General features: G+C 62.7%; 108 protein-coding genes, 1 tRNA gene, 1 pseudogene and 1 riboswitch (1 of these 111 running past the window's edge). Of the genes and pseudogenes, 47 read left to right on the forward strand and 63 right to left on the reverse strand.

Features of this window, described 5'->3' with window-relative positions:
* Positions 1-202: 202 nt before the first annotated feature.
* Positions 203-2,281: a M3 family metallopeptidase gene (locus tag AC1DOG_RS11770; RefSeq protein ID WP_477928181.1), complete on the reverse strand. Its 2,079-nt coding sequence runs from the start codon at positions 2,279-2,281 to the stop codon at positions 203-205.
* Between the two features lie 230 nt (positions 2,282-2,511).
* Between AC1DOG_RS11770 and AC1DOG_RS11775 the strand changes: the two genes are divergently transcribed.
* Entirely contained in the window at positions 2,512-2,943 is a 432-nt protein-coding gene (locus AC1DOG_RS11775; RefSeq protein WP_477928183.1) for a hypothetical protein, read from the forward strand.
* A gap of 31 nt (positions 2,944-2,974) precedes the next feature.
* Here the strand turns inward: AC1DOG_RS11775 and AC1DOG_RS11780 are convergent, their stop codons facing one another.
* Entirely contained in the window at positions 2,975-3,616 is a 642-nt protein-coding gene (locus tag AC1DOG_RS11780) for a LysE family translocator (protein ID WP_477928185.1), read from the reverse strand.
* A 274-nt stretch (positions 3,617-3,890) separates the two neighbouring features.
* On the opposite strand from AC1DOG_RS11780, the gene AC1DOG_RS11785 reads away from it, so the two are divergent.
* From AC1DOG_RS11785 to AC1DOG_RS11800, 4 genes are all read left to right on the forward strand, one after another.
* Complete coding sequence (locus tag AC1DOG_RS11785) at positions 3,891-4,934, forward strand: LysR family transcriptional regulator (protein WP_477928187.1); 1,044 nt, start codon at positions 3,891-3,893, stop codon at positions 4,932-4,934.
* Positions 4,935-5,028: 94 nt separating this feature from the next.
* A complete protein-coding gene (locus tag AC1DOG_RS11790; protein ID WP_477928189.1) occupies positions 5,029-5,661 on the forward strand; it encodes a CatB-related O-acetyltransferase in 633 nt (210 codons plus the stop codon).
* Positions 5,662-5,838: 177 nt separating this feature from the next.
* Positions 5,839-7,023, forward strand: coding sequence for a multidrug effflux MFS transporter (locus AC1DOG_RS11795; RefSeq protein ID WP_477928191.1), 1,185 nt, complete (start codon positions 5,839-5,841; stop codon positions 7,021-7,023).
* Positions 7,024-7,195: 172 nt separating this feature from the next.
* Positions 7,196-7,666: a hypothetical protein gene (locus tag AC1DOG_RS11800; RefSeq protein WP_477928193.1), complete on the forward strand. Its 471-nt coding sequence runs from the start codon at positions 7,196-7,198 to the stop codon at positions 7,664-7,666.
* 140 nt (positions 7,667-7,806) lie between these two features.
* On the opposite strand, the gene AC1DOG_RS11805 is transcribed toward AC1DOG_RS11800, so the two are convergent.
* The 3 genes from AC1DOG_RS11805 to AC1DOG_RS11815 form a co-directional block, all read right to left on the reverse strand.
* Positions 7,807-8,544 carry a Bax inhibitor-1/YccA family protein gene (locus AC1DOG_RS11805; protein ID WP_112946012.1) on the reverse strand — a complete coding sequence of 246 codons (738 nt, stop codon included), beginning with the start codon at positions 8,542-8,544 and terminating at the stop codon, positions 7,807-7,809.
* 179 nt (positions 8,545-8,723) lie between these two features.
* Positions 8,724-11,267 carry an ABC transporter permease gene (locus AC1DOG_RS11810; RefSeq protein ID WP_477928195.1) on the reverse strand — a complete coding sequence of 848 codons (2,544 nt, stop codon included), beginning with the start codon at positions 11,265-11,267 and terminating at the stop codon, positions 8,724-8,726.
* On the reverse strand, positions 11,264-11,971 hold the full coding sequence (locus AC1DOG_RS11815) for an ABC transporter ATP-binding protein (protein WP_047508859.1): 708 nt from the start codon (positions 11,969-11,971) through the stop codon (positions 11,264-11,266). Before AC1DOG_RS11815 ends, AC1DOG_RS11810 begins: the two co-directional genes overlap by 4 nt.
* A 56-nt stretch (positions 11,972-12,027) precedes the next feature.
* Between AC1DOG_RS11815 and AC1DOG_RS11820 the strand changes: the two genes are divergently transcribed.
* Both AC1DOG_RS11820 and thpR read left to right on the forward strand, forming a co-directional pair.
* Entirely contained in the window at positions 12,028-12,672 is a 645-nt protein-coding gene (locus tag AC1DOG_RS11820) for an arylesterase (RefSeq protein ID WP_477928198.1), read from the forward strand.
* Between the two features lie 68 nt (positions 12,673-12,740).
* Positions 12,741-13,334 carry an RNA 2',3'-cyclic phosphodiesterase gene (gene thpR, locus AC1DOG_RS11825; protein WP_018902269.1) on the forward strand — a complete coding sequence of 198 codons (594 nt, stop codon included), beginning with the start codon at positions 12,741-12,743 and terminating at the stop codon, positions 13,332-13,334.
* On the opposite strand, the gene AC1DOG_RS11830 is transcribed toward thpR, so the two are convergent.
* A complete protein-coding gene (locus AC1DOG_RS11830; RefSeq protein WP_477928200.1) occupies positions 13,241-13,741 on the reverse strand; it encodes a low molecular weight protein-tyrosine-phosphatase in 501 nt (166 codons plus the stop codon). The two genes, thpR and AC1DOG_RS11830, sit on opposite strands and share 94 nt — an antisense overlap.
* Before the next feature lie 33 nt (positions 13,742-13,774).
* Between AC1DOG_RS11830 and AC1DOG_RS11835 the strand changes: the two genes are divergently transcribed.
* Positions 13,775-14,080 (forward strand): 4a-hydroxytetrahydrobiopterin dehydratase, encoded by a 306-nt coding sequence (locus AC1DOG_RS11835; RefSeq protein WP_477928202.1) that lies wholly within the window; start codon positions 13,775-13,777, stop codon positions 14,078-14,080.
* Positions 14,081-14,154: 74 nt separating this feature from the next.
* Positions 14,155-14,559: a YkvA family protein gene (locus AC1DOG_RS11840; RefSeq protein ID WP_018902272.1), complete on the forward strand. Its 405-nt coding sequence runs from the start codon at positions 14,155-14,157 to the stop codon at positions 14,557-14,559.
* Between the two features lie 7 nt (positions 14,560-14,566).
* Here AC1DOG_RS11840 and AC1DOG_RS11845 read toward each other — a convergent pair whose 3' ends face one another.
* Positions 14,567-15,127, reverse strand: coding sequence for a sigma-70 family RNA polymerase sigma factor (locus AC1DOG_RS11845; protein ID WP_018902273.1), 561 nt, complete (start codon positions 15,125-15,127; stop codon positions 14,567-14,569).
* Positions 15,128-15,459: 332 nt separating this feature from the next.
* Here AC1DOG_RS11845 and AC1DOG_RS11850 point away from each other — a divergent pair, with 332 nt between their 5' ends.
* The 5 genes from AC1DOG_RS11850 (at position 15,460) to AC1DOG_RS11870 (ending at position 20,751) form a co-directional block, all read left to right on the forward strand.
* Entirely contained in the window at positions 15,460-16,014 is a 555-nt protein-coding gene (locus tag AC1DOG_RS11850) for an invasion associated locus B family protein (protein ID WP_113200745.1), read from the forward strand.
* A 418-nt stretch (positions 16,015-16,432) separates the two neighbouring features.
* Complete coding sequence (gene rlmN / locus AC1DOG_RS11855; protein WP_018902275.1) at positions 16,433-17,668, forward strand: dual-specificity RNA methyltransferase RlmN; 1,236 nt, start codon at positions 16,433-16,435, stop codon at positions 17,666-17,668.
* 119 nt (positions 17,669-17,787) lie between these two features.
* Complete coding sequence (locus tag AC1DOG_RS11860; protein ID WP_477928206.1) at positions 17,788-18,744, forward strand: ABC transporter substrate-binding protein; 957 nt, start codon at positions 17,788-17,790, stop codon at positions 18,742-18,744.
* A gap of 334 nt (positions 18,745-19,078) precedes the next feature.
* Positions 19,079-19,960, forward strand: a complete 882-nt coding sequence (locus AC1DOG_RS11865; protein ID WP_026283698.1) for an ABC transporter permease — start codon at positions 19,079-19,081, stop codon at positions 19,958-19,960.
* Positions 19,957-20,751, forward strand: a complete 795-nt coding sequence (locus AC1DOG_RS11870) for an ABC transporter ATP-binding protein (RefSeq protein ID WP_018902278.1) — start codon at positions 19,957-19,959, stop codon at positions 20,749-20,751. Before AC1DOG_RS11865 ends, AC1DOG_RS11870 begins: the two co-directional genes overlap by 4 nt.
* A gap of 57 nt (positions 20,752-20,808) precedes the next feature.
* Here AC1DOG_RS11870 and AC1DOG_RS11875 read toward each other — a convergent pair whose 3' ends face one another.
* On the reverse strand, positions 20,809-21,450 hold the full coding sequence (locus tag AC1DOG_RS11875) for a LysE family translocator (protein ID WP_018902279.1): 642 nt from the start codon (positions 21,448-21,450) through the stop codon (positions 20,809-20,811).
* 98 nt (positions 21,451-21,548) lie between these two features.
* Complete coding sequence (locus tag AC1DOG_RS11880) at positions 21,549-22,400, reverse strand: SDR family NAD(P)-dependent oxidoreductase (RefSeq protein ID WP_477928209.1); 852 nt, start codon at positions 22,398-22,400, stop codon at positions 21,549-21,551.
* Between the two features lie 103 nt (positions 22,401-22,503).
* Between AC1DOG_RS11880 and AC1DOG_RS11885 the strand changes: the two genes are divergently transcribed.
* The 4 genes from AC1DOG_RS11885 (at position 22,504) to AC1DOG_RS11900 (ending at position 25,170) form a co-directional block, all read left to right on the forward strand.
* Positions 22,504-22,746: a type II toxin-antitoxin system ParD family antitoxin gene (locus AC1DOG_RS11885; protein ID WP_477928211.1), complete on the forward strand. Its 243-nt coding sequence runs from the start codon at positions 22,504-22,506 to the stop codon at positions 22,744-22,746.
* Entirely contained in the window at positions 22,736-23,038 is a 303-nt protein-coding gene (locus AC1DOG_RS11890; protein ID WP_113009393.1) for a type II toxin-antitoxin system RelE/ParE family toxin, read from the forward strand. The genes AC1DOG_RS11885 and AC1DOG_RS11890 overlap by 11 nt, the downstream gene beginning before the upstream one ends.
* Positions 23,039-23,156: 118 nt before the next feature.
* Positions 23,157-24,380, forward strand: a complete 1,224-nt coding sequence (locus tag AC1DOG_RS11895; protein ID WP_477928213.1) for an argininosuccinate synthase — start codon at positions 23,157-23,159, stop codon at positions 24,378-24,380.
* Positions 24,381-24,612: 232 nt separating this feature from the next.
* Entirely contained in the window at positions 24,613-25,170 is a 558-nt protein-coding gene (locus AC1DOG_RS11900; RefSeq protein WP_477928215.1) for an N-acetyltransferase family protein, read from the forward strand.
* A gap of 6 nt (positions 25,171-25,176) precedes the next feature.
* Here AC1DOG_RS11900 and AC1DOG_RS11905 read toward each other — a convergent pair whose 3' ends face one another.
* The 3 genes from AC1DOG_RS11905 to acnA all read right to left on the reverse strand — a co-directional run bounded on the left by AC1DOG_RS11905 (position 25,177) and on the right by acnA (position 29,751).
* Positions 25,177-25,578, reverse strand: a complete 402-nt coding sequence (locus tag AC1DOG_RS11905) for a DUF2794 domain-containing protein (RefSeq protein ID WP_018902263.1) — start codon at positions 25,576-25,578, stop codon at positions 25,177-25,179.
* Positions 25,579-26,049: 471 nt separating this feature from the next.
* Positions 26,050-26,787, reverse strand: a complete 738-nt coding sequence (locus AC1DOG_RS11910) for a DUF1223 domain-containing protein (protein ID WP_477928217.1) — start codon at positions 26,785-26,787, stop codon at positions 26,050-26,052.
* A 273-nt stretch (positions 26,788-27,060) separates the two neighbouring features.
* Positions 27,061-29,751 carry an aconitate hydratase AcnA gene (gene acnA, locus AC1DOG_RS11915; protein ID WP_477928219.1) on the reverse strand — a complete coding sequence of 897 codons (2,691 nt, stop codon included), beginning with the start codon at positions 29,749-29,751 and terminating at the stop codon, positions 27,061-27,063.
* Positions 29,752-30,007: 256 nt separating this feature from the next.
* Between acnA and ccmA the strand changes: the two genes are divergently transcribed.
* The 5 genes from ccmA to AC1DOG_RS11940 all read left to right on the forward strand — a co-directional run bounded on the left by ccmA (position 30,008) and on the right by AC1DOG_RS11940 (position 33,406).
* A complete protein-coding gene (gene ccmA, locus AC1DOG_RS11920) occupies positions 30,008-30,670 on the forward strand; it encodes a heme ABC exporter ATP-binding protein CcmA (protein ID WP_477928221.1) in 663 nt (220 codons plus the stop codon).
* A gap of 439 nt (positions 30,671-31,109) precedes the next feature.
* Positions 31,110-31,769 (forward strand): heme exporter protein CcmB, encoded by a 660-nt coding sequence (gene ccmB / locus AC1DOG_RS11925; protein ID WP_413396931.1) that lies wholly within the window; start codon positions 31,110-31,112, stop codon positions 31,767-31,769.
* A gap of 47 nt (positions 31,770-31,816) precedes the next feature.
* Positions 31,817-32,578 carry a heme ABC transporter permease gene (locus AC1DOG_RS11930; protein ID WP_477928223.1) on the forward strand — a complete coding sequence of 254 codons (762 nt, stop codon included), beginning with the start codon at positions 31,817-31,819 and terminating at the stop codon, positions 32,576-32,578.
* Between the two features lie 4 nt (positions 32,579-32,582).
* Positions 32,583-32,774, forward strand: coding sequence for a heme exporter protein CcmD (gene ccmD, locus AC1DOG_RS11935; protein WP_477928225.1), 192 nt, complete (start codon positions 32,583-32,585; stop codon positions 32,772-32,774).
* On the forward strand, positions 32,771-33,406 hold the full coding sequence (locus AC1DOG_RS11940; protein WP_477928227.1) for a DsbE family thiol:disulfide interchange protein: 636 nt from the start codon (positions 32,771-32,773) through the stop codon (positions 33,404-33,406). Before ccmD ends, AC1DOG_RS11940 begins: the two co-directional genes overlap by 4 nt.
* 49 nt (positions 33,407-33,455) lie before the next feature.
* Here AC1DOG_RS11940 and AC1DOG_RS11945 read toward each other — a convergent pair.
* The 5 genes and pseudogenes from AC1DOG_RS11945 to AC1DOG_RS11965 form a co-directional block, all read right to left on the reverse strand.
* Positions 33,456-33,608, reverse strand: a pseudogene (locus AC1DOG_RS11945) (endonuclease domain-containing protein); the annotation flags it as partial.
* 34 nt (positions 33,609-33,642) lie between these two features.
* Positions 33,643-34,173 carry a SixA phosphatase family protein gene (locus AC1DOG_RS11950; RefSeq protein WP_477928229.1) on the reverse strand — a complete coding sequence of 177 codons (531 nt, stop codon included), beginning with the start codon at positions 34,171-34,173 and terminating at the stop codon, positions 33,643-33,645.
* A 139-nt stretch (positions 34,174-34,312) separates the two neighbouring features.
* Positions 34,313-35,722, reverse strand: coding sequence for a 3-isopropylmalate dehydratase large subunit (gene leuC / locus AC1DOG_RS11955; RefSeq protein ID WP_111562604.1), 1,410 nt, complete (start codon positions 35,720-35,722; stop codon positions 34,313-34,315).
* Positions 35,723-35,991: 269 nt separating this feature from the next.
* Positions 35,992-36,828, reverse strand: coding sequence for an amino acid ABC transporter permease (locus AC1DOG_RS11960; protein ID WP_477928231.1), 837 nt, complete (start codon positions 36,826-36,828; stop codon positions 35,992-35,994).
* A 43-nt stretch (positions 36,829-36,871) separates the two neighbouring features.
* Positions 36,872-37,669, reverse strand: a complete 798-nt coding sequence (locus tag AC1DOG_RS11965; protein WP_477928233.1) for a transporter substrate-binding domain-containing protein — start codon at positions 37,667-37,669, stop codon at positions 36,872-36,874.
* 417 nt (positions 37,670-38,086) lie between these two features.
* On the opposite strand from AC1DOG_RS11965, the gene AC1DOG_RS11970 reads away from it, so the two are divergent.
* The gene (locus tag AC1DOG_RS11970; protein ID WP_112946133.1) at positions 38,087-38,530 is read left to right on the forward strand and encodes an SRPBCC family protein; all 444 of its coding nucleotides are present in this window, start codon (positions 38,087-38,089) and stop codon (positions 38,528-38,530) included.
* 836 nt (positions 38,531-39,366) lie between these two features.
* Entirely contained in the window at positions 39,367-39,513 is a 147-nt protein-coding gene (locus tag AC1DOG_RS11975) for a hypothetical protein (RefSeq protein WP_477928235.1), read from the forward strand.
* Between the two features lie 3 nt (positions 39,514-39,516).
* On the opposite strand, the gene rplS is transcribed toward AC1DOG_RS11975, so the two are convergent.
* Positions 39,517-40,065, reverse strand: coding sequence for a 50S ribosomal protein L19 (gene rplS / locus AC1DOG_RS11980; RefSeq protein WP_018901924.1), 549 nt, complete (start codon positions 40,063-40,065; stop codon positions 39,517-39,519).
* Positions 40,066-40,608: 543 nt separating this feature from the next.
* Here rplS and AC1DOG_RS11985 point away from each other — a divergent pair.
* A complete protein-coding gene (locus tag AC1DOG_RS11985; RefSeq protein ID WP_477928237.1) occupies positions 40,609-42,066 on the forward strand; it encodes an NCS1 family nucleobase:cation symporter-1 in 1,458 nt (485 codons plus the stop codon).
* A 42-nt stretch (positions 42,067-42,108) separates the two neighbouring features.
* Here AC1DOG_RS11985 and trmD read toward each other — a convergent pair whose 3' ends face one another.
* The 5 genes from trmD to ffh all read right to left on the reverse strand — a co-directional run bounded on the left by trmD (position 42,109) and on the right by ffh (position 45,821).
* Positions 42,109-42,789, reverse strand: a complete 681-nt coding sequence (trmD, locus tag AC1DOG_RS11990; protein ID WP_477928528.1) for a tRNA (guanosine(37)-N1)-methyltransferase TrmD — start codon at positions 42,787-42,789, stop codon at positions 42,109-42,111.
* Positions 42,790-42,797: 8 nt separating this feature from the next.
* Positions 42,798-43,367, reverse strand: coding sequence for a ribosome maturation factor RimM (rimM, locus tag AC1DOG_RS11995; RefSeq protein WP_477928239.1), 570 nt, complete (start codon positions 43,365-43,367; stop codon positions 42,798-42,800).
* Between the two features lie 119 nt (positions 43,368-43,486).
* The gene (rpsP, locus tag AC1DOG_RS12000; RefSeq protein WP_018901909.1) at positions 43,487-43,855 is read right to left on the reverse strand and encodes a 30S ribosomal protein S16; all 369 of its coding nucleotides are present in this window, start codon (positions 43,853-43,855) and stop codon (positions 43,487-43,489) included.
* A 51-nt stretch (positions 43,856-43,906) separates the two neighbouring features.
* Positions 43,907-44,227 carry a chorismate mutase gene (locus AC1DOG_RS12005; RefSeq protein ID WP_018901910.1) on the reverse strand — a complete coding sequence of 107 codons (321 nt, stop codon included), beginning with the start codon at positions 44,225-44,227 and terminating at the stop codon, positions 43,907-43,909.
* A gap of 16 nt (positions 44,228-44,243) precedes the next feature.
* Positions 44,244-45,821 (reverse strand): signal recognition particle protein, encoded by a 1,578-nt coding sequence (gene ffh / locus AC1DOG_RS12010; protein ID WP_289730303.1) that lies wholly within the window; start codon positions 45,819-45,821, stop codon positions 44,244-44,246.
* 317 nt (positions 45,822-46,138) lie between these two features.
* Between ffh and AC1DOG_RS12015 the strand changes: the two genes are divergently transcribed.
* The gene (locus AC1DOG_RS12015) at positions 46,139-47,146 is read left to right on the forward strand and encodes an MBL fold metallo-hydrolase (RefSeq protein WP_477928242.1); all 1,008 of its coding nucleotides are present in this window, start codon (positions 46,139-46,141) and stop codon (positions 47,144-47,146) included.
* An 87-nt stretch (positions 47,147-47,233) separates the two neighbouring features.
* On the forward strand, positions 47,234-48,037 hold the full coding sequence (locus AC1DOG_RS12020) for an exodeoxyribonuclease III (protein ID WP_477928244.1): 804 nt from the start codon (positions 47,234-47,236) through the stop codon (positions 48,035-48,037).
* A gap of 18 nt (positions 48,038-48,055) precedes the next feature.
* Here the strand turns inward: AC1DOG_RS12020 and AC1DOG_RS12025 are convergent, their stop codons facing one another.
* Both AC1DOG_RS12025 and AC1DOG_RS12030 read right to left on the reverse strand, forming a co-directional pair.
* Positions 48,056-48,511: a cyclic nucleotide-binding domain-containing protein gene (locus tag AC1DOG_RS12025; protein ID WP_477928246.1), complete on the reverse strand. Its 456-nt coding sequence runs from the start codon at positions 48,509-48,511 to the stop codon at positions 48,056-48,058.
* A 2-nt stretch (positions 48,512-48,513) separates the two neighbouring features.
* Entirely contained in the window at positions 48,514-49,197 is a 684-nt protein-coding gene (locus AC1DOG_RS12030) for a response regulator transcription factor (protein ID WP_018901915.1), read from the reverse strand.
* A 144-nt stretch (positions 49,198-49,341) separates the two neighbouring features.
* On the opposite strand from AC1DOG_RS12030, the gene AC1DOG_RS12035 reads away from it, so the two are divergent.
* Together AC1DOG_RS12035 and AC1DOG_RS12040 are read left to right on the forward strand one after the other, a co-directional pair.
* Positions 49,342-49,890, forward strand: coding sequence for a L,D-transpeptidase family protein (locus AC1DOG_RS12035; protein ID WP_477928248.1), 549 nt, complete (start codon positions 49,342-49,344; stop codon positions 49,888-49,890).
* A 150-nt stretch (positions 49,891-50,040) separates the two neighbouring features.
* A complete protein-coding gene (locus tag AC1DOG_RS12040) occupies positions 50,041-50,871 on the forward strand; it encodes an aldo/keto reductase (protein ID WP_477928250.1) in 831 nt (276 codons plus the stop codon).
* A 38-nt stretch (positions 50,872-50,909) separates the two neighbouring features.
* On the opposite strand, the gene AC1DOG_RS12045 is transcribed toward AC1DOG_RS12040, so the two are convergent.
* From AC1DOG_RS12045 to tesB, 10 genes are all read right to left on the reverse strand, one after another.
* Positions 50,910-51,497: a DUF2585 domain-containing protein gene (locus AC1DOG_RS12045; RefSeq protein WP_477928252.1), complete on the reverse strand. Its 588-nt coding sequence runs from the start codon at positions 51,495-51,497 to the stop codon at positions 50,910-50,912.
* Complete coding sequence (locus AC1DOG_RS12050) at positions 51,494-52,138, reverse strand: septation protein A (protein WP_113009378.1); 645 nt, start codon at positions 52,136-52,138, stop codon at positions 51,494-51,496. Before AC1DOG_RS12050 ends, AC1DOG_RS12045 begins: the two co-directional genes overlap by 4 nt.
* A gap of 133 nt (positions 52,139-52,271) precedes the next feature.
* Entirely contained in the window at positions 52,272-53,957 is a 1,686-nt protein-coding gene (gene ftsY / locus AC1DOG_RS12055) for a signal recognition particle-docking protein FtsY (RefSeq protein ID WP_477928254.1), read from the reverse strand.
* 15 nt (positions 53,958-53,972) lie between these two features.
* Positions 53,973-55,247 carry a tRNA (N(6)-L-threonylcarbamoyladenosine(37)-C(2))-methylthiotransferase MtaB gene (mtaB, locus tag AC1DOG_RS12060; protein WP_477928256.1) on the reverse strand — a complete coding sequence of 425 codons (1,275 nt, stop codon included), beginning with the start codon at positions 55,245-55,247 and terminating at the stop codon, positions 53,973-53,975.
* A complete protein-coding gene (gene dapF / locus AC1DOG_RS12065) occupies positions 55,244-56,155 on the reverse strand; it encodes a diaminopimelate epimerase (RefSeq protein ID WP_477928258.1) in 912 nt (303 codons plus the stop codon). Before dapF ends, mtaB begins: the two co-directional genes overlap by 4 nt.
* A gap of 741 nt (positions 56,156-56,896) precedes the next feature.
* Positions 56,897-57,571, reverse strand: coding sequence for an outer membrane lipoprotein carrier protein LolA (locus AC1DOG_RS12070; protein ID WP_112941056.1), 675 nt, complete (start codon positions 57,569-57,571; stop codon positions 56,897-56,899).
* 168 nt (positions 57,572-57,739) lie between these two features.
* Entirely contained in the window at positions 57,740-60,424 is a 2,685-nt protein-coding gene (locus AC1DOG_RS12075) for an FtsK/SpoIIIE family DNA translocase (RefSeq protein ID WP_477928260.1), read from the reverse strand.
* A gap of 240 nt (positions 60,425-60,664) precedes the next feature.
* Positions 60,665-62,029: an ammonium transporter gene (locus AC1DOG_RS12080; protein WP_112941058.1), complete on the reverse strand. Its 1,365-nt coding sequence runs from the start codon at positions 62,027-62,029 to the stop codon at positions 60,665-60,667.
* Positions 62,030-62,058: 29 nt separating this feature from the next.
* A complete protein-coding gene (locus AC1DOG_RS12085) occupies positions 62,059-62,409 on the reverse strand; it encodes a P-II family nitrogen regulator (RefSeq protein ID WP_056810626.1) in 351 nt (116 codons plus the stop codon).
* A 211-nt stretch (positions 62,410-62,620) separates the two neighbouring features.
* Positions 62,621-63,505, reverse strand: a complete 885-nt coding sequence (gene tesB, locus AC1DOG_RS12090) for an acyl-CoA thioesterase II (protein WP_047508894.1) — start codon at positions 63,503-63,505, stop codon at positions 62,621-62,623.
* Between the two features lie 85 nt (positions 63,506-63,590).
* Here tesB and AC1DOG_RS12095 point away from each other — a divergent pair, with 85 nt between their 5' ends.
* On the forward strand, positions 63,591-64,805 hold the full coding sequence (locus tag AC1DOG_RS12095; RefSeq protein WP_477928263.1) for a ubiquinone biosynthesis hydroxylase: 1,215 nt from the start codon (positions 63,591-63,593) through the stop codon (positions 64,803-64,805).
* Between the two features lie 9 nt (positions 64,806-64,814).
* Here AC1DOG_RS12095 and AC1DOG_RS12100 read toward each other — a convergent pair whose 3' ends face one another.
* From AC1DOG_RS12100 to AC1DOG_RS12125, 6 genes are all read right to left on the reverse strand, one after another.
* Positions 64,815-65,081, reverse strand: a complete 267-nt coding sequence (locus AC1DOG_RS12100) for a hypothetical protein (RefSeq protein ID WP_477928265.1) — start codon at positions 65,079-65,081, stop codon at positions 64,815-64,817.
* On the reverse strand, positions 65,078-65,350 hold the full coding sequence (locus tag AC1DOG_RS12105) for a hypothetical protein (RefSeq protein ID WP_477928267.1): 273 nt from the start codon (positions 65,348-65,350) through the stop codon (positions 65,078-65,080). The genes AC1DOG_RS12100 and AC1DOG_RS12105 overlap by 4 nt, the downstream gene beginning before the upstream one ends.
* An 86-nt stretch (positions 65,351-65,436) precedes the next feature.
* Positions 65,437-65,625, reverse strand: coding sequence for a Trm112 family protein (locus AC1DOG_RS12110; RefSeq protein ID WP_018901898.1), 189 nt, complete (start codon positions 65,623-65,625; stop codon positions 65,437-65,439).
* A gap of 10 nt (positions 65,626-65,635) precedes the next feature.
* The gene (locus AC1DOG_RS12115; RefSeq protein WP_477928269.1) at positions 65,636-66,307 is read right to left on the reverse strand and encodes an LON peptidase substrate-binding domain-containing protein; all 672 of its coding nucleotides are present in this window, start codon (positions 66,305-66,307) and stop codon (positions 65,636-65,638) included.
* A gap of 124 nt (positions 66,308-66,431) precedes the next feature.
* Positions 66,432-67,430 (reverse strand): thioredoxin, encoded by a 999-nt coding sequence (gene trxA / locus AC1DOG_RS12120; RefSeq protein ID WP_477928271.1) that lies wholly within the window; start codon positions 67,428-67,430, stop codon positions 66,432-66,434.
* 53 nt (positions 67,431-67,483) lie between these two features.
* Positions 67,484-67,993 (reverse strand): prolyl-tRNA synthetase associated domain-containing protein, encoded by a 510-nt coding sequence (locus AC1DOG_RS12125; protein ID WP_477928273.1) that lies wholly within the window; start codon positions 67,991-67,993, stop codon positions 67,484-67,486.
* Positions 67,994-68,248: 255 nt separating this feature from the next.
* Between AC1DOG_RS12125 and AC1DOG_RS12130 the strand changes: the two genes are divergently transcribed.
* The 3 genes from AC1DOG_RS12130 to AC1DOG_RS12140 all read left to right on the forward strand — a co-directional run bounded on the left by AC1DOG_RS12130 (position 68,249) and on the right by AC1DOG_RS12140 (position 70,342).
* A tRNA-Gly gene (locus AC1DOG_RS12130) sits at positions 68,249-68,323 on the forward strand.
* Between the two features lie 167 nt (positions 68,324-68,490).
* Positions 68,491-68,916 (forward strand): type II toxin-antitoxin system HicB family antitoxin, encoded by a 426-nt coding sequence (locus AC1DOG_RS12135; RefSeq protein ID WP_477928275.1) that lies wholly within the window; start codon positions 68,491-68,493, stop codon positions 68,914-68,916.
* 97 nt (positions 68,917-69,013) lie between these two features.
* The gene (locus AC1DOG_RS12140; RefSeq protein ID WP_477928277.1) at positions 69,014-70,342 is read left to right on the forward strand and encodes a glucoamylase family protein; all 1,329 of its coding nucleotides are present in this window, start codon (positions 69,014-69,016) and stop codon (positions 70,340-70,342) included.
* Positions 70,343-70,379: 37 nt separating this feature from the next.
* Here the strand turns inward: AC1DOG_RS12140 and AC1DOG_RS12145 are convergent, their stop codons facing one another.
* From AC1DOG_RS12145 to hglS, 7 genes are all read right to left on the reverse strand, one after another.
* Positions 70,380-71,417 (reverse strand): ABC transporter ATP-binding protein, encoded by a 1,038-nt coding sequence (locus AC1DOG_RS12145; protein WP_477928279.1) that lies wholly within the window; start codon positions 71,415-71,417, stop codon positions 70,380-70,382.
* Positions 71,414-73,075: an ABC transporter permease gene (locus tag AC1DOG_RS12150; RefSeq protein ID WP_477928281.1), complete on the reverse strand. Its 1,662-nt coding sequence runs from the start codon at positions 73,073-73,075 to the stop codon at positions 71,414-71,416. The genes AC1DOG_RS12145 and AC1DOG_RS12150 overlap by 4 nt, the downstream gene beginning before the upstream one ends.
* Before the next feature lie 59 nt (positions 73,076-73,134).
* The gene (locus AC1DOG_RS12155) at positions 73,135-74,166 is read right to left on the reverse strand and encodes an iron ABC transporter substrate-binding protein (RefSeq protein WP_477928283.1); all 1,032 of its coding nucleotides are present in this window, start codon (positions 74,164-74,166) and stop codon (positions 73,135-73,137) included.
* Positions 74,167-74,302: 136 nt separating this feature from the next.
* The gene (locus AC1DOG_RS12160; RefSeq protein ID WP_477928285.1) at positions 74,303-75,292 is read right to left on the reverse strand and encodes an Ldh family oxidoreductase; all 990 of its coding nucleotides are present in this window, start codon (positions 75,290-75,292) and stop codon (positions 74,303-74,305) included.
* 80 nt (positions 75,293-75,372) lie between these two features.
* Complete coding sequence (gene amaB / locus AC1DOG_RS12165) at positions 75,373-76,911, reverse strand: L-piperidine-6-carboxylate dehydrogenase (protein WP_477928287.1); 1,539 nt, start codon at positions 76,909-76,911, stop codon at positions 75,373-75,375.
* Positions 76,912-76,936: 25 nt separating this feature from the next.
* Positions 76,937-78,220, reverse strand: coding sequence for an NAD(P)/FAD-dependent oxidoreductase (locus tag AC1DOG_RS12170; RefSeq protein ID WP_477928289.1), 1,284 nt, complete (start codon positions 78,218-78,220; stop codon positions 76,937-76,939).
* A 24-nt stretch (positions 78,221-78,244) separates the two neighbouring features.
* On the reverse strand, positions 78,245-79,654 hold the full coding sequence (gene hglS / locus AC1DOG_RS12175) for a 2-oxoadipate dioxygenase/decarboxylase HglS (RefSeq protein ID WP_477928291.1): 1,410 nt from the start codon (positions 79,652-79,654) through the stop codon (positions 78,245-78,247).
* 112 nt (positions 79,655-79,766) lie between these two features.
* Here hglS and AC1DOG_RS12180 point away from each other — a divergent pair, with 112 nt between their 5' ends.
* The 3 genes from AC1DOG_RS12180 to AC1DOG_RS12190 all read left to right on the forward strand — a co-directional run bounded on the left by AC1DOG_RS12180 (position 79,767) and on the right by AC1DOG_RS12190 (position 82,272).
* Positions 79,767-80,657, forward strand: a complete 891-nt coding sequence (locus AC1DOG_RS12180) for a LysR family transcriptional regulator (RefSeq protein ID WP_047508915.1) — start codon at positions 79,767-79,769, stop codon at positions 80,655-80,657.
* A 72-nt stretch (positions 80,658-80,729) separates the two neighbouring features.
* Positions 80,730-80,966 carry an Lrp/AsnC ligand binding domain-containing protein gene (locus tag AC1DOG_RS12185; RefSeq protein ID WP_112425684.1) on the forward strand — a complete coding sequence of 79 codons (237 nt, stop codon included), beginning with the start codon at positions 80,730-80,732 and terminating at the stop codon, positions 80,964-80,966.
* Between the two features lie 139 nt (positions 80,967-81,105).
* Positions 81,106-82,272: a glycosyltransferase family 4 protein gene (locus AC1DOG_RS12190; protein WP_477928294.1), complete on the forward strand. Its 1,167-nt coding sequence runs from the start codon at positions 81,106-81,108 to the stop codon at positions 82,270-82,272.
* 77 nt (positions 82,273-82,349) lie between these two features.
* Here the strand turns inward: AC1DOG_RS12190 and AC1DOG_RS12195 are convergent, their stop codons facing one another.
* The 8 genes from AC1DOG_RS12195 to epmA all read right to left on the reverse strand — a co-directional run bounded on the left by AC1DOG_RS12195 (position 82,350) and on the right by epmA (position 93,935).
* Positions 82,350-85,661 carry an alpha/beta fold hydrolase gene (locus AC1DOG_RS12195; RefSeq protein ID WP_477928296.1) on the reverse strand — a complete coding sequence of 1,104 codons (3,312 nt, stop codon included), beginning with the start codon at positions 85,659-85,661 and terminating at the stop codon, positions 82,350-82,352.
* 90 nt (positions 85,662-85,751) lie between these two features.
* Complete coding sequence (locus tag AC1DOG_RS12200; RefSeq protein WP_477928298.1) at positions 85,752-88,226, reverse strand: glycoside hydrolase family 2 protein; 2,475 nt, start codon at positions 88,224-88,226, stop codon at positions 85,752-85,754.
* Between the two features lie 16 nt (positions 88,227-88,242).
* Entirely contained in the window at positions 88,243-89,205 is a 963-nt protein-coding gene (locus AC1DOG_RS12205) for a DUF1839 family protein (protein ID WP_477928300.1), read from the reverse strand.
* An 8-nt stretch (positions 89,206-89,213) separates the two neighbouring features.
* A complete protein-coding gene (locus AC1DOG_RS12210; RefSeq protein WP_477928302.1) occupies positions 89,214-90,122 on the reverse strand; it encodes an amino acid--[acyl-carrier-protein] ligase in 909 nt (302 codons plus the stop codon).
* A gap of 5 nt (positions 90,123-90,127) precedes the next feature.
* The gene (locus AC1DOG_RS12215) at positions 90,128-91,309 is read right to left on the reverse strand and encodes an acyl-CoA dehydrogenase family protein (RefSeq protein WP_112982821.1); all 1,182 of its coding nucleotides are present in this window, start codon (positions 91,307-91,309) and stop codon (positions 90,128-90,130) included.
* Positions 91,309-91,560: an acyl carrier protein gene (locus AC1DOG_RS12220; RefSeq protein ID WP_018901875.1), complete on the reverse strand. Its 252-nt coding sequence runs from the start codon at positions 91,558-91,560 to the stop codon at positions 91,309-91,311. The genes AC1DOG_RS12215 and AC1DOG_RS12220 overlap by 1 nt, the downstream gene beginning before the upstream one ends.
* Before the next feature lie 258 nt (positions 91,561-91,818).
* Entirely contained in the window at positions 91,819-92,874 is a 1,056-nt protein-coding gene (locus AC1DOG_RS12225; protein ID WP_477928305.1) for a lysine-2,3-aminomutase-like protein, read from the reverse strand.
* The gene (epmA, locus tag AC1DOG_RS12230; protein ID WP_477928307.1) at positions 92,871-93,935 is read right to left on the reverse strand and encodes an EF-P lysine aminoacylase EpmA; all 1,065 of its coding nucleotides are present in this window, start codon (positions 93,933-93,935) and stop codon (positions 92,871-92,873) included. The genes AC1DOG_RS12225 and epmA overlap by 4 nt, the downstream gene beginning before the upstream one ends.
* 151 nt (positions 93,936-94,086) lie before the next feature.
* Between epmA and efp the strand changes: the two genes are divergently transcribed.
* The gene (gene efp / locus AC1DOG_RS12235) at positions 94,087-94,656 is read left to right on the forward strand and encodes an elongation factor P (RefSeq protein ID WP_477928309.1); all 570 of its coding nucleotides are present in this window, start codon (positions 94,087-94,089) and stop codon (positions 94,654-94,656) included.
* Positions 94,657-94,807: 151 nt separating this feature from the next.
* On the opposite strand, the gene AC1DOG_RS12240 is transcribed toward efp, so the two are convergent.
* Entirely contained in the window at positions 94,808-95,068 is a 261-nt protein-coding gene (locus tag AC1DOG_RS12240) for a YMGG-like glycine zipper-containing protein (RefSeq protein WP_018901871.1), read from the reverse strand.
* Positions 95,069-95,098: 30 nt separating this feature from the next.
* Complete coding sequence (locus AC1DOG_RS12245; protein ID WP_081619995.1) at positions 95,099-95,254, reverse strand: DUF3309 family protein; 156 nt, start codon at positions 95,252-95,254, stop codon at positions 95,099-95,101.
* A 680-nt stretch (positions 95,255-95,934) separates the two neighbouring features.
* On the opposite strand from AC1DOG_RS12245, the gene AC1DOG_RS12250 reads away from it, so the two are divergent.
* From AC1DOG_RS12250 to AC1DOG_RS12270, 5 genes are all read left to right on the forward strand, one after another.
* On the forward strand, positions 95,935-99,060 hold the full coding sequence (locus tag AC1DOG_RS12250) for a helicase-related protein (RefSeq protein ID WP_477928311.1): 3,126 nt from the start codon (positions 95,935-95,937) through the stop codon (positions 99,058-99,060).
* Between the two features lie 3 nt (positions 99,061-99,063).
* Positions 99,064-99,468 (forward strand): RNA-binding S4 domain-containing protein, encoded by a 405-nt coding sequence (locus AC1DOG_RS12255; protein WP_477928313.1) that lies wholly within the window; start codon positions 99,064-99,066, stop codon positions 99,466-99,468.
* Between the two features lie 194 nt (positions 99,469-99,662).
* The gene (fdxA, locus tag AC1DOG_RS12260; protein ID WP_026283614.1) at positions 99,663-100,001 is read left to right on the forward strand and encodes a ferredoxin FdxA; all 339 of its coding nucleotides are present in this window, start codon (positions 99,663-99,665) and stop codon (positions 99,999-100,001) included.
* 395 nt (positions 100,002-100,396) lie between these two features.
* Complete coding sequence (locus AC1DOG_RS12265; protein ID WP_112425590.1) at positions 100,397-100,972, forward strand: CarD family transcriptional regulator; 576 nt, start codon at positions 100,397-100,399, stop codon at positions 100,970-100,972.
* 380 nt (positions 100,973-101,352) lie between these two features.
* Positions 101,353-102,213, forward strand: a complete 861-nt coding sequence (locus AC1DOG_RS12270) for an RNA polymerase factor sigma-32 (RefSeq protein ID WP_018901866.1) — start codon at positions 101,353-101,355, stop codon at positions 102,211-102,213.
* Between the two features lie 63 nt (positions 102,214-102,276).
* On the opposite strand, the gene AC1DOG_RS12275 is transcribed toward AC1DOG_RS12270, so the two are convergent.
* From AC1DOG_RS12275 to AC1DOG_RS12295, 5 genes are all read right to left on the reverse strand, one after another.
* Entirely contained in the window at positions 102,277-103,821 is a 1,545-nt protein-coding gene (locus AC1DOG_RS12275) for a M48 family metalloprotease (protein WP_112425682.1), read from the reverse strand.
* A 241-nt stretch (positions 103,822-104,062) separates the two neighbouring features.
* On the reverse strand, positions 104,063-104,779 hold the full coding sequence (locus AC1DOG_RS12280; RefSeq protein WP_477928316.1) for a thiamine ABC transporter ATP-binding protein: 717 nt from the start codon (positions 104,777-104,779) through the stop codon (positions 104,063-104,065).
* A complete protein-coding gene (gene thiP, locus AC1DOG_RS12285) occupies positions 104,772-106,421 on the reverse strand; it encodes a thiamine/thiamine pyrophosphate ABC transporter permease ThiP (protein WP_477928318.1) in 1,650 nt (549 codons plus the stop codon). Before thiP ends, AC1DOG_RS12280 begins: the two co-directional genes overlap by 8 nt.
* A gap of 13 nt (positions 106,422-106,434) precedes the next feature.
* Positions 106,435-107,415: a thiamine ABC transporter substrate binding subunit gene (gene thiB, locus AC1DOG_RS12290; RefSeq protein WP_477928530.1), complete on the reverse strand. Its 981-nt coding sequence runs from the start codon at positions 107,413-107,415 to the stop codon at positions 106,435-106,437.
* Positions 107,416-107,495: 80 nt separating this feature from the next.
* A riboswitch (TPP riboswitch) is annotated at positions 107,496-107,612 on the reverse strand.
* 60 nt (positions 107,613-107,672) lie between these two features.
* Positions 107,673-109,208 carry an MDR family MFS transporter gene (locus AC1DOG_RS12295; RefSeq protein ID WP_477928320.1) on the reverse strand — a complete coding sequence of 512 codons (1,536 nt, stop codon included), beginning with the start codon at positions 109,206-109,208 and terminating at the stop codon, positions 107,673-107,675.
* Between the two features lie 116 nt (positions 109,209-109,324).
* Here AC1DOG_RS12295 and AC1DOG_RS12300 point away from each other — a divergent pair, with 116 nt between their 5' ends.
* The 4 genes from AC1DOG_RS12300 to AC1DOG_RS12315 form a co-directional block, all read left to right on the forward strand.
* Positions 109,325-109,861, forward strand: coding sequence for a MarR family transcriptional regulator (locus AC1DOG_RS12300; RefSeq protein WP_113009352.1), 537 nt, complete (start codon positions 109,325-109,327; stop codon positions 109,859-109,861).
* Between the two features lie 82 nt (positions 109,862-109,943).
* Positions 109,944-110,624, forward strand: a complete 681-nt coding sequence (locus AC1DOG_RS12305; RefSeq protein ID WP_477928322.1) for an OmpW/AlkL family protein — start codon at positions 109,944-109,946, stop codon at positions 110,622-110,624.
* Between the two features lie 87 nt (positions 110,625-110,711).
* Positions 110,712-111,368 (forward strand): thiamine diphosphokinase, encoded by a 657-nt coding sequence (locus AC1DOG_RS12310; protein WP_289730341.1) that lies wholly within the window; start codon positions 110,712-110,714, stop codon positions 111,366-111,368.
* Between the two features lie 3 nt (positions 111,369-111,371).
* A protein-coding gene (locus AC1DOG_RS12315; RefSeq protein WP_209191959.1) for an ABC-F family ATP-binding cassette domain-containing protein crosses the window boundary here: on the forward strand, positions 111,372-112,751 show its 5' portion. Its footprint extends 444 nt past the window's final position; only the first 1,380 of its 1,824 coding nucleotides appear in the window; the start codon lies at positions 111,372-111,374; its stop codon lies off the right edge, out of view.

The following is a 112,751-nucleotide window of genomic DNA, read 5'->3' on the forward strand; positions in this document are numbered from 1 at the left end:
CTGGCGACTGTTCGGGTTCGATGGAACGACGGACCTGGCCCCGGCTCTGACGCGGGCTTTAACGCCCAAGGGGGTAGCGGGCTCCGGTCCGTCACCGCAGGGAGGAGCTAGATCCGATGCGGCAATCGTCAAGTTACAAGGGGGGTATCACACCCACAAAGCTCAAACGGCTATCAACTCAACCGCAAGAGCCCCCCAACCCTCAGGCATCACTCCCCGCCAACTCCTCGAACGTCGCCAGCCCACGCTTCACCAGCATCGCATCCGGGCTCGGCAGCTTGCCGCGGAACGCGCGGTAGGTATCCTCCGGATCGACCGACCCGCCCACCGAATAGACGTGATCGCGCAGCTTCCTGGCTATCTCGCCATTGAACGCATCGCCCGTCTCCTCGAAGGCCGAAAACGCATCGGCGTCGAGCACTTCCGACCACATGTAGGAGTAATAGCCGGCCGAATAGCCGCCGGCGAAGATGTGCTGGAAGTGCGGCGAGGCGTGGCGCATCACCATTGACTTCGGCATGCCGAGCTCCTTCAGCACCTCACCCTGCACCGTCATCGGATCGGCGACCGCGTCCCGCGTATGGAACGCCATGTCGACTAGCGCGGACGAGGTGAACTCCACCGTGTTGAACCCGGCATTGAAGCTGCGCGCCGCCAGCACCTTGTCGAGGAGGTCCTGCGGCATCGGCTTGCCGGTCTCGAAATGCACGGCGTACTGCTTCAGGATCTCAGGCACCGTCAGCCAGTGCTCGTAAAGCTGCGACGGCAGCTCGACGAAATCGCGCGACACGCCGGTTCCAGACACCGAGGGATACGTCACGTTGGAGAGCATGCCGTGCAGCGCATGGCCGAACTCGTGGAACAGCGTGCGGGCATCATCCAGCGACAAGAGCGCCGGCTTGCCTTCGGCCGGCTTGGCGAAGTTGCAGACATTGTAGATGATCGGCAGCTCCCCCTGAGAGCCGTTCTTCAGCGGCAGCTTGTGCTGCGACTGGAACGCGCTCATCCAGGCGCCCGAGCGCTTCGACGAACGGGCGAAATAATCGCCGAGGAACATCGCCACCAGCTTCTCGTCGCGGTCGCGGATCTCGAAGACGCGGACATCGGGGTGATAGGCGGCAACGCCCTTCTTCTCCACCGCGTGAATGTCAAACAGACGCCCCGCCACGTCAAAGCAGGCGTCGATGATCTTTTCCAGCTGCAGATAGGGCTTCAGCTCCGCCTCGGAGAAATTGAACTTTTGGGCCCGGATCTTTTCGGCGTAGAATCGCCAGTCCCAGGGCATGACCTCGTGGTTCTTGCCCTCGTCGGCGATCAGCCTGGCGATATCCGCCTCTTCCTCGCCGGCGCGCTTTACCGCCTTCACCCAGACCTTCTTCAGAAGATCGTTCACCGCATCAGGCGTCTTCGCCATGGTGTTGTCGAGCTTCAGCTCGGCGAAATTGCCGTAGCCGAGCAGCTTCGCCACCTCGGCGCGGAGTTGAAGCGTGTCGCGGATGATGCCGCGATTGTCCGACGGGCCATCATTCTCGCCACGCGCCACCCAGGCCTTGAACGCCTGCTCGCGCAGCTCGCGGCGCTCGGAGAAGGTCAGGAACGGCTCGATGATCGAGCGCGACAGCGTCACCGCGAACTTACCATCCTCGCCGCGCTCGCGCGCCGCCGCCGCCATCGCGTCCTTGAGAAAATCGGGAACTCCAGCGAGATCGTCGCCGTCTGAAAGGATCAGCGCCCAGCCCTTCTCGTCGGCAAGCACGTTCTGGCCGAACTGCGTGCCGAGGCCCGCCAGCTTCTCGTTGATGCCGGCGAGCTTTTCCTGCTCCGCCTTTTCAAGCTTGGCGCCCGACTTGACGAAGCCCTTCCAGTGCCGCTCCAGCACCCGTGTCTGCTCCAGCGTAAGCCCGAGCTTTTCGCGCGCTTCCCAAAGCGTGTCGATGCGCGCAAAGAGCGCTGCATTCATGCCGATCTTCGAATAATGCCGCGACATCTTCGGCGAGATATCCCGCTCTAGCGCCTGGATCGTGTCGTTGGTATGCGCGCCGGCGCGGTTCCAGAACAGGGCCGACACCCGCGAGAGATCATCGCCCGCAAGCTCCAGCGCCACGATCGTGTTGTCGAAGGTCGGTGCTTCAGGATTGTCGGCGATCGCATCGATCTCCTCTTCGTGCCGGGCAAGGGCCGCATCGAAAGCCGGCGCGAAATCGCCGTCATTCAGCGCCTCGAAGCGCGGCAGACCATTGAGGCCGTTCCAGTCGGTGAGAGCGGGGTTGTTGGCGGGCATACGGACATCCTTATTTGGCGGGCTTGTCGGCGGGGCGTGTTGTCTCGGAGACCAATATAGGAAGGCAGCACGGCGATTGGTATCGCCACCTTGAGCGAGCGGCCGCGCCACCTATACGAGAAGTTGATCCCTAAAAATGCTATATAAGAATTAACTATTTGTTAACGATTGACGATTGTGCGGCGCACACGGTATTTTTGCTCAATCTTTTTTAATCATGGATGCAGGCAATGGAAATCACATCGCTGCGGTTTTCGCCGAATTTATCTTTCCGGAAATATTCCGATAATTCGCAATTTAACAACAGCTTGACCGAAACCTTCAGCTCGGTTTCGAATGCTTCGTCGACCTTCAGGATCGACGAAGCGACATCGGCTCAACCCGATTTTTCGGCCATAACAGCCGCCGATCTGCGCAACCACGCGCGCCAGAATTTCGACAACGGCACGCTCGACCAGGACACCTATGCGGCGATCTCCGAACCGCTGCCGATGCACACCATCGACCCGTCAGGCAACGTTCTCGATCTCTCCGACGTCACCGACGGCACCAGCTTCAATTTCAGGGACTATTACAAGGACCAGCTGCAGATCGCCATGTCGATCGGCGATCCCGAGACGGTGAAGACCCTGAAATCGGTCGTCAGCTTCCTCGACGTCTGACGCGGCAGCGGTTGCGCCCGGCGCAGGCCGATCAAGCCTTGCGCCACCCCATCAACCCCGGCGTCGCATGCAGCAGAGCCTGCACGGCAAACCCCATGAACAGCACGCCCGAGCAGCGCACGATCAGCCGCTCATGCGCGCGGTAGAACCGCCGCACCGCCCCGGTGCCGACAATCGCGATCAGGATCATGTCGGCGACGATGAAGCCGAGGAACGACACGGCAAGCAGCACCGGCAGCGTCTGAAACTGCAGGGCGCTCGCCGAGCCCGCCACCAGTGCCGTGAAAGTCGCGAGCGCCACCGGATAGCCCTTCGGATTGGTGACGCCGAAGATCAGCCCGCGCCGGAACGGCCGTTCGACAACCATCAGCGCCTGCCCCTCGCCCTTCGGCTTGGCGCGAAACGCGTTCCAGCCGATCCAGGCAAGATAGAAGCCGCAGGCGAGCCCCAGCGCATCGAACACGAAACTCCCGATCGTCTTGGCGCCGATGATCGCCACCAGCGCCAGCGACGCCCACAGCGTATCGCCCACCAGATGCCCACAGACAAACTGCGCCCCCGCCCTTCTCCCCTGCCCGGCCCCGATCCCCAGCAGCGCCAGAAACGCCGGCCCGGGAATGAGCACGTAAAGAAGTGCAGCCAGAAAGGCGCCCGCGAGCAGCGATTGCGTCATGAAGAATCCCCCGTGAAAAGACCGAGATTATGCGGTGTGGCGGGGACGTCAAGCGAGGAGGAGAACCGAACCCTCAACATGCCGGTCATGCCCAGGTAAAATCGTTCAGTCACAGCCACCCGAAGAAAACGTAACCATGCGCCGACCGCGATCGAAATCGCGCCAGTCGGCAGGCGTCGGCGGATGCTCCAGGGCGATGTCACGGTAGAGGTGGAGGGCTGGGGCCTGACGCGGTCGCCTGAACCACCATTGCTTTAGTGCATGAATAAACGGCATGATGCAGTCGATGCTCCCATTCACAGGGAGCCAGTTTCATGGGCCTTGCAGCGCAATGGAAACAAAGTCTGATCATCGCAAGCATGATGAAAATCGATGGATGCAGCGCGGGTTGCCGGCTTGGCCCGTCTTGATCTCATTCGTTGAGGTTGTCGATTGCGGGAGCGTGACGAGGGCCGCCGAACACCTGAACCTGACACAGAGCGCCGTAAGCCACCACATCGCGCAACTGGAGCGCTTCCTGGGCGAACGGCTGTTTGAGAGATCAGCGAAAGCAATGAAGCCAACGGCGCGCGCCGAGATGCTGGCTGCGCGCTTGCGCGATCAGCTTCGGACGCTATCGGAGATCATCGAAGCTGCCAGACCCCGCGCCGGGCAACATGATCTTCATGTCGTCGTCGCGCCGGAGTTCCACCGCTACTGGCTTGCCGACCGGCTGGGCGACTTCGTGGCCTCTCACGGACAGATAGCGCTTCGAGTGAGCCAGGATTATCGCCGTGATGTGTTTTCGGATGGCGACGCCGATCTGCAGATCCGGCTGGCGCGTCCAATGGCGGCGGAAGATGGATTCACGTTATTGTTCGACGACGAACTCGTCGTCTGCTCCCCCGAGCTGGCGGCCCGCCTGCCCGCGAGAGAGGCGTTCTCCGTGGCTCCGTTTTTGACCCACACGGACGCCTATCAAACCGGCCTCGACTGGCGCCGCTGGGTGTCCGAGTTTTTTGGCATGGAGGGCGGCAGCCAGATCGAAGATCGGCTGGCAGGCATGATTGTCCTGCCAAGCATGGAAGACATGCTCGCCGCCTGCAGGGACGGCAAGGGCTTTGCACTGGTGCGAACCACACTCGTGGCAAACGATATAGCCGCGGGCCGCCTGGTGAAGGCCGTGACAGAGAAGCTGTCGGCGGACGTCAACTATCACCTCGTCTATCGCCGCGACTTCGCCATGTCGCCGGCAGCGCAATTGTTCGTCGACTGGCTTCGCGCTCAGACGGCGGCAGCGCCGCAAATCCTATCCGCCCAACCTCATTCAAACTATTGATGAACGCGTTCCGCCGCCGCAATGGATTTCGCGGATCGCGCGGATTAGCCTTGGCCATCGATTGCGCTGGTTTCATGAGGAAAGCCATTTCCCGATGCCCATTCTCGACGCGACCGCCGTCCACCCGATCACGCTGCCGGATGGCACCATCTACAGCGATACCGTCTATTTGAAAAACGTCATTGCCCATCCACGCATGGAGATCGGCGACTACAGCTATTACACCCACTCGGGCAAACCGGAAGACACCGCCGGCATCCTCGCACCCTATCTCGGGCATGGCGTCCGCGAGCGCCTTATCATCGGAAAATTCGTGCAGATTGCCCGTGGCAGCTACTTCATCACCAGCTCGGCCAATCATCCGATGAATGGCTTCACGACCTATCCGTTCCGGATCTTCAAACCGGAAACCTTCGGCTACAAGGACTTGCCGGTGAAGGATACCGTTGTCTGGCATGACGTCTGGATAGGCCATGACGCGGCCATCATGCCGGGTGTCAAAATCGGGTCTGGTGCCATCATCGCCGCTGGATCGGTCGTTGCCCGTGACGTTCCGCCCTATGCCGTCGTCGGCGGCAACCCGGCAACGATCATCCGCATGCGATACCCCACGACGGTCATCGATGAACTGCTGGAGATCGCATGGTGGGACTGGCCTATGGACAAGATCGAGGCAAACTTGGCTGCTCTTGAAAGCGGTGATCTCGCGGCGCTGAAAATGGCATAACGCAAATATCGCAAGGGGTGCTCCCGCAACCGTTCGCGCGCCTCGGCATTTTTGCATTGCCGGATCAGATAGCTTGCGTCAGAAAAGACGAAGTCCTGCTTTCCAGGCGTTGCGAGCGCCACCAGCCAATCGAGTACCCGCATGCCCCCATTCCGGATGAGCGCAAGGCGAACGAGCATGCTCGGCGCGCTGCTTGCCACCCTCGGCCCGATCTCCATGTCGATCTACACGCCCGCCATGCCGGAGCTGGTGGGCGCCTTTCACACGACGGATTCGGCGATCAAGCTGACGCTGTCGCTTTATTTCGCCGGCTTCTCGATCGCCCAGCTGCTCGCCGGCCCGCTGTCCGATGCCTTCGGCCGCCGCGCCGCGACGCTTCTCTTCGTCGGCATCTACATGGTGGGAAGCCTGCTGTCGGCGTTTGCGCCCGGCATCGAATGGCTGCTCGCCGGCCGCCTGATCCAGGGGATCGGCGCCTCGGTCGGGATCACCGTTGCACGCGCCATCGTCCGCGATCAGTTCACCGGCGCCGATGCCTCCAGGATCATGAACCTGATCGGCATCATGATCGCCATCGGCCCGGCAATCGCCCCGACCGTCGGCGGCCTTGCACTCGCCGCCTTCGGCTGGCAGTCGGTGTTCTTCCTGCTCATCGGCTTCGGCCTGATGATCTGCCTCTCGGTCCTCGTCTTCATGCGCGAGACCAGCACACCCGACCGCCGCCGCGCCCTCCCCGGACCGCTGCTACAAGCCTATGCCGAGCTCGCCCGCGAACCACGCTTCATCTCCGCCTCGCTGGTGCTCGGCGGCTCGATCGGCGCGCTCTACGCGCAGGCGACGATGCTGCCCTTCATCCTGATCAAGGTGGTCGGCCTCTCGCCCACGGCCTTCGGCCTCGGCATGCTGATGCAATCCGGCTCCTATTTCCTCGGCTCCGTCGTCCTCAGGATGACATCGGCACGGCTCGGCGGCGATGGCTCGGTGCGAACAGGCCTCGGCTTGCTCGGCCTTGCCGGCATCATGATCGCGCTCTCGGTTGCGCTGGTGACCCCGAGCTATCTCTCGATCATGGCCCCCGTCGCCTTCCTGGCCTTCGGCCTCGCCTTCCTCACCCCGCACATGACGACCTCGGGCCTCTTCCCCTTCCCGCATATCGCTGGCTCCGCCTCGGCGATGATGGGCTTCATCCAGATGGGCGGCGGCTTCACCGGCGGGCTCATAGCTTCCCTGATTGGTGCGCCGCTTATGGCCTTTGGCACCATCATCCCGATGATGGCCCTGATCGCGATCCTCAGCTACCTCTGGTTCGTGAACGCCACCCGCCGCGCCGCGAGGGTGTCGCATTCCAGTCTAGGGGAATGACGCGTGGGGCTCGCCGTCGCCGATCGTCCAAGGTCCGCCACGTCAGCACTGCCGGTCATCATATCCAGGCCGCCAATTTTCTCGTTCAAGCAGCATTGCAACTTCGGCGTTGGCAAAGCCTTGCCTCTTGCCGCTGGCTGCTTTAGCTCATGAATGAAATGGAGCAGACCTAATGATTTTCATGGTAATCGCGGTCCCGATCGTCTTGGTCTGCTTCCTGCTGTTTCCCCGCCACACGCTGATCGTCGTTGCCGCCCTGGCCTGCGTCGGCGCCGCCGTTGGTCTCTATCTCTACTTCCAGCAATCAGACCGGCTGAACTCCGCAAGTCTGGTATCCGGCACGAGCAGCGGAACCAGCGGTTGCCAGGATCCGGACAAGCCGGTTTTCGTCGAGCTGTCGAATGCCTCTGACCGGCAGGTCAATATCGTGCGCTTCCGGCTGATTGCGAAGCGTCCGGGGTTCAGCGGCGAGGTCTATTCGGATTATTTCAGCAGCGACAAGATCATCGCGCCGCATAGTGAGTACGGCAGTTGCTGGGCGCTTAACCGCTACAGGGGCCTGGACACCCTGCCGGGCCGTCCCGCACCTGCTGATTTCGAATGGTCCGTCGATATCTCGTCGGTCGATTTCGCCGGCAATTAAGCAAGGCCCTGAGGCTCGGGCCATAAGGCCATCAGCCAAAGAAAAACCGCCTGCAACATTCCTGCTGCAAGCGGTTCTGATCGTCTCGAACTTGTCGTCTGGATCAAGGGCGACAGCGTCGCCCTCTCTCGCTCTTCGTCTTACTTGCGGTTACCCATGAACTGCAGCAGGAACATGAAGAGGTTGATGAAGTCGAGGTAGAGCGTCAGCGCGCCCATGATCGCCTTGCGGCCGGCCATGGTGGCGTCGTCGGCGGCGTAGTACATTTCCTTGATGCGCTGCGTGTCGTAGGCGGTCAGGCCCGCGAAGATCAGCACGCCGATCACCGAGATCGCGAACTGCATGGCCGAGGAGGCCAGGAAGATGTTGACGATCGAGGCGATGATCAGACCGAAGAGACCCATCATCAGGAACGAGCCCATGGCCGAGAGGTCACGACGGGTCGTGTAGCCGTAGAGCGAGAGCGCGCCGAACGAGGCGGCCGTCACGAAGAAGGTCTGCACGACGCTCTGGCCGGTGTAGATCAGGAAGATCGACGACAGCGACAGGCCGACAAGCGCTGCATAGACCGCGAAGGTCGTCTGCGCGGCCGATACGCTCATCGAATTGATCCTGAAGCTCAGGAAGAAGACCAGCGCCAGCGGAGCGAAGATCACCACCCACTTCAGCGGGCTGGTGTAGATCGCGGCGCCGAATGCGGTCAGCTGGCCGTCGGAGACGGCGAATGTGAATGCGAAATAGGCGGCCAGGCCGGTGATCGCCAGGCCGATAGCCATCAGGTTGTAAACCTTCAGCATATAGCTGCGAAGGCCCTGATCGATCTCGCCGGTCTGGACACCGCTCTGAACGCGGCCCTGGTAATTTCTTAGGTCAGCCATGATTTCCTCTTGTCAGCCCCGAATGAACACGGTGTCGGGTTTTCTTGCCCGGGCGCCGCTGCGGAGCTTCAGCATGCCTGCGGATAATATGAGCCTTTCGTCCTTTGCAAACAAGGGCCTTGCAACCCGCGATCGGGTTAAATCGCCGTAAGGTGCCGGAATTATTTCAACCCGGCCACTCAGAGCTCGCGCAAAACGGGTGCCGCCTTCTGGCCGAGAATGCGCCAAGTGCCGATCAGGCCGATGCCGACGGTCAGCACCAAGGCCGTGACGATCGTCATTCCGGCGACATCAGGCAGGAACTGCGAGGGGATCTTCATGATGCGGGCGACGATGAACCAGGCCGCGACGCCGCCCGAAAGCAGCGCGAAGACGGCGGTTGCTAGGCCGAGGATCAGATACTCGTAGCAGAAGGCGCGCATCAGCATGCGTCTCGTGGCGCCGAGCGTCTTCAGCACCACCGCATCATGGGTGCGGGCGCGGTTGCCGGCGGCGAGCGCGCCTGCGAGCACCAGGACCGAGGCGATGAGGGCGACGGAGGCGGCAGCGCGGATCGCGGTCGCCAGCTGCGCCACCAGCGAATTGACGATGTCGATCGCATCCTTCACGCGCACGCTTGTTATCGTCGGATAGGTGTTTGTCACCGATTTCAGGATCGCGGCTTCCTGCGAGGATGTCGCCTTGGGATCGGTGAGCGTTGCCAGCCAGGCATGCGGGGCGCCCTTGAAGGTGTTGGGCGAGAAGACCATGACGAAGTTGATCGACAGGCTCTCCCACTGCACCTTGCGCAGATTGGCGATCTTGGCCGTCATGTTGCGGCCGAGCACGTTGACGGTGACGGTATCGCCGACCTTGAGGCCGAGTTCGCCGGCCTCTTCCGCCGAAAACGAGACCAGGGGTTCGCCGCTGTAATCCTTGTCCCACCATGTGCCCTCGGTGAGGACCGCGTTTTCGGGAAGCGTCTCGGAGTAGGTGATGCCGCGGTCGCCGCGCAGCACCCATTGGCCTGATGGCGGCACCTTGCGCTTGGTCACGTCCTCGCCGTTGAAGGCAAGGATGCGGCCGCGCAGCATCGGTACCTCGACGAGCTTGCCCTCGGGCGCATCGGTTTTCACCAGATTGCGGAAGCCGTCGAGCTCGGCGCCCTGGATATCGACGAAGAAGAAGTTGGGCGCGCCGTCGGCCATGCGGCCGGTGAGCTGCTGTCTCAGATTGCCGTCGATGAGCGTCAGGGTGACGAGCAGCGCCAGGCCAAGGCCAAGCGAGAGCACGACCGAGGGCGTGAGCGCGCCGGGGCGGTGGATGTTACCGATCGCCAGCCTCAGCGCCGGCGAATTGACGCGCGGGCTGCGGCGGGCAAGCCAGGCGATGCCGGCTGCGACCAGGCGCAGGACGACGAAGGCAAAGGCGATGGCGCCGATGAAGACGATCGCGATGAAGCGATCATGGGCGGTCGCCACCGCAAGGGCTGCCAACGCCACAAGGAAGACGGCGGCCATCAGAATGTAAGGCCAGGAGGGCAGGCGGCGGGCCTCGAAGCCCTGCTCGCGAAACAGCGCCGTCGGCGGCACTTCGCGGGCATGGCCGAGCGGCATGATGGCGAAGGCGAGCGTCGTCAGGATGCCGAAGAGGACGGCGAGCGACAGCGCCACCGGATAGAGCGTCGGCGCGGTCGAGACCGGCAGAAACTGGGCCAGAAACTGGGCCGCCAGAATGGGTGCCAACGCACCGATGACGAGGCCGATGGCGATGCCGCCAAGCGCGATAAGGCCGATCTGGAAGAGATAGATGAGGACAACAGTCGAGGCCGGCGCGCCCAGGCACTTGAAGGTGGCGATCGTCGTGCGCTTGGCATCGAGAAAGGCGCGCACGGCATTCGCCACGCCGACGCCGCCGACGATCAGCGCGGTCAGACCTACCAGCGTGAGGAACTGCGAGAAACGTTCGATGTTTTCGGTGAGCGAAGGGGCGGCGCGGTCGCTTGTGCGGATCGACCAGCCGGCCGAGGGGAAATCCTTGGTGGCGCGGTCGCGGATGCCTGCCATCTCCGATCGATCGTTCAGCTTGACCTTGTAGCTGTGCTCGACAAGGCTGCCGGTCTGGATCAGACCCGAGGCCTGCAGCGCCTGGCGGCTCACCATCAGGCGCGGCGCAAAGCCGAAGCCTTCGGAGACCGCGTCCGGCTCGGTCTTCACCGTGCCGGTGATGTTAACGATGACGTTGCCGAGCAGCAGCTCGTCGCCGATCTTGAGGCCGAGACGTTCCAGAAGCAGCGGCGCGGCCAGCGCGCCATAGGTGCCATCCTGATCGGCAAGAAGCGTATGCAGCGGGTAGTTGGGCTCTGCCTCAAAGCTGCCATAGAGCGGATAGGCGTCGTCAACGGCCTTGACCTCAACCAGCGCCTGATCGGATCCATCCGGCTTGCGGGCCATGGAGCGCAGGCCTGTCGAGACCGAGACCTTGCCGAGCGAGCGCAGGAAATCCAGCTCGTTGGCGGCTGCCTCGCGATTGTTGAGCTCGAAGCGGACGTCGCCGGCAAGGATCTCCTGGCCGCGCGTGGCAATCGTGTCGGTGATCGACTGCGAGACCGAGTTGACCGCGGCAATCGCACCCGTGCCGAGCGCGATGCAGGCGAGGAAGATGTAGAAGCCTCTCAGGCCGCCGCGCAGCTCACGAAGGGCAAGACGGCAGGCGAGCGCGATACGCGGGGTGATCAGCGTCATGCAATGGCCACTTCGGCTTCAATCGCGGCGCTGTCGCCTTCTATCTTGCCGGAGCGGACGCGGATCTGCCGCGAGCAGCGCTTGGCGAGCGCGTTGTCGTGGGTCACGAGCACCAGCGTCATGCCGCGCTCGGCCTGCTTGGAAAACAGAAGGTCGGCGATCTGGCGGCCGGTGTCGGTGTCGAGATTGCCGGTCGGCTCATCCGCGATCAGAAGCGCCGGCGATGGCGCAAGCGCGCGGGCGATCGCCACGCGCTGTTGCTCGCCGCCGGAAAGCTGGCCGGGATAGTGGTTCAGCCGGTCGCCGAGGCCGACGGATTTCAGCTCGCGACGGGCGATCTCGAAGGGGTTGGCGACATTGGCGAGCTCGAGCGGCACGGCGACATTTTCAAGCGCCGTCATGTTGGCGATCAGGTGGAAAGACTGAAAGACGATGCCGATGTTGCGGCCGCGAAAGTCCGCGACCTGATCCTCGCTCATTGTGTGCAGGGGCGCTTCGTTGATGTTGATTTCGCCGCTGTCGAGCCGCTCGAGACCGGCCAGCACCATCAGCAGCGTCGACTTGCCGGAGCCGGAGGGGCCGACGATGCCGACCGATTCACCGGCGGCGATCTCAAGGTCGATGCCCTTCAGCACATGCACGGAAGCCGCGGCACTGCCGAGCGTCAGGTCGGCCCGTTTCAGATCGATGATGGTTTTTGCCAACGGTAAATGCCCTACCTATATGAAAGCCCAGCTGCCGCCAATTTAGGGACAATGGAATGAGATTTAAAGTTGCGGGTCTTCACATCGCTGTCATCGTCTTTTCGATGATGCTTTCGGTTTCAGCGCAGGCGCGCACGATCAATCTCGTCGGTTTCGGCGACAGCCTGATGGCGGGATACCAGCTGCCGCCCGGCGACGGCTTTCCGGAGAAGCTGCAGGCGGCGCTGAAGGCCAAGGGGCTCGATGTTACGGTGGCGAACGCAGGCGTTTCCGGCGACACCACGACGGGCGGGCTTGCGCGCATCGACTGGTCCGTGCCCGATGGCACCGACGGGGTCATTCTGGAGCTCGGCGCCAACGACGCGCTGCGCGGGATCGCGCCCGAACAAAGTGAGAAGAACCTCGACCAAATGATTACCCGGCTCAAGGAACGCGGTATCGCGGTCTTCCTCGCCGGCATGATGGCGCCGCCGAACATGGGTGGCGACTACGCGGCGCGGTTCAATCCGATCTACGAGAAACTCGCCAAAAAACATGGACTTACGCTCTATCCGCTCTTCCTCGACGGCGTCGTTCTCGATGCGTCGCTGAAGCTGGAAGACGGCATGCACCCCAATTCCAAAGGCGTGGATACCATGGTTCAAAAGATGGAACCGGCAATCACACAATTCATTGGAACGTTGCCGACTGTGAAGAATTAGGGACTTGCGCATGTGATCAATGCGTGATTCCGTGTGAGCACCTGCAAAAGATTCGGGGAGTGCTCGTTATGCCGAGACTGTTTACCGCCCTCGAAATTCCGCGCAATGCGGCGATGAGCCTGTCATTGTTGCGCGGTGGTCTCCCTGGCGCCCGATGGATCGATGTGGAAAATTACCACATCACCCTGCGCTTTATCGGCGATGTCGATAATCGCACGGCTGACGAGATCGTCGACCGGCTCGACCGCATCGACAGGCCGGAATTCCAGATCAAGCTCGACGGTATCGGCGCTTTCGGTTCCAAGAAGCCGCATTCGGTTTGGGCCGGCGTGACGCAAAATCCCGAAATGTATGCCCTGCAGGCCGAAATTGAGCGGATCTGCCAGCGGATCGGCCTTTCTCCTGATCCGCGCAAGTTCACTCCACATGTGACGCTGGCGCGGCTGAAATCCTCGCGCGTCGACGATGTCGTGCACTATCTCGCCGGACGCGGCAATTTCCAGACCGCATCCTTCACCGTGCCGCGCTTCGTGCTTCTCTCGTCGCGTGATTCGGTCGGCGGTGGGCCTTATCTGACGGAAGAGGTGTTCCCGCTGCGCGAGGCGCTGTCGGCGCCGAGCGTCGACAACAGCTTCCTGCAGCCGGCCAAGAGCCTGGCATAAACGGCCTCGAAGCCGTCGGCGCCGCCATAATAGGGATCGGGGATATCCTCTCCGCTCCCGAGCGCCAGATCACCGAACAGATGGACATTCTCTGCCGCGGGATCGAGCGCCTTCAAGGCCGCGACGTTGTTTCGGTCCATGGCAATGATCAGATCGAAATCGGCAAAATCATCTCTGCGGATGCGCCGCGCGCGCTGAGCTGATATGTCTATGCCGTGTTGGCGGGCGGTCGTGATCGACCGTCTGTCGGGCTCATCGCCCTCGTGCCAGCTGCCGGTACCGGCGGAATCGATGAGAAAGCGGTCGGAGAGGCCTGCTTCGGAGGCGAAGTGGCTGAAGACGCCTTCGGCCAGTGGCGAGCGGCAGATATTGCCCATGCAAACAAACAGGATACTGGTGCGTTTCATAAGAGACCCATGGTGAACGCAAAGGACAATCGCATGAAACGGGACAAACTGGAACGCCAGGCGATTAGCGATAAACTGGCGAAACTTGAAGGCTGGTCGCTCGGCGACAGCGGCAAGTCGATCACCAAGAGCTACAAGTTCAAGAACTTCGTCGAGGCCTTCGGCTTCATGACGGAGACGGCCCTTGCCGCCGAAAAGCTCGACCATCATCCGGAATGGTTCAACGTCTATTCCAAGGTGGATGTGACGCTCAGCACCCATTCGGCCGACGGGCTGACGGAGCTCGATTTCAAGCTGGCGGGCCTGATGGAGAAGGCGGCGGCGCGGCGGATCGATTGAATCGCAGCTCAAGACCCCCCATATTCTGGCCTGACCTCAAAGGGGCCAAGTGGAACATAAAGGGCCAACTGGACATGGACGACGTCAAATACGGTGAAATCCTGCTGCCGGGCGATGAAGAAACGCAGGAGCGGCGGGAGAAGAGCGTTCGGCAGAAATTCTGGCCGACCTTCCGCAAGGCGGCGCGCAAGATCCCCTTCTCGCGCGATGTCGTTGCCGCCTATTACTGCGCGCTCGACCGTGAAACACCGCTTAAGGTGCGTGGCACGTTGCTCGCGGCACTTGCCTATTTCGTGCTGCCCGTCGACATGATCCCCGACGTGCTTGTCGGCATCGGCTTCACCGACGACATCGCCGTCCTCTCAGCCGCCTTCGCCATGGTCAACCGCCACATCCGCCCCAACCACTACGAAGCCGCCGACAAGGCGCTGCAAGACGCGCCCGATCGCGTGCGACCCGAGGATATGAAGACGGTTTAGGCCGCGCTCACGCGTTTTCCGCTTCCAGCACCTTCTTCAGCTTGCCGAAGGCCAGCCGGATGCGGGATTTGACGGTGCCGAGCGGCAGGCCGGTCGATTCGGCGATTTCGGAGTGGGATTGGCCGAGGAAGAAGGCGGCGCGGAGCATTTCGCGCTGTTCTTCGGGCAGCTGGCTCACCGCTTCACGAACTTGTGCATCGCGATCGCCATTGGCGACCAGCTCGTCGGCGCCGATCTCGGCGGTCGGCTGCAGCGCCGGATCGTCCTCATCGAGGATACGGGCGCGGGCGCGGCGCTGCAGGTCGATGCGGCGATTGCGGGCGATGCGGAAGAGCCAGGTGGAGAGCGACGAGCGCGTGGCATCATAGAGATCGGCCTTGTGCCAGAGCACGATCATGACCTCCTGAACAAGCTCTTCGGCCTCGCTTGCGGTCATTTTCTGCCTGAGAAGCCAGGATTTCAGGCGTGGGGCGAAGTAGTCGAACAGGATGGCGAACGCCTGCTGGTCGCGGCGTTCCGCCACAGCCCCAGCTAGGGCAGCGAAGCGCTGTTTGTCCTCGGCGTCCATTCCGTTCGAAAGCCCCCTGGCTCGATGAAATCCTTGACGGATTTCCACTCCTTATTCACGTACATCGGTTTTTCGAAACGTCAAACTCTTGCCGTTATCTTTATGTCTTAAATTCCTTAAGAGCGATGGTTTCAGATCATTTCCGGACTACATCATCCCGAGCGTTAATCCGGCGCTCAACATTGACACCCGGGTGGAAATGGCACAGGCACGGACTTCTCGCGGCCTGCGTTGACGCTTTGGTAACCTGAATTAAGTCAAAATAAAGCAGATCGTGATTATGCGCCGCCCGCTCGCTCGGGCTCGAATCGCAAGAACCGGCAGGAATATCCATGTTTGTAAAAAGTACCGTACTCGCCCTTTCCCTCGTTCTCGCCGGCGCCGGCATCGCATCCGCACAGTCCAAGAAGCCCGCAGCCGCCGCGCAGCAGCCAGCCGCCGCCGCTTCCACCGCGCCGACCCGCATCCAGCAGTTCCAGGCATGGGGCGCCTATTCCTACAAGCAGGGCAACAGCACCGTCTGCTACGTCCTCTCGGTGCCGACCGAGAAGAAGCCCGCCGGCATCGACCACGGCGAGAACTTCTTCATCGTCTCGCAGCGCCCGGGCCAGAACATCTCCTACGAGCCGCAGGCGATGATGGGCTACACCGTCAAGGATGCCTCGAAGATCAACGTCGTCATCGACAACAAGACCTTCGTGATGTTCACCAAGGACAAGGCCGGCTGGGTCGAGAACGCCGCGCAGGAGCCGGCACTGGTCGCCGCCATGAAGGGCGGCCACTCGATGACCGTCAACGCCGTCTCGCGCAAGGGCACGGCGACCTCCTACAGCTATTCGCTGGCCGGCATTTCGGCTTCGCTGAAGCAGATTGAAAGCTGCAAGTAAGGTTTTTTTGATTGCCGGTGACTGCGGTTGATGGGGTGCCGTGTGGCCCCCTCATCCGCCTGCCGGCACCTTCTCCCCGCTGGGGAGAAGAGACCAGTGGTTGGCCGCTCGCGCCGACCTTCCCTTCGCCCCAGCGGGGAGAAGGTGGCCCGAAGGGTCGGATGAGGGGGCCACTCGGTAAAGCGCCGACGGCTTTATCCATAAGTCGCCAAACCACACCCCATCCCCTTGCGCCGGCCTTCGTCGTTTCCATCTATAGTGACGGATGGCAAAAATGATGCTAAAGGCGCGCACAACAGCGGATGGATCGCGGCTTGGCCGCCAAGTTCCGCATTCACTTTCTGCCTTCATGCCCGCTCCGCCCGCCAGTCATTCGGACTATCGGGAGGATCGCATGTTGAATTCGGGATTAGATTAAATGTCCGTCATGGATGCGATGACCGTTCTCAAGCCCGCAGGCAACCAGCCGGCGCGCGGCGAAGCATTGCCGAAGCCGTCGCTGATCGGCCTCACCCGCGAGGAGATGGGCGCCGCGCTGCGCGAAAAGGGCGTGCCGGAAAAGCAGATCAAGATGCGCGTGGCGCAGCTTTGGAACTGGATCTATGTGCGCGGGGTCTCCGACTTCGACCACATGGCCAATATCTCCAAGGACATGCGCGAGACGCTGAAGACGCACTTCACGATCGCAAGACCCGAGATCGTCGAGGAGCAGGTCTCCAACGACGGCACCCGCAAGTGGCTGCTGCGCTTTCCGGCGCGCGGCGCCGGTCGTCCCGTCGAGATCGAGGCGGTCTATATTCCTGAAGAAGGTCGCGGCACGCTCTGCATTTCCAGCCAGGTCGGCTGCACGCTCACCTGTTCCTTCTGTCACACCGGCACGCAGCGCCTGGTGCGCAACCTGACGGCGGAAGAAATCCTGTCGCAGCTCCTGCTCGCCCGCGACCGGCTGGGCGACTTCCCCGATCGCGAAGCGCCGCAGGGCACGATCATGCCGGCCGAGGGCCGCAAGGTCTCGAACATCGTGATGATGGGCATGGGCGAGCCGCTCTACAATTTCGACAGCGTCAAGCAGGCGCTCCTGATCGCCACCGACGGCGACGGACTTTCCCTTTCGAAAAGACGCGTCACGCTCTCGACCTCGGGCGTCGTTCCGGAAATCTTCCGCACCGGCGACGAGATCGGCGTCATGCTGGCGATCTCGCTGCATGCCGTGCGCGACGACCTGCGCGACATCCTTGTGCCGATCAACAAGAAGTATCCGCTGAAGGAGCTGATCGACGCCTGCCGCAAGTATCCGGGTCTCTCCAACGCCCGTCGCATCACCTTCGAATATGTGATGCTGAAGGATGTAAACGACAGCCTTGAGGATGCCAAGGGGCTGATCCAGCTGCTCAAGGGCGTGCCGGCGAAGATCAACCTCATTCCGTTCAATCCCTGGCCGGGCACCAACTACCAGTGCTCCGACTGGGCGCAGATCGAGAAGTTCGCCGATTTCATCAACTCGGCCGGCTATGCCTCGCCGATCCGCACGCCGCGCGGCCGCGACATCCTCGCCGCCTGCGGCCAGCTGAAATCGGAATCGGAGCGCATGCGCAAGACCGAGCGCCTGGCCTTCGAGGCGATGATGATCGCCAACCACGGCTCGGATGACTGACGCTTGCGTGATGGGTGCGCGAGTGATCAGCAAGTTTGATCCTCCCAGCATCTTCTAATGATTGATTTCATGGGCCGCTTTTTCTAAAAGCGGCCCAAAAGCATTATTGGAGGATACCCATGCGTTCTGTACTGCTCGCTGCCGTGGCCGCGACCCTTGCCCTTTCCCTGCCTGCGAAAGCCGAAGACGTGACCGTTGCGGTTACCGCGATCGTCGAACATCCGGCGCTCGACGCCGCCCGCAAGGGCGTTCTCGATGTGCTGAAGGCTGCCGGCTACAAGGAAGGCGAGAACCTGAAGTTCGTGTTCCAGTCGGCGCAGGGCAACCCCGCGACCGCAGCCCAGATCGCCCGCCAGTTCGCCGGTGACGGCCCCAACGTCATCGTTCCGATCTCGACCCCTTCGGCGCAGGCCGTGGTTTCCTCCACCCGCGATATCCCCGTCGTCTTCACCGCCGTGTCCGATCCGCTCGGCGCGCAGCTGGTCAAGAACATGGACAAGCCCGGCGGCAACGTCACCGGCCTCTCGGACATGTCGCCGGTTGCCGAGCACGTGGCGCTGATCAAGGAAATCCTGCCGAACGCCAAGACGATCGGCTACCTCTACAATTCCGGTGAAGCGAACTCCGTGTCGCTGCTCGCGGTTCTGAAGGTTGAGGCTGAAAAGGCCGGCCTGAAGGTCGTCGAATCCGCCGCCACCAAGTCCGCCGAAGTGCAGGGTGCCGCCCGCGCCCTCGTCGGCCGTGCCGATGCGATCTACGTACCGACCGACAACACGATCATCTCGGCGCTCGAGGGTGCCGTGGCCGTTGCCGAAGAGGCCAAGCTGCCGCTCTTCACCGCCGATACGGATTCCGTTTCGCGCGGCTCGGTCGCCGCTCTCGGCTTCAACTACTACGACGTCGGCAAGCAGACCGGCGAAATCGTCGTTCGCATCCTGAAGGGTGAGAACCCCGGCGATATCCCGGTCAAGGTCGCCGCCGGCAGCGATCTCGTCATCAACAAGGGCGCGGCCGCCAAGATGGGCGTGACGCTGCCTGAGAGCGTGCTGAAGCGCGCGACGAAAACGATCGATTAAAGAAGTAAGTCGCTGAGGCGAATGGCAAGTTGCCTGCGTAAAGAGAAGCTTTGTGTTTCTCCCGACGCGACGAACCTACTTTCTCCGCCCTCATTCCTGTGCTTGTCACAGGAATCCAGCCAACCCAAGTCTTTGGGTTGAAAAGACTCTTTCGCATCGCAGACGCGATGCTGCTGGATCCCGGCACAAGGCCGGGATGAGGGATGATAGGGCCCAATACGGGTGCCAACGTTTTTCACAGTTCCGGCCGCTCCTGTTTGCACGGGGGCGGCTGATGGTATTAGAGAGCTTGCGTCCGCGGGAGGCGGGCCGGGAACAAGAAAGGGCAAAAGCCTTGAGTCAGATCGCATTCTGGGGAGCCGTGGAGCTGGGGCTGGTCTATGCCTTCGTCGCGCTCGGCGTTTACCTCGCATTCCGTGTGCTCGATTTTCCGGATCTGACCGTCGACGGCTCGTTTCCGCTCGGTGCCGCCGTCACCGCGGTGCTGATCATTGCCGGCGTCAATGCCTGGCTGGCGGCGCTGATCGCCATGGCGGCGGGGGCTGCGGCCGGCATGGTGACCGCCATGCTCAACGTGCGCTTCAAGATCCTCAACCTGCTCGCATCCATCCTGACGATGATCGCGCTGTTTTCCGTGAACCTGCGCGTCATGGGCAAGCCGAACGTGGCGCTGATCAATGCCGATACGATGATCAGCCCGTTCTTCGGCCATGGCCTGCGCGATTTCTACGTGCGCCCGCTCTTCGTCGGCGTGCTTGTCGTCATCGCCGTAATCGTCGTCTGGCGCTATCTTGAGAGCGATTCCGGCCTCGCGATGCGCGCGACCGGCGCGAACGCCCGCATGGCCCGCGCACAGGGCGTCGACACCAACCGCCAGATCTACCTCGGCATGGCGATCTCCAACGCGCTGGTGGCGCTCGGCGGCGCGCTGTTTGCGCAGACCAACGGTTTTGCTGATGTGACCTCTGGTGTCGGCACCATCGTCGTCGGCCTTGCCGCCGTCATCATCGGCGAGACGTTGCTTGGGAAGCGCGGCCTCTTGATCGCGCTGATCGGCTGCGTCATCGGCTCGATCCTCTACCGCATCGCCATCCAGCTGGCGCTTTCCAGCGACGTGATCGGCCTGCAGGCCTCCGACCTCAATTTCGTCACCGCAGTCCTCGTCACGGTGGCGCTCATCCTTCCCCGCCTGCGTCGCGGAGGTGCCTCGTCATGATCTCGCTCAAGGATATCAAGGTCGTCTTCGGCAAGGGGACGCCGCTGCAGAAGCAGGCGCTGAATGGCGTCAACCTGACGATCGAGGAAGGCTCGTTCGTCACCGTCATCGGCTCCAACGGCGCCGGCAAGTCGACGCTGTTGGGCGTGCTCGCCGGCGATGTGCTGGCAAGCGAAGGACAGGTGATGATCGGCCACACCGACGTGACCCGCAAGCCGACGGCTGCGCGCGCCGGTCTCGTCGCCCGCGTGTTCCAGGATCCGCTGACGGGGAGCTGCGGCGCGCTGTCGATCGAGGAAAACCTGGCGCTGGCCGCACGGCGCGGCGAGCGGCGGGGACTGACCTCGGCGCTCGGCCCACGCCGGCGCGAGCATTTTCGCGAACGCATCGCCGAGCTCAATCTCGGGCTTGAAACGCGCATGAAGGACCGCATGGACCTGTTGTCCGGCGGTCAGCGGCAGGCGATTTCGCTTGTGATGGCGACGCTTGCCGGCTCCGAGGTGCTGCTGCTCGACGAGCATACGGCGGCGCTCGACCCCGGGATGGCCGAGTTCGTGATGGGGCTGACGGACCGCGTGGTTTCGGAGCGCAAGCTGACGACGCTGATGGTCACCCACTCCATGCGCCAGGCGCTGGACTACGGCCACCGCACTATCATGCTGCATGGCGGCGAGATCATGCTCGACGTCTCCGGCGACAACCGCAAGGACCTGCAGGTCGAGGACCTGATCGACATGTTCCGCAAGATGCGCGGCCAGACGCTCGACGACGACGCGCTGCTGATCGGCTGATAGAGAAGATGATATCCACCCCGGGACCGCCAAGCGCTCTCGGGGTTTTTATTGATGTCAGCGTGCCTGGGTGAGCAGGATCTTCGCCGCGAAGACGGAGAAGACGCCGGCGAAGGTGTAGTCCATCCCGCGCAGAACCTTCCTGTTGTTCTGCAGCCAGCCGGCCAGCCAATCGGCGGCGAAGACGACGGCGGCGTTGACGGGCATGCCGATCAGGATGAAGCAGAATCCGAAGAAGATCAGCTTTTGCGTCACCGTGGGATCACCGGCGCTGACGAACTGCGGCAGGAAGGTCATGAAGAAGATGATGACCTTGGGGTTCAGAAGGTTGACCCAGAAGCCGGAGGAGATGTTGGCAAGCGGCGTAGCCTTTGCCTCGTCGACCTTCTTGATCGACAGCTTCGAGCCGTAGCGCACGGCCTGAATGGCAAGCCAGAGCAGATAACCGGCGCCGCCCGTCTTCAGAATCAGGAAGGCGGTGGGTGAGGCGGTGATCAGCGCCGAGATGCCGAAGGCGACCAGCATGGTGTGAACGACGATGCCGAGGCTGGTGCCGAGCACCACGAAGAGTGCAGCCTTGGTTCCCTGTGCCAGCGATCGGCTGATCGACAGCGTCATGTCGGGACCGGGCGTGGCGGCCAGCAGAAGCGTGGCCGCGGCGAAGGCGAGAAGCGTCGGCAGGCTCGGCAGAAAATCCATGGAACACTCGTAAAGCCGGTTATGAAAGCAATGCCTCATATCCGGCTTTCAAGGAATGCACCAATCAAACCTTCTAATAGGCCCGATCGCTTCAGCCGTTACTTGCCCTCAAGAAACGCCTTGAAGCGATCGGCGTAATCGGGATGCCAGCGCGACAGCGGCGGGCGGTTCTCGATGATGTCGCCGACGGCCCAGGCCATGCGGCGCTCGTCGACCGGGCGGGCGACGTCGTTGTCGGGGCAGAGGATGTAGAAATCGCCCTTCTCGAGGCTCTCGATCATGAAGTCGACGGTCTGCTCCGCCGTCCAGGCAGCGGCCGGCTTCTCACCGCCAAATCCCTTGGAAAGCCCGGTGAAGACGAAGCCGGGGATCAGGAGGTGAGCGGAAAGCTTGCCGCCCTCGGTGTTGCGCAGCTCGTGTTCCAGCGCCTCGGTGAAGACCTTCACGCCCGCCTTCGAAACATTGTAGGCCGGGTTGCCGGGAGGGGTGGTGATGCCCTGCTTGGAGCCGGTGTTGATGATCAGGCCCGGTTCGCCATGAGCGAGCATATTGGGGCCGAAGGCGCGCGTGCCGTTGACCACGCCCATCAGGTTGACGCCGAGGATCGCGTCCCAGCCGCTGTCGTCGCTGAAGATCGAGGTCTCCGGCCCGATGCCGGCATTGTTCATCAGCACATGCACCTTGCCGAAACGCTCGACGACCTGACGCTCCAGCGTCTGAAGTGCGGCCTTGTCGGAGACATCGGTCTCGACGGCCAAGACACGGTCGTCACCGGAACCAGCCGCGACCGCCTTTGCCGCCGCGGCCAGTCTATCGGCGCCGAGGTCGGCGATGACGACATTCATGCCCTTGCTTGCAAAGTGCTTGGCGGCCGCCAGGCCAATGCCCGAGGCGCCACCGGTGATGACGGCAACGTTGGAGGGCTTGATGATATTGGTGAGATCGGTCACGGCTTCGGCCTTTCGCCTGGGATTGTTCGCTCGCAGCCAGATATGGTAATCTCGGAGGGCAAGTCAAACCACGGGCAAAGACCAAACCGGCAGGAGCTCCCGCATGGGCAGGTTGGAGACCATCCGCCTCGACGCGCAGATGGAAGAGTTCATCGATACACAGCTGCGAGACGGCAATTACGGTTCCGTCGACGAGGTCGTCGACGCGGCATTGCGTGTGCTGCAGCACAAGGCCGAGCGTGATGCTATCGAGGCGGCGATCATCGAGGGCGAGCAGTCAGGGGAGCCAGAGGAGTTCGACGGCGAGGAATTCCTGAGCGAACTACATCGCAAACATGTCCGCTAGGCACCGCTCCTACCGGATTTCGCCAAGAGCGCGCCAGGATCTCGACGATATCTGGCTATATACGTTTCAGACGTGGTCGAAAGAACAGGCCGACAGCTACTATCGCGGCTTGGTCGGCTGTTTTCCTGAGTTGGCGAGCGGAGCCAAGCGAGGCCGCTTCTCGGATAGTCTCCGTCCCGGCTACAGGGCTTTCGCCTATCAATCCCACTACATCGTCTACAAGGAGACCGACCGGCTGGTCACTATCATACGCATCCTGCATCGTCGCATGAACATCACAAAGCACTTCTAGCGACCCGGTTTCTCGACGTCCTTGCCCTTGCGTCCGGCGTCAATCTCGCTAAAAGTGCCCGGCGATACCGGGTCTTGCGGCTAGCCGCGACCCTCCTGGCACAACGGATCTCATCATCATGGCATCGCACAAAGACGTAAAGAAAGTCGTCCTCGCCTATTCCGGCGGTCTCGACACCTCGATCATCCTGAAGTGGCTGCAGACCGAGCTTAACGCCGAAGTCGTCACCTTCACGGCCGACCTCGGACAGGGCGAAGAGCTCGAGCCGGCGCGCAAGAAGGCCGAGATGCTCGGCATCAAGGAGATCTACATCGAGGATGTGCGCGAGGAATTCGTGCGCGATTTCGTCTTCCCGATGTTCCGCGCCAATGCCGTCTATGAAGGCGTCTACCTGCTCGGCACCTCGATCGCCCGTCCGCTGATCKCCAAGCRCCTGATCGACATCGCCAAGAAGACCGGCGCCGACGCCATTGCTCACGGTGCGACCGGCAAGGGTAACGACCAGGTTCGTTTCGAGCTTTCGGCCTATGCGCTGAACCCCGACATCAAGATCATCGCTCCCTGGCGCGACTGGTCGTTCAAGTCGCGTACCGACCTGCTCGCCTTCGCCGAAGCCCACCAGATCCCGGTTGCCAAGGACAAGAAGGGCGAAGCGCCGTTCTCCGTCGACGCCAACCTGCTGCACTCCTCTTCCGAGGGCAAGGTTCTGGAAGATCCTGCTGTCGAGGCGCCCGAATACGTGCACATGCGCACGATCTCGCCGGAAGCCGCACCCGACAAGGCCACAACAATCAAGGTCGGCTTCGAGAAGGGTGATGCCGTCTCGATCAACGGCGTGCGCATGAGCCCGGCGACGCTGCTCGCAGCACTCAACACCTACGGCCGCGACAACGGCATCGGCCGTCTCGACCTCGTCGAGAACCGCTATGTCGGCATGAAGTCGCGCGGCGTCTACGAGACCCCCGGCGGCACGATCCTCCTTTCGGCCCACCGCGCGATCGAGAGCATCACGCTCGACCGCGGCGCGGCGCACCTCAAGGACGAGATCATGCCGCGCTACGCCGAGCTGATCTATTACGGCTTCTGGTTCTCGCCGGAGCGCGAAATGCTGCAGGCGCTGATCGACAAGAGCCAGGAGCATGTCGAGGGCGAAGTGACGCTGAAGCTCTACAAGGGCAACGTCATGGTCATCGGCCGCGAGAGCGACAAGTCGCTCTACTCCGACACGCTCGTCACCTTCGAGGACGACCAGGGTGCCTACGACCAGAAGGACGCCGCCGGCTTCATCAAGCTCAACGCGCTGCGCCTGCGCACGCTCGGCAAGCGTAATCTGGGCAGGTAAGCGGCATCTGCCGATTTGGTTTCGAAAGGCCCGCCTCGTGCGGGCCTTTTTGCGTCTTGGGGGCTTGTTTTGCGCGGAGGTGCCAGCTGTCCACACACGCCTCCACATATGCGACGCCAACGGAACACGCGCTCCTCTCAACCATCACCGCCCGTCCGCTTTCCCCTTGCCAACCGCCTCCCGGGATGCTCTTCAAGCAACAACACCACCCCTCCAGACACCGGCCCGCCCCATGCCCATTCTCATCCGCGACGCCACTCTCTCCGACATCGACGCGATCACCACCATCTACCGCGACTCCGTCCTGAACGGCGTTGCGAGTTACGAGATCGCCCCGCCCGACCGCGACGAGATGGCGGCGCGATACCAGGCCATAGTCGACAAGGGCTATCCCTATATCGCCGCCGAGGACGAGCATGGCACGCTCATCGGCTATGCCTACGCATCGGCCTTCCGCACGCGTCCGGCCTATCGGTTCATGGTCGAGGATTCGATCTATCTGGCGCCGGAAGCGCGGGGCAGGGGTGTCGGCAAGCGTTTGCTGGAGGAGCTGATAGCGCGCTCGACGGCGCTTGGTTTCCGCCAGATGATAGCCGTTATCGGCGGTGCGCACCCGGCCTCGATCGCGCTGCATGCAAGCCACGGATTCGAGGAAATCGGCCGCATCAAGGGCTCCGGCTTCAAGCAAGGGCGCTGGCTGGACACGATGTTGATGCAGCGGGCGCTTGGCGACGGTACCTCGACCGATCCCGATCCACACACCTATCCGGCGACGCTGTTCTTGGGGTGATAGCGCCTATTTCTCGACGAGCTTCAGCGACTTGTTGAACACCTTCAGCACCTGCTGCAGGTCGTGGCCGCGCTTCAGGATCTGGCCGTGGGTATTGACGACGGAATAGGCGCCCTGCTTGGCGGCGAGCTTGGGGTTTTTCTCGATACGGAAGAGCGGCATTTCGCCGGAGCGCTTGAAGACGGAGAAGACGGCAAGGTCCTTCAGGTGGTCGATCGCGTAATCCCGCCACTCCCCTTCGCCGACCATGCGCCCGTAGATCCACAGGATCGCATCCAGCTCTCGCCGGTGAAACGTCACCGGCAACGGGTCCTTGCTCTGCTTGTAGTCCCTGATATCCACGACGACGGGGGAATCGCTGTCGGTGGCCCGATTATTCCCACGCCGCAAATCCGGCTGATCTGTCATCAGGCTCGAATGCCTCCGTTCGTGACACGCGGGTGACAGTTTGCCTTAGCGTTTACAAATTGCAAGCGCGACCTTGCGCGCATTAAGCATAGTCTGTGCAATCTGCCGCGTGCCCCATTTCAGTCAAAACAGCGCCTCAATTAAAAGTGAAATTCGCTCGCACTTGACCGGCGCATCCTCAGCGGGTTCGCCGACACTGAATTCTGCGCATCGTCTTTCGGCACTTTGGAGGAGATGTGACTGTTTGGCGCCAGCGCGCCAAAGGGCCCGGCTGATCGTATCGACCTTAACCCCAGCCCCGAATACGATCAGTCGGGCCGCCCCGCTTCCACCTGAAAAGACAGATGAAATTCTTGGAAGCGTGTCGCAATCCTTCGGATTCGCTGGTCACGCTTCAAGTCTTTGTTTTGTCGCATGTCGTCGCCGCAAAACCGCTGCACACTTTTGCGCGACATGCTTATGCCTAACGGCTCAGATGTTCTTGCCGGCCATGACCACGGTGGCGCCAAGGATCGCCGATGGCGTTCCGTCGGCCGTGGACGACTGAAGCAGCACCGCGCAGCCCTCGAGATCGGGCTTCTGCAGCACGGTAGCTGGCAGCGTCAGCTTTGTTTCCTTGCCGTCCCACATGCCAACCGTCTCGACATCCGAAACGCTGTGCGTATAGGCGATCTTCTGGCCGCTGTTTTCGCCCTTCTGCACTTCGATCGTCTTTTCGCGATCGAAATAGACCATGACGACACTGGCCTTGCCCTGACCGGGCGCGACGTTGATTTCGAGCTGATCGCCCTTGACCTCGGCCTTGATCGGAACCGTCAGCCCTTCGCCACCGGTCAGAAAGCCGTCGACCTTCTTCTCGATGCCGCCGATATCCGAGCCCATGACATGATCGCGGCCGTTCACCACCACCTGCGGCGTGTAGACATTGGCGCGGCCCATGGTCTTCGCATAGCCATACTGGCGTTCGGTGTTTTCCTTCGAGCTCAGCGTATCCGCCCAGCCCATGTAGTTCCAGTAATCGACGTGATAGGCGAGAGCGATGATATCGCCGCGCTCAACGAGCTTGCGAAAGGCCGCATCTGCGGGAGGGCACGAGGCGCAACCCTGAGAGGTGAACAGTTCGACAACGCCTTTGGGCGCCTCCTCGGCGAGCAAAGGGCCCGCCAGAGCCACACCTGCAATCAGCGAAATCAAAAACCGCGGCGACATTGCACCTCTACCTCTTTTCCTCTCCACCTTGCCGAAACGCCGGCCTAAATCGCTGGCCAGACACGCACGCAAGGGCTCCGTCTCTTCAACCTAGAGATAATCGCTCCCGATCCAAACGAAAAATCACGAACGGGTGAGACGGAGCCCGCGTGGGACAACTCCGCAACACTTCGCCGTGAGCCAGGCCGCTTGCAGCCCTCCCGAACGCGAAAAAACCGCCGGAAATCGCTTTCCGGCGGCCATTATCAGGCAGGTCTTAAAAATCAGCGCCGATCAGGCTGCGAGATCTCGCAACACCGTCTGCAGGATGCCGCCATTGTTGAGGTAGATGACCTCGTCGAGCGTATCGACGCGCGAGAGCAGCGGAACGTCCTTCACGGTGCCGTCGCCATAGGTGATTTTCGCGATCTTCCTCTCGCGCGGCTTGATGTTCTCAAGCCCCTCGATGGTGACGATCTCGTCGCCCTTCAGCCCCAGCGTCGCCCAGGTCGTGCCCTCCTCGAAGACGAAGGGGATGACGCCCATGCCGACGAGGTTCGAGCGGTGGATGCGCTCGAAGCTTTGCGCGATCACGGCCTTGACGCCGAGCAGGTTGGTGCCCTTCGCCGCCCAGTCGCGCGACGAGCCGTTGCCGTATTCGACACCGGCGAAGATGACGAGCGGAACGCCCTCGGCCTTGTACTGCATGGCCGCGTCGTAGATCGATTCCTCTTCCTTCGACGGGTAGTGGATGGTGTAGCCACCTTCCTTGCCGTTCGGGCCGAGCATGTGGTTGCGGATGCGGATGTTGGCGAAGGTGCCGCGCATCATCACCTCGTGATTGCCGCGGCGCGTGCCGTACTGGTTGAAATCGGCAACGCCGACATTGTGCTCCAGCAGATAGGCGCCGGCGGGCGAGGCCGCCTTGATCGAACCGGCCGGAGAAATGTGGTCGGTGGTGATCTTGTCGCCAAAGAGACCAAGGACGCGCGCACCCTTGATGTCGGAAACGCCGGAGCCGGTCTTGCCCATGCCGACGAAGTAGGGCGGGTTCTGCACATAGGTCGAGTTGTCGTCCCATGCATAGGTCTGGCCCGGGGGAACCTGCACGGCCTGCCAATTGGCATCACCCTTGAAGACGTCGGCATATTTCGTCTCGTAGAGTTCGCGCGTGACGTATTTCTGGATGAAGGCCTGCACTTCGTGCGAGGTCGGCCAGATATCCTTCAGATAGACGGGGTTGCCGCTCTGGTCCTCGCCGATCGGCTCCTTGGTCAGGTCCTTCTGCACCGTGCCGGCGAGCGCATAGGCGACCACGAGCGGCGGCGAGGCGAGATAGTTCGCCTGCACGTCGGGCGAGATACGGCCTTCGAAGTTGCGGTTGCCGGAGAGAACGCCCGAAACGATCAGGCCCTTGTCGTTGATCGTCTTCGAGATCGGCGCCGGCAGCGGACCGGAATTGCCGATGCAGGTCGTGCAGCCGAAGCCGACGAGGTTAAAGCCGAGCTTGTCGAGATCGGCCTGCAGGCCGGATTTCGCCAGATACTCGCCGACCACCTGCGATCCCGGCGCCAGCGAGGTCTTAACCCACGGCTTGGTCTTCAGGCCCTTGGCAACGGCGTTGCGGGCGAGAAGGCCGGCGGCGATCAGGACCGATGGGTTGGACGTGTTGGTGCACGACGTGATCGCGGCGATCGCCACGTCGCCATGGCCGAGATCGAAATCCGTGCCTTCCACCGCATAGCGATTGGAGAGCTGGCCGGGCTTCTTGTAATCCGCATCCATCGAGCCGGCGAAACCGGATGCGATGTTCTCAAGCGGGATACGGCCTTCGGGACGCTTCGGGCCGGCCATGGCGGGCACGACGTCGCCGAGATCGAGCTCCAGCGTATCGGTGAAGACGAGATCGGAGCCATCGCCTTCGCGCCACATGCCCTGCGCCTTCGAATAGGCTTCGACCAGCGCGATGCGGTCATGCGAGCGACCGGACATGGTGAGGTAGTTGATGGTTTCGCCATCGACCGGGAAGAAGCCGCAGGTGGCGCCGTATTCCGGGCCCATATTGCCGATCGTCGCGCGGTCGGCGAGCGGCATGTTGTCCATGCCCGGGCCGAAGAATTCGACGAACTTCGAGACAACGCCCTTCTTGCGCAGCATCTGCACGACCATCAGCACGAGGTCGGTCGCGGTCACGCCTTCCTTGAGCTTGCCCGTCAGCTTGAAGCCGATGACTTCGGGAAGCAGCATCGACACCGGCTGGCCGAGCATGGCCGCTTCCGCCTCGATACCACCCACACCCCAGCCGAGAACGCCGAGACCGTTGATCATCGTCGTGTGGCTGTCCGTGCCGACGCAGGTGTCCGGATAGGCGATCGTCTCGCCGTCCTCTTCCTTGGTCCAGACGGTCTGGCCGAGATATTCGAGATTGACCTGGTGACAGATGCCGGTGCCCGGAGGCACGACGCGGAAATTCTGGAAGGCCTGCTGGCCCCATTTCAGGAAACGATAACGCTCGCCATTGCGCTGATATTCAAGCTCGACGTTCCTGGAAAACGCCTGCGGTGTGCCGAATTCGTCGACGATGACGGAGTGGTCGATGACGAGATCGACGGGCACCAGCGGGTTGATCTTTTCCGGATCGCCACCGAGCGACACCATCGCGTCGCGCATCGCCGCAAGGTCGACCACGGCGGGAACGCCGGTGAAGTCCTGCATCAGAACGCGCGCCGGGCGATAGGCGATTTCGTTTTCGACCGTGCCCTTGTTGTTCAACCATTCCGCGACACCAAGGATATGCTCCTTGGTGACCGACTGGCCGTCCTCGAAGCGCAGCAGGTTCTCAAGCAGAACCTTCATCGAATAGGGAAGCTTGGAAACGCCGGGCAGGCCGTTTGCTTCGGCCTTCGGCAGGCTGAAATAGACATAGTCCTTACCATCGACGGTAAGGACGGAACGACAGTTAAAGCTATCAAGTGATTTAGACACGAGAGACCCCGTTTCTGATCGCGAACACAATTGTGCGGACGCCTATGCACTAAAGGCACATCAGGATGCGGGTACGGCCATTTCCGCGGTCCGCACATGAAGTCAGACCTCATGTTCGGCGCTAGGATGAAATTCACGCCGACCGCTGGCGTGGTGATCAACATATAGATAGTTTCGGCGAAAGCTGCCAGAGAGGCGCCCACCATTTTTGATTTTTTTGCATCGCATGACTGAAAACCTGAACCCCGGAACCCCCATGCATCTCCAAGCCTCCGATCTCGCCGCCTTCAGGGGCGAAGAGCTGATTTTCGAAGGTGTGTCCTTTAGCCTGACCTCAGGCGAAGCCCTGGTTTTGACTGGCAAAAACGGCTCCGGGAAGTCGACCCTGCTGCGCGTGCTGGCCGGCCTGCTACGGCAGGAAACGGGCACGATCACCGTCACGAACGCCAACGGCGACACCGACATCCGGCTCCCCGAGATCAGCCACTATCTCGGCCACCGCAACGCCATGAAGAGCGAGCTGACGGTGGACGAGAACTTGAGCTTCTGGCGCCGCTATCTCGGCGATACCCATCTTGGCGATAGTGGGGGCGGCACCGGCATGTCGATCGAAGACGCCGCCGATGCCGTGGGCCTCTCCGGTATCACCCATCTCCCCTTCGGCTACCTCTCCGCCGGCCAACAACGCCGCTTCGCCTTCGCCAAGCTGCTCGTCTCCCACCGCCCCGTCTGGATCCTCGACGAACCGACCGCCGCTCTCGACGCCAGCGCCGATCAGCTCTTCGCCGGGTTGATCGAGGCGCATCGTGGGGCTGGCGGCATCGTGATTGCGGYGACGCATCAGCCGCTGGGGTTGAGCGATGCCAGGGAGTTGCGGATGGCGGGGTTTTCGGGGGTGAGAGCTGGGGTGTGGGGGTGATGGCGATGTTTGCAACAAAAACCCCTCCCCAACCCCTCCCCACAAGGGGGAGGGGCTTGCCTGTCGCAACCGCTCGGCAGAACACCAACCTGTCAACCGGTACGAAGACGAAATGCGGGAATTCTACAGCGCCCCGGCTTAGCCCCTCCCCCTTGTGGGGAGGGGTTGGGGAGGGGACTTCAGCGGCGCCCACCGAGGCCGTGTTGTTCCTTCGTAGCTACCGTCGCGCCAGGATTACCCCCCTCTGCCCTGCCGGGCATCTCCCCCACAAGGGGGGAGATTGGCTAGGTGCACCCGCTCGCTCCACCTTCGTTGGTTGGCGTAAACATCGCAACGAGTCGATCTCCCCCCTTGTGGGGGAGATGCCCGGCAGGGCAGAGGGGGGTACCCCACCCACGAACCTCTCCATAACCCTCCCCACCCCAAAGAGGGCCCACCCATGACCGCCCTCCTGTTCCGCGACCTCAAGCTCTCCATCCGCGCCGGCGGCGGCGCTCTCGTCGGCGTGCTGTTCTTCCTCACTGTCGTCGCCGTCATCCCCTTCGGCGTCGGCCCGGATCTCGCACTGCTCGCCCGCATCGGCCCAGCCATCGTCTGGATCGGCGCGCTGCTCGCGGCGCTTCTCGGCCTCGACCGCCTCTTCCAGGCGGAGCGTGACGATGGCGCGCTCGATCTGATGCTGATGCAGGAAACGCCGCTGGTGCTGACCGTGCTCGTCAAGTGCCTCGCCCACTGGCTCGCCACCAGCCTGCCGCTGGTGATCGCCTCGCCGCTGCTCGGGCTCTTCATGAACATGAGCGAGAAGGCGATCGGCGCCACCATGCTGACGCTGTTGGTCGGCACGCCCGCCATCACGCTGATCGGCGCGGTGGGCGCCGCCGTCGCAGTCGCACTGCCGCGCGGCGGGTTGCTGGTGTCGATCCTGGTGCTCCCGCTCACCATCCCGGTGCTGATCTTCGGCGTCAGCGCGACTTACGCGGCGGTCGAGGGACCGGCCCCCTTCATGCCGCCCTTCCTGATCCTGATCGCGCTGACCCTCTTCTTCGCCGTCATCGGCCCGGCGGCGGCGGCGTTGGCGCTCAGGAACACATCGGATTGATCATCGGCTTGATTGCCCGGGGCGGCGGATCGCGCTAAGGAGACGGCATGACCGAGAATAGCCTTGCCATCACCAAATTCAGCGATCTCGCCAACCCCACAAGGTTCCTGGCGCTCGCTTCCCGCCTCATCCCGTGGATGGCCGGGTTCACCGCCCTCTGTTTCATCGTGGGGCTGTATCTCAGCTTCACGACCGAGGGCGACTACCAGCAGGGCGAAACCGTCCGCATCATGTATATTCACGTGCCGGCAGCCTGGCTGTCGATGATGGGCTACACCATCATGAGCCTGTCGGCGATCGGCACGCTCGTCTGGCGCCACCCGCTGGCCGACGTCTCGGCCAAGGCTGCAGCCCCGCTCGGCGCCGCCTTCACGCTGATCGCGCTCGTCACAGGCTCGCTCTGGGGCAAGCCGATGTGGGGCACATGGTGGGTCTGGGATGCGCGGCTCACTTCCGTCTTCATCCTGTTCCTGATGTATCTTGGCCTGATCGCGCTCAACCGCGCCATGGAAGACCCGAGCAAGGCCGCCCGCCTCTCGGCCGTCCTGATCCTCGTCGGCTTCGTCAATATCCCGATCATCAAGTTCTCGGTCGATTGGTGGAATACGCTGCATCAATCGGCAAGCGTGCTGCGCCTGGACGGCCCGGCGATCGACCCGGAATTCCTGCGCCCGCTGCTGGTCATGGCGATCGCCTTCACCATGCTCTTCCTGACGCTGCATGTGATGGCCATCCGCAACGAGATCTGGCGCCGCCGCATCGCCGCCCAGCGCCGGCTCGCCGCGCGCCTGGCAAGCCGCGAGGGTTAAAGAGATGACACAGTCCTACGCCTTCTACGTCTACGGCTCCTACCTCTTCGCTGGCCTGATCACCATTGGTGTGACGCTTTGGACCTGGCTCGACGGCCGCGCCCGCCGCCGCGAACTGGCCGCGCTCGAAGCCTCCGGCATCCGCCGCCGCTCCGCGCGCGCCAAGGATGCGCCCGAAGCGAAGGCCAACGCATGACCGACGCGCCGAACACCGAGCCGACGTCCGCCACACCGGCAGAAGCACCGAAGGAAAAGCGCGGCCTAGGCCGCTACGCCTTCGCGCTGATCCCGCTTCTCGTCTTCGCCGGCATTGCCGGCACGGCGGGCAAGATGCTCTACGACCAGGATGTGCACGGCAAGAACATCTCCGAGATCCCCTCGGCGCTGCTTGGCACCAAGGCCCCATCGCTCGACCTGCCGCCGCTCGAGGGCGCCAACCTGCCGGCGCTCACCGATGCCGCCGTCAAGGGCAAGCTGACGCTGGTCAACGTCTTCGCCTCCTGGTGCATTCCCTGTCGCGAGGAGCATCCGATATTGAAGGAACTGGCAAAAGATAGCCGGCTCAATATCGTCGCAATCAACTACAAGGACAAGAACGACAACGCGCTCGGCTTCCTCGGCGAACTCGGCAACCCCTACAAGGCGATCGGCATCGACCCCAAGGGCCAGGCCGCGATCGACTGGGGCGTCTACGGCATCCCTGAAAGTTATCTGGTCGGGCCGGATGGGACGATCCTCTACAAGCGGGTTGGACCGTTCGACGATATCAGTTTGAAAGAGGGGCTTTATCCGGCGATGGAAAAGGCTTTGGGGAAGGCGGGGTCGTAAGGGCGGCTTTGGTAAGGTTTTGCGCGGCGCCTGCGAGATAGTGAGCCTTCGCGCCCGGAGCCCCCTCATCTGCCTGCCGGCATCTTCTCCCCGCTGGGGAGAAGGGACTCGGGGCGGGCCGCTCGCTCAACCTTCCCTTCGCCCCAACGGGGAGAAGGTGGCCCGAAGGGTCGGATGAGGGGGCTCCGGGCGCCAACGCCAGCTACATCCCAGCACCAAATCAGCCCACCACTCACTCACCCCACCAAAGACCGCGGCACCACAAACCTCTCTAGCACCCCACTCCCAGCCGTCACATCCCCCCAAGCCACCGCGAAATCAATCACCGCCAAAGCCCCCGTCGGAAACTTCTCCCGGAGGCCGGAAAGCCTCTCCCCATCCGAAACGAGATCGATCGCCAACTCCTGCAGCCCCGGATTATGCCCGACAACCAGCAGCGTCCGAACCGAAGCATCGACACCACGGATAACCGCCGCGATCCGCTCCGCCGCCGCCTCATAAATCTCCCCCACATCCCGCTGCTCGATATCATCAGGCAGCTCGGCGCCGACGAGCGCCCAGCTCTCCTGCGTGCGCCGCGCCGTGGACACCAGCGCGAGATCGGGAACCAGCCCCTCGCGGGCCATATAGCGTCCCATCAAAGGTGCCGCCTTCAAACCGCGACCGCCGAGCGGACGATCATGGTCGTCGACGCCATCGGGCCAGGCGGATTTGGCGTGGCGCAGCAGAAGCAGGCGGTATCGCGGGAGCGTGGTGTCTGGTGTCATGAGGCTCTCCGGATGAGGATGGCGGGAGTGTAACCCTGGAAACGAAAAAGGACAGGCCCAGCCCGTCTAAGAGGCCAAGCCTGTCCTTTCCAATCCATGCAATCCAGCCTCTCCCGTCACCGGAAGAGGCCGAAAACCCTTAGTTCCACTCGCGGATATCGACGAAGTGGCCGGCGATGGCCGCGGCAGCCGCCATGGCGGGCGACACCAGGTGGGTGCGGCCCTTGAAGCCCTGGCGTCCCTCGAAGTTGCGGTTGGAGGTCGATGCGCAACGCTCGCCCGGCTTCAGGCGGTCGTCGTTCATGGCGAGACACATGGAACAGCCAGGCTCGCGCCAGTCGAAACCGGCAGCCTTGAAGATCTTGTCGAGGCCTTCGGCTTCCGCCTGTTCCTTGACGAGGCCGGAGCCCGGAACGATCATGGCGCTGACGGTGCCGGCAACGGTCTTGCCTTCGACAACCTTGGCGGCGGCGCGCAGGTCTTCGATGCGGCCGTTGGTGCACGAGCCGATGAAGACGCGATCGACGGCGATGTCGGTGATCTTCGTGCCCGGCTTCAGGCCCATATAGTCGAGCGCGCGCCACTTCGACGTACGCTTGTTCTCGTCGGCGATCTCATCCGGGTTCGGAACGATGCCCTGCACCGAGATGACGTCCTCGGGCGAGGAGCCCCAGGAGACGATCGGCGGCAGTTCGGCGGCGTTGAGCGTGACGACGCGGTCGTAATGCGCGCCTTCGTCCGACTTCAGCGTGTTCCAGTATTTGATCGCCTGGTCGAGCGTTTCGCCCTTCGGCGCGCGCGGCTTGCCCTTGATGTATTCGTAGGTCACGTCGTCAGGCGCGATCAGGCCGGCGCGGGCGCCGCCTTCGATCGACATGTTGCAGATGGTCATGCGGCCTTCCATCGACAGCGCGCGAATGGCTTCGCCCGCATATTCGATGACGTAGCCGGTGCCGCCTGCCGTGCCGATTTCGCCGATGATGGCGAGCACGATGTCCTTGGCGGTGACGCCAGCAGGCAGTACGCCGTCGACCTGCACCAGCATGTTCTTCGCCTTCTTCTGGATCAGCGTCTGGGTGGCCAGAACGTGTTCCACTTCGGACGTGCCGATGCCATGCGCCAGCGAGCCGAAGGCGCCGTGCGTCGAGGTGTGGCTGTCGCCGCAGACGATCGTCATGCCCGGCAGGGTGAAGCCCTGTTCCGGTCCGATGATGTGGACGATGCCCTGGCGCTTGTCGCTTGCCGAATAATATTCGACGCCGAACTCGGCCGCGTTGATCGCCAGCTGCTCGACCTGGATGCGGCTTTCCTCGTTCTTGATGCCGAGATGGCGATCGGGCGAGGTCGGCACGTTGTGGTCGACGACCGCGAGCGTCTTTTCAGGCGCGCGAACCTTGCGGCCCGTCATGCGCAGCCCTTCGAAGGCCTGCGGCGAGGTGACTTCGTGGACCAGGTGGCGGTCGATGTAGAGAAGACAGGTGCCGTCGTCCTGTTGATCGACCAGGTGGTCGTCCCAGATCTTGTCGTAGAGGGTACGAGGTGCGCTCATGGCGATACATCCGTTATTATGCAAAGGGCGTTGCTATGCAGTGGGGGTATGGAGCTTGGCGGCGCATAGGCCACCGGCCGTCGGTCGATCAGAAAGGGATCAACGAAGTCGGCTGTTGAGCGCACCGGAAACGGTCGCAAAGAAGCGTGCCGGCAGGCGGTAGTGATCCTGCAGCACGAAAATATGCGCCCCAATGCAACTGAACTTGGATTCCATGAGCAGTCACTTACCAATTTTTCCGATGCTCGGCAATTCGATTCATTAGCGCTTTATCGCCGTCCGTCTCTGCCGCGCATCCGTTTCTCGATCTGCCTAAGGCCAAGCGACAGGCCGATCGTCAGGATCAGGTAGATATAGGTGACGATCGAATAGGTTTCAAAGAAGCGGAAGGAGCCGGAGGCGTAGATCTTGCCCATCTGCGTGATATCGGACACCCCGAGCACCGAGACCAGCGAACTGTCCTTCACCATCGCCACGAAATCGTTCGACAGCGGCGGAAAGATCACCTTGATCGCCTGCGGAAACACCACGAGGCGAAAGCGATGATAGCGCGACAGGCCGAGCGCCTTGGCGGCCTCGATCTGCCCGTGATCGACCGACTGGATGCCGGCGCGGAACACTTCGGCGATGAAGGAGGAATAGCCGATCATCAACGCGATGATCGCCCGCCACATCAAGGAGAACTCGCGCACCAGCACCGGTTCGGTCAGCCCGGCATTGACCAGCGGCGCGGTCAGGAAATTATAGGCGGCGACGAAGGCCGGCGCGCCGACGAAGGCGACGTAGAACAGAAGCACCAGCATCGGGATGCCTCTGACAACCTCGACATAGAAGCGGGCGATCTGGCGCAGCGCGACGCTGTCCGACAGCCCGAGCAGGGCTATGCCGAGCCCGAGCAGCGTCGCCAGCGCAAAGCCGACAAGCGTCACGAAAATGGTGATGCCGACGCCGTTGAACACGGTGCGGAACACCTGCGCGTAGACGTCGTTGGCGATGATGACGGCGGCGAGCGCAAGGCCGATCACGACAAGAGCGACCAGCCACCAGGGATAGTCGCCCTTCTCCTGGCCGGATCGACGTCCAAGGGGGTTTGGCTGCGAAGCCATCATGCTTCAGTCCGGGCGCGGCAAGCGATTGAGAAAGACGGGATCATTGACCCATCTTGTAGTCGAGGAACCATGTCTTGTTGAGCTTGTCGAAGGTGCCGTCGGCTTTCAGGCTGGCAATGGCCGCATTGACGGGACCGACCAGATCGGAGCCCTTCGGGAAGATGAAGCCGAAATCCTCGGTGCCGAGCGGCCCGCCAATGACCTTCAGCCCGCCATTCGACGCATCGACATAGCCCTGCGCCGCGACGCTGTCGGTCAAGACCACGTCGACATCGCCGGCCTTGAGCGCCTGCACCGTGGCGCCAAAGGTCTCGAACAGCTTGATGCGCGGGTTCTGCTCGTTGCCGTCGAGGATCTCGTAGACGGCGGCATAGAAGGGCGAGGTGCCCGGCTGCGCGCCGACCAAGCCGTCGTTGAAGGCGCCGAAGGTCTTGGCGTCGGTAAAGCGCGTCTCGTCGCCGCGCACCAGCATGAACTGCTGCGAGCGCATGTAGGGATCGGAGAAATCGACCTTTGCCTTGCGGTCGTCCTTGATGGTGATCCCGGTCATGCCGATATTGTACTGGTTATCAGACACCGCCTGGATCATCGCATCCCAGCTGGTGTTCTGGTACTCGACCTTGAAGTTCAGCCGCTTGGCGATCTCGTTCATCGCATCATATTCCCATCCGATCTGCTTGCCGGTCTTCGGATCGACGAACTGCAGCGGCGGATAGGCGTTCTCGGTGACGACCACGACCGTCTTGCCCTTCAGATCGGGAAGCTCGGCGGCGGTGGCAGCAAACGGCGAAAGAGCGAGTGCGGTCAGTCCGGCAAGGACGGTGCGACGAAACAGCATGAAATATCTCCCCAAAATAGCGCTCGCGGAAACTGTCATGTTTGCAAAGCCGCTGGCAAGGGGATTGGCGTGTGCGGATGGGGGAAATCGGGAATGGTGGTTTAAAAATGGGGGTGTTCGGGGGACGGAAATTCGTGAGGGTGTTCGGTCAGTCAGAAGACCCCTCCCCAACCCCTCCCCACAAGGGGGAGGGGCTTGCTGGGCGCGCCGGTGGCGGACAACCGCAACTCTCAATAGTCGCAACGCTTATAGTTTGGCACGGCGCGAGCCACAGGTTAGCCCCTCCCCCTTGTGGGGAGGGGTTGGGGAGGGGACTTTACTCTACCCCTTGAACAAATTCCCAATCGGATGTCGGATCACCCATCCCTCGCCCGTCCTTAGGGTCCAACCCATCGCATCAACTCGGAGGAACACCCCATGCCAAGCACCATCCGCCTGCACCGCGTTCTCGCCACCAAGCCCGAGAAGGTCTACCGCGCCTTCATCGAAGCCGACGCGATGGCCAAGTGGCTGCCGCCGAACGGCTTTACCTGCAGCGTCCACCATTTCGAGCCGACCGTCGGCGGCACCTTCAAGATGTCGTTCCGCAACTTCACATCGGGCAACAGCCATTCCTTCGGCGGCGAGTATCTCGAACTTGTTCCCGGCGAACGCGTGCGCTATGTCGACCGCTTCGACGATCCCAACCTGCCGGGCGAGATGGAAGTGACGGTCGAACTGAAAAAGGTCTCCGTCGGCACCGAAATCAACATCACCCAGGCCGGCATCCCCGACCTCATCCCGCCGGAAGCCTGCTACCTCGGCTGGCAGGAATCGCTGCGCAATATGGCGCGGCTGATCGAGCCGGAGATTGCGGAGTAGTAGGCGACAAAGACCGCTCCAACTTTACTGAAGTCCCCTCCCCACAAGGGGGAGGGGCTAACCCGGGGCTCGCGAAGTGCCAAACCATAAGCGTTGCGACTATTGAGATTTTGCGCTTATCACTGACAGTACGCCCAGCAAGCCCCTCCCCCTTGTGGGGAGGGGTTGGGGAGGGGTCTTCGTCACACCTCACCCACCGACCAAATGCCTCTTTTGATTGCATTAACACAGAACCGCTATCCTGACGTCACCAAGGAGCGCGTATGATATCCGCCCTTGGTATTCGCCGTCTGCGGCGTTGAGCAGGACTGACATAAGCGGGATGACAATGAGGGACCCACCAGAAGCCAGCTTTCCTCGCCGCGAATTCAGGAGAGCGAAGCGGCCCGTCTACATCGGTCTGCTGGCTGGAGGCGTTATACTTCTGTATCCGGTTGCCACGGGCGCCACGAAGATACTTGGCCCCGAGTTTGGCGTGGCTCCCCGAATAGTGCTCACTTTGGCATGTTTGGCCATCTACGCCGTCGGAGCCCGCGCACTTCTATCGCGGTGGGATTTTGATGAGGTCGTCTTGGCGTTTGATCACCAAGGCATCCAATTCACACCCCGTGGCACCGGACGCATACCCTGGGCGTCGATCGCCGGCATCAAATACCACGAAGTGGGGCGATTCCGGGAGAACAAGATCATCGCGATCAGCAAACGGGATGCCGAAACAAAGGAGACCAGAATTGATGCTCACCTTCTCCGCGGCAGCAGGCCGCGAGAACTATATGAGACCATGAAGCGTTACCATCGTCACTTTGCACCGGCGACGAATAGCAAGGACGACGCGAATGTCGGTACCTATGCCTCATCGTCATGGACAGGACTGGACGACGATTGAAGCCATGCAGCGGCGGCTGCCGATCGGCGCAGCCAGCCTCATGTGCAACAAAAAAGGCGACCCGGAGGTCGCCTTTTTCGTCAATCCTTGCGGATGAAGCTTATTCCGCTGCCGGCTCGGCTGCGGCGGCTGCTTCAGCTGCTGCTGCTTCGGCAGCTGCCTTTTCGGCGGCTTCCTGTGCTGCCTTTTCGGCTGCCAGAGCCTGAGCAGCTGCAACCTTCTCAGCTTCCAGACGTGCCTTTTCCTGGGCGAGAGCAGCGCGCTCGGCGTCGTTGAGCTTGCGGGCGCGGACGCCGGTGTCTTCAACGATACGAGCCGACTTGCCGCGACGGTCGCGCAGGTAGTAGAGCTTGGCGCGACGGACCTTACCGCGGCGAACGACTTCTACGCTTTCGATGGCAGGCGAGTAGACCGGGAATACGCGCTCGACGCCTTCGCCGTAGGAGATCTTGCGGACGGTGAAGTTTTCCTGCAGACCGCCGCCGGAGCGAGCGATGCAGACGCCTTCGTAGGCCTGTACGCGGGTACGCGTGCCTTCCGTGACCTTCACGTTGACGCGGACGGTATCACCAGGAGAAAATTCCGGGAGCGTGCGCTTGGCTTCGATCTTGGCGACCTGTTCGGCCTCAAGCTGCTGAATGATGTTCATGTGTCAACCTCATTGTTGGTTCGACAACCAGAGCGCCCTGCGATCAATCCTTGGGTCTAGCCTCGGATCTATGCCTCTTCAGGCAGGGGCGAATGCGTCTGTCTTTCTTTGCTTGGTTGATGGGAGATTCCCATTCCGGGGGTGCGCATACTCTATCACGCGGGCTTTGTCACCCCTTGAGGGGTAAGATTCGTCAGTAATAGCGGCGTGGCAGGTAATGTGCGCCATTGCTACACTGCTGCTGTCGATGCGTAGGATACCCCCTCTGCCCTGCCGGGCATCTCCCCCACAAGGGGGGAGATCGACCCCTGGCAACGGCATCCCCAAACAATGAGCGTGGAGCGAGCGGGTGCGCCCAGCCAATCTCCCCACCTGTGGGGGAGATGCCCGGCAGGGCAGAGGGGGGCGCCTCACGGCACAGCGCGAAACCAAACCCCACCCACCCCCTGTGCATTATTTGATTAAATATTTGTCAAATGCCCAAATCGGGAGCAAGTTCGATTGTGGCCATTTTGTGGCCCGCGAATCCTAGGAGGGGATTACATGACATCTGGCAATCCGTCGCCCTCGTTATACAACGAGGATCTGGCGCCCGCTCGGGAGAGGAAGTGGGGCGCCTTCAGCATTTTCAACGTCTGGACCTCGGACGTTCACAGCCTGTGGGGCTATTATCTCGCCGCCAGCCTTTTTCTTCTGTGCGGCAGCTTTATTAATTTCGTCATCGCCATCGGCCTCGGCTCGCTTGTCATCTTCGTGCTGATGAGCCTCGTCGGCAATGCCGGCGTGAAGACGGGCGTGCCGTTCCCGGTTCTGGCGCGCGCCTCCTTCGGCACCTTCGGCGCCAATGCGCCGGCGCTGGTGCGCGCGGTCGTCGCCTGCTTCTGGTATGGCGCGCAGACGGCGGCCGCATCGGGCGCCATCGTGGCGCTACTGATCCGCAACGAGAGCATTCTCGCCTTCCACCAGAACAGCCATTTCCTCGGCCACTCGACGCTGGAGGTGATCTGCTACGTCATCGTCTGGGCGCTGCAGCTTTTGATCATCCAGCGCGGCATGGAAACGGTGCGCAAGTTCCAGGATTGGGCCGGACCGGCCGTCTGGATCATGATGCTCGTCCTGGCCGTCTACCTCGTCGTCAAGGCCGGCACCTTCTCCTTCGGCAGCGAGATCCCGCGCGACGTGCTGATCGAAAAGACCAAGGATGCCGGCGTTCCCTATGAACCGGGCACCCTGCCTGCGCTCGCCGCCGTCGCCGCCACCTGGATCACCTATTTCGCAGCCCTCTACCTGAACTTCTGCGATTTCTCGCGCTACGCCAAGGATGTGAAGACGCTGCGAAAGGGCAATCTCTGGGGCCTGCCGATCAACCTGCTCGCCTTTTGCCTCGTGGCGGGCGTCACCACCACGGCGGCCTTCACCGTCTATGGCGAGGTATTGCTGCATCCCGAAGCCATCTCGGCCAAGTTCGACAGCTGGTTCCTGGCGCTGCTGGCGGCCCTCACCTTCGCGGTGGCGACGCTCGGGATCAACGTCGTCGCCAACTTCGTCTCGCCGGCCTTCGACTTCTCCAACGTCTTCCCCCGCCATATCAGCTTCAAGCGCGGCGGCTACATCGCGGCGTTGATCGCGCTGGTGCTCTACCCCTTCGCCCCCTGGGAGACGGGTGCCGCTCACTTCGTCAACTTCATCGGCTCGACCATGGGGCCGATCTTCGGGGTGATGATGGTGGACTACTATCTGATCCGGAAGGGCGAACTCGACGTCGCGGCGCTCTACCGCGAAGACGGCGAATTCCGCTTCCAGAGCGGCTGGCACGTCAACGCCTTCATCGCCTTCGCAATCGGCGCGCTCTTCTCCTCCATCCTGCCAACCTTCACGTCTGTTCTGCCGGAATGGTGGGGCACCTATGGCTGGTTCTTCGGCGTCGGCATCGGCGGCGGCGTCTATTATCTCCTGCGCATGACCACCCGAGGCTCCGCCGTCGGTGCTGCCTCGCGATAATGCAGTGCCCGGCTTCGGCCGGGCATTTTTTCTTCGCGAGATTTACTCGTCCAGCAGATCCGGCCGCCGCTCACGCGTCAGCGTCACCGCCTGCTCGCGCCGCCATTTCTCGATCGCGCCGTGATTGCCCGATGTCAGCACCGCGGGGATCTCGCGGCCCTCCCACTCCTGCGGGCGCGTATAGTGCGGGTGCTCCAGCATCCCGCCCTCGAAGCTTTCGTGCAGGCCGGAGAGGTCGTTGCCCATGACGCCGGGGAGGATGCGGACGATGGCGTCGAGCACGGTGAGTGCCGCCGGTTCGCCGCCCGAGAGCACGTAGTCGCCGATCGACACTTCTTCCAGTTCTCGCGCGTCGATCACCCGCTGGTCCACGCCCTCGAAGCGACCACAGACGATGATGACGCCCTCGCCCTCGGCCAGTTCGCGCACACGCTTCTGCGTCAAAGGCTTGCCGCGCGGGCTCATCAGGAGGCGCGGGCGGGTGTCGTTTTCGGAGACCGTGTCGATGGCGCGGGCGAGCACATCGGGCTTCAGCACCATGCCGGCGCCGCCGCCGGCCGGCGTGTCGTCGACGGTACGGTGCTTGTCGGTGGCGAAGTCGCGGATCTGCACGGGCTCAAGCGCCCACTGGCTGCGCTCCATCGCCTTGCCGGCAAGCGAATAGCCGAGATGGCCGGGAAACATCTCCGGGTAGAGTGTCAGGACCGTCGCCCGGAAGGCCATCTTATCGCTCACTTCTTTTTCTTCGGCTCATCTGGCGTGAACGACGGGCCGTCATCATCGTTGTCGACGAGACCTGAGGCCAGCGGATCGATGGTGATCTTGCCGGCTTCGAGGTCGATCTCCAGGACCGAGGCTTCCGAAAACGGGATCAGCACCGGGCGCTTGCCGGGACCCTTGAGTTCGAGCAGGTCGCCGGCGCCGAAATCGAAGATGCCGGTGACGGTGCCGTAGCTGACGCCCTGGTCGTCGACGGCCTCAAGACCCTCGAGATCGGCATAGAAGAACTCGTCTTCCTCGAGCTCGTCGTCGGGCAGGTTGTCGCGGTCGATATAGAGTTCCAGACCGTTCAGCGCTTCGGCGGCGTTGCGGTCGTTGATCCCCCGGAAGCGCACGACGACGACATTCTTCATCTCGCGGATCTCAAGCACCTCGAAGGTGCGTCCGTCCATGCTGTGCAGGTGGCCGTAATCGCCGAGCGCGGTCGGATCGGCGCTGTAGGACTTGGCGCGCACTTCGCCGCGCAGCCCCTGCGCGCCACCGATCGTTGCCATCAGCACCGGATTTTCTAGCTTTGTCATGGCGTCCCTAATGTCGAAGCCGGAGGTTTGGTTCGTCATAACCGAAGTGAACGGGAATGGAAACGAAAACGGGCGGCATGTCGCCATGCCGCCCGTTCGATCAAGGCCGAAGCCCGGAATTATTCCGCGGAAGCAGCAGCTTCTGCAGCGTCGGCGATCTTCTGAGCCTTTTCAGCTGCACGCTCCTGAGCGCGCTTGCCTGGCTTTGCCTTTTCCGGGTTGTTCTTGGCTTCGCGCTTTGCGATGCCGGCTTCGTTGAGGAAGCGCAGAACGCGGTCGGTCGGCTGTGCGCCCTGTGCGATCCAATGGGTGATGCGCTCGGCGTCGAGCTTGACGCGGGCATCGTTGTCCTTGGCGAGCATCGGGTTCCAGGAACCGAGGTTCTCGAGGAAGCGGCCGTCGCGCGGCGAACGGGCGTCAGCGAGAACGATGTGGTAGTACGGGCGCTTCTTGGAACCACCGCGTGCGAGACGAATTTTCAGTGCCATTTTCTTTACTCCTTGGATGTGTCTGAACCGCTTTTTGTTGAAGCGGCCTTGTTACTTTGCAGCAGCGCCGTTTTCGGCGTGATCCGCTGCGATCTGCTCATGATGCCGGATGACTTCCTTGATGACGAAGTTCAGGAACTTCTCGGCGAAATCCGGATCCAGATTGGCATCCTTGGCCAGGTGGCGAAGGCGTTCGATCTGGTATTCCTCGCGCGCCGGGTCCGCCGGCGGCAACTTGTACTTGGCCTTGAGCACGCCGACCTCTTTGGTGCAGCGGAACCGTTCGGCCAGGATATGCACCAGCGCCGCGTCGATATTGTCGATCGACTGGCGATAGCTCAAAAGCTGGGCTTTGATTTCAGGATCAATCATAGTCTGGGCGACCCCTTCACTTCTTCTTTGGCAGGCCGGGAAGGCCCGGGAAACCACCGCCGAGGCCGGGCAGCTTGGCGCCGCCGAGACCTGGCAAACCACCGCCACCGAGGCCCGGCATGCCGCCGCCCGGCTTGCCGAGGCCGGCCGCTTCCGCCTGCTTCTGCAAGGCTTCGAGCTGCTTCGGATCGATGTTGGAGAGATCGGGCATGCCGCCCATGCCGCCGCCGAGGCCACCGAGGCCCATCTTGCCGGCAAGGCCGCCCATCATCTGCTTCATCATGCCGCCTTTGCCCTTGCCGCCCATCATCTTCATCATGTCCGCCATCTGGCGGTGCATTTTCAGAAGCTTGTTGATGTCGGAGGCATCGGTACCGGAGCCGGCCGCGATGCGCTTCTTGCGCGAATGCTTGAGCATATCAGGGTTGGCGCGCTCGGCCTTGGTCATCGAGGAGATGATCGCGAGCTGGCGGCCGAAAAGGCTGTCGTTGAGGCCGGCCGAAGCCATCTTGTCCTTCATGCCAGCCATGCCGGGCATCATGCTCATGATGCCGCCCATGCCGCCCATCTTCTGCATCTGGCGCAGCTGATCGGCGAGGTCGTTCAGGTCGAACTTGCCCTTGGCCATCTTGGCGGCCATGGCGGCCGCCTTTTCGGCGTCGATGTTTTCAGCGGCGCGCTCGACCAGCGAAACGATGTCGCCCATGCCGAGAATGCGGTCGGCGATACGGCGCGGATGGAACTCCTCGAGTTCACCCATGCGCTCGCCGACACCGATGAGCTTGATCGGCTTGCCGGTCACCGCGCGCATAGAGAGCGCGGCACCGCCACGGCCGTCGCCGTCCATGCGGGTCAGCACGAGGCCGGTGATGCCGACGCGTTCGTCGAAGTTGCGCGCCAGGTTGACGGCGTCCTGACCGGTCAAGCTGTCCGCGACCAGCAGGATTTCATGCGGGTTCGACTTTTTCTTGATGTCGGCCATTTCGACCATCAAGGGCTCGTCGATATGCGTGCGGCCGGCGGTGTCGAGGATGACGACGTCGTGGCCGCCGAGCCGGGCTGCCTGCACGGCGCGCGCGGCGATATCGGTCGGCGACTGACCGGCGATCACGGGCAGTGTGTCGACATTGGTCTGCACGCCGAGCTGGCGCAGCTGCTCCTGGGCGGCCGGGCGTCGCGTATCGAGCGACGCCATCAGAACCTTCTTCTTCTCGCGGTCGGTGAGCCGCTTGGCAATCTTCGCAGACGTCGTCGTCTTGCCCGAGCCCTGCAGACCGACCATCATGATGACGACCGGGGCAGCGGCATGCAGGTCAACGCCCACGCCTTCGCCGCCGAGCATCTCGATTAGCTCGTCATGGACGATCTTGACGACCATCTGGCCCGGCTTGATCGACTTAAGGATCTCGGCGCCGACGGCCTTTTCACGGACGCGATCGGTAAAGGCGCGCACCACGTCGAGCGCGACGTCGGCTTCCAGAAGCGCACGGCGAACCTCGCGCAGCGCTGCGGAAACATCGGCTTCCGAAAGCGCGCCACGGCCTGTCAGTCCATTCAGAATGGATCCAAGACGGTCCTGGAGGTTCTCAAACATTGGCTCTTCCTTGTGATTTCCGGATAGGGAAACCTTGTGCTTTTCCTTGACGAAAACAAGACGCATAGCCAAAAAGCACCCGAGGGCGCATCGCGCTGTCGGGTGTGGACCTCCGGGATCGATTTATACCTTTGCGGGTCCCGGTCGGTGGCTCGAGTCTTGAAGCTCGTCGCAGATTGAGCGGCGGTAAACAGGAAAACGGTCGGAGAGTCAAGGCAATCAGGGCAAATAAGCGGTTTTCGGCCTTTCAAAAGCCGGCGCGGCAACCCAAATGCAGATGCCCGAACAGCATATTACGGCGACAAGGCTCCCACCGCATGGCAAACGCCAAACCCAAAAATCCCTACTATCAAGGCCCGGTCACCGATCATTTCGACGGCACCCGCTTCTTCAATCCCGGCGGCATCGCACCCCTCGGCTTCCGCGCCATGCTGCGCTGGCAGTTCAACGGCGAGCGGCAGAGCTGGCAAAAACAGGTGCCGAGCCCCTTCCCGCAGGCGAAACCCGATGCCCGCGTCGAAGGCGACGGCCTGCGCGTGACCATGGTCGGCCATGCCTCGATGCTGGTGCAGGTGGCGGGCCTCAACATTCTCACCGACCCCGTCTGGTCGGACCGCGTCAGCCCCTTCTCATTTGCCGGCCCGAAGCGCGTGACGGCCCCCGGCATCCGCTTCGAGGACTTGCCCAAGATCGACCTCGTGCTCGTCTCGCACAATCACTACGACCATCTCGATGTCGCGACGCTGAAACGGCTGCAGGCGGCCCACGGCCCGCACTTCGTCACGCCCCTTGGCAACGACACCATAATTCGCCGCGCCGCGCCCGATGCGAAAATCTCCGTCATGGACTGGGGCGACCGGATCGCGATATCAGATGGCATCACCATCGACGCCGAGCCGGCGCATCACTGGTCGGCACGCGGCACTGGTGACCGCAGCATGGCGCTTTGGGCCGCCTTCGTCATCTCGACTCCGTCAGGCAAGATCTACCACGTCGGCGACACCGGCTTCCACGACGGCATCAACTACCGGGCCGCCGGTGAAAAACACGGCCCCTTCCGCCTCGCCATCCTGCCCTTCGGCGCCTACGAGCCGCGCTGGTTCATGCAGGGCCAGCACCAGAACCCCGACGAAGCCGTCCGCGGCATGCAACTCGCCAACGCCGCCCACGTGGCCGGCCACCACTTCGCGACCTTCCAGCTCACCGACGAGGCTATGGACGCGCCGGTGAAGGCATTGGAGGTCGCATTGCGCGAGCATGACGTGGCGCCGGCACGCTTCCGGCCACTCAGGGCCGGCGAGGTGTTCGACGTGCCGCTGGAGTGAAGTGCTCCCATTTTCTTCAGCCCATCCGTTCCATCTACGCAGCCTTTGCTCTAAAGCCCTTCCAACAGAATTGGAAAAGGCAGCGCAATGGGCTTCTCGATCACCACCTGGAACATCAATTCGGTCCGGCTGCGCATGCCGATCGTCGAGCAGCTCTTCCTCAAGCATCGCCCCGATATCATTTGCCTGCAGGAAACCAAGGTGCCGAACGAGCTGTTCCCCTTGGCGCCCTTGAAGGCCATGGGCTACGAGCATGTGATCATCCACGGCCAGAAGGGCTATCACGGCGTGGCGATCGCCTCGCGCTTTCCGCTCGTCGAGGATCACAGCACCGATTACTGCAAGGTCGGCGATGCCCGACATATTTCGGCGGTGTTCGAGCGTGGCGGCAAGCGTATCCGCATCCATAATTTCTATGTGCCCGCAGGCGGCGACGAGCCGGATCGGGCGATCAATCCGAAGTTCGGCCACAAGCTCGACTTCATCGAGGAGATGAAGTTGCTCAAAGCCGATGGCGAGGCCAATACATCGGCGATCCTGGTGGGCGATCTCAATATCGCGCCGATGGAGCACGACGTCTGGTCACACAAGCAGCTCCTGAAGATCGTCAGCCACACGCCTGTCGAGACCGAGGGCCTGCTCGAAGTCATGAAGCGTGGCCAGTGGCTCGACCTGATGCGCCAGAACGTGCCGGAGACGCAGAAGCTTTATACGTGGTGGAGCTATCGCGCCAAGGATTGGGAAGCGGCCGATCGTGGTCGGCGTCTCGACCATATCTGGTCGTCGCGCGATCTTGGGCCACATCTGCAGCGCATCGAGATACTGAAAGAGGCGCGCGGCTGGGACCGGCCGTCCGACCACGTGCCGGTGACGGCGCACTTCGATCTCTGATCAGCTCAGAAAAGAGCCTCAGGCGAAGCGGTGGAGCTCGGCGGCGGCCTTGGCCGCCAATGCCGCGATATTGTCGCGGATGCGCTGCTGGATCAGCAAAGCCGCATCCGGATATTCCTCGATCAGCCGGTGAAACAGCGAACGGGTGATGCGGATGATCGCCGTGTCCTCGCGGGCGATCGCCGTGAACTTGCGCTCGACGAGCGTGACCAGCGCAAGCTCCGACAAAAGCGTGCCGGACCCGACCACAGCCTGAACCTCAGGCCTGTTGTCGCGTCCGGTGTGGCTGAGTTCAACGCTGCCGCTGACGATGACGTAGGCGCTGTCGGCGGGAGAGCTTTCGCGAAAAAGCATCTGCCCGTTCGAAATCACGCGCCGATCCGCGCCGAAGGCGATCAGCCTCAGCTGATCCTCCGACATTCCGTTGAAAAGCGGAAGCTGCGCAAGCAGCTGGATATCGTCATTCAGCGCCATGGTTACGGAACGATCTTGTAGCCGCCGTTTTCCGTGACCAGGATTTCGGCGTTCGACGGATCGCGCTCGATCTTCTGGCGCAGGCGGTAGACGTGGGTTTCGAGCGTATGGGTGGTGACGCCGGAATTGTAGCCCCAGACCTCCTCGAGCAGCACGTCGCGGGTTACGACCTTCTGTTCGGCGCGGTAGAGATAACGGATGATCGCCGCTTCCTTTTCGGTGAGGCGGATCTTCTGGCCGTTCTCCGTGGTCAGCAACTTCTGGCTCGGCTTGAAGACATAGGGGCCGACACTGAAGGTGGCGTCCTCGCTCTGCTCGTGCTGGCGCAGCTGCACGCGAATGCGGGCAAGCAGAACCGCGAAACGGAACGGCTTCGTCACGTAGTCGTTGGCGCCGGCCTCGAGGCCGAGAATGGTATCGCTGTCGGTGTCATGGCCCGTCAGCATGATGATCGGCGCCTTGAGGCCGCCCTTGCGCAGAAGCTTCACCGCCTCGCGTCCATCCATGTCGGGAAGGCCCACATCCATGATCAGGAGATCGATAGCCGTCGCGCGGGCGCGTTCGACACCCTTGGCAGCCGTGGATTCCTGGAGAACCGTGAACTCGTCATAGAGCGAGAGCTGCTCCGTGAGGGTTTCGCGGAGGTCGTCGTCATCATCCACCAACAAAATGGTGCGTGCTGTCATGCGGCTATGTCCCTCGCCATCTGGTTCACTATTCCTACGCCAACTTTAGGATGTTGGCAAAGATCAGCATACCAAGCTGTTATCGTATATGGTGCTATATGATTTCAATCATTGCCCCTGCAATTGCACAAACATGTGAGAAACATGGAAAAAACAAGGCGGACACCGTCTTTGCAACCAACGATCATCACCGTTAGACCAGCGCCGGGGCAGAAAAGCCGGGCTTTGCTGCAATTCGGCACAGTCGTGGTGCCCGCAGCGATCGGCCGTTCGGGCCGCACCACGCGCAAGCGTGAGGGTGATGGCGCCACTCCGATCGCCGAAATGCGGCTGATTTCGGGTTTCGTGCGCGGCGAAAAAACCTCCGGTTTGCGAACGCGGCTACCGATTCGCCTTATCCGCGAGGACATGCTCTGGTGCGATCAGCCCGGCGACGCCAACTACAACAGGCTGGTGAAGGCGCCGTTCAGCAAAAGTCACGAAAAGATGAAGCGCGACGACGGGCTCTATGACGTCTGCCTCGTCATGGACTGGAACATCAGCTCAAGAGCCCGCAATCGCGGCTCGGCGATCTTCTTCCACCTGATCCGCCCCGGCTACAAGCCGACGGAGGGCTGCATCGCCATTCACCCGCGTGACATGAACCGGATCCTGCCCTACTTGCGCAAGGGCACCGTCGTCAGGGTTTTGTAAGCCCGACGCATAGAGCAGGGGTGATATCGCGCGCCGGCTGACCTATATGCAATCCGACCGACGCCCGGGCTGAGAGGCGTTTCGGGAAATGGCGGGATACCCGCCGTTCAACACGCCCCGTTCCATTCATCGCTTTCGCGGAGATTTATTGTGGCACAGCAATCCATCATTACGTTTCACGACGGACATTCCATTCCCCAGGTCGGCCTCGGCGTCTGGCAGACACCCAACGACATGGCGGCACCCGCGGTGCGCGCTGCTATCGAAGCCGGCTATCGCCATGTCGATACGGCCGCCGTCTATGAAAACGAAGAGGGCGTCGGCGAAGGCATCCGCTCGTCGGGCGTCGACCGCAAGGACGTCTTCCTGACGACCAAGCTCTGGAACGCCGACCAGGGCTACGACACGACGCTGAAGGCCTTCGACAAGAGCCTGAAGCGGCTCGGCACCGATTATGTGGACCTCTACCTCATCCACTGGCCGGCGCCGAACCGCGACGCCTATGTCGATACGTGGAAAGCCTTCATCAAGCTGCGCGAGGAAGGCCGGGCGAAGTCGATCGGCGTCTCGAATTTCTATCCTGAACATATCGAGCGACTGATTGCCGAGACCGGCGTCGTGCCCGTCATCAACCAGATCGAGCTGCATCCGGACTTTCAGCAGAAAGTGGCACAGGAAGCGCACAAGAAGCTCAACATCGCCACGCAGTCCTGGAGCCCGCTCGGCCAGGGCAAGCTGATCGCCCATCCGGTTCTAGCGAAAATCGCCGAGAAGCACGGCAAGACACCGGCGCAGGTGATCATCCGTTGGCACATGGATAGCGGCCTCGTCGTCATCCCGAAATCGGTAACGCCGTCGCGTATCGTCGAGAACTTCCAGGTTTTCGACTTCAAGCTCGATGGCGACGACATGGCCGAGATCGCCAAGCTCGACAGCACCTCGGCGCGCATGGGGCCGGACCCGAAGACGGCGACGTTCTAAGGATTTGATCTAGAGGTGTGGGCCTGGAGCTTGTAGCTCTAGGCCCCGCCCTGCCAGGTCTTCACCGCCTCCAGCGGCCAGACGAGCATCAGCACGTTGAGCGTCAGATTGTCCCGGATCATGTAGCCGGTGAAGATCTCGAAGAAGATGGCGATCGTGACCGTCAGCCAGACCGGCGCGCGCCAAGCGAAGAAGAAGCCGAGCGCCATGAACACCGTGTCCATCGCCGAGTTCAGGATGCTGTCGCCGTAATAGTCGAGCGAGATCGTCGCCGTGCGGTAGCGGTCGATGATGATCGGGGAGTTCTCCAGCAGCTCCCAGCCGGACTCGATCACCAGCGCCAGAAGCAGTTTCATCGCGATCGGCTTGCCACGCAGCACCAGATGCGCCAGGCCGTAGAACAGGAAGCCGTGGATGATGTGGGACGGCGTGTACCAGTCCGACATGTGCTGCGAGTTGCCGCTGGAATTGACGGTGCCCTCCCACAGCTTGATGTAGCCGCAGGTGCAGATCGGCGTGCGCCCCATCAGATATTCGGCGACGATCTGCGCGATGAGCACGCCGAGGCAGGCGATGAACCAGTAGGTCTGGTGCTTGGCTCTGTCAGTCGCCTGCAGCGCCGTCACTGGCCGGCCTCGCCCTCGGGCGCGATCGTGTGCTTCATGATGACAGGCATCTGCGCCAGCGTGAACAGGATGGTGATCGGCATCGTGCCCCAGACCTTGAAGGCGACCCAGGTATCGTCGGAGAAATTGCGCCAGACGACTTCGTTGAGCACCGCCAGGAACAGGAAGAACACGCCCCAGCGAACGGTGAGCTTGCGCCACCCCTCGGCGTCGAGCTGGAAGGCGGCGTTGAAGACATAGCCGAGCAGTGACTTGCCGAAGAGCAGGCCGCCGAGCAGCGTGAGGCCGAACAGCGAATTGATGATGGTCGGCTTCATCTTGATGAAGGTCTCGTCCTGCAGGTAGATCGACAGCGAGCCGAAGATCAAAACGACGATGCCCGAGACGAAGGGCATGATCGGCAGATGGCGAAGAACGACCTTCGAGATGACGAGCGAGATCACCGTCGCCGCCATGAACAGCGCGGTCGCGACGAAGAGCGGGCCGCCGAGCGAGGCGAGAACCGGGAACTTCTCCACCAGCCAGGGACCGCGCAGATTGGCGAAGAAGAAGATCAGCAGCGGCCCGAGCTCCAGCGCCAGCTTGAGCATCGGGTGATGCTTGTCTGTCGCCGACGGGGTGATATCGCTCTCGGTCGTCATGAGGTCCCTAATCCGTTCCCTAGTCAGTTCTTATCGTCAGTCTTTGTCGTCAGTCTCTATCCCGGACGCTTGCGCGCCCTTGCGGGCATATCTGTGGCATCAATCGTGATCGGCGGCAATGGCGGCGACTTGATCAGCCCCGCGCGTCTCCGAGGCCGGCGATCGCATGGGCGAAATCCTCGGCCTCGAAGGGCTCCAGATCGTCCACGCCCTCGCCGACGCCGATGAAATAGACCGGCAGCTTGTGCTTGGCGGAGATGGCGACGAGGATGCCGCCGCGCGCCGTGCCGTCAAGCTTGGTCATGATCAGGCCGTTGACGCCGGCGACGTTGCGGAAGATCTCCACCTGGCTCAACGCGTTCTGGCCGGTGGTGGCGTCAAGCGTCTGCAGCACCGTGTGCGGCGCGTCCGGATCGAGCTTGCCGAGCACGCGCACGATCTTCTCGAGCTCGGCCATCAGCTCCGTCTTGTTCTGCAGGCGGCCGGCGGTGTCGATGATCAGCACGTCGCATTTCTTCTGCTTGGCCTGCTCGAACGCATCATAGGCAAGTCCGGCCGCATCGGCGCCGAGCTTGGTGCCGATGAATTCCGACTTGGTGCGGTCCGCCCAGATCTTCAGCTGCTCGATCGCCGCCGCGCGGAACGTATCGCCGGCCGCCACCATCACCTTCAGCCCGGCGCCTGACAGCTTGGCGGCGAGCTTGCCGATGGTGGTGGTCTTGCCGGTGCCGTTGACGCCGACGACGAGGATGACATGCGGCTTGTGGCTGAGATCGAGCTGCAATGGCTTTGCCACCGGCTTCAACACCTTGGTGATCTCCGCCGCCATGATGCGGCTCACATCCTCGCCCGACACGTCCTTGCCGTAGCGTTCCGAGGCCAGCGTATCGGTGACGCGCAACGCCGTCTCGACGCCCAGATCGGCCTGGATCAGCAGGTCTTCGAGATCCTGCAGCGTGTCGTCGTCGAGCTTGCGCTTGGTGAAGAGCGCCGAGATCTGGCCCGTCAGCTGCGACGAGGTGCGCGCGAGGCCGGCGCGCAGGCGCTGGAACCAGTTCAGCTTGGCCGGCGGGACGATAGTGACGGGTTCGGGGGTCTCGGTGGCGGTGGAGAAGCCCTTGGGGAGGATGGGGGAGTCGGTGTCGGTCAGAGTTGGTTCTGTGGAGTCGACAGAAGCTGGCTCGGAGGGCGTGGTACCCCCCTCTGCCCTGCCGGGCATCTCCCCCACAGGGGGGGAGATTGGCTGGGCGGGCTCGCTCGCTTCATCCTCGACCGTTTCGTCGACTGAAGGCTGCAGGTCAATCTCGTCCGTAGGCGGAACTGCCTGAACACTCACTCCATCGTCAGCTGTCTGGTCGGGCGACCCCAACGAGTCGATCTCCCCCCTTGTGGGGGAGATGTCCGGCAGGACAGAGGGGGGTACCGCACCCTCGGCGTCAGCGACGTCTGCCTCAGCATCAGACTCCGCCTCAGCCTCCAGCAAGGACAACGGCACCAACCCGACATCATCGGTAGCCAGTGCCGTCGGCAAATCCTCGGAAACCTCGTCCTCGGAAACCTCGTCCTCGGCAACATCCTCGCCATCGGCGGAAGGCCCACCGGCCGTCTCCACCTCTTCCGGCAATACCGGATCGGTGGCAACGGGCAAGTCTTCCACCGGCGCGGATGGCACCGGCGCCGTCACGTCAGCAACAGGCGCCTCCGCGACCGGCTCGACCGCAACCTCGGGGGCCTTGGTCTCGACCGTATCCGGCGCCTGCTCTTCCGCCGTCTTGTCGGGGCCGAAGGTGAAGACCTTTTTGATGAAGCTGAACGCCATGAGAATTCCGTCAGGTCAGGCCGCGGAGGCGGCCGTCAGTTGCATGTCGAGGTGCTTGCCGTTGTGGCCGACGATATCGACCTCAACCAGCGCGCGGGGGCTTAGCCCCGGCGCTGCGACAAGCGTGAAGTTTTCCGTATGCGCCAGTCCGTTGTTTTCCACCAGCAGCCATTGCCGCGTGCCGACCATGCGATCGAGATGGGACTGATGCAGCATATGTCCAGTGGCGCGCAACCGCGCCGCCCGCTCCTTGACGAGCGTCCGGTCGAGCTGCGGCATCCGTGCTGCCGGCGTTCCCGGTCGCGGGCTGTAGGGGAAGACGTGCAGATGCGCGATTTGCGCGTCCTCGGCGAGCCTCACGGCATTGCCGAACATCTCTTCCGTCTCGGTCGGGAAACCAGCGATCATGTCGGCGCCGATCGAGATCTCCGGCCGCAGCCTTCTGGCCTCGTTGACGAAGTTAAGCGCATCGGCGCTGGAGTGTCGGCGCTTCATCCGCTTCAGGATCATGTCGTCGCCATGCTGCAGCGACAGGTGCAGATGCGGCATGAAGCGCGCTTCGTCGGCGATGAGATCGAGGAGATGCCGGTCCGCCTCGATGCTGTCGATCGACGACAGACGGAGACGCCTTATATCCGGCACCTGCTTGAGAAGCGTCTTCGCGAGCAACCCGAGCGTCGGCTCGCCCGGCAGGTCGGCGCCGTAGCTGGTGGCGTCCACACCCGTCAGCACGATCTCGCGATAGCCGCTTTCGGTGAGCTTGCGCGCCTGGTCGACCACCGATCCCATCGGCACCGAGCGCGAATTGCCGCGGCCATAAGGGATGATGCAGAAGGTACAGCGGTGGTCGCAGCCATTCTGCACCTGGATGAAGGCGCGCACGTGGCCGTCGATATGCTTGACCATCTGCGGCGCGGTGGCCTTGACGCTCATGATGTCGTTGACGCGCAGCTTCTCTTCGGCCGAGACGCCAAAATCCGGCAGCGCGCGGTAATTGGTGCTCTTGAGCTTCTCTTCGTTACCAAGCACCGCGTCGACCTCGGCCATCTCGGCGAAGGTGTGTTTCTCGGTCTGCGCGGCGCAGCCGGTGACGATGATGCGGGCATGTGGATTGTCGCGACGCGCCCGGCGGATCGCCTGGCGCGCCTGACGCACGGCCTCGCCCGTCACGGCGCAGGTATTGACCAGAATGGCGTTGTTCAGCCCGGCCTTCTCGGCCTCGGCCCGCATCACTTCGGATTCGTAGGTATTCAGACGACAGCCGAAGGTGATGACCTCGACCCCGCTCACTTGGCTTCCGCCCCCGGAGCCTCGACCGCCTCATCACGCTGCCAAACGCCGGTCACGGGATCGACGGTGCCGGACCATTCCCATTCGGCGGGACCGGTCATGACGACATGGTCGTCCTCACGCCATTCGATGGTGAGCGGCTGCCGGCTCGGCGCGGTTGCGACGTCGATCGTGACCTTGCGGCCGGTGCGGCCGGTGCGCGCGGCCGAAACGCCTGCGGCGCAGGCGGCCGAGCCGCAGGCAAGCGTCAGGCCGGCGCCGCGTTCCCAGGTGCGGGTGCGCAGGCTTGCGTCGGACGTGACCTGCGCCAGCGTGATATTGGCCTTCTCGGGAAACATCGGGTGGTTTTCGAGCAGCGGTCCGAAGCGCTCCAGATCGAAGCTCATCGGATCCCTGTCGACCCAGAAAATCGCATGCGGATTGCCGATCGACATGGCCGAAGGCGAATGCAGTACCGGATTGTCGATCGGCCCGATCTGCAGCTCGATGCGGCTGGTATCGAAGAACTCTTCCGAGAGCGGGATCTTGTCCCACTGAAACACCGGTCGGCCCATGTCGACCGAGATCGTTCCATCCTCGTTCTCGGCTGCATTCAGGATGCCGGCGACGGTCTGGAAGGTGAAGACCTTCTTGCCCGTCTCGGCCGAAAGCGCCTGCACCACGCAACGCGTGCCGTTGCCGCAGGCCTGTGCCTTGGTGCCGTCGCAGTTCAGGATATCGATCCAGGCATCGGTGCCTTCGGCCTTCGGATCGTGGATCGCCATGATCTGGTCGAACTGGGTCTCAGAAGCCGCATTGAGCGCGATCGCGGCTTCGGGCGTAACCTTGTCCTTGCGCCCGCGCATGTCGACAACCAGGATCTTGTTGCCAAGCCCGTTCATCCTCGCGAATTCGACCGTTGCGCTCATTGTCTCATGTCCATGTGTGTTTGGGCTGTATATGGCGGAAATGCGCGGGAATTACCAGTGGCGGCGTGATCGGCCCATCCGCTCCTGTCGTCAGCGTGGCGACGGGGAAAATTTCACGGCACGACCAAGAAACATCGCGACATTATCAGCATGATAGCCGAATTCGGCGCACCCCGTTATCCCCGTCACCCGCAATCGCCACACACTGATGACGTCATCGGACAGGGAGCCGGGTTCGCGAACCGGTCACGCCAAGGTTGGCATCCGGCGTTCGGTGATGGTTGTGAAGAGGTGGTTCCAAGGCTGTCAGGGCCAAGGGATCATCCGGCAAGGAAAGGCCGAGAGACGCTCCTGTCGGCCTGGACGACCCGGAAACCTTGAAGCAATCGGGCAGGTGGAAACGCCTGACACACATACCAGCTATATAATGCCGCCTGCCCGTTCCCACTTTTTGGGATGCTTTTGCCAGCCGTCGCCGAGCTTTGCTCCGCGCGGAGTTTTGTGGTGTCGTGGTGGGCTACTGTGGACGCCCGAGGCCACCCATCCTCACTCATTCTCGCCCTTGTGGCGGGAATCCAGCAGACGCGCGTCCGCGCGGCGAGAGACTCTTCTTCCGATACAACACTGGGTCGTTCATGCACGGCGCGGACGCGCCATTGCTGGATTCCTGTGACATCGCCCGAGCGACGCTTGGGTACAGGAATGAGGGCAGGGAGACATCGCCGCCCTGCCAGCCAACCATCAATCGCGATAGGCAGCCGTTCCCGGGATGACCTCGTAAGGCACCTTGAAAACCTTGTCGTCGAACTGCACGCCGGTCTTGACGTTGAACACCATGACAGAGGTGTCCTTGCCCTGGTTGTCGGTGATCGTCCATTGGCGCAGGTCATAGGTCTTCGGGTCGAACATCATGGTGATGGTCGAGTTGCCGAAGACGGTGTTGTTGCCGAGCGCGATGGTCGTCAGGTCGGACTCCTCCTTGACGCTCTTCACCGAGCCGGCCGACAGGTCGATCTTCTGTGCGAGAAGCAGGCTGAGCGGCGTCTTCGACAGCGGATAAAGGTCCCATGTCTTCAGCTTCATGTTGCCGATCGCCACGTTCTTCCCATCGGCGATCACGCGGATCGGCGACGGGTCGTCGTAGTTGAAGCGCAGCTTGCCGGGGCGCTGGATGAAGAATTTGCCGCCTGTCTGCTCGCCCTTGGGGCCGAACTGCACGAACTCGCCCTGCATGGTGGCGACCGAGGAGAAGTGGTCGGCGATCGCCTGCGCGGTGCCGCTTGTGGACGCAGCCGCGGCCGCCTGGGCGAAGACGTTGAGCGGCAGCGCCGTGGACGCAGCCGCGACAGCAAGCGCACCCAGCATGTGGCGCCGTGTCAGCGTGAAGCGGTCCAGGAATGTGTCGGAGTGGTTCATGAAAGTCTCCTTTATGCAGTCTGCATGCTGCCGAAACGCGGCGTCTTCATGGCGTCCTGGCGCGACCGGCCAAAGGTAACGTTTTCGCGCCGATCAGGTTTCCGTGAAGGACCAGTACATGCGAGATAAATCGCGCTGAAAATGCCGGAATCAAGGGCGCGCACGCCCTTACCGGTCGAGAATATCGCCTTCGGTGGGAACCAGGATCTCGCGCTTGCCGGCATGGTTGGCCGGGCCGATGATGCCCTCCTGCTCCATCCGCTCGATGAGCGACGCCGCGCGGTTGTAGCCGATGCCGAGACGGCGCTGGACGTAGGAGGTCGAGGCCTTTCCGTCGCGCAGGACGATGGCGACGGCCTGGTCATAGGGGTCGTCGGAATCCGCGAGATTGCCGGTGCCAGCAGGCCCGCCGCCGTAATCGCCATCCTCGTCGTCATCGGCGGTGATGGCATCGAGATATTGGGGCGCGCCCTGCGTCTTCAGATAGGCGACGATGTCTTCCACTTCGCCATCGGCCACGAACGGGCCATGGACGCGCTGGATGCGGCCGCCGCCGGCCATATAGAGCATGTCGCCCATGCCGAGCAGCTGTTCGGCGCCCTGCTCGCCCAGAATGGTGCGGCTGTCGATCTTCGACGTCACCTGGAAGGAGATGCGGGTAGGGAAGTTGGCCTTGATCGTGCCGGTGATGACGTCGACGGATGGGCGCTGCGTCGCCATGATGACATGGATGCCGGCGGCGCGCGCCATCTGCGCCAGGCGCTGCACGGCGCCTTCGATATCCTTGCCGGCGACCATCATCAGGTCGGCCATTTCGTCGATGATGACGACGATATAGGGCAGCGGCTTCAGGTCGAACTCTTCCGTCTCGTACATCGCCTCGCCGGTCTCCCGGTCGAAGCCCGTCTGCACGGTACGCGAGATCGCCTCACCCTTGGCAAGCGCCTGCTCGACGCGGGAATTGAAGCCGTCGATGTTGCGCACACCGATCTTCGACATCTTCTTGTAGCGCTCTTCCATCTCGCGCACCGTCCACTTCAGCGCCACGACGGCCTTCTTCGGATCGGTAACGACGGGCGAGAGCAGATGCGGAATGCCGTCATAGACGGAGAGTTCGAGCATCTTCGGATCGATCATGATCAGGCGGCACTGCTCCGGCGTCATGCGGTAGAGCAGCGACAGGATCATGGTGTTGATGGCGACAGATTTACCCGAGCCGGTGGTGCCGGCGACGAGCAGATGCGGCATCTTGGCGAGATCGGCGATGACGGCTTCGCCGCCGATCGTCTTGCCGAGCGCCATGGCGAGCTTGGCCTTGGAGGTCTCGAAATCCCTGGAGGCGATCATCTCGCGCAGATAGACGGTCTCGCGGATATTGTTCGGCAGTTCGATACCGATGGCGTTGCGGCCTGGCACGACGGCGACGCGGGCGGCGATCGCGCTCATCGAGCGGGCGATATCGTCGGCAAGGCCGATGACGCGCGACGACTTGATGCCGGGCGCAGGCTCCAGTTCGTAAAGCGTGACGACGGGGCCAGGACGGACATGGATGATCTCGCCCTTGACGCCGAAATCCTCGAGCACACCTTCAAGCATGCGGGCGTTCTGCTCCAACGCATCGGCCGACAGCGTCGAATCGCGCACGACGGCCTTGGGCTCGGCGAGAAGATGCATCGACGGCAGCTGGAAGCCTTCGGGGCGGATGAAGGAGCCCTGCTGCTCGCGCTCGATACGGGCGCCGAGCTTGGGGCGCTGAGCGGCCTGCTGCACGCGCGGCTCGGCGCGACCGCCGGCCTGCTTGGCAGGCGCGCGCATCATCCAGCCATTGTCGTCCTCGTCGTCGGGCAGAATATCGGCCGGGCGCGGCGGCATGTCGCTATCGTAGCCCATGTCGTCGTCATCATCGTCGTTGAGCGAGATCGACGGCGCCGACACCACGCGGCGCGGCGAACCGGCTCGGGGCGCGATCGACGGATCCATCGAGGGATCCATGCGCTCGCCGCGTTGGGGCGCCTTGGCGCGCACCGGCTCGTTGAGCTTGCCGAACTCGTCGTCATTGAAATCGTAGGGCGCGTCGTAATCATCGAGCTTGCGCTTGCGCGGACCCATGCCGAGCATGCGGCGCATGCGGGCCTGGCTCATGTACCAGGCATGCGTCAGCGCGCCGAAGGCAAGCCAGCCGCCCTCGTCGTCTTCCTCGTCCTCATCGCCCACCGAGCGCAGCTTGGAGCGGCTGGCGGCGTAGTTTTCTTCCTCCTCTTCGGCCTCTTCCTCTTCGGTGCGGCCGACGATGCCGGCGGCAAAGAGCATCATCCAGACGCAGGGCACCGCGAAGATGCAGCCGACGGCGGTGGCGAAGGTTCCGGTCGGATAGGCGCCGACGAACAGCGCTGGGAAGCGCAGGATCATGTCGCCGATAACGCCGCCGATGCCATTGGGGATCGGCCAGGTGAGCGGCGGCGGAAAGCAGCCGAGAACGGCGCAGGAGAGAACGGAGCCGAGGCCCCATGCGGCGGCGCGCGCCGGAATGCGGGTGAAGCGGCGGCCGGAGATCAGCGCCAGCGCCCAGGCGACGACGGGCAGCAGCGCCACCACGCTGGCAAGGCCGAAGAATTGCATCAGGATATCGGCGAAGGCGGCACCGCTATAGCCGAGCACATTGGTGGGCTCGTTGCCGGTGGCGTAGGAATAGCTCGGATCGGCGACGTTCCAGGTCGCCAAAGCCGCGACGGCCAGTGCCAGCGCAATGAAGATTGCAAACCCCAAAAGGGTCTGCGCCTGCCGGAAAATGAACCCCGAAAGGGAGAAACGGTCCGGCCGGCCATCCATTGCTGGCGATGTGCTTCTTGCCATGTGTTGTACCCGTCCAATGCCTGATGCGTGCGAATCGCCAATGCGCTTCGCGCCCAATGCGTCCGCTCCACCTAACCAAAGGACGGTTAAAGCGATGTTAACCATGAGCGCGCTGGTCGACGGATACGGAAATAAAAAGGCCCGAACCTTTGAAAGGTCCGGGCCAAGAGCGGCTAGAGTGTTGATCAAGCCGCGACGGGCTGTTGAGCGGCGCCCATTTTTGAGCGCCGCAAGCCTTGTTTAGGAGTGGTAAGCGGCTTCGCCATGCGTAGCGAGGTCGAGACCTTCGCGTTCGGCTTCGACGGCGACGCGCAGGCCGACGATGACATCGACGATCTTGTAGAGGATCGCCGAACCGATGCCGCACCATACGACGGTGATTGCAACGGCGGTGAGCTGGGTCATGACCTGGCCACCCATCGTCACGCCTTCGGCGTAACCGACGCCACCGAGCGATGCGCTGGCGAAGATGCCGGTGAAGATCGCGCCGAAGATGCCGCCGACGCCGTGAACGCCGAAGACGTCAGCCGTGTCGTCGTAGCCGAACTTGTTCTTCACCACGGAGACGAAGAAGTAGCAAAGCGGCGAGACGATGAGACCCATGACGATCGCGCCCATCGGGCCGACGATGCCGGCAGCAGGCGTGATGGCGACCAGACCGGCGACCATGCCGGAAGCGCCACCGAGCATGGAGGCCTTGCCGCGGGTCATCGTTTCGACGGCAGCCCACGATACGATGGCAGCGGCGGTTGCAACGAAGGTGTTGACGGTTGCGAGCATCGCGCCGCCGGAAGCTTCGAGGTTGGAGCCGGCGTTGAAGCCGAACCAGCCGACCCAGAGCATCGAGGCACCAACCATGGTGAGCGTCATCGAGTGCGGAGCCATCATGTCCTTGCCGAAGCCGATGCGCTTGCCGACGAGGATCGCACCAACCAGACCGGCGATACCGGCGTTGATGTGAACGACCGTGCCGCCTGCGAAGTCGAGCGCGCCCATCTTGAAGAGCAGGCCATTTGCGTCCCAGACCATGTGTGCGACCGGGAAGTAGACGAAGGTTGCCCACAGCGCGCAGAAGAGCACCGCGGCCGAGAACTTGATGCGCTCGGCGAATGCGCCGACGATGAGCGCAGGCGTGATGGCGGCGAAGGTCATCTGGAACATCACGAAGATGAACTCAGGAATGACGACGCCTTGCGAGAAGGTGGCTGCCGTCGTTTCCTTGGTCACGCCGGAGAGGAACAGCTTGGCGGTACCGCCCCAGTATGCGCTTTCCGAGCCACCGAAGGCGAAGGAATAGCCGTAGATGACCCAGATCAGCATCATGACGGCGCCGATCATCGTGCACTGCATCAGGACCGAGAGCATGTTCTTGGCGCGGACCAGGCCGCCGTAGAACAGTGCGAGGCCCGGAACGAGCATGAACAGCACCAGGATGGTCGAGACGAACATGAAAGTGGTGTCGCCCTTGTCCGGAACGGGTGCGGCGGCGGCAGCCGGAGCGGCAGCGGTGGCGGCATCCTGCGCGAAGGCGACGACCGGCGCGAGAAGCGCTGCGGACGCAGTGGCAAGGCGCGCCAGAGTGGGAGAAAACTTCGAAATTGACATAGAGAAAAGCTCCTTGGCTCTACCGTTACTTACAGCGCTTCTGCATCGGTTTCGCCGGTACGGATGCGCACGGCATGGTCGATCGAGTAAACGAAGATCTTGCCGTCGCCGATCTGACCGGTCTTGGCCGACGACGCGATGGCTTCGACAGCCTTGTCGACGAGCTCGCTTGCGACGGCGATCTCGATCTTCAGCTTCGGCAGGAAGCTGACCGCGTATTCGGTGCCGCGATAGATTTCGGTATGTCCCTTCTGGCGCCCGTAACCCTTCACTTCGGTCACGGTCAGGCCCTGAATGCCGATCGCCGTAAGGGCTTCACGCACCTCATCCAGCTTGAACGGCTTGATAATGGCCATCACAATTTTCATCTGGTTTCCCATCCTTCGTTACCCTCGGCACGGAGCCGACTCTCCTTGCCACTGCCGTTTGCGACCAGCGACCGACCTCTTACATTCAAGGCCCGTGCCAGATTCGAAACGATTTGTTAAGGTATTGAAAAATAAGGAATATATTTGCAGGCGCCATTAAACAGGCAAGTGATTGCCTAATAATCGCTCAAAAAATACACAAACGATTAAATTTGCATCCAAATTAGTCATTTGCCCTTTTACGAATCAGACCCTCCTGCGCCACCGACGCAATGAGCACGCCATCTCGCGTATAGAGGCTACCGCGCGTCAAACCTCGCGCACCGGATGCGGACGGGCTGTCCTGTGTATAGAGAAGCCAATCGTCGAGCTTGACCGGGCGGTGGAACCACATCGAATGGTCGAGGCTGGCGACCTGGATCGTCTGGTCGAAGATCGAGGTGCCGTGTGGGTAGAGCGACGTGTCGAGCAGCGTCATGTCGGAGATATACGCAAGCACCGCCGCCTGGGCGTGCCGGTCATCGGGAACCGGACCATTGGCGCGCACCCAGACATGCTGGAGCGGATCGAGCTTCTTGTCGGAGAAATAATGGGTCAGCGAGACCGGCCGGATTTCGATCGGCCGCTCGCGACCCCAATATTTGCGGATCGCCTCCGGCGCATGCGCCAGATAGCGCTTGGCGATCTCGTTCTCGTCGATCAGCGTCTCGGGCATCGGCACGTCGGGCATGGCGACCTGGTGCTCGAAGCCGGGTTCGACGATCTGGAACGAGGCCGACAGCGCGAAGATCGCCTTGCCGTGCTGGATGGCAACGACGCGGCGGGTGTTGAAGCTCGACCCGTCACGGATGCGCTCGACCTGGTAGATGATCGGCACCGAGGGATCGCCCGGACGCATGAAATAGGCATGCAGCGAATGCACCAGCCGCTCAATGTCGACGGTGCGCTGCGCCGCCATCAGCGCCTGCGCTATCACCTGCCCGCCGAACACCCGCTGCCAGCCGACCTGCGGGCTGGTACCGCGGAAGATATCGACCTCGATCGGCTCGAGATCGAGCGTTGCGAGCAGGGTTTCCATCGCGGTCGGCTTTTCGGTGAGGCGCGTCATTTTGTATGGCTCCGGCAGGTAGGAAGTGTGGCGATGATGATCTATATAGATCAATAGGATATTCTAAAAGAACGGGACGGGCGTTATGCGTGACATGCTTGTGGTTGGCGGGGGTTATGTCGGTCTCTCCATGGCTGTCGCGGTCAAGCAGGCGGCGCCGCATCTTGATGTCGCGGTGGTCGAGGCAGCCCCTGCGGACGTCTGGCGCAAGGACCCGCGCGCATCCGCCATCATCGCCGCCGCCACCAAGATGCTCGACGTTTTCGGCATCTGGAACGAGATCGAGCCGACCGCGCAGCCGATCACCAAGATGATCGTCACCGATTCCAAGACCTCCGATCCCGTCCGCCCGATCTTCCTGACCTTCGATGGCGAAGTCGAGGACGGCAAGCCCTTCGCCCACATGATCCCGAATGTCGCGATGGTGGGCGCGCTGCGCGGCGCTTGCGAACGGCTCGGCATCGAGATCACCCACGGCCTTGGCGCCACCGGCCTGAAGACGCTCGACACCCACGCCGAGATCACGCTCTCCGACGGCAGCACGATCGAGACCAAACTCGTCGTCGCCTGCGACGGCGTGCGCTCGCACCTGCGCGATCTGGCGGGCATCAAGACGGTTCATTGGGAATACGGCCAATCCGGCATCGTCACCACGGTCGAGCACGAGCGCCCGCACAATGGCTGTGCCGAGGAGCACTTCCTGCCCTCAGGCCCCTTCGCCATCCTGCCGCTGAAGGACAACCGCTCCTCGCTGGTCTGGACAGAAACGACGGCTGACGCCAACCGGCTGGTGCGCTCCGACGACCTGATTTTCGAGGAAGAACTGGAGCGTCGCTTCGGCCACAAGCTCGGCGCGCTGAAGGTGGTGGGCGACAAGCGCGCCTTCCCGCTCGGCCTGACGCTGGCGCGCGCCTTCGTCGCCCCGCGCCTGGCGCTCGCAGGCGACGCCGCCCACGGCATCCACCCGATCTCCGGCCAGGGCCTCAATCTCGGCTTCAAGGATGTGGCGGCGCTCGCCGAAACCATCGTCGAAGCCGATCGCCTCGGCCTCGATATCGGCTCGATCAACATTCTCGAGCGCTACCAGGCCTGGCGCCGTTTCGACACCTTCCGCATGGGCGTGACCACCGATGTGCTGAACCGCCTGTTTTCCAACGATCTCGCGCCGATCCGCATCGCCCGCGACTTCGGCCTCGGCCTCGTCGACCGCCTGCCAGGCCTCAAATCCTACTTCATCGGCCAGGCCGCCGGCACGACAGCGGCGGGCAACCCGCGCTTGCTGGCGGGCGAGGCGATTTAGGGCGTAGCCTCAGGCTAGTGGTGGTCGGCTGGCGAAAACAAATATGCCGATCAAAATCAAAGCCGTTGCGAATACGGGAAACCAACCCCAATCTTCGCGCGTGGGCATGGCTGCCTTGATACGACTGGAATCAAGCGTAGCGTTGCCTGACGCGCGAGCCACTCTAAGCCGCCTGCGATAGCCAAGGTAAAGGCCGTGCCCGGCATAAAGAAGAAGACATGCCGCCGTAACGCCGAGCGGCACGAGATAAAACGACCAGTAGAGGCTGTCCGTCATGGTTGGCGTCTCAATCTCGAAAGAGTGGCATGACCGACTAAATGTAGCACGATAGCGCAAAACATCCAAACGCCTGCGGTGGATGCCGGATTTCCTACGTTCGGCAACAGCTCAAGTCCGGCCGACGTAAAGAACGGCGATATCACGCCGCCAACCAAAAGCGCGGTTGCCGCGCGGTCGATAAAGTTCGCGAGAAACTTCGTCGCTTCTATTTCCACCAGATCTGGCTCGAGCCTTTTCGTGCCCGCTGTTTCTTCACTGTCGCCCATGGAAAAGCCCGGATTGCTTCAGCACGCATAATTGCAACCTTGATTTGCAGAAGCAACAGAATTTATCAGAAAGAAACGGGCTTGCTCTATTCCTCGATCTCGCGCGCTTCCGATACAAGCATGATCGGAATGCCGTCGCGGATCGGGTAGGCGAGCTTTGCCTTTTCGGAGACGAGCTCGTTGTGTTCGCGATCGTACGTCAGCCGCCCCTTGGTCAGCGGGCAGACCATCAGTTCCAGAAGCTTGGGATCGACGCGGCTCAGTTTTTCGTCCATGCGACCGCTTCTACTGCAAAATCGTGTCCGAGTCACCGAAGACCCGGGCAAGGACGATCTCGGTGATGGCGATCAGCGTTTCCGCCCGCGTCTTCAGATCCGGCGCCTCGAGAAGCGCCTGCTTTTCCGCTGGGCCGAAGGGCGACATCATCGCGAGCGAATTGACCAGCGTCATGTTGCTGGCGCGCTCCACGCTTTCCCAGTCCGCCTCCAGCTTGTTGGCCTCGAGATAGGCCTTGAAGGCGGCGAGAAGCGCCGCGCGATCGACCGCGTCCTCTTCGTTGCGTGCCGAAAGATCTGAGATGAACGGCGCGATGCGGAAGGTGCGGTAAGGCTGGTGCGTGTCCTTCTCGTCGAGCAGACGGAAGCGGCAGACGCCGGTCAGCGAGACGATGTAGCGACCGTCGCCGGTCTCGGCAAACGAGGTGATGCGCCCGACGCAGCCGACGGCACTGAGATTGCCGTCGCTATTCTTGTCGTCGCTCTCGCCAAGCGCCGGCTGCACCATGCCGATCAGCCGGYTGCCTGATATCGCCGYGTCGAACATGGCGAGATAGCGCGGCTCGAAGATGTTGAGAGGAAGCTGGCCGGTGGGAAGCAGCAGCGCACCGGTCAAGGGGAAGACGGCGATCGTGTCAGGCACATCGCCGCTCTTCAGATATCGTGCATTCCCCACTTGCATCGGCACTCGTCCCGCATAATCGGCGGACCTAAACCACACGTCCGCATCTAAACGAATGTGGGGTACCCCATCGAAAACGCAAGGGTCGATGGCGGCAAACCGAAAGGCGAAATGTCGCTGATGCTTAAGAGAACAGCAGCGCAGAAAGCTTGCGCCGTCCAGAAACGCTGGTCGGATCCTTGAAGCCCCAGACCTCGAAGAACTGCAAAAGCTGGCGGCGCGCGCCGTCGTCGTCGAAGGTGCGGTCCTTGCGCATGATGTAGAGCAGGTGATCGGCCGCTTCCTCGCGTGCACCCTCGACATTGCGGATCTTGGCGAGCTTCATGCGCGCCTCGTGATCGTCGGGGTTTGCGGCAAGCGCCTGCTCAAGAGCCACGGGATCGCCGAGCTTGCGGGCTTCCTCGATCTGCTCGAGCTTCTTCACCACCGCCTGGATCGCCGGATCCGCCGCCATCTCGTCGGGGAGTTCGTTCAGTGCCTCGCGCGCCCGCTCGTGTTGGTTGGCTGAAATCATGCACTGCGCCATGCCGGCGAGCGCCTTGGCGTTGTCGGGATCGGCCTGCATGACGGCGCCATAGAGCTGTGCTGCGCCATTGATGTCACCGCTGGCGAGCAGACCATCGGCCTCGACGAGCACGGCCTCGATCTCGGCCGCCTGATCGGCACCCGCGGGACCGGCGACGCGATCGATGAACTCACGGATCTGGCTTTCCGGCACCGCACCCATGAAACCATCGGCCGGGCGGCCGCCGACAAAGGCGATGACGGCGGGGATCGACTGGATGCCGAGCTGGCCGGCGATCGAAGGATGATCGTCGATGTTCATCTTGACGAGCTTGACGCGGCCTTGAGCCTCGTTGACCACCTTTTCGATGACGGGTGTCAACTGCTTGCAAGGGCCGCACCATGGCGCCCAGAAATCGACGAGAACGGGTTGGTTGCGCGACTCCTCGATGACGTCCTTGCTGAAGGTCGCCGTCGTCGTATCCTTGATATAGCCGCCGCCGGCCGCCATCGGCGCTGGTGCCGCTGCCTGAGCCGGTGCTGCAGGCGCGCCGCCATAGCTTGCCGTTGCCGACATCTGGCCGAAGGAATTGCTGTAGGGATTGTCGTTGCCGCTCATGAGTATCTCCCGCCGCGCCGGTCAGCCGGCTTTTCTAGCGTTAAAATCGTATGTCAGGACGTCACTTTCAAGACAAGCGGCGTGTGACCGGTCGCTTCCATGAAGCGGACGAGGTCCGCACTTGCAATCGACGTGGTCGCGTCGTTGGACAGCGGATGGCAATTGATAATCTCGTCCTTCATGAGATCGGCATCAAGAACGAATGTGACCTTGTGGTCGGAATCATTGATCGCGCCGAAGGCCGTGACCGAGCCCGGAATGACGCCCAGATACTCCATCAGCTTCTCCGGCTTGCCGAACGACACCTTGCTGGCAGCACCGATCAGCGTGTGCACCGTCTTCAGGTCGACCGAGGCATTCTCCTCGACAGTGAGCAGGAAGAACTGGTCCYTCTTGTCCTTCACGAACAGGTTCTTGGTGTGGCCGCCGGGAATCTCGTCGCGCAACGCCACCGATTCGGCCACCGTGAACACCGGCGCATGCGTCTTCGTGCTGTGCTTGATGCCGAGCCCGTCGAGAAAGGCGTAGAGTTCGGCTGCGGTCTTCGGCGTCTTCTCGGTCATGGCTCGTTCCAGCACTCTATTGGGATAAGGCGCCCCCTGATTACGTCTCCCTCCCCTTTTTTGCAACGTGCCTATTCGCCGCTTTTCCCTGCATTTGCGGCATTTTAGGTGGGATCGGGAAAGCTTCTCAAATTTTTCTTCGCCTTTCCGTCATTTCCCTGTTGCATTTGAAAATCGTTTGGGCGATATAGCGCCCGTCGCCGCAAGGTGGCGCCCACGGTCCTCTCTAACTACCACAGGCCGTCGGGATTATGAGCGGGTGTAGCTCAGTGGTAGAGCACAACCTTGCCAAGGTTGGGGTCGAGGGTTCGAACCCCTTCGCCCGCTCCAAATCTTCCCAACCGACAGAAATATGATGCATTAGGCGCTCCAGAGCGCCTTGTTCGTATGTCGTCATCCCTATTGCCGACTGTTCACACCTCCCCTTCTGCTCCACCATCGCATCCATCGTTGCGTCGCGCACATTTTTGTGCGCACACTCGGCGATGGAGAACGGGATGAGATACGTATATTTGGCGGAAATCCAGCCCGATCCCGATGGAGGGTATCTCGTCACCTTTGCCGATGTTCCTGAAACGATAACCCATGGCGGCGACCGCAACGAGGCCATCGCCAGCGCGCAAGAAGCGCTCGGTCTCGCGCTTCGCGGCATTGTTCAGGACGGCCGCGCAATACCGGTCCCCTCCGCGAAAACAGGCATTGCTATCGCCGTCGATCCCGAGGACGCGATCAAGCTCGCGGTGATCGAAGCCTTCAGACAAGCCGGCATCTCCAAGCGCGAACTGGCGCGACGTATGGGCAAGACGGAAAACGAGGCCCGCCGCATCCTTGATCCCGACCATCATTCGAAAATCGGCGCATTGCAGGAGGCGATGCAGGCGCTAGGCAAGACGATCGTGGTCTCCGTTCAGGAAGCGGCCTGAGCAACGCCCCAACCGAACCCCTCAAAAAACATTGATTTGCGCATCGCACCTGCCCATGTTGAAGCAAGGGGTAGGATAACCGATTGGGCGGGAGAAGATGCTGCAACGGACCGAGGAAACAGATGCCGCGCTGGTCGACAGGCTGCAGCAGGCGGCGTTCAACTACTTCCTGAAACATTCCAACCCCGATAACGGGCTTGTCGCCGATACATCGGTCGCAAACGTGCCCTGCAGCATCGCGGCGGTCGGTTTCGCGCTGTCGTCCTACACCGTCGCCGTCGAGCGCGGCTGGATGACGAGGGCGGACGCGATAGCCCGCACCACGACGACGCTCTGCTTCTTCGCCAACGGCCACCAGGGCCGCGAGCGGCATGCGATCGGCTACAGGGGCTTCTTCTACCACTTCCTGCACATGGACACCGGCCACCGCGCCTGGAACAGCGAGCTCTCAACCATCGACACGACGCTGCTCGTCGCCGGCGTGCTGACGGCAGCCGCCTATTTCGATGGCGACGACGAGGCCGAGACCGAGATCCGTCGGCTGTCGACGCTGATCTACGAGCGCATCGACTGGCATTGGGCGCTGAACAAGGGCGAGACCATCTGCATGGGCTGGAAGCCATCAAGCGGCTTCCTGCGCTGGCGCTGGCAGGGCTATGACGAGGCGGTGCTGCTCTACACGCTGGCGCTCGCCTCGCCCACGCACCCGATCCCGCAATCGAGCTACGACGCCTTCACCTCGAGCTACTCGTGGATGCTCTTCGACGAGAAGTGCTATCTCTATGCCGGGCCCTTCTTCATCCACCTCTTCTCGCACGCCTGGATCGATTTTCGCGGCATCCGCGACAGGCCGATGGCGGCGCGCGACAGCGATTACTTCCGCAACACGCAGATTTGCATCGAGGTGCAGCGCGACTACGCCGAGCGCAACCCCGGCCATTTCATCGGCTATTCCAGGGATGTCTGGGGCCTGTCCGCCTCCGACGGTCCACCACCATCGCGCAGCCGCCATGGCGACCGGCGCCCGAGCGTGCTGGGCTACGCCGCCCGAGGCGCGCCACTCGGCCCCGATGATGGAACGCTTGCCCCTTGGTGCGCGCTCGCCGCCCTGCCCTATGACCGCGAAGCGGCGATTTCAGGCACGCGGGCGCTGCTCCAGGCCTATCCCGACCTCTGCTACGAGGGCCGTTTTCCTGGTGGCTTCAACCCTTCAGTCAAGACGGCGGGACCGGAGGGGTGGGTGGACGACCGCTGCGTCGGTATCGACCAGGGGCTGCTTGTCATGTCGATCGAAAACGATCGCTCCGATTTTATCTGGAGCCTGATGCGCAAGTCCGACATCATCCGCACCGGCCTGGAACGCGCAGGCTTTACCGGCGGCTGGCTGGAAGACGACGCGGAAGACGAAGAGCTCAAGATCGCCTGACGGCGTTTAGCGGATGGGCGAGCCCAGAGGATAACCCTCAGCGCACGAACACATGCGCCTTTCCGGCAATTTCCAGCCGCACCCGGTCGCCGCGCGAAGGCAGCGCCACGCTGGAGGTCTTGATCAGGATCGGCGGCAGCGCCACGCCGTCGAGCGAGACGGCAACCGTGCAGGTCGCGCCGCCGAAATCCACCTCGACGACACGCCCGCCATAAGGCTGTTCGCTGCTGTCGGTGACGACGCGGATCTGTTCGGGCCTCAGCATGATCTCGACCTTGCCCTGATGCTGGCTGTCGACGGCGACATGGCCGAGCGCGCAATCGGCATGGCCGTTGCGGATGATCGCCGGCAGCATCACGGCATCGCCGAGAAACAGCGCCGTCTCGCGATCGCGCGGCGCCAAATAGAGCGACTGCGGCGATCCGGCCTGCACAAGCTTGCCATCGCGCAGAACGGCCACCTGATCGGCGTAGGACAGCGCCTCGGCCTGGTCGTGGGTGACAAGAATGCTGGTGATGCCGGCCGCCTGCAGCATGCGGGCCACCGCCTTGCGCATGTTTTCGCGCAGGCCCGTGTCGAGCGCCGAGAATGGTTCGTCGAGCAGCATCAGCCGCGGTTCGCGGCCGAGCGCGCGCGCCAGCGCCACACGCTGCTGCTGGCCGCCGGAGAGCTGGTGTGGGCGGCGCGTGAGCATGCCGCGATCAAGCTCGACCATGTCGAGCAGGTCCAGCACCCGCTTGTCGCGGTTATCAGCGCCACGGGCAATGCCGAAGCCGATATTGCCGGCGACGTCGAGATGCGGAAACAGCGCGCCTTCCTGCGAGACGATGCCGATGCCGCGCTTGTGCGCGGGCACCGCCGCCGGCCCATCGGCCAGCAATTCACCGTTGAGCGTGACGCGGCCCTGATCGGGCTGCTCGAAGCCCGCGATGATGCGCAAGAGCGTCGTCTTGCCGGAGCCGGACGGGCCGACCACCGCCGTGCGGCTGCCCGCCGTCACCTCCAGCGAGATGTTGTCGAGCGCCTGCACCTGACCGTAACGCTTGCTGGCACCTTCGATCGTAAGCAGCGTCATTGTCCGGCAGTCCGTTTCGATTGAGCATGGAGAAGAAGGGTCAGCGGCAGCGACAGCACGACCATCATGAAGGCGTAAGGCGCGGCAGCGACGTAGTCGATCTCGCTGGTCAGCGACCAGAATTTCGTGGCCAGCGTCTCGACACCGTTGGGCGAGAGCATCAGCGTCGCGGTCAGTTCGTTGGTGATCCCGAGCGCCACCAGCGCGATGCTGGCCGCAGCACCAGGGGCTGCAAGCCGCATGGTGATCTGCCGCACCGCCTGCCCCGGCGTGCGCCCAAGCGCCATCGCGGCGCGCTCCAGTTCCACCGGCGCCTGCGCGATGCTGGCACGAAGGCCGACCATGGCGCGCGGCAGGAAGAGCAGGATATAGGCGAGCAGCAGCGTCGCGAAGGTCTGGTAGAGCGGCAGCACGAGGCGCACGGTGATCGTCACCAGCGCCAGCGCCACGACCACGCCAGGCAGCGAGCCGACATAATAATGGCAGGCCTCCAGCACGCGCTGCACGCGGCCCGGCGCACGCACCGAGAGCCACGCCATGGGGGCGGCGGCGATCGTCGCCAGGATACCGCCGGCAAGCGCCAGCACGATCGACTGCACGAAGGCATTGCCCACCTCGACGCGCCATATGCCGGCGCCGCCGAGATAGAGCCAGCGCACCAGCGTGACGAAGGGAACGCCGAGCGTCAGCGCCGCGACGACAACGGGCAGAAGCACAGCCGGCACCGCGAACCAGCCGAGACGACGGCGATCGGCCGGGCGCGCCGAGCCGGAACCGACGCGGGCGTAGCGCTCATTGCCGCGCACCAGCACCTCGATCGCGAGCAGAAGCAGGCAGCAGGCGACCAGCACGCCGCCGAGCATATTGGCGGCCGGGCTGTTATAGGCCGACTGGAACTGATCGACGATCGCGGTCGCAAACGTGTCGAAGCGGATCATCACGAAGAGCCCGTATTCCGACAGCAGGTGCAGCGCGATCAAAAGCGAGCCGCCGCAGATAGCAAGTCTCAGCTGCGGCAGGATGGTACGGAAGAACACCGCCCAGGGCCCGAGCCCGAGCGAGGCGGCAGCATCCTCGATCGCCGGATCGAGCCGGCGAAGGGCCGCTGCGACGGGAAGATAAAGGAACGGGTAATAGGCGAGCACCGAGACGAAGACGCCGCTCTGCAGCCCGCGCATGCCCGGCACGAGGCTCACCCAGGCGTAGGAATGCACGAAGGCCGGCACGGCAAGCGGCGCCACGGCAAGCCAGGCCCAGAGCCTGGCGAAGGGAACATCGGTGCGCTCGGTGATCCAGGCAAGCGTTACAGCCAGCACGATCGACAGCGGCACGGTGATGACTTCGAGAGCAACGGTATTGACGAGCAGCTCGCCGACACGCGGACGAAACACCAGCTGCTTCACCGTTTCCCAGCCGACATCGACGGTGATCCAGCCGATGAAACCGAGGGGAACGAGGCTGAACAGCGCGACGATGGCGGCGAAGACGACGACCGGCGCATAGGGCATGCCCCGGCGCGGTCGCGCCAGTCCTGCCGTCGGCCGCGCCGCCGGCATCTCGGAAGCAAGCAATCTATTGTCCTGCAGCAAGGCCGCGCCTTTGACACGCTGAAAAAGGAAGGCAACCGCCTTGAACAAGCGGTTGCCGTGTATCGTCATGGCCTAAAGTTTTCTTGAGGCAAAAGCAACAGTTTTGCCCTGGCTGCCCGCTGCAGCCGTTAGATCAGGCCTGCGGCGGTGATCATCTCGACCACCTTCTTGCTGTTCAGCTGCGACGCATCGACCGCAGGCGCCTGCAGGTCGGCCATCGGCACCAGCTTGTCGTTGGAGGCAGCACCCTTGCCGACGGCATACTCATAGGAGGTGCCGTTCTTCAGGATCGCCTGCCCGGCCTTGCCGGTGATGAACTTCAGGAAGGCCTGCGCCTCTTTCTGGTGCTGGCTCGACTTCAGGATGCCGCCGCCCGAGAGGCTGACGAAGGCGCCCGGATCCTGGTTCTTGAAGTAGTGCAGCGCGACGTTCTTGCTGTTTTCAGCCGTCGCCGCCTGATCGCCGAACCAGTAGTAATGATAGATGATCGCGCCCTCGACCTCGCCTGCATTGACCGCCTTCATGGCAACCGTGTTGCTCTTGTAGGAGGTTGCGTTTTCCTTCAGCGCCTTCAACCAGGCCGCCGTTGCCTCCTCGCCCTTCAGCTGCAGCAACGCGCTGACGATCGCCTGGAAATCGGCGCCGACAGGGGCAGCGCCCCAGCGGCCTTTCCAGGCCGGATCGGCGAGATCCATCATCGACTTCGGCAGCTTGTCCTCGGTGAGCTTGGTCTTGTCGTAGGCAAACACGGTGGAGCGCGCCGCGATCCCGGCCCACATGCCGTCCTTCGGACGGAACTCTTCCGGCAGTTGGTCAAGCGTTGCCTTGTCGATCGGCGCAAACAGGCCGGCGGCATCGACCAAAGTCATCGCCGGCGAATTCTCGGTGAGGAACACGTCGGCGGGCGACGCCTCGTCTTCCTGGATGATCTGGTTGGCGAACTGCATGTCGCTTCCCTGCCGCATCGTCACCTTGATGCCGGTTTCCTTGGTGAAGGCGTCCACCCATTCCTGGCCGAGGCTCTGGTGCTGGGCGTTGTAGACGACGATCCCTTCGGACTCCTCCTCCTGCGCCTTGGCGCCCGAAGCGAGCGATGTCGCGGCAAGAAGCATGGCGCCGAACGCGGCGGCCTGCGAGAGGCGATTAAGGGAGACGGTCATGATGCCCTCCATGGCATTTCATCTACGGTATCCATGATATTGCAGCGGTATATTTTCCTTGGCACTCGATTTCAAGTTTAGGCGACCGGCAGGGCATCACAAAGGCTTGAAATAATTGGTATATTTTAGAACGGTTCTAGAGCGACCGGATAAGTGCGATCAAATCGTCCTCGACGTCGATGCCGTTTTCGATCGCCGCGCGCCGGGCGTTCTGGCCGCGACGGCCGGGTAGCCGGACATCGGGATCGGATGTGATTTCCTCGGCGAGCCGGCCCATACGCGCGGCGGCAACCGCGCCACCGGTGGCAGCGGGATTGATGACGATGAGCATATGGCCGAGCGCCGGCGCATCGCCCTGATCGTCGAACAGCGACGAGGCCTCGAAGGAGAAGTTGGCGCCGGTGAGCGCGCCGGCCATGATCTCGACCATCATCGCCAGCGCCGCGCCCTTGGCCTCGCCAGATGGGATCATGGTGCCGGCCAAGGCCTCGACGGCGTCGGTGGTCGGCTGGCCATTGCGGTCGAAGGCCCAGTTGTCGGGGATCGGTACGCCCTTCTGCCTGGCCGCCATCACCTTCCCACGCGCAACCCGCGACAACGCCATGTCGATGACAACGGGATCGGCATCCGGCACGGGTGCGGCAAAGGCGATCGGATTGGTGCCGAACACAGGCTTGCGGCCGCCCCAGGCCGCCATCGAGGCCGGCGCATTGGCGACCATCAGCGCCACCAGCCCCATCTCGGCGAAACGCTCGACGGTGAGCGCCAGCACGCCGGCGTGATGCGAGCGGCGGAAGGCGACGGCAACGATGCCCTGCTCGCGCGCGATCTCGGGAACGATGGACAGCGCGAGATCGATAGCCGAATAAGCGTATCCGTGATTGGCGTCGATCTGCACGACGGCGGGTAGCGGGCGTGAGAGGGATGGCGTCGCGAAGCCATCGACCTTGCCGGCCTTCGCCTGCTTCGAATAGGCCTCGACGCGCCGCAACCCGTGGTCGCCCTGCCCGGCGGCTTCCGCCGCCACAAGCGCGCGGGCGACCGAACGGGCATTCGCCTCGCTCACCCGGTTTCTGGTCAACCCATCGAAAACCAGGGTCTCAGCGGCGGCGAGTGTCAGATGCATGAAGGACCTGCGAAATGAAAAAAGGCGATAACGCGGTTACGTTATCGCCCTTCCTGCAATGCAGCAATTGATCGCGGTGCTTATTCGACGTCGAACTTCACGCCCTGCGCCAAAGGCAGCGTCTTGCCGTAGTTGATCGTGTTGGTGGTGCGGCGCATGTAGGCGCGCCATGCGTCGGAGCCCGACTCGCGGCCGCCGCCGGTTTCCTTCTCGCCGCCGAACGCGCCGCCGATTTCCGCGCCCGATGGGCCGAGGTTGACGTTGGCAATGCCGCAATCGGACCCGCGTGCCGAGACGAAGGTTTCGGCTTCGCGCATGTCATTGGTGAAGATCGACGACGACAGGCCCTGCGGCACGGCATTGTGGTCTTCGAGAACCGCGTCGAAATCACTGTACTTCATGACGTAGAGGATCGGCGCGAAGGTCTCGTTCTCGACCGGACCGGTCTGCGCAGGCATCTCGACCAGCGCCGGGCGCACGTAGAAGGCGTCAGTCGCACCGTTTTCGACACGCTCGCCGCCGGTGACCTTGCCGCCCGCAGCCTTCGCCTGCTCCAGCGCCGACTGCATGTTTTTGTAAGCCTGGCTRTCGATCAGCGGACCGACGAGCGTGCCTGCTTCCAGCGGATTGCCGATGCTGACGGAGCCGTAGGCCTTCTGCAGACGCGGAACCAGCGCGTCGTAGACGCTCTCATGCACGAACAGGCGGCGCAGCGTGGTGCAGCGCTGGCCGGCGGTGCCCATGGCCGAGAAGGCGACGCCGCGCAGCGTCAGGTCGAGATCAGCCGTCGGGCAGATGATCGCGGCGTTGTTGCCGCCGAGTTCGAGGATGGCGCGGGCGAAACGCTGCGACAGGCGCGGACCGACGGCGCGGCCCATGGCAGTCGAGCCCGTGGCCGAAACCAGCGGCACCTTCGGATGATCGACCAGCGCCTCGCCGACATCGCGGCCGCCGATCAGAAGCGTCGAGAGATTGGCCGGCGCGGTGCCGCCTTCGGCGACGAAGCGCTTCAGCGCCTTTTCGAACAACGCCTGCGTGGCAAGTGCGGTCAGCGGCGTCTTTTCCGACGGCTTCCAGACGGTGGAATTGCCGCAGACCAGCGCCAGCGCCGCGTTCCACGACCAGACGGCGACTGGGAAGTTGAAGGCCGAGATGATGCCGACGACGCCGAGCGGGTGCCAGCTTTCCATCATCCGGTGCTCGGAACGTTCGGTGGCGATCGTCAGGCCGTAAAGCTGACGCGACAGGCCGACGGCGAAATCGCAGATGTCGATCATTTCCTGCACTTCGCCGAGGCCTTCCGACGTGATCTTGCCGACCTCGATCGACACCAGCCGGCCGAGCTCGGTCTTGGCCGCGCGCAGTTCCTCGCCGAGCAGGCGCACAAGCTCGCCGCGCTTAGGCGCCGGAACGGCGCGCCATTCGAGAAACGCCTTGTGGGCGTTGTCGATCGCGGTCTTGGCATCAGTGACCGACACTTCCTTCAGCGCGCCGATTTCCTTGCCTGTCACGGGCGACGTCACCCGCAGCGTGCCGCCGGTGAAGCGGTCGGCGCTGACGCCGAGCTTGGCAAGCAGGGTCTTGGTTTCGGTGGCGAGATCGAGCGTTTCGATGGTCATTGTCGTGGTTCCAACCTTATTGTTTTTAGAAGCGGGCATCGGCGAAGTGGGCGACCTGGGCGCCGGCTTCGTACCATAATTCCTTGGCGGCGCGGAAGCGCGGCTCGGCGGGATCAGTCAACGGCAGCGGCAACTCGGCCTCGCTCATCTCGCCCAGAATGTGGCGGGCAAGCGTGCGACCGAACACCGTTCCCGGCGCGATCCCCCGGCCATTATAGCCGGAAAAGCCGACGACATTGTCGGCAAACTTGTGAAAGCGTGGCAGCGCATTGTCGGTCATGCCGATCTTGCCATACCACTCGCATTCAAACTCGACATCGCCAAGTTGCGGAAAGAGCTTCTTCAGCGCGCGCCGCGCCCAGCCCTTGTGGACGGAAAGCCCGGTATTGCGCAGCGCGCCGACGCTGCCGAACACCAGCCGGCCGGCCTGGTCCATGCGGTAGGAGGACAGAATTTCCTTCGTGTCCCAGACGCCCTCGCGGCCAGCAAGGATTGACTTGCGCAAATTGTCGCCGAGCGGCCGGGTCGCCAGGTTGAAATAAGGCAGATGCACCTGCTCGTTGCGCACCTGCTCCCAGGGGCCGGTGCTGTAGGCGTCCGTTGCGACGATGATCCAGTCGGCGGTGACGGAGCCCTTCGCGGTCTTCACCGTCCAGCGCTTGCCGTTTTTCTCGGTGGCGATGACGGGGCTCGACGTATGCAGCGTGACACCGGCCTTGACGGCGGCGTGCGCGAGGCCGCGCGCATAGGCGAGCGGCTGCAGCGTGCCGGCGCGCATGTCGAGCAGCGATCCGGTGTAGGCGTGGCTTCCCACGCGGCGCGCCGTCTCGGCGGCGTCGAGCAATCTGACATCGGCACCGCGCGCCGCCCACTGGCTGGCGCGATCGGTGATTTCCTTGAGGCCATCGGCGCCGACGGCCACATGCAGCGTGCCGTTGCGCTCAAGCTCGCAGGCGATCTTGTGCTTGTCGATCAGCTCCATCACCAGCTTCGGCGCATTGCCGAGCAGGTCGAGCAGGCGCTCGCCATAGACGGGGCCGAGCACACCGGGAAGATCGTCGGGCATCACCCACATGCCGGCATTGATCAGCCCGACATTGCGCCCCGCGCCGCCGAAGCCGACTTCGTTGGCCTCCAGCAGCACGACCGACTTGCCGGCTTCCGCCAGATGCAGGCTGGACGACAGCCCGGTATAGCCGCCGCCGACCACGACGATATCGGCCGTAACGGAGCCTGACAGCGGCATCGTTGCCGGCGGCTGCGGCGCGGTCTTTTCCCAGAGGCCGTGGGAGCGTGGATCATTCAGCATCGGAGAGCTCCGTTCCGAGGTCTATCAGGCAACGTTGCTCAGGCGCAGGCCGGAAAGCCCGAGCAGATCGATCGCCGCCTCCAGCGAGCGTGCCTGACGTTCCGCGTAAAGGTCAAGCTCATCCGTGACGGTGGCGCCGAGCGCCTCCTCGAAGGCCGAGCGGTTGGACCGGGTCGCGTAGTTCTGCTGCTGGTCTGTGCCGAGGTTCGACTGGAAGATACCGGCCGCGCTCACAGGCAGGAAGTCCTCGTAGACAATGGGATCGAAGGTGAGATAACCCATCTCGATCAGCGCCTCGGCAACATCAGGCAGCGCGCCATAGACGGCGGCGGCAACGCCCTTGGGCGTCGCGGAATAGTGGAAGAAGGCCAGCTGCTCGGCCCGAAGCGCCGCCCAGCTATCCGGCAATTCGCGGAACCGCTCGGCAAGCTCGCTGTCGTAATCGCCGGCCTTGGCGCCGGCGGCACCGACCTGCACCTCGCCACGAACCGAAGCCAGCAGCCGGTCGTAAAGCGCGCGACCCTTGGCCGTCAGCGCCACGCCGCGCTGCTCGATCTCTCCGAAGCGCGCCGTATGCGTGCCCTTGGTGCCGCCCGTCTCGCCGGCAAAGGCGATCGCCTCTTCCAGTGCCTTGAAGCTGGTCTGGCGCAGCAGGATGTCGCAATCGCGGCGCGGCGGCCCTTCGATGACCGCCTTCGGCGTGATGCCGCGCTCCGGCATGCGGGCCTGCACGGCATCGATATCGAGCGTGCGCGGGGTCAGGTGGTTGATATGCGGCCCCTTGAAGGAGACGACGTCGGCGATCAGCCGGTGCGCGTCGTGCAGGCGCTTGTAGGTCTCGGCCGTGACCGTCGCCTCGCCATGCCAGCGGAAGGTTTCCAGCGCCTCGGCGACGAATTCCTGCGCTTCGACTTCCGTTAACCCGCCGGCTTCCTCATGGCGCTCGATCAGCTGGATGGCGCGCTCGGTATAGATGCGGCGCTTCGACAGGATATCGGCGGCCTCGGCGCGCAAAGCCTCGTCCTCGATCAGCTCGAGCCTGAGCAGCGAGGTGAAGACGCGGAACGGATTGACGCTGAGCGCCGCCTGATCGACCGGGCGGAAACAGGTGGAATGCACAGGCACGCCGGCCACCGAGAGATCGTAATAGCCGACCGACTGCATGCCCATGACGGCAAAGAGGCGGCGGATGGTGAAAAGCTCTTCGGGCGTACCGAGACGGATGGCGCCATGGCGCTCGACATCGATGCGCTCGAGCTCGCCGGCCCGCGTCAGGCGCTCGCGAAGTGATGCGTCCTTGGCCAGAACCTCGGCATTGACGTCGGAAACCAGTTCCAGCAGCGTTCCGTATTGCGGCACCTCGGCGCGATACATCTGCGACATCGCTTCGGTAAACAGCGAACGGATGCGGTCTGTGGAAACGAAGCCTGCCATGATAGAGATCCCCACGTTCATTCCGATTATGATTAGTGCAGCTATTTACAAGCGCCCGAAAGCCATAAATATCGACATTTCGGAAATAGCTCATTCTGAAATGGAATGACCCATGCTGACGTCAAGGCGTTTTCTACCCTCCACCGCGCTGCTTTCCGCCTTCGAGGCGGTATCGCGCACCGGCAGCGTCACGGCCGCCGCCAAGGAACTCGACCTGACGCAAAGCGCCGTCAGCCGCCAGATCAAGACGCTGGAGGAGCAGCTCGGCGTCGAGCTCTTCATCCGCGAGCGCCAGACGGTTCGCCTGACGCTTGCCGGCGACGGCTATGCCCGCGAGATCCGCGAGGCGCTGCGTCGCATCTCCAGCGCCTCCTTGAACCTGCGCGCCAATCCGCATGGCGGCACGCTCAACCTCGCGATCTTGCCGACCTTCGGCACCCGCTGGCTGGCGCCGCGCCTAGGCCGCTTCCTCGCCGCCAATCCGGGCGTGACGATCAATCTCGTCACCCGCCTCTCCTCCTTCGATTTCCGTCTCGATTCGATCGACGCCGCCATCCATTTCGGCCATCCGCTCTGGCCGGGCGCCGAGCTTACCTTCCTGATGTCGGAAAAGACCGTGCCCGCCTGCAGCCCCGATTTTCGCGACCGGCACGGCATCAGCCAGCCATCCGATCTCGTCGACGTGCCGTTGCTGCATCTCACCACCCGCCCGGATGCCTGGGAGCAATGGTTCGCCGACAACGAGGTGCCGCCACAGACCGTTCACGGCATGCTCTTCGACCAGTTCGCCACAGCCGCACAGGCGGCCATCGCCGGCCTCGGCGTGGCRCTGCTGCCGACCTTTCTCATCCAGGACGAGCTGAAGCGCGGCGATCTCGTGGCATCAGTCAATCGCGAGATGGAGAGCAAGGAACGCTACTATCTGGCCTTCCCCGCCGAACGCGCCGACTACGCCCCGCTTTCAGCCTTCCGCGACTGGATCGTCCGCGAAGCCGCCGGTTGACGGAACCGCTTGCGCCGCACCCGTCGTTTCGCGCATTATGCGCCGCAACAGAATTCGATGCAGGAAATTCCCATGAAGCCGATCTTCGTCCAGCTCCAATGCGCCCCCGGCAAGACCTACGAGGTCGCCGACGCCATCTACAAGACCGAACGCGTCTCGGAGCTCTATTCGACCAGCGGCGATTACGACCTGTTGCTCAAGGTCTATATCCAGGAAGGCGAGGATATCGGGAAATTCGTTAACGATCAGATCGCCAGTATTCCCGGCATCGTCCGCTCGCTGACGACGCTGACCTTCCGCGCATTCTGAGACCGGGTCACGGTCGGTTAACTCTTCCCAAAAGCAAATCCCCCAAGGCGCGGACATTTAACGCAGCCTTAACGCAGCCCGTTGCCATGTGGCATCGATGAAAGCCGTGATCCGTTCATCGCGGCCGAAGGAATGACACATGTCCGCCGCCGAACTCTATTCCCATGACGTCGAACCGGTCGCCGCCACCGCGCCGCTGATCGTTCACGTCATCCGCCAATTCCTGCCCAATCGCGGCGGCCTAGAGGACGTGGTCGCCAATCTCGCGCGCCAGACGCTGAAGCGCGGCTACCGCGTCCGCGTCGTCACGCTCGACAGTCTGTTTACCGCCCGCGACAAGAAGCTGCCGGCGCGCGAGACCATCGACGGCATCGACATCGTCCGCATCCCCTGGTCGGGCAGCACGCGCTATCCGCTCGCGCCAGAAGTCTTCCGCCATCTCGGCGATGCCGACCTGATCCATGTGCACGCGATCGACTTCTTCTTCGATGCGCTTGCCTGGGGCCGGCTGCTGCATCGCAAGCCGATGGTGGTCACCACCCATGGCGGCTTCTTCCACACGACGAAATTCGCGGCCATCAAGAAGGTCTGGTTCCAGACCATCACCCGCGTCTCGGCCATGGCCTACAAGCGGGTCATCGGCTGCAGCATGTCCGATCTCGCGCAATTTTCGAAAATCGCGCCGAGCCGCAGCATCGTCATCGAAAACGGCGCCGACATCGGCAAATTCGCCGACCGCGCATCCCGCGCGCCTAAGCGCCGGATCGTCACGATCGGCCGGTTCTCGGTCAACAAGCGTCTCGACAGGCTGATCGACGCGGTGGCAGCGCTGAGGGTCTTCAATCCCGATTGGCATCTCGATATCGCCGGCGTCGAATCCGATCTGACCCGACAGGACCTGATCGCCCAGATCGACCGGCTGAAGCTCAACGACGCCGTCACCATCCATGTCGGCGCCGACAACGACGCCGTCGGCCGGATCATCGCCGACGCCTCGATCTTCGCCTCCGCCTCATCCTATGAAGGTTTTGGGCTTGTGGCGCTGGAAGCGATGAGCGCCGGCCTCCTTCCGGTGCTCAACACCAACGAGGCCTACAGGACACTCGGCGAGCGCCACAAGGACATTGTACTCGCAGACTTCGCCGATACGGCCGCCGCAGCCCTCGCGCTGGAAACGGCGTTCGAGCGCTTGCAAACACAGGGGCCGGCGGTGCGAGCCGCCCTTCTGTCCGATGCCTCGGCCTATTCCTGGGATGTCGTCGCGGAACGCTACATCGGCGTCTACAAAGAGCTCATCGCCGGCTAATAAAAACCGGCGCAATCACCCTCATAGTTTGAAAAATCTACCAGACCCAAAGCGGACAGGCGTACGCCTGTGCCCGCTCAGGCCTTCGCCAGCCGCGCGATCTCGGCGAACACCGTCCGGCGCGATTCCGGTGGTGTCAGATTGTGATCGGCATCCGGCAGCATCACCAGGCGGACGTTCGGATGGCGCTCGAACTTGCGGCCGCCGGGGCCGAAGTGGAAGTACATGTGCTCCAGCCCGACATCGCCTTCGCTATAGATCAACGTCAGCGGTACCTTGCGCTTGCCGACGGTGACGAAGGATTTCTTCACCTCGCTTGCCGTATGCCTGCGGCTCGGCAGATATTCGAGCAGCGGCGCGATGCGCACCGACATGCGGCGTGAGAAGGCGATGATGACATTGCGCGTCGCCGCCAGCACGTCGATATCGCCCTTCATGAGACGCTTGACCGTGGCGAAGCTGGAGAGCCGCTGGCCGTAATCCTCGAAGCTGCGGGGCACCGAAACGACATGCTTGCGCTCGACCGGCTGGTTCGGATCCCAGTAATAAACGAAGGGATTGATCGAAACGGCAGCCTTCACTCTGACGTCGTCGACGGCGGAGCGGATGGCGACATAGCCGCCGCTGCAGCGCCCGGCCACCATCAGCGGCCCCGGCACCATGCCCTCTAGCAGATCGAGTGCGGCCTGCGCATCGGCGTTCTGGGTAGCCGAATAGAGGATCTGATCCGGTGCATCCGGACGCGGCGGGCTGTCCCCGACATTGGCGGAATCGAAGCGGATCGAGGCGACGCCCTCGCGGGCAAGTCCCCGGGCCATGTCGGTGATCGCCCGACCCCAGCCGGACTGGCGGTCATAGGCGGTCGACAGGAACACCACGCTGTTGCCGCGCGGCCGTCCGACCGGACGCGTGACGACGCCGACCAGATGGTTGAACGCGCCGAAACGAACCGGCACTTCCTCGAAGCCATCGCCTGCCAGCGACTGGGTGTCGACCGAGGTGGCCGAAGGCACGGCGGCCGGATCGACCGACGTATGCTCGTCCACCCATTGCGCCAGCGTCTCGACGACCTCCATTGGCGTGCGCGAGAAGACCGGGTCGGAGATCAGCCTGTCATAGCCCTTGAACGCCTGCTGCTCGACCGTCGCGCCGAGCGCGGTCAGATTGTCGGCAAGCGTCGTGTCGTCGGCGCGCTCCGGGCGCTCCAGAATGAGGTAGCGCTGTGCTGCCAGCGTTTCCGGCGCGGCGATGCGGACCTTCGACAGTTCCGCGGCGATCCCATCGGGCATCTGCAGCCCGGCGATCATGTGCTTGCCCTCGGGAATGGCATCCTCGCCCAATCCCAGGTGATGATTGATGAACGTCGCCCATGCGCGAAGCTCGCGCAGATAGGCACGGCCATTGACGACGGGACCGAGCAGGGCAATGACATCGACGCCTTCGATCGACGGCGCGGTTCTCTGCGCCAGTGCCGCACCGAGCCCCTGCGCGACGATGATGATGCGGCTGCAGCCGCTCAGATGCTTCAGCCGCTCGGCGGCGTCGCGGATCGCGTCTTCCCAGATCTTGAGGCCGACAGTGTCGTCGACATCGAGCGCATCGCCGGCGCCGGGATAATCGAAGCGCAGGCTGGGCACGCCGAGGCCCGCGAAATGCTCCGCCGTGACGCGGAAGAACCGCCGGCTGCACATTTCCTCAAGCCCCCAGGGATTGACGAAGAGCACGGCCGTGGAGCGCTTTGCAACGCCTGCGTTCTCCGGCTTGAAAAGGCCGATCGTGCCATCGAAGGCAAAGGGCAGCGCGGCCTCGTTGCCGGCGCCCTCGGCAAGACCGGTCTCGACGGTGATCTCGATCGCCTCTTCCGCTTCCGCCCCCTTGGCGCTCGCTGGCGCGATAAAGGCGACTGCCTTGCGGGCGGACTTTCCTACCGAGCCGGGCAATTTTTCAACGATCGACAACATAACATCGGCATCCTCTCGCGGAATTGCCTTTAAAAGCTTGAGCGCAACAATATAGCCAGCGCCCCCAAGAACGACTGCGAGAAGAAGTCCAATAGAACCATTGATATAGTGTAAAATTCCGAGGGCTATAATTGCGCACAGAACCGACGCGGCAAGCGTCTTGAGCAGATTTACGTAAAGACCAGAGAGCTGAGAGCCGAAACCGGTCTGTCGCACCATGATAATACACATGATCGTGAACACGCCGATGCGCACCATCGCGGCGCCCTCGGCGGCGAAGAACGGAACGACCGCAAGGCAGCCGAGCGTCATCACGGCGGCGCCGACGAGGCTGACCTTCAACCGATCGCGGGCGCGGTCCATCGAGAGAAGGTAGAGGCTGAGCGTCTGCATGAAGGTGTAGGACGGGGCCGCAAGCGCCAGCAGCGCCACGACGGTTCCGCTGCGCGCGAATGCCTCGCCGAACACCGCGCGCACCAACTCGCTCGATATGGCGGCAAGCCCGAAGCTCATCGGCAGGATGATATAGGCCATGCTGCGGGTAACGGCTGCGAACACCTCGACCGGCAGGGTGCGGTCGTCGCTCGAGTGGCGCCGCTCGGAATAATAGGGGAGCAGGCTGCCCGTCATCTGGATCGGCAGTTGCAGCGCGATGTTGGCGACGGACAGGCCGACGGCATAGAAGCCGACCATCTCGACCGACCAGAACTGCTGCAGGAACAAGAGCTCCAGCCTGTTGAGGAAGATGGAATCGATCAGGAACTGCGCCGAGAGCACGATGGACGAGGCCGCCAGATATTTGAGCGGAACCCCGCAGCGATCGCGCGGCGTCATCAGGATCGGGATGGTGGCGATGAAGAACACCATCTGCCCAAGCAGATAGCCAACCAGCACGCCCTCGACCCCATAAAGCACGGCGCCGGCGCCGACACCGATCAGCTGCAGCAGGCACACACCCATGGCGAGCTTGAAGAAATCGGTCAGCCGGCGCTCACCGATGAGGTAGAATTTGACGAAGGATCCGATCGCCTGCACGAAGAACAGCGCGCCTGTCACATAGGCGACCGAGGGGGCGGTTTTCGCCCAATGCATCTGCTCCGACGTCAGGAAGAACAGCGCGTAGAGGCCGAGCAGAAACAGCGTCGAGCACAGCATGACGGTGACGAGCAGCGAGGCGAAGCCCAGCCGCCGGCGCGCGTCAAAACCTTCCGCCTGCAGCTGCGGCAGCGTCTTCGACATGGTGATGCTGGAGCCAAGCTCGGCGATCGACGCGCCGGTGACGACGAGCCAGAGCGAGAAGGCGACGATGCCGTTCGCTTCCGGCCCGAGCAGCCGGGCGGTGATGATGGAAGACAGGAATCCCGTTACCAGGAGCAGCATTCCCGCCGCCCCGTTCATCACAGAATTCGCGATAATTCCCTTAGACATACCGTATCCGCTTTAGGCCGTTCGAAGGGCCTATTTTAGTAAGAAAGTCTTTCGAAATTGATTGCGCCTCATCTTTTGCGACGAGAGCCTCTAGAACGAAAAGGAGCGCACGCCGCCCGGTGTCAGCACCTCGCCGGTCGGGCGATCATCCGCCCCTCGCCCGGAAAGCGGGCGCAGCAGAACGCGCTTGGCGGCCCCGGGCGCCAGATGGAACCAGTCATCGTCGGGCCGGAAACCATCGACGCTGAAATGCACCGACTGCGCCAGTTTGTCGGTCGCCAGATCCGCGAACCACGCGCCGCCGTCCTCGACCAGCGACACCTGGATCTCGGCATCGTGCACGGCCTTCGAGCGCCCCTGCGGGAAATGGAAGGCATCCGCCACCACCGCGCCACCCTCGGGAAGCCTGAGCCGCGCCACCGTGACGTCATGCGCAGGCGGCCCGAAGCGAAAAGCATATGTCGTGTCGAAGAAGGCGCCGAACAGATCGGTCGCCGCGAAGGTCTCCGTGCTGCGTGGCGCAAGTGTCAGGATGCGTCCGCCGCTCGCCACGTTCTGCCGGCCGTTTCTGAAGCAGATGACCTCGAGATCGAGTTGCAGGCTGTGCTCGGTCTCGTTGATCACATGCACGTCGAGGCCATTGGTTCCCTCGTCGGTCACCAGCACCTGAACCGGCCGGAAGGCGCGGCGCAGCGCGTACCAGATGGGCTTCGGCGCACCGGTTGAATCGATCACGCCCCACCCGGCGCCGGGCAGCAGATCCTGAAGCGTCCAGACCAGCGCGCCATTGCAGCCCGAGCCCTTGCGCCGCCATTCCGCAAAAGTCTCCTCCGCCACCTCACCGGTGACGGCGCGCGACAGGTCGAGATAGAGATCGCGGTTTTCGCGGCGCAGGCGCGCGGGATCGACGTCGTAGAGATGGCCGAGATAGAAATCGCGCACATCCTCGAAATCCCAGGAAGCGCCGCGATCCCTTGGCACACGCGATTTCCATAGCGGGCTGTGCACCGGCGGGACGTCGAGATGCCGCTGCAGCGTCTTTTGCTGCGGCACATTGGCGAAGGCGAGGCTCTCCGCCGCGAAGCGCACATTCGCACGCCTAGCATCATCGAGCGGCCGCATATAGGCGCCGACGCCGTAATAATGCGTCACGCCGGCATTCGGCGAAAACGGCATGGCGCCGCCGGATGGCGAATTGGGAACGTAGGGGATTTCGGGGCAGAGCCGCGCCGCGATCGCCGGAATGATCTCGTCGGTGATCGGGCCGGACCAGAATTCCGGCGGCAGGCCAAGCATCGCCGCCTGCTGATAAATCTCGCTGCCACCGCAGAGCACCGTAAGCGACGGCGAACCCTGCACGCCGTGCAGGAACTCCTCGACCTCGGCATGCAGATGCGCGGTAAAGGCCTTGTCGTTCTTCGGATAGTCGAAATTGGCGAACATGAAGTCCTGCCAGACCATCAGCCCGAGCTCGTCGCAGAGCTGGAAGAACTCCGGCGTCTCGTAGGCCATGGTGCCGCCGATGCGGATCATGTTCATGCCGGCCTCGGCCGCCAGCCGCAGGAACGGCTCATAATCCGCCCGCGCGCCGGGGAGCTTCACGATATCGGCGGTGGTCCAGACCGCACCGCGGCAGAACACCCGCTCGCCATTGATAAGAAGCGCGAAGTCGCTGCCGTCAGTGCCGCGATCGGCCACGACGCTTCGGAACCCGGTCTTGCCCAGCGGATGCTCGATACCATCGATGACGACCGCGTAATCATAGAGACGCGGCGTCCCATGGGTGTGAGGCCACCAGGGCTCCACGTCCTTCAGCCTCAGAATGGCCGAGTAGTGCCGCTCGCCGACCTTTTCGAACGCCTGTTCGATGCCGCCGCAGCGTAGCGACAATTCGGGTGCCTCTGCGTCGGTGCGGAGCGACACGCTGAGCTTGCCCGAAGCATCCGGCTCCAGCACCGCCCGCACACTGACATCATCCAGCGACACCACATCGCGGCGCACCAGCGTGACCGGCCGCCAAGGGCCGGCGGCGTGGATCTCAGGGCACCAGCCGGGCATGCGGCCAAGCAGCGTGGTGCGTACATTCTTCAAGCCCTGCGGCGTGATCATCTGCGGCCGCCAGCGGGCGCGCGGGCCATTGTCGGCGATGCGAGGCGCAAGCGCGCGGAAGCAGAGCGCCAGCTCGTCGCCGCCTGACAGCGTCACCGGCACCTCGTGCATGGTGAACATGCTCTCGGACGAGAGGATTTCCTGGCCGTTCAGAAACACATGGCAGAGCGTCGCCAGCCCGTCGAAGCGCAGGATGGCGTCACCCGGCGCGGCGTCGAACAGGCGGCAGACATACCAGGCGTCCCTGTTGTCGAGCGGCACTGGATTTTCGCGATCGAACAAGCCCGCTCTTTCCAGCGCAGCAGCGACCGTGCCCGGCACTTCGGCGGGGATGAACTGGGCGGAAAGCGGCAGGTCGTGCGGATTGGCGCAGGCGCCGGGTTCCGTCAGAACCAGGTTCCACCCCTCGCTAAGCGCGATCTCCTCCGCCGCGATGCTCGCCAGTCTCCCACGCATGATCAGGCCTCCGGCTTCAAAGACGTTTCGTGAGCGAAGCCATCATCGAATCCCACGCATCGGCCGCCGGATCAAGCGCGGTCGCTAGCGGCTCGAACTTCTTGCGCGTGACGGCGCGCGCCAGCTGGAACTGCACGGATTTCGCGGCCTCCGACAGCCTGCGCGCATGCTCGGCGGCCTCGCCGAACTCGGCCTCCGAGTGCCAGACCAGATGATCGGCCAAGAGTTCGAAGTTGGCGCCGAACTGGCGCAACGTGTTGAAGGCGTATTTGTGGAAGAAGCCGAAAGGACGCTCGGCCACCGCCTCGACCTGCTCAGGAAAGACCGATGCGAAGGCACGGATCGGGTTTTCACCCGGGCGGCGCGCGAAATGCGAGGACAGCAGCGCGCGCGAGACGCCGCGCGTCGCCTGCGGATCGACAGGCACGTCGGGGAACTTGGCGAACTCGGTATAGGGCAGGAACTGCGGATCCTCGTCGCGAAGATCAAGCTGGAACAGCCCGTCGAAATCCTCGCCCTCGAGCGAAAAGAAGCCGCCATTGTGGAAATAGTCGACACGCTTGTTCGCGACATCCAGCCGGTTGATCGCAACCGTCGTCTTGCCGTGCTCCTGCCGGTAGGCGGTGCCCTGCGTGTCGGGCATGTAGAAGCTGTCCATCTCGATCAGGCAGAGACGTCCGCGCGCAATCTGCGTGGCGACATGCCGCTCGACCTTGTCGAAGATCGCAAGCTCGGTGACCCTGATACCGTAGAGCGCTTCCAAATCCTCGAGCGGCACCTTGAAGAAGGTAAACTGGTCACCCTCGAAATCCTGGCCGAGCGTGAAGCCCAGCATCGCCTCGGGCGCGAGCCCAAGTGTGCTGAGCACCTCGATCCAGAGGTCGATATAGCAATTGGTCTCCGGCCACATGCGCTCCATGGAATGCAGCGCATGCGGGCAATAGCTGTCCGGGCTGATCCCCGGGAAGACGGATGCCATCGTTCCCCTTAGCCCCAGAGCGCCTGGCGCACGGAGGCCGGCCACAGCTTGACGTCGAGGCCATGGTTATGGAACAGCGCCAGCGCGATGCGCTCCAGCCCGAAGCCGACGCAGGCCGTAAACGCGACGCTGCCGTCATCGAGGTTGAGGCCCCACTTCTGGCCGAAGGAATCCTGATGGAAGTTGAAGCTCATGCAGGCCGTCGGATTGGCCGTCGAGGTGATCGGGATCAGGAGCTCGAACTTCAGGTTCTGGTCACGCTGGTTGTTGACCATCATCTTGCCGGCGCGGCCGAAGAATGGATCGTTGGCGACATCGATGGTGACGTCGAGACCGACGAGCTTCATCATCTCCAGGCCGCGATCCATCCACTTCTGGCGGAAATCGGTGACGTGCAGCTCGGTGCCCATGCAGACATATTCGCGCATGCGGAACAGCTGCTGGCGGGCCGGATCGCGCGACGGCTCATGACGGAAGCAATAGGACTGCAGGTCGAACAGCGCACCGTCCTTCGGCAGGTTGCCGCGGCGGGCAACCGTCGGGTAGAGCGGATAGCACGCGGCCGGCGTCAGCACGATTTCGGTGGCTTCCTGGCCCTTGGTCCAGTCGTCGCCCACTTCCATGCACTGCAACAGGTTCATGTGGTCGAGCTCGTTGCCGCAGAAGCTGTGCACCGTGCCGGCCAGCTGCGGGAAGCTCTTCATGTAACCGCTCTTTTCGAAGATCTCGCGGTTCATGCCCGGCGGAAAGCGCATCGCTTCCGCGCCGTCCTCGCCGCCGAAGCGATCGATCAGGCGTTCGAAGGCGGCGATCACGTCCTCGAACTGGCCGCTGCGGCCATAGAGGCCATCGACGCCCATGTCGATCAGAAGGCCGGATTCAAAGAGCCGGTCCAGAAAGGAGGTCTGCATATCCATGTGAGTCACCCCAGTAGGCTAGTGTCCTGCTTGTGGACAAGGAGCATGCTCGACGTGTTGCCAAGGATGCGGTCGTTGGAAATCATCAATTGAGCGGAATGCGCGTCGCGAAGATGGCGGCCGAGGCTAAACGGCGTGCCGTTCTTGTAGCCCATGATGCCGCAGATCAGCATGGCGTGGTTGACGATCTCGAGGATCGTCTCAGAAGATGCGATCTTGACGTTGTTCATCGCCACGGCAAACGCCATGGACGACAGCTTGTCGGGATCGGCCTTGGCATCTTCGTAAGCCTTCAGGCCCGCGACGACGTTGGACTTCACCATCTGCAACAGGTTCGACACTTCGGCGAGACGCAGCGCACCCGGGGGCGGCGCACCCGGCGACTTGCGGGCGGCGGCGCGCACGAAAGCCTGGGCGCGGGAGAATGCATCGATAGCGATGCCGTACCACACGCCGCTCCAGAGCAGGTGCGAGGAGGCCAGCATCGACTGCGCGGCGATCTCGGCGAAAGGCTTCGGCAGGATCTGGCTCGCCGGTGCTTCACCCTTGAACAGGAAGCCGTCGGAGCAGGTGCCGCGCATGCCGAGCGTGTTCCAGGCATGCGTCTTTTCGAGCGTGTACTGATCCTTGAGAAACGCCGTCAGAACCTGATCGGAAGGCGCGGCATCGGCATGGGCGCGCGAGGTAATCAGGATCGCATCGGCGTGAGCGCCGTAGGAGATGACCGTCGCATCCTTTTCGAGACGGCAAACACCACCCTCGACATGGATGGCGCAAATGCTGTTGCGCAGATTGCCGCCGATGCCGCCTTCGGTCGTCGCCGATCCGATCAACAGCTGTTCGGCAGCGATGCGGCGCATGAAATCGGCGTGCCACGCGCTATCCGCCCCATGCTCGACGAGGCTGGAAAGCTTGATGTGGTGCATGGCGAAAACCATGGCGCTGGCGGCGCAGGCCTGGCCAAGCATCGAGCAGAGCTCGGCGATCTCGGTCGTGGTGGCGCTTTCGCCACCGAGGCTGCGTGGAATCTGGATGCTGAGCAGGCGCTCCGCCTTCATTGCATCCACGGCTTCCTGAGGAAACCGGCCTTCAAAATCGACGGCGTCCGCGAATTTCGCCGCAATAGCGGCAACGCGGGCAGCCCTTGCTGCAAAACTGTCTTCCGTGATTTTGACCGGGAAGTTCATCAGGCGACCTTCCGGCTATCCTTGATCAGATCAACGGTCCGGGCGATGGCCGAGATGCTGGCGAAGGACTTGCGATTGAGGAGATTGTCCGGGAACTCGATATCGAAGGCGTCCTCGATGCCGAGCATGAGCTGAACCGATGCGAAGGAGGTGAGCCCCGCCGCGTACAGATCGGCATCGTCAGCCACGGTGTCGATGGCCACAGGCAGCTTGCCGAATTTCGCAAGCAGTTCGCGGATCGTCGTATTCATCCTCACATCTCCAAGCTGTCATAACCCGAGCGGGCGCTCATCGCCCTGTCATGGAGGTGCTTTTAAGGAGGAAAAACCAATATTCCGCTAAGGCATGTGGTTAAATCTGGCCCTGACGAAAAGCTAAGAATTTAGCGTCTTCGGCTGATCAGTAGAGATAAAGCAAATCGGATCATTGCTTTGCGGGAAAAGCTTAAACAACGCTTTGCTCAAGCACGGATGACCGCAAGTGCTGAAATGAAACGAAGAACGGAACAGTTAACTGCCACGCGGCGGGTAGATATGCTCTTGTCCGTTGTAGTCGGAAACCGAATAGCAACCCTCCGCGTTTCTGCGGATCGAGTTTTGGCCGATATCGGCTTTGCCATATCCTCCTGGAATATCCAGAATATAGGTCGGCTGGCACAATCCAGAGATGCGACCGCGGAGCGATGCGACGATCGCCTGCCCCTCTTCCACCGAAAGCCGGAAATGGCTGGTGCCGGGCGCGAGATCAGGGTGATGCAGATAATAGGGTTTCACCCGCGTCTCGACGAAGGCCTTCATCAGCTCCGCCAGAACATCGGGATCGTCGTTGACGCCCTTGAGCAGCACCGACTGGCTGACCATGACGATGCCGGCGTCTATGAGCTGGGCGCAGGCGGCGCGCGCCTCGGTTGTCAGCTCGCGCGGATGGTTGGCATGCAGCGCGACATAGGTGGTCTTGCCGCTCGCCTTCAACGCCTCGATCAACGCCGCGTCGATCCTCTCCGGATCGACGACAGGCACGCGGCTATGAAAGCGCACGATCTTGACGTGATCGATATCGGCGAGCTGTTCGAGAATATCCCGGAGCCGCCGGGGCGACAGCACCAGCGGATCGCCGCCTGTCAAGATGACCTCCCAGATCCCGTCATGGCCTCTGATATAATCGAAGGCGGCCGTCATCGCGGCCGGATCGAGCGTCCCCAACCCCTGCGGCCCCACCATCTCGCGCCGGAAACAGAAGCGGCAATAGACGGGACAGACATGCACCGCCTTCAGAAGCACGCGATCGGGATAGCGATGAACGATGCCCTCAACCGGGCTATGGGCGTGATCGCCGATCGGATCGGCCCGCTCCTCCGGCGTCATCACCAGCTCGGCGGCATCGGGCACGAACTGGCGCGCGATCGGATCTTCGGGATCGTCATGGTCGATCAGCCGCGCCATGTCAGGCGTGACCGCGATCGCATAGCGCACCGCGACCTCGTCCAGCGCCTCGCGGTCGCGATCGGCGATGAGCCCGGCATTGGCGAGCTCTTCCACCGTCTTGATCGGCCGGGTGATCGTCACTGCCCGTACTCCGCCACCGGCGCCCACAGCACCTGATCGATCCGACGCGCGCCTGTCGCCAGCATCACCAGCCGGTCGAAGCCGAGCGCTATGCCGCTGGCGTCGGGCATGATCGCCAACGCGTCCAGCAGATCATCGTCGATCGGATAGGTCTCGCCGTAGATGCGCTTTTTCTCCGCCATCTCGATCTCGAAGCGGCGGCGCTGCTCGATGGGATCGGTCAGCTCGCCGAAACCGTTCGCCAGTTCGACACCGCAGGCATAAACCTCGAAGCGCTCGGCCACACGGGGGTCGGCAGCCGACGGTCGCGCGAGTGCTGCTTCGCAGACCGGATACTCATCGAGGATCGTCACACGCCCCATGCCAAGATGCGGCTCGACCTTCTCGACCAAAACCCGACTGAAGAGATCGGCCCACTGATCGTCCTCTGCAACGCGCATGCCGTTGCGCCGCATCTCGGCCGCCAGATGCTCACGGTCCGTCGAGCCATTGGCGCTGACGGAGGCCAGAAGATCGATATCGGCATGACGGCGGAACGCCTCGGCGACGCTCATGCGCTCCGGCCCGGCGAAGGGGTCGCAGCTCGCCTCGCGGTAGCTGAGCATTGTCGTCTGCATCGTCTCGGCCGCAAGTGCGATGATGCGCACGCAGTCCATCATCAGGCTCTCATAGCTCTCGCCGGTGCGATACCATTCAAGCATGGTGAACTCGGGATGATGCAGCGGCCCGCGCTCGCGGTTGCGATAGACATGCGCGAAGCAGGCGATGCGCTCCTCGCCGGCCGCAAGCAGCTTCTTGCAGGCGAACTCGGGCGAAGTATGCAGATAAAAAGGCGCCGCCTGCCCATCCGTGGTCAGCGCCTCGGTGGCAAACGCATGCAGATGCGCCTCGTTTCCAGGCGACACCTGCAGCGTGGCCGTATCCACCTCGATGAAGTCCTCTCGAGCGAAATAGCCGCGCAGAGCCGCCTGAATCCGATTGCGTCCGATCAGGAACGGCCGGCGGTCGGCATGCACACTGGGCGTCCACCAGGGCGACGCTTTGGCGATCGAGGGTTTCATCGAATGCTGTCCTGACCGGATCAACCAACGCAAGGGCTGGCTATTTGCCGGATTTTAGGTTAGTTGCGCCCCCAAAGAACACCTGATTGCGTCTCCGGGGCCATTTCGACAGTCCTCTACGACGCCAAAAGCCGAGTTACAAGGAACTCTTATGGTCAAGGTCATCGCCTCTTCCGTCCGCAAGGGCAACGTCCTCGATGTGGACGGCAAGCTCTACGTCGTTCTGACGGCCAACAACTTCCACCCGGGCAAGGGCACGCCGGTCACCCAGGTCGACATGCGCCGCATCGTCGACGGCGTGAAGGTCTCCGAGCGCTGGCGCACGACCGAGCAGGTCGAGCGCGCTTTCGTTGAAGACGTCAACCACCAGTTCCTCTACGAGGACGGCGAAGGCTTCCACTTCATGAATCCGGAGAATTACGACCAGATCGTCGTCGATAACGAAACCATGGGCGACCAGAAGGCCTACCTTCAGGAAGGCATGGTCTGCATCCTGTCCATGCACGAAGGTGTAGCGCTCGCCCTGCAGCTGCCACGTCACGTGACGCTCGAGATCACCGAGACCGAGCCGGTCGTCAAGGGCCAGACGGCATCGTCGTCCTACAAGCCGGCTATCCTCTCCAACGGTGTCCGCACTTCGGTTCCCCCGCACATCGACGCCGGCACCCGCGTCGTCATCGCGACCGAAGACAACTCCTACGTCGAGCGCGCCAAGAACTAATCCGGCGCCGGACTGAAGATTCAAAGGCCGTATCGCCCCGCGATGCGGCCTTTTTCTTTGGCGGTTTTCCCCGACTGCAAGACAACAAAAAAGGCGCCGGGAAACCGACGCCTTTTCTTATCCGTAGACCTGATCGCTCAGGCCAAAGCCTTTAGCGCGGGCAACGCGCTTCGTAGCGGCGGCCGTAGCGGTCGCGGTAGACGCAGTAGCCGCGGCGTTCGACCGACTGGCCGATGAGCGCGCCGGCGAGACCACCGGCAACTGCGCCAACGGCGGCGCCACCCCAGCTGTGGCTGACCGCGCCGCCGATGACAGCGCCGGTGCCGGCGCCGATCGCGGTGCCTTGTTCCGTGGCCGTGCAGGATGCGAGCGCGCCGACCAGGGCGCCGATGAGTACAATCTTCTTCATCATGATGACATTTCTCCCAGGTTTTTCGGGCGCTTAGATACGGCCCATGAGTACAAGAATGATAATAATGACGAGAACTAGGCCCAAACCGCCAGAAGGTCCATAGCCCCAGCTGCGACTATAGCCCCAATTCGGCAGAGCTCCGAGCAAAAGCAGAATAAGGATAATGAGTAGTATGGTTCCAAGCATATCCCGTGACCTCAGCGCATTTCGAGTTTGAATGAGCGAGAAACACGTAAGCCGGCTTTTGGTTCCGCCGATTTTTTCCAACAGGACAATATTTTTCAGCAGGTAAGCCGAAGTCACCTGGCATGCTCGCGCTGACGCATAGCAGGCGCGGCGCAAGAAGCGCACTTGCGCCTATGGTTAAAATTTCCATAAAATACAATAGGTTGTCGTGAACAAACCGGGAAGTCGGCAAAGTCGCTGATTCGTCTGCCCTTTGTTCCGGATTTGATCGAGCCTGCTTCGAAACGGATTTTTTACATTTCGGGCGGAACCGAAGTCACCGCTGCACGTCCCTTCCTTATCCGCCAAACAAAAATCGCGACACACGCCAAACGAGAATCTTCCGATTCAGCATCTGGTGGGAAAAATTGATTCAAAATCGATACTTAGCAGTGAACAAACCCTGAATCATCAGGAGTCAGCGATTCGTCTCCGATTCGTTCTACTGCTGTTCCGAATCGTTATGCGAGCATTCCACAAGCTATTCGCGAGAGCTAAAATCCGCCGGTGAAATTGAAATCAGCCCTTGCGTTTGCGCCAGCGGCTGTCCATTTGTTTGTCTGCTTCGGATCAGGAGCTTGGTTTTACCCCCGGGGCACCCCCGCCCCGTCTGCAGGACAAAGACACTGACATCGCAGCCGATGATACTGAGTGGGCGCGGCGTGACCGCGGTGCTCGGTCCAACCAATACAGGCAAGACCCATTATGCCATCGAGCGGATGGTTGCCCACGGCACCGGCATCATCGGCCTGCCGCTGCGCCTGCTCGCGCGCGAGGTCTATACGCGTGTCTGCGAAAAGGTTGGTGTCCACAACGTCGCTTTGGTGACCGGCGAGGAGAAAATCTCGCCGCCGAATGCGCGCTACTCGGTCTGCACAGTCGAAGCCATGCCACGCGAAACCAAGGCCGCCTTCGTCGCCATCGACGAAGTGCAGCTTGCCGGCGATCTCGAGCGCGGCCACATCTTCACCGACCGGATCCTGCATCTGCGCGGCCGCGACGAGACGCTATTGCTCGGCGCCGGCACCATGCGGCCGATCCTCCAGCATCTGCTTCCCGGCATCACCGTCGTCGAGCGTCCGCGCCTGTCGCACCTGCTCTACGCCGGCCAGAAGAAGATTACGCGCCTGCCGCAGCGCTCCGCCATCGTCGCCTTTTCGGCCGATGAGGTATACGCGATCGCCGAGCTCATCCGACGCCAGCGCGGTGGCGCAGCCGTCGTTCTCGGCGCGCTTAGCCCCCGCACCCGCAACGCCCAGGTGGCGCTCTATCAGGCAGGCGACGTCGAATATCTGGTGGCGACGGACGCGATCGGCATGGGGCTCAACCTCGATGTCGACCATGTCGCCTTCGCTCAGGACCGCAAGTTCGACGGCTACCAGTTCCGCAACCTCAATCCCGCCGAACTCGCCCAGATCGCCGGCCGCGCCGGACGCCATCTGCGCGACGGCACCTTTGGTGTCACGGGCCATGTCGACCCGTTCGACGAGGAGCTGGTCGGCCGCATCGAGGGCCACCACTTCGACAACGTCAAGGTGCTGCAGTGGCGCACCACGGACCTCGATTTCAAGTCGATCCAGACGCTGCGCGCCAGCCTTGAAACCGGGCCGCGCGTGCCCGGTCTGACGCGCGCGCTGCCGGCTGTCGACCAGCAGGCGCTCGAGCAGCTGTCGCGCTATCCCGAGATTCGTGATCTGGCCGATACGCCGGCAAGGGTCGAAAAGCTGTGGGAGGCCTGCGCGCTGCCGGATTATCGGCGCATTACGCCGGCCCAGCACGCTGATCTGATCGCGACCCTCTTTTCCGATCTCGTGCGCTATGGCACGGTAAATGAGAATTTCCTTGCCGAACAAGTGCACCGCGCGGATCGAACTGACGGTGAAATTGACACGCTTTCGGCGCGAATCGCGCAGATAAGGACGTGGACCTATGTATCGAATCGGCCCAGCTGGCTTGCCGATCCGACACACTGGCAGGAAAAGACGCGGGAAATCGAAGATCGATTGTCCGATGCGTTACATGAAAGGTTGACGAAACGCTTTGTTGATCGCAGGACATCTGTGCTCATGAAGCGCCTGAGAGAGAATGCGATGCTGGAAGCTGAAATCAGTGTAAATGGCGATGTCTTCGTAGAAGGACATCATGTAGGGCAGTTGTCGGGTTTCCGGTTCACGCCTGTATCGGGAGCGGATGGTCCGGACGCGAAGGCTGTCCAGGCTGCTTCGCAAAAGGCGCTTGCTTTGGAATTCGAAGCCCGCGCAGCGCGTATTCACGCGTCTGGCAACGGCGATCTGGCGATCGGTTCCGACGGCTCGATCCGTTGGCTCGGCGATCCCGTGGCACGTCTGGCCGGCACCGAGCACATCATGCGTCCGCGCCTGATCCTGCTTGCCGACGAGCAGCTGACCGGCAATGCGCGCGACCACGTCGCCGCCCGCCTGGAACGCTTCGTCAATCACCATATCTCGACCGTGCTGAAGCCGCTCGACGATCTGTCGCGCGCTGAAGACCTGCAGGGCCTCGCCAAGGGTCTCGCATTCCAGCTGGTGGAAAATCTCGGCGTGCTCTTCCGTCGCGACGTGACCGAAGAGGTCAAGTCGCTGGATCAGGACGCGCGCGCCTCGATGCGTCGCTATGGCGTTCGCTTCGGCGCCTACCACATCTTCGTTCCAGCGCTGCTGAAGCCGGCTCCGGCCGAGCTCATCACGCTGCTCTGGGCGCTGAAGAATGACGGTCTCGACAAGCCGGGCTACGGCGACCTGATACCGGTTCTGGCCGCCGGCCGCACCTCTGTCGTCACCGATCCGAGCTATGAGCGCAATTTCTACAAGCTGGCGGGCTTCCGCTTCCTTGGAAAGCGCGCCGTTCGCGTCGATATCCTCGAGCGTCTGGCCGACATCATCCGTCCGCTGCTGCAGTGGAAGCCGGGTCAGCCGAACCGCCCAGAGGGCGCCTATGACGGCCGCCGCTTCACCACGACCACGGCGATGCTCTCCATTCTCGGCGCTACGCTCGAGGACATGGAAGAGATTCTGAAGGGCCTCGGCTACCGCGCCGACGCCGTGAAGGCCGAGGAAGCAGCCACCTATCTGGCAGCACAGGATGCCGCCGCGACGCCGGCCGCAGCAGCTACGACGGAAGCAACCGCTGACGCCGCCGCTGAAACGGCCGAGCACGACGACGCCGACAGCGCCTCTGCTGACGAGACGGCTGCGGAAGCACCGGCCGCCGAAGCCCCTGCTGCCGAAGTGCCCGCCGCTGAAGCACCAGCCGCTGAAGCAACCGCGACCGAAGCCTCTGCCGAAGCTGCGCCCGCAGCGGAAGCGCCGGCTGCCGAAACCGAAGAGCCGAAGCCGGTTCTGCTGTGGCGTCTTGGCGGCCGCACCGACGGCAACCAGCGCCAGGCACGCGGCCATGGCGAGCGCCGTGGCGGCGAACGCCAGGGTGAGCGTCAGGAGCGCGGTGAACGCCAGGGTGAGCGCCAGGATCGTGGCCACGGCCATCGTCGCCAGGGCGGCGAAGGCGAGAACCGTGACGGCAACCGCCAGAACCGCGGCAAGGACGGCGGCAAGCCGCACCAGGGCCGCAACGACCAGCGCGGCGACCGTCAGGACCGTGGCGGCAAGGGTCGCGACGACCGCAACAACAACCGTGGCGGCTCCCAGCCGCTGCGCTTCGAGGCAAAGCCCCCGCGCAAGGAAAAGCCGGTCGATCCGGATTCGCCCTTCGCAAAGCTCGCTGCCTTGAAGGAGCAGATGAAGAAGTAATCGATGAGCGAGAAGACACAGCCATCAAGCGGTTCGCGCCAGCGCATCGACAAGTGGCTGTTCTTCACGCGCATGATCAAATCGCGCTCGCTGGCGCAGGCCCATGTTCAATCCGGGCATGTGCGCATCAACGGCGAGCGCGTTTCCCAGCCAAGCCACCAGATCAAGACCGGCGACAGGATCGAGCTCTCGCTCGACCGCCGCGAGTTCGTTCTGATCGTCAAAGCGGGTGGTGCGCGGCGCGGCCCTTTCGAGGAGGCCCGCCTCCTCTACGACGATATCTCACCTTCCGCGCAAGACCGCAAACAGCTGACACCTTACGAGCAGGCGACCCGCGATACGGGCGCTGGACGCCCGACCAAGAAAGAGCGCCGCGCAATCGACCGCCTGATGTCCGACGACGATTAGAAAATCCGTCTCCAAACTCGGCGCTTTCGCGCTTTCTTTATCCTTGAAATCCGGCACTAAAGCCGATACTTCACAAGCAACTTGCCGGATGGCGTGGCGGTTCCCAAGACTGGTCATGTCCGTCTCCGGCCAGGGGAAAGGCGCGACGTTCCAGGTTGCCCGGCCCCGTCTGCGTGAAAATCCTGGAGTTCTTCATGACCTATGTCGTGACCGACAACTGCATTCGCTGCAAATATACCGATTGCGTTGAAGTCTGCCCCGTTGATTGCTTCTATGAAGGCGAGAATTTCCTCGCGATCAATCCTGACGAATGCATCGACTGCGGCGTCTGCGAGCCGGAATGTCCCGCCGAGGCGATCAAGCCGGACACCGAACCAGGCCTCGACAAGTGGCTGAAGATCAATGCCGAGTTCGCCAGCATCTGGCCCAACATCACCGTCAAGAAGGACGCGATGGATGGCGCCAAGGACGTGGATGGCGAGACCGGAAAGTTCGAGAAATACTTCTCGGAAAAACCCGGCGCCGGCGATTGATCGCCCGTTGATACTATAGTCTGAGACAGGGCCGGAATCTGCCCAATCTCACGGCGGATATGCATGACTTATGGGGGCGACATGTGTTGCCCGCATGACTCATACGCAGTAAATTATTGATTTCCTCATATTTTTGTGGTAACTTTCACACACTGTTCCTTTTGCGGCATCAAGGATGCCCCAAACCACCACGAAAGCAAACAAATCCAAGCGCGATTTCCGTGACATATCATCATCTTGAGCTGTCACGCCCCAAGATTGCGTGTCTGAATATGCTTGCTTCTTCCCGGTGGGACCAGAAGTAAAGTCACCCGACGGATCCGACCGTCTCATCCGGGCCTGACTGACCCGGCTCCGGCTTCGGCCGGAAGCGTAACAGGGAGTTTTTGACAAGAATGACGATCCAGCAGAAAAAGCCTTCAGCAGCCCGCCATGGTTTCAAGACCGGTGAATCGATCGTGTACCCCGCTCATGGCGTCGGTACCATCACCGCTATCGAAGAGCAAGAAGTTGCCGGGATGAAGCTCGAACTTTTCGTAATCGATTTCGAGAAGGACAAGATGCGCCTGAAAGTGCCGGTCGCAAAGGCCATGAGCATTGGCATGCGCAAGCTTTCCGAGACGGATTTCGTCGAGCGTGCTTTGAAGGTCGTGCAGGGCAAGGCGCGCGTCAAGCGCACCATGTGGTCCCGTCGCGCGCAGGAATACGATGCCAAGATCAACTCCGGCGACCTGATCTCGATCGCTGAAGTCGTTCGCGACCTTTATCGTGCCGAAAACCAGCCGGAACAGTCCTATTCCGAACGCCAGCTTTACGAAGCAGCGCTTGACCGCATGGCGCGCGAAATCGCCGCCGTCAACAAGCTCTCGGAAACCGAAGCTGTTCGCCTCGTCGAAACGAACCTGAACAAGGGTCCGAAGCGCGGCAAGGCTGTGGAAGAAGATGAAGCAGAAGAGGAAGAAGCAGCCTGATTTCAGGCTTTCTTCTCACCAAAAAACCCGGCCATCGTGCCGGGTTTTTTTATTGGAACCTTTTCCACAATCGCGCGTTTACAGACTGTCACCACGGACTTCCGGGAGAAAGCAATTTCGCTGGAGGTCCGGTTTTCATGTCAGGATGCGACGAGGAGCGGATCATGCCTTCCACAAATTGCCGGTTTGGCAACGTGAAGAAAACGGTCTGGGCTCGCGGCATAACCAGCACATAGCAGTAACTAGGGCCTCTCTCTGAGACGTCCAGAGTTAGAGGCCTTCATATCTTCCAGCCATGAATTTGATCCGGTCCGCAATGTCCGGAAGCAAGCCTTGTTTGCCCTTTTTCAGGGCTAAAAGTCTGAACTCAGGAGACCGATATGAAGAACATGTCTGCAGACCGGCGCATGATCAAGATCGCCATGGCGGCTCCCTATCTTGCCCGCGAGGAAGAACACGACCTCGCCGTCCGTTGGAAGCACAACGACGACCGCGGGGCACGCAACCAGATCGCAATGGCGCATATGCGCCTCGTCATTTCCATGGCCGCGAAATTCCGCAACTTCGGACTTCCCATGAGCGACCTTGTCCAGGAAGGCTATGTCGGCCTTCTGGAAGCCGCCGCCCGCTTCGAGCCGGAGCGCGATGTCCGCTTCTCCACCTATGCAAGCTGGTGGATCCGTGCCTCGATCCAGGATTACATTCTCCGCAACTGGTCGATCGTGCGCGGCGGCACCAGCTCGGCGCAGAAGGCGCTGTTCTTCAATCTGCGCCGCCTGCGCGCCAAGCTCGCCAAGGGCGACACGCAGCTGACGCTCCAGTCGATCCACCAGGAGATCGCGGCAGCGCTCGGCGTCAGCCTCTCCGACGTTCAGACCATGGATGCGCGCCTTTCCGGCAACGACGCCTCGCTGCAGGCACCATCAGTGTCTGGCGACGCCGACAGCGCCGAGAAGATGGATTTCCTCGTCAGCAACGAGCCTCTGCCCGATGAACAGGTCACCAACATGATCGACGGCGAACGCCGCCGGGTGTGGCTTGCTTCCGCGCTCACGCATCTCAACGAACGCGAGATGAAGATCATCAGCGCCCGCCGCCTTGCCGAAGATGGCGCGACGCTGGAAGAACTTGGCGCCGACCTCGGCATCTCCAAGGAGCGCGTCCGTCAGATCGAAAGCCGCGCCATGGAAAAGCTGCGGACCGCGCTCGTCAGCGCCGATCCGTACATGGCCGCGCACTAACCCCGATTACTCCGAGATTACTCCCCAGTGATGCAACTGGCCCGGCGCAAGCCGGGCCTCTTTTTATTCCGAGATGATTTTGACACGATCGCCGGGCGCCACCGAAGCGCCGGTCGGCAGGGCGTTGATCAGCTTGAACAGGTCGAGCTTGCGATCCGTGCCCATCATCCGCGCCGCAAGCGTGGTGATGTTGTCGCCCGGCTGGACCGTCAGCACGCGCACCCGGAGCGGCTTCAGCGAGGCGGCCTCGGCGGGCGTCATGCGCCGGAAGCTGGAGCGCAGCACATCGGCGGTCGATTGCAGCGCGGTGCTTCCCTTCGGCACGGCCGTGAGGAAGCGGAAGATCTGCGAATTGTTGCGCACCACGGTCACGTCGAAATCCCAGCGGTCGGCGCTGGCGCGCGCGGTGGCGGCCTCCATGCCGTTGACAGTGATCTGCCGGATGGTCGACGGATCGAGCCCGGTGACCCAACCGCTCGAGATATAATTGGTCAGCGACTGGTTCTGGTTGTCGGCCACGCCGTCGAAGCGGATAGCGATGTCGCCGGGACCGGTCGCCATGACCGCCTCGACCTTGTTGTCGATCTTGAAGTCCGGCGGCACGTCGAAGCGGATGCCGAGACCACCATGCAGGAAGGTCTGGCCGCGAACATAGCCCTCTTCGGGGCTGTCGCCGTAGAGCAGGCCATCGATGCCATCGAGATAATATCCGCGCCCGGTATCGCCAACCTTGCCCTCCTGGCCGAAGGCGCGGGCATGATCACGCGCAAGCTCGATGCGCTGCGCCGAATTCGGGTGGCTCGACAGGAAGTCCAGGCTCTGGTCGGCATCGGGATCGACCGACATGAAGCGGCTGTAGCCGGCCATGGAATCGAGGAAGCGGCTGGCCGCATAGGGATCGTAGCCGGCTTCGCCGAGCATGCGCACGCCGATCACGTCGGCCTGCAATTCCTGCTGGCGCGAGAAGGCGGCAAGGCGCAGCTTGCCGCGCGCCAGCGCCTGCTTGCCGGCAATATCGCTCGACAGCACTTCGGCGACGACGCGGCTGGCGATCACTTCCGCCTCTTCGCGCTTCTGCCGCTCGATACCGTGATTGGCGGTGACGTGGCCCATTTCGTGCGACAGCACGGCGGCCACTTCCGACGCATCATTGGCAAGCGCCAGAAGGCCGCGCGTGACATAGAGATAGCCGCCGGGCAGCGCGAACGCGTTGATCGCCGGCGAATTCAGGATGGTGATGCGGTAGGACTGGCTCGGATTTTCCGACACCGCCGTCAGCGCGCCGGCAATGCGCGCCACCAGCCGCTCGGTCTTGGCGTCCTTGTACTCGCCGCCATAGCTGGCCACGATGCGCGGATGCTCGCGCGCGCCCATGGCGGCACGCGGATCGTTCTTCTGCACCTCGTCGACGATCTGCGGATTGGACGAAGGGCCGACACTGGGCTGATAGGATTGTTCCAGCGCCGACTGACAGCCGTAGAGCGCCACGGTGGAGGCGGACAGGATCGACGCCCGTCGCGCCCAGCGGCACGCTGCGAAGAACACATCACTGGAAGGCGCGGGCAGTTTCCACGTCGTCATGCGGTCCAGTCTGGCTCTCCGAGTCATCGCGCTTCTCGGCCGGCTCGCCGTCATGGCGCCCCGGTCGTCTTCATCAAGGTTCAACAGGCGTACGCCCCCGTTTCCGCAGTGCACAATCGAGGGCCCAAGTCTTTGCTTTAGCTGATTTCCGCATCGGTTGCATAGCGAGACTCTGCCTAAATATGGCGGCTTTATACTTTAGCAAGCCTAACGTGGTTAAGGAGTTCTCTGGGTCGCCGCAAATTATGGCGAAAGTGCCGTTGTCTTGTTAAGATTCGTCGATCCGCAGAAATTGCCGCAGCGCGGAATTGTTCTCCCCCGTCGAAAACCGGTCGATCGGCTCGGCCACCGCCACCCTGCCCTGATCGATGAAAATCGCATAGTCGGCAATCCGCCTGATCTCGTCGGCATCGTGCGACACGATCACAACCGTGTTGCCGCTGTCGCGGTGCATGGCCAGAAGCAACCCCGCCATGTCGCGGCGCAGGCTCGGATCGAGCGCGGCGAAAGGTTCGTCGAGCAGCAGGATGGGGCGCTGACGCACCAGCGCCCGGGCAAACGCCACCCTCTGCCGCTCGCCACCCGAAAGCGTCGCCGGCATCCGCTTTTCGAAGCCTGACAGCCCGACCTTCTCGAGCGCCGAGGTGATGGCGCGCCGATCGGCATCGCTAAGTTTCAGCGCCGGATGGATGCCGAGCCCGATATTGGTGAAGACATCGAGATGCGCAAAGAGATTGTTGTCCTGAAACACCAGCGACACGGGACGCTCGGCCGGATGCTGATGGCCGATATCCTTGCCCTTGAACAGGATCTGCCCTGCATCCGCCGTATCGAAACCGGCCAGCAGATTGAGGAAGGTCGACTTGCCCGCGCCCGATGCGCCGGTGACGCCGATCACGGCGCCCTCGGGCAGCGCGCAATCGAACACGAATGAGTTCTGGCCCAGCCGCAGCGTCACGCCGCGCATCTCGATGGCATCAGTCATGCGATAGCGCCTCCCGCTCCGGTTCATCTGCCACGCCCGAGCCCATCGTGCCCGAAATCGTCAACAGCAGGCAGATCACGCCGAGGATCAGCGCCAGCCCATCCGCATCATTGGTGCGATAGCTGCCGAGACTGGAATAGACCAGCCACGGCAGCGTCACGAAACTATCCGAACCGAATAGCGCCACGGCGCCCAGATCGCCCAAGGACAACGCCGTGGCAAACGACAACGCCGTCAGCACCGGCTTGCGCAGATCCGGCCACGAGATCAGCCTCAGCTTGGCGAGGCCGGAGATGCCGAGGCTGGCGCTCAGTCGCTGCGTGCGGCGCTGGTGGATTGCGTAGGCCGGCTCCAGCACCCTGACGACGAAAGGCATCGCCATCAGCGCATTGATGGCAACGACGAGGACCGGCGCCACGACATTGACGTCACCGACATCACGCGCCGCCAGGAACCATCCGGTGGCGAGAACGATAGGCGGGAAGAGCAGCACAAGCGACGAGGCAGCACCCATGGCCGCAAGGAAGGATCGCGTGCCATGCCGCGCTCTTTTCTCAAGCGAAAGTGTATGGCGCGCACGCACGAGCGGCATCGACAAAGCAAGCGACAGCAGGGCCGACGAGAGCGCCATCACGCCGCTTGTGGCAAGCGCCTGCCAGAAGATCGCTTCGCCGACAAGCTTTACCAGATCGGCGCGCAGGCCGGCGATGATGATGAAGAGCAGCGGCAGGCCGAGGAACAGCACCGCCAGCGCAAGAAGCGCGCGATCGGCGACCCAAGCACCGAGCAGCGTGCCATCCGGCCGCCGGATCGTGCGGCCCGCTGTCAGCCCCGCATCGCCTGATGCCGGCAGCAGCGATAGGATGCCGAGCACCACCGCCGTCAACGCGATCTGCAGCAGGGACAGGCCCACCGCGCGGCCAGGATCGAAATCGAAGCGCAGCGACTGGTAGATCGCCACCTCGATCGTGGTCGCCGCCGGTCCGCCGCCGAGCATCAGCACCAGCGTGAAGCTGGTGGCGCAGAGCATGAAGATCAGCCCGGCCACGCCCGGGATCACCGAGCGCAGCACCGGCCACTCGATGAAGCGGAAGACGGAAACCGGCCGCATGCCGAGACCGCTCGCCACCAGCCAGTATTCGCCCGGCACCCGCTCCAGCGCCGCCAGCATCAGCCGGCAGGCAAGCGGCAGATTGAAGAAAACATGCGCCAGCAGAATGCCCGACAGGCCGTAGATGCTGACGGGTTGGTCGATACCCGCCCATGACAGCATCGTGTTGACGACGCCCTGCCGGCCCCAGATGCCGATCAGTCCGAGCGCGCCGATCAGCACCGGCAGCCCCATCGGCACGGCCATAAGCCGGATGATCCAGATGCGGCCGACAAATCGCGGCTGCCGCGCCAGCGCCCGTGCGACCGGAATGGCCAGCACGACCGACAGCAGCGTCGAAAGTGCTGCCTGCAGAAGCGTGAAGCGCAGAACGCGCAGGATGTATGGATCGGAGAGGATCGCGCCAACAGGCATGCCGTCGGTGGAGATCAGCAGCGACAGCGTCGCGACCGTCACGAAAACGAGGATGGCGGCGAGACTGAGCGCCCCGCCGGCCAGCGCATATCGTCTTTCGGACGGCGCAAGAAGCATCAGTCCATGCTCATCAATTCATGCTCATGGCGGCCAGCCACTCGCCGATCCAGGCCTTGCGGTTCTTGGCGACCTCATCCGAGCTCATCAGGAAGGTCTTCGACGGGTTGACGAGCTTGCCGAAAGCATCCGGCAGCGGCTCCGAGGTCTTGGACACCGGCATCATCCAGTTGTTGGTCGGGATCGTGTCCTGGAAGCCAGGGGTGACCATGAACTTCAGGAAGTCCTGCGCCAGCGCCTTATCCGGCGCGTTCTTCAGGAGACCTGCGACCTCGATCTGGATGTAATGCCCTTCGGAGAAAGCGGCTGCCTGGTAGCGATCCGTGTTTTCCGAAACCATGTGATAGGCGGGCGACGTCGTGTAGGAGAGCACCATCGGCGCCTCGCCCTTGGTGAACAGGCCATAGGCCTCCGACCAGCCGGGCGTCACTGTCAGCACGCGCTTCTTGAGCTTCGCCCAGGCTTCCGGCGCCTTGTCGCCGTAGACCGACTTCACCCAGAGCAGCAGGCCAAGGCCCGGCGTCGAGGTGCGGGGATCCTCGATGACGATCTTCTGCGCGGGATCGCCGTCGACCAGTTCCTTCAGGCTCGCAGGCGGCGTCTTGATCGTCTGCGTGTCGTAGATCACGGCGAAATGGCCGTAGTCATAAGGCACGAAGACATCATCCTTGAAGCCGCCGGGGACCTGCAGCGCGCCGGTGTCGACGCCGCTCGTATCGAACAGGCCGGTGGCCTTGGCTTCGGTGATGAGGTTCGTGTCGAGGCCGAGCACGACATCGGCCTTGGTGCCTGATCCCTCGAGCTTCAGACGCGACAGCAGCGCCACGCCATCCGCGACGCTGACGAAATTGACCGTGCAGCCGCAGGTCTTCTCGAACGCCGCCTTCACCTTCGGGCCGGGACCCCATTCGGAGGTGAAGCTCTCATAGGTGTAGATGGTGAGCGCCTTGTCGGCCGCGAGCGCTGCCGTTGCCGAAAAGCCCGCCAACAGCATGGCAGCGCCGAGCGCATAGGTCTTGAAATGGGTCATGACACCTCTCCTCTAGGTTCATTGAAGGGGAAAAGGGCGGTGCCTGGTGTCACGCGTCTAATCCCTCCGCCGGTGTTAGCCGGATCAGGTTCCGCGGGTTGGCTTCTGCAAGCCTCTCAGCCAAGCATCTGGGAAGATACGAGGCACCCCGTTAGAGCGTCGCAAGGTGTATATCCGTAGCCGGCGTCTGGCAAGTGCGGACGTCGGCCGGGGTTGGTGTGCTATTCGGCGGCCTCGGCGGCGGCTTTCGCGGGCGCAGCACCACCCGTGCGCGGCAATTGCACCGGCTTTAGCATGAGGGCCGCGAGCAGGCCGATGAAGGCAATGAGGCACGAAGTCATGAACAACGGCACGAAGGCGCTGGCATAGGCATCCGCCACCGCCTGGCGCGCGGCCTCCGGCAAAGCCGCCATCATCTTCGGGGTCAGCTGCTCGATATTCTCGACACCGGGGATCGACATACCCGTGCGGCCGAGCTGCGAGCCGATGATGGCCCCGTAGATGGAGATCGCGATCGAGGCCCCGCCCATGCGCGACAGCGTTACCGATCCGGTCGCCGCACCGACATCGCGAGCAGGCGCCGCATTCTGCACGCCGATGATCGGCACCTGCTGCGCGAGACCGATGCCGATGCCGTGCACCGCCATGATCGCGCCGATGATCATAACCGGTGTTCCGGCATGCACCTGCGACAGCAGCGCGAAGGCGACAGTGCCGAAGGAAAGGCTGGCGACGGCGAACGGCTTGTAGCGTCCCGTCGCCGAAATGAACCGCCCGGCCGACAGCGAGCCGCATACGATGCCCCCGGTGAGAAGAATGAAGAGCGCACCGGCCGCCGAGGGCGAAAGACCCGTCGTCGTCTGCAGGAACAGCGCAAAGTAGTTGACCATGCCGATACCGATCGCGCCGCTCATGACCGACATGACCAGCAGCAGGCCGAATGTCGGGTTACGAAACAGCGACAACGGAACGATCGGCTCGGCGGCGCGCCGCTCCACCAGCACCCAGGCGATGGCACAGACGATGCCGAGCGCGATGATCGCAAGATTGCCCGGTGCGACGAGCGAGCCGAAAAGCTGGCTGCCATCGGCGGCAAGCACGATGCAGCTGGTGGTCATCGCCAAGAGTAGCGCGCCGGCATAATCGATCTTGGGGCGGCGGTTCGGCTTGCGATAGGGCAGCATGAAGGCCAGCCCGGCAATCACGATCGCGCCGATCGGTACGTTGACGAGAAAGATCGAGCGCCAGCCGAACAGATCGCTCATAGCGCCGCCGAGGACAGGCCCGATGGCGCCGGATGCCATCAGCACAAGGCTGGAATAGCTCTGGTATTTCGCCCGCTCGCGCGGCTCGAACAGATCGGCGTTGACGGCGAAGATCGACACCATGATGCCGCCGCCCCCGAGCCCCTGCAGCACGCGCGCCGCGATCAGCGTATCCATAGACACCGCCAGACCGCACAGTGTCGATCCGACGGTGAAGATGATGATCGCCGCCATCATCACGTATTTGCGCCCGAAGAGATCACCGAGCTTGCCGTAGAGCGGCATGACGGCGCTGACGGCAAGGAGATAGGCCGAGCCGATCCAGCCGAAGCGCTCGATCTGGCCGAACTCGCCGACGATGGTGGGAAGCGCGGTGGCGACGATCTGATTGTCGAGCGTGGCCATGAAAAGCGCGGCCATCAGGAAAAGAAAGAGAATGAGCCGGCGACGGGGATCCGTGACCAGAGGCTGCACGGCGACTTGCATGTTCATCGGGTGATCTTTCAGGGTTTCGTCGCATTTATGTGCTATCAGCATATAAATGTCAATGTCACATAAATGACAACAGCATGTTTTCTTGCGCGACAGTTCCTGCTATCGTCCCGCACATGAATGACACCGCAGAAGAAACCCGCGAGCCGGACGCCGCGATCGAGGACATCGTGCATATCGGGCAAAGCATGACCCGTATGCGGATGATAACGGGGCGTCGCCTTATCGCCCGCCTCGCCATCGCCAAGGTGGCGCCGGATATCGAGCTCTCGCATCTGGACGTGCTCGATGCCGTCATGCGCGCCTCCGAGCAAGGCGAGGTCACTGTCGGCACCATAGCCGAGGCCATGCGCATCGACCCCTCGCGCGCCAGCCGCATCGTCGCCGATATGGTGGGCAGAAACGTCCTGCAACGCGCCGCCTCGCAGCAGGATGCAAGGCGCATCCTCGTGGAGGTCACGCCTTTCGGCCAGCGGCTCCTGCAGGAACTGAAGGCCCAGAAGCTCGCCATCATCAAGGACGTCATCGCCGATTGGTCGGCGGAAGAGGCGGAAGCCTTCGCCGGGCTGTTCGACAAGTTCATGGGTGGTTTCGAGCGCGTGTTCGCCGTCAAGGACAAGAACCTGCCACCCGCCCCAAGCCTCGGAAAATAAGCGCACGAATTGATCTGAATCAATCTATTGATTGGCGTCATTTCCTAAAGCTCTGCTGGACGTAAAATTCAGGAGAGAATCAGTGAACCCCCGCCATTTCAAACTCAAAGCCATTTTTGCAGCCGCCGCTCTCGCCAGCGCCGCATTTCCGGCTATGTCCGCCGACCTGACCCAGCCGACCGCGGCACAGGAAGCGACACAGAGCCAGAGCCCCTGGATGATCCGCCTGCGCGCGCTCGGCGTCATCACTCAGGATTCCGGCTACGTTGGTGGCGTCGCGGGATCGGATCTCTCCTATTCGGACACCGTCATTCCTGAATTCGACGTCACCTACTTCTTCACCGACAACATCGCCGCCGAACTCATTCTCGGCACGACGTTCGCCAACGTCACCGGCGAAGGCTCGATCGACGGGCTCGGCAAGGTCGGCAAGACCTGGCTGCTGCCGCCGACGGTGACGCTGCAGTATCACTTCAACGACTTCGGCAACTTCCATCCCTACGTCGGCGCCGGCATTAACTACACCATCTTCTACAACGAGAAGGGCAAGAGCGCCCAGAGCCTCGACATCGACAACACCTTTGGCGTCGCGCTCCAGGCCGGCTTCGACTACATGTTCGACGAGCACTGGGGCCTCAACGTCGACGTCAAGAAGATCTTCCTGCGTCCCGACTTCAACGTGAACGTCGGCGGCGCCGACATGACCGGCAAGGCCAAGCTCGATCCCTGGCTGATCGGCGCCGGTGTGACCTACCGGTTCTAAGCCCAGTCTTTCACGCAGAAACGCTTGAGGGCGCGGACAAACCATGTCCGCGCCCTTTCCCTTTTCCTCAGCTTTGCGCTATGGGCAATGCCCATGAGCCAATCCACCTTCACCATCCTGCTCGGCGGCGAGCTGCACATGACGGAGCGCCTTCGCGCCGCCGTATCCGGCAGCCGTTTCATCGCGGCCGATGGTGGCATGCGACATGCGCTGGCGCTCGATGTCAGGCCGGAGCTCTGGGTCGGCGATTTCGATTCCACGCCGGATGATCTGACGGCCGCTTTCTCGGATATTCCCAGAAAGCCCTACCCCGCCGCCAAGGCCGCCACCGATGGCGAGATCGCCGTGTCGGAAGCCATTGCACGCGGCGCGACGCGGCTGATCCTCGTGGGTGCCCTCTCTGGCGACCGCTCCGACCACGCGCTGCAGCACCTGCTCTACGCCGTCAGTCTGGCAGAAACCGGTCTCGATGTGCTCCTGACCTCGGGCACGGAAGAAGCCGTGCCGCTGATCGCCGGCAGCATCACCCTCGACCTGCCGAAGAACAGCCTGTTTTCCGTGCCCGCCTTCAGCGAACTCAACGGCCTCTTCATCGAGAACGCCCGCTACCCGCTCAGCGATTTCCATTTGCCCTTCGGCTCGTCACGCACCATTTCCAATGTCGCGGAAGGCCCCGTGCGCTTCTCGCTTGAAAGCGGCCGCGCCATCGTGCTCGCCCGCCCTTACGATCTTTCCGGAGTCTGATTTTTGGCGCCCCCTATCCTTAAACTCGACGATATCTTCCTGAGCTTCGGCGGCGCGCCGCTTCTGGCCGGCGCTGCCCTGCAGGTGGAGCCCGGCGACAAGATCTGCCTTGTCGGCCGCAACGGCTCCGGCAAGTCGACGCTCCTGAAGATCGCCGCCGGCATGGTGGAAGCCCAGTCCGGCGAGGTGTTCCGCCATCCATCGTCGACCGTGCGCTATCTCGAACAGGCGCCCGATTTCGCCGGCTACAGCACGGTGCAGGCCTATGCGGAAGCGGGCCTCGGGCCGGGAGACGACCCTTACCGCGTCACCTATCTTCTCTCGCATCTCGGCCTTACCGGCGAGGAAGACCCGAAGAACCTCTCGGGCGGCGAAGCGCGCCGCGCGGCTCTTGCCCGCGTTCTCGCGCCAGAGCCCGATATCCTGCTGCTCGACGAGCCGACCAACCATCTCGATCTCCCCACCATCGAATGGCTGGAAGGCGAACTTCAGAAGACCCGCAGCGCGCTGGTGCTGATTTCGCACGACCGTCGTTTCCTCGAGAAGGTCTCGACCGCCACCGTCTGGCTCGATCGCGGCACCTCGCGCCGCCTCGACCGTGGCTTCGCCCATTTCGAGGCCTGGCGCGACCAGGTGCTCGAGGCCGAGGAGATGGAGCAGCACAAGCTCGGCAAGGCAATCGAGCGCGAGGAGCACTGGCTACGCTACGGCGTTACCGCCCGCCGCAAGCGCAACATGCGCCGCCTCGGCGAGCTGCAGACGATGCGCGCCAGCTATCGCGGCCACAAGGGTCCGCAGGGCACCGTGCAGGCCACCGTCTCCGACGCGCAGGAATCCGGCAAGCTCGTCATCGAAGCCGACAAGATCACCAAGACCTATGGCGAGCGCCCGATCGTCACGCCGTTTTCGATCCGCGTTCATCGCGGCGATTGCATCGGCCTCGTCGGCCCGAACGGCGCCGGCAAGACGACGCTTCTGAAGATGCTGACCGGCCAGCTGCCGCCCGATACCGGCATCATCAAGCTCGGCACCAATCTGGAGATCGCAACGCTCGACCAGAAGCGCGAGGATCTGAACCCCGAGGACACGCTGGCGCACTATCTGACCGACGGGCGCGGCGAGAACCTGCTTGTCAACGGCGAGCAGCGCCACGTCACCGGCTACATGAAGGAATTCCTGTTCCAGCCCGAGCAGGCCCGCACGCCGATCAAGAACCTGTCTGGCGGCGAACGCGCCCGCCTGATGCTCGCCCGCATGCTGGCGCGACCATCCAACTTGCTGATCCTCGACGAACCGACCAACGACCTCGACATCGAGACGCTTGACCTGCTGCAGGAAGTCGTCGCCGGCTTCCCGGGCACCGTCATCCTCGTCAGCCACGAC

Source organism: Rhizobium sp. 01N48, assembly GCF_056399145.1.

Coding starts and splice junctions, on each gene's coding strand:
- AC1DOG_RS12095 (WP_477928263.1), top strand. CDS start 63,591: ATGCGTGACATGCTTGTGGTTGGCGGGGGTTATGTCGGTCTCTCCATG.
- AC1DOG_RS12035 (WP_477928248.1), top strand. CDS start 49,342: ATGGAAAAAACAAGGCGGACACCGTCTTTGCAACCAACGATCATCACC.
- AC1DOG_RS12005 (WP_018901910.1), bottom strand. CDS start 44,227: ATGATTGATCCTGAAATCAAAGCCCAGCTTTTGAGCTATCGCCAGTCG.
- AC1DOG_RS12190 (WP_477928294.1), top strand. CDS start 81,106: ATGTCCGCCGCCGAACTCTATTCCCATGACGTCGAACCGGTCGCCGCC.
- AC1DOG_RS11820 (WP_477928198.1), top strand. CDS start 12,028: ATGAGATTTAAAGTTGCGGGTCTTCACATCGCTGTCATCGTCTTTTCG.
- AC1DOG_RS11835 (WP_477928202.1), top strand. CDS start 13,775: ATGAAACGGGACAAACTGGAACGCCAGGCGATTAGCGATAAACTGGCG.
- AC1DOG_RS12245 (WP_081619995.1), bottom strand. CDS start 95,254: ATGCTTGGAACCATACTACTCATTATCCTTATTCTGCTTTTGCTCGGA.
- AC1DOG_RS12080 (WP_112941058.1), bottom strand. CDS start 62,029: ATGTCAATTTCGAAGTTTTCTCCCACTCTGGCGCGCCTTGCCACTGCG.
- epmA (WP_477928307.1), bottom strand. CDS start 93,935: ATGAAACCCTCGATCGCCAAAGCGTCGCCCTGGTGGACGCCCAGTGTG.
- AC1DOG_RS11970 (WP_112946133.1), top strand. CDS start 38,087: ATGCCAAGCACCATCCGCCTGCACCGCGTTCTCGCCACCAAGCCCGAG.
- AC1DOG_RS12215 (WP_112982821.1), bottom strand. CDS start 91,309: ATGAACTTCCCGGTCAAAATCACGGAAGACAGTTTTGCAGCAAGGGCT.
- AC1DOG_RS11950 (WP_477928229.1), bottom strand. CDS start 34,173: ATGACACCAGACACCACGCTCCCGCGATACCGCCTGCTTCTGCTGCGC.
- AC1DOG_RS11780 (WP_477928185.1), bottom strand. CDS start 3,616: ATGACGCAATCGCTGCTCGCGGGCGCCTTTCTGGCTGCACTTCTTTAC.
- AC1DOG_RS12140 (WP_477928277.1), top strand. CDS start 69,014: ATGCTGCAACGGACCGAGGAAACAGATGCCGCGCTGGTCGACAGGCTG.
- AC1DOG_RS11890 (WP_113009393.1), top strand. CDS start 22,736: ATGTCCGCTAGGCACCGCTCCTACCGGATTTCGCCAAGAGCGCGCCAG.
- ftsY (WP_477928254.1), bottom strand. CDS start 53,957: ATGGCGTTCAGCTTCATCAAAAAGGTCTTCACCTTCGGCCCCGACAAG.
- AC1DOG_RS12020 (WP_477928244.1), top strand. CDS start 47,234: ATGGGCTTCTCGATCACCACCTGGAACATCAATTCGGTCCGGCTGCGC.
- AC1DOG_RS11910 (WP_477928217.1), bottom strand. CDS start 26,787: ATGTCGCCGCGGTTTTTGATTTCGCTGATTGCAGGTGTGGCTCTGGCG.
- thiB (WP_477928530.1), bottom strand. CDS start 107,415: ATGCTGTTGGCGGGCTTTTCGGCAACGGCAGCGCTCGCGGCCGACAAG.
- rlmN (WP_018902275.1), top strand. CDS start 16,433: ATGTCCGTCATGGATGCGATGACCGTTCTCAAGCCCGCAGGCAACCAG.
- ccmB (WP_413396931.1), top strand. CDS start 31,110: ATGACCGCCCTCCTGTTCCGCGACCTCAAGCTCTCCATCCGCGCCGGC.
- AC1DOG_RS11860 (WP_477928206.1), top strand. CDS start 17,788: ATGCGTTCTGTACTGCTCGCTGCCGTGGCCGCGACCCTTGCCCTTTCC.
- AC1DOG_RS11965 (WP_477928233.1), bottom strand. CDS start 37,669: ATGCTGTTTCGTCGCACCGTCCTTGCCGGACTGACCGCACTCGCTCTT.
- AC1DOG_RS12145 (WP_477928279.1), bottom strand. CDS start 71,417: ATGACGCTGCTTACGATCGAAGGTGCCAGCAAGCGTTACGGTCAGGTG.
- thpR (WP_018902269.1), top strand. CDS start 12,741: ATGCCGAGACTGTTTACCGCCCTCGAAATTCCGCGCAATGCGGCGATG.
- rplS (WP_018901924.1), bottom strand. CDS start 40,065: ATGAACATCATTCAGCAGCTTGAGGCCGAACAGGTCGCCAAGATCGAA.
- AC1DOG_RS12295 (WP_477928320.1), bottom strand. CDS start 109,208: ATGAACATGCAAGTCGCCGTGCAGCCTCTGGTCACGGATCCCCGTCGC.
- AC1DOG_RS11885 (WP_477928211.1), top strand. CDS start 22,504: ATGGGCAGGTTGGAGACCATCCGCCTCGACGCGCAGATGGAAGAGTTC.
- AC1DOG_RS12135 (WP_477928275.1), top strand. CDS start 68,491: ATGAGATACGTATATTTGGCGGAAATCCAGCCCGATCCCGATGGAGGG.
- AC1DOG_RS11960 (WP_477928231.1), bottom strand. CDS start 36,828: ATGGCTTCGCAGCCAAACCCCCTTGGACGTCGATCCGGCCAGGAGAAG.
- AC1DOG_RS12240 (WP_018901871.1), bottom strand. CDS start 95,068: ATGATGAAGAAGATTGTACTCATCGGCGCCCTGGTCGGCGCGCTCGCA.
- dapF (WP_477928258.1), bottom strand. CDS start 56,155: ATGAGCGCAACGGTCGAATTCGCGAGGATGAACGGGCTTGGCAACAAG.
- trmD (WP_477928528.1), bottom strand. CDS start 42,789: ATGGCCTTCCGGGCGACGGTCCTGACACTCTACCCGGAGATGTTTCCC.
- AC1DOG_RS12155 (WP_477928283.1), bottom strand. CDS start 74,166: ATGACCGTCTCCCTTAATCGCCTCTCGCAGGCCGCCGCGTTCGGCGCC.
- AC1DOG_RS11800 (WP_477928193.1), top strand. CDS start 7,196: ATGATTTTCATGGTAATCGCGGTCCCGATCGTCTTGGTCTGCTTCCTG.
- AC1DOG_RS12100 (WP_477928265.1), bottom strand. CDS start 65,081: ATGACGGACAGCCTCTACTGGTCGTTTTATCTCGTGCCGCTCGGCGTT.
- AC1DOG_RS11870 (WP_018902278.1), top strand. CDS start 19,957: ATGATCTCGCTCAAGGATATCAAGGTCGTCTTCGGCAAGGGGACGCCG.
- AC1DOG_RS12310 (WP_289730341.1), top strand. CDS start 110,712: ATGCCCATGAGCCAATCCACCTTCACCATCCTGCTCGGCGGCGAGCTG.
- AC1DOG_RS12170 (WP_477928289.1), bottom strand. CDS start 78,220: ATGCTGAATGATCCACGCTCCCACGGCCTCTGGGAAAAGACCGCGCCG.
- AC1DOG_RS12160 (WP_477928285.1), bottom strand. CDS start 75,292: ATGCATCTGACACTCGCCGCCGCTGAGACCCTGGTTTTCGATGGGTTG.
- AC1DOG_RS11810 (WP_477928195.1), bottom strand. CDS start 11,267: ATGACGCTGATCACCCCGCGTATCGCGCTCGCCTGCCGTCTTGCCCTT.
- AC1DOG_RS12075 (WP_477928260.1), bottom strand. CDS start 60,424: ATGGCAAGAAGCACATCGCCAGCAATGGATGGCCGGCCGGACCGTTTC.
- AC1DOG_RS12255 (WP_477928313.1), top strand. CDS start 99,064: ATGAGCGAGAAGACACAGCCATCAAGCGGTTCGCGCCAGCGCATCGAC.
- ccmD (WP_477928225.1), top strand. CDS start 32,583: ATGACACAGTCCTACGCCTTCTACGTCTACGGCTCCTACCTCTTCGCT.
- AC1DOG_RS12110 (WP_018901898.1), bottom strand. CDS start 65,625: ATGGACGAAAAACTGAGCCGCGTCGATCCCAAGCTTCTGGAACTGATG.
- AC1DOG_RS11850 (WP_113200745.1), top strand. CDS start 15,460: ATGTTTGTAAAAAGTACCGTACTCGCCCTTTCCCTCGTTCTCGCCGGC.
- AC1DOG_RS11795 (WP_477928191.1), top strand. CDS start 5,839: ATGCTCGGCGCGCTGCTTGCCACCCTCGGCCCGATCTCCATGTCGATC.
- AC1DOG_RS11785 (WP_477928187.1), top strand. CDS start 3,891: ATGATGCAGTCGATGCTCCCATTCACAGGGAGCCAGTTTCATGGGCCT.
- AC1DOG_RS11775 (WP_477928183.1), top strand. CDS start 2,512: ATGGAAATCACATCGCTGCGGTTTTCGCCGAATTTATCTTTCCGGAAA.
- AC1DOG_RS11840 (WP_018902272.1), top strand. CDS start 14,155: ATGGACGACGTCAAATACGGTGAAATCCTGCTGCCGGGCGATGAAGAA.
- leuC (WP_111562604.1), bottom strand. CDS start 35,722: ATGAGCGCACCTCGTACCCTCTACGACAAGATCTGGGACGACCACCTG.
- AC1DOG_RS11805 (WP_112946012.1), bottom strand. CDS start 8,544: ATGGCTGACCTAAGAAATTACCAGGGCCGCGTTCAGAGCGGTGTCCAG.
- AC1DOG_RS11875 (WP_018902279.1), bottom strand. CDS start 21,450: ATGGATTTTCTGCCGAGCCTGCCGACGCTTCTCGCCTTCGCCGCGGCC.
- AC1DOG_RS11905 (WP_018902263.1), bottom strand. CDS start 25,578: ATGACAGATCAGCCGGATTTGCGGCGTGGGAATAATCGGGCCACCGAC.
- rimM (WP_477928239.1), bottom strand. CDS start 43,367: ATGACAAAGCTAGAAAATCCGGTGCTGATGGCAACGATCGGTGGCGCG.
- AC1DOG_RS12195 (WP_477928296.1), bottom strand. CDS start 85,661: ATGTCTAAGGGAATTATCGCGAATTCTGTGATGAACGGGGCGGCGGGA.
- hglS (WP_477928291.1), bottom strand. CDS start 79,654: ATGGCAGGCTTCGTTTCCACAGACCGCATCCGTTCGCTGTTTACCGAA.
- AC1DOG_RS11930 (WP_477928223.1), top strand. CDS start 31,817: ATGACCGAGAATAGCCTTGCCATCACCAAATTCAGCGATCTCGCCAAC.
- AC1DOG_RS12265 (WP_112425590.1), top strand. CDS start 100,397: ATGACGATCCAGCAGAAAAAGCCTTCAGCAGCCCGCCATGGTTTCAAG.
- AC1DOG_RS12015 (WP_477928242.1), top strand. CDS start 46,139: ATGGCAAACGCCAAACCCAAAAATCCCTACTATCAAGGCCCGGTCACC.
- AC1DOG_RS11900 (WP_477928215.1), top strand. CDS start 24,613: ATGCCCATTCTCATCCGCGACGCCACTCTCTCCGACATCGACGCGATC.
- AC1DOG_RS12210 (WP_477928302.1), bottom strand. CDS start 90,122: ATGGATATGCAGACCTCCTTTCTGGACCGGCTCTTTGAATCCGGCCTT.
- rpsP (WP_018901909.1), bottom strand. CDS start 43,855: ATGGCACTGAAAATTCGTCTCGCACGCGGTGGTTCCAAGAAGCGCCCG.
- ffh (WP_289730303.1), bottom strand. CDS start 45,821: ATGTTTGAGAACCTCCAGGACCGTCTTGGATCCATTCTGAATGGACTG.
- fdxA (WP_026283614.1), top strand. CDS start 99,663: ATGACCTATGTCGTGACCGACAACTGCATTCGCTGCAAATATACCGAT.
- tesB (WP_047508894.1), bottom strand. CDS start 63,505: ATGACGCGCCTCACCGAAAAGCCGACCGCGATGGAAACCCTGCTCGCA.
- AC1DOG_RS12220 (WP_018901875.1), bottom strand. CDS start 91,560: ATGAATACGACGATCCGCGAACTGCTTGCGAAATTCGGCAAGCTGCCT.
- AC1DOG_RS11940 (WP_477928227.1), top strand. CDS start 32,771: ATGACCGACGCGCCGAACACCGAGCCGACGTCCGCCACACCGGCAGAA.
- AC1DOG_RS12150 (WP_477928281.1), bottom strand. CDS start 73,075: ATGACGATACACGGCAACCGCTTGTTCAAGGCGGTTGCCTTCCTTTTT.
- AC1DOG_RS11975 (WP_477928235.1), top strand. CDS start 39,367: ATGTCGGTACCTATGCCTCATCGTCATGGACAGGACTGGACGACGATT.
- thiP (WP_477928318.1), bottom strand. CDS start 106,421: ATGCTTCTTGCGCCGTCCGAAAGACGATATGCGCTGGCCGGCGGGGCG.
- AC1DOG_RS12030 (WP_018901915.1), bottom strand. CDS start 49,197: ATGACAGCACGCACCATTTTGTTGGTGGATGATGACGACGACCTCCGC.
- AC1DOG_RS11845 (WP_018902273.1), bottom strand. CDS start 15,127: ATGGACGCCGAGGACAAACAGCGCTTCGCTGCCCTAGCTGGGGCTGTG.
- AC1DOG_RS12275 (WP_112425682.1), bottom strand. CDS start 103,821: ATGACTCGGAGAGCCAGACTGGACCGCATGACGACGTGGAAACTGCCC.
- AC1DOG_RS11830 (WP_477928200.1), bottom strand. CDS start 13,741: ATGAAACGCACCAGTATCCTGTTTGTTTGCATGGGCAATATCTGCCGC.
- AC1DOG_RS11985 (WP_477928237.1), top strand. CDS start 40,609: ATGACATCTGGCAATCCGTCGCCCTCGTTATACAACGAGGATCTGGCG.
- AC1DOG_RS12200 (WP_477928298.1), bottom strand. CDS start 88,226: ATGCGTGGGAGACTGGCGAGCATCGCGGCGGAGGAGATCGCGCTTAGC.
- AC1DOG_RS11790 (WP_477928189.1), top strand. CDS start 5,029: ATGCCCATTCTCGACGCGACCGCCGTCCACCCGATCACGCTGCCGGAT.
- AC1DOG_RS12185 (WP_112425684.1), top strand. CDS start 80,730: ATGAAGCCGATCTTCGTCCAGCTCCAATGCGCCCCCGGCAAGACCTAC.
- AC1DOG_RS11770 (WP_477928181.1), bottom strand. CDS start 2,281: ATGCCCGCCAACAACCCCGCTCTCACCGACTGGAACGGCCTCAATGGT.
- AC1DOG_RS12050 (WP_113009378.1), bottom strand. CDS start 52,138: ATGACGACCGAGAGCGATATCACCCCGTCGGCGACAGACAAGCATCAC.
- AC1DOG_RS12250 (WP_477928311.1), top strand. CDS start 95,935: ATGATACTGAGTGGGCGCGGCGTGACCGCGGTGCTCGGTCCAACCAAT.
- AC1DOG_RS12280 (WP_477928316.1), bottom strand. CDS start 104,779: ATGACTGATGCCATCGAGATGCGCGGCGTGACGCTGCGGCTGGGCCAG.
- trxA (WP_477928271.1), bottom strand. CDS start 67,430: ATGAGCGGCAACGACAATCCCTACAGCAATTCCTTCGGCCAGATGTCG.
- efp (WP_477928309.1), top strand. CDS start 94,087: ATGGTCAAGGTCATCGCCTCTTCCGTCCGCAAGGGCAACGTCCTCGAT.
- AC1DOG_RS12300 (WP_113009352.1), top strand. CDS start 109,325: ATGAATGACACCGCAGAAGAAACCCGCGAGCCGGACGCCGCGATCGAG.
- AC1DOG_RS12025 (WP_477928246.1), bottom strand. CDS start 48,511: ATGGCGCTGAATGACGATATCCAGCTGCTTGCGCAGCTTCCGCTTTTC.
- AC1DOG_RS12205 (WP_477928300.1), bottom strand. CDS start 89,205: ATGGCATCCGTCTTCCCGGGGATCAGCCCGGACAGCTATTGCCCGCAT.
- AC1DOG_RS12270 (WP_018901866.1), top strand. CDS start 101,353: ATGAAGAACATGTCTGCAGACCGGCGCATGATCAAGATCGCCATGGCG.
- AC1DOG_RS12085 (WP_056810626.1), bottom strand. CDS start 62,409: ATGGGAAACCAGATGAAAATTGTGATGGCCATTATCAAGCCGTTCAAG.
- AC1DOG_RS12105 (WP_477928267.1), bottom strand. CDS start 65,350: ATGGGCGACAGTGAAGAAACAGCGGGCACGAAAAGGCTCGAGCCAGAT.
- AC1DOG_RS12070 (WP_112941056.1), bottom strand. CDS start 57,571: ATGAACCACTCCGACACATTCCTGGACCGCTTCACGCTGACACGGCGC.